Here is a 113,068-nt window from a genome sequence, read left to right on the forward strand (position 1 = left end):
CCTTCCCGACCAACGGCATCAACGAGCAGGTCAAGAGCATCTTCTACGTGCTCGACAGCAGTCCAATCAGGACCATCGAGGAAATCGCCGGCAAAACGATCGCCGTGAATACGCTCGGGGCGCACCTCGACTATGCGGTGCGCGAGGCTTTGCACAGCAAGGATTTGCCCGAAAACGCCGCGAACCTCGTCGTTGTACCCGGACCACAGCTCGAACAGACGCTCCGGTCGAACCAGGTCGACATCGCCGCCGTGGGATACTGGCAGGCGACGTTCAACGGGCAGATCCTCGAGCGCGGCGGCGTGCGTGCGATCTTCGACGACACGGATGTGCTTGGCGAGATCGCCGGGGGCTTTGCGGTTCTCCGCCGGGATTTCGTAGAGAAGAATCCGGAAGCGGCCAGGAATTTTGTCGAGCAATCCGCGCGCGCTGCTGACTGGGCACGCGAGCATCCCGAAGAAGCGCGCGCCGTGCTCGCCCGTATTCTGACCGAGCGTGGCGAGAACGGCGACCTCGCGCGGCATTGGACGGGGTTCGGCCTGCGGAAGGGCGCGCAAGCGACGGAGCGCGATCTGGATTTCTGGATCGGCGTTCTCGAGCGCGAGGGCAGTCTGCCGCAGGGCAAGTACAAGGCAGCCGATCTTCTGTTCCGGCCGGACGCGACGTCCGCCGCGGCGAATTGAGGTGTGGAGATGGCTGAAGTTCGAAGCCTGCGCAAGGGGGAGGTTTCGCTGCGCGATCTCTCGAAATCCTTCCAGATCAACGGACGGCCGCTCAGCGTCCTCAGGAGCCTCAATCTGGACATCCGGTCCGGGGAATGCCTTGCAATCGTGGGCGCAAGCGGATCGGGCAAGACGACATTGCTGCGGGTTCTTGCGGGTCTCGAGACGGCCGATGCGGGCCGGGTGTTGATCGACGGCCGGCCGGTTGCCGGTGTGGGCAAGGAGCGCGCGGTCATATTCCAGGAGCCGCGGCTGCTTCCATGGTTGACGGTCCTCGGCAACGTGGCCTTCGGCCTGGAGGTCAGAGGCGAAGACTCAAAACGCGCCGAACAGCGTGCGCGTCACTACATCTCGCTTGTGGGCCTTGCCGATTTCCAGGACGCCTATCCGAAACAGCTTTCCGGCGGCATGGCGCAACGGGTCGGGCTTGCGCGGGCGCTGACGGTAAAGCCTGAGATCCTGCTGCTCGACGAGCCGCTGGGCGCCCTCGATGCGATGACGAAGCTGACCATGCAGCAGGAGCTCGAACGCATCTGGCGGGAGGAAAACGTGACGATGGTGCTCGTCACGCACGATCTTGAGGAAGCCATCTATCTGGCGGATCGCGTCCTCATCCTGCCGAAGCAGGAGGACGGAGCGCCGAGAACGGTCGACATCCACTTGCCCCGGCCGCGGGAGCGAAGCGAAGCACGTTTCGTGCGCTACAGGCAGGAACTGCTTCGGGAATTCGGACTGCACTAATGCGCACGCGCTTCCTCCATGATCCCCGGACAGAACAATAACCGGAAGATTATGGATTTCCGCCCATATTTCATTTTTGCATCACCGTTTGACATGGCAGACTGCCCGCTGTCGATTGCGATTGATGTGAAAGGAAGCGATGCCGGCCGGGAGTAGCGGCGTCGCGGGGAGGAAATATGAGAAGGATCATTCTGGCCGCGCTCGCGGCTCTGGCCACGAGCGTCGCGGCGCAGGCGGACACGATCAAGGTCGGCGTCGTCGGACCTTTCTCGGGTCCCTTTGCGCTGCAGGGCAAGAACTTCAAGGCGGGCATCGACGCCTACATGGCGCTCAATGGCGCCAGGATCGGCGACGACGACATCGCGATCATCTACCGCGACGTGCCGCAGGCGGACCCGGCCCAATCCAAGGCGCTGGCGCAGGAGCTCGTGGTCAAGGAGGGCGTGCAATATCTCGCCGGCTTCTATTTCACGCCCGATGCGATGGCCGTCACGCCGCTGCTCGAGCAGGCGAACGTGCCGCTGGTGATCATGAATGCCGCCACCTCGGCGATCGTCACCAAGAGCCCGCTCGTCGTGCGCACCTCCTTCACGCTCTGGCAGACATCCACGCCGATCGCCCAGGTGGCGAAGGATGCCGGCGTCTCGAAGATCATCTCGGTGGTCAGCGATTACGGTCCGGGCGTCGATGCGGAGAATGCATTCAAGGTGGCCTTCGAGGCGGCCGGTGGCGAGATTGTCGAGGCGATCCGCATGCCGCTCTCGACCAATGATTTCTCGCCGATCATGCAGCGCATCCGGGATTCCGGTGCCGAAGGCGTTTTCGCCTTCCTGCCGTCGGGCCCGACGACGCTCGGCTTCGTCAAGTCCTTCAACGAAAACGGCCTCAAGGACGGCGGCATCAAGTTCTTTGCGCCGGGCGACCTCACTCAGGAATCCGACTTGCCGGCGCTGGGCGACGCAGCGCTCGGCCTGCAGACGACCTTCCACTACGCCGTCTCGCATGATTCGCCGGAAAACAAGGCTTTCGTCGAAGCTGCAGCCAAGGCGATCGGCAATCCGGCCGAGCTCTCCTTCCCCGCTGTCGGCGCTTATGATGGCATGCATGTCATCTACAAGATGATCGAGGCGACGGGGGGCGAGCAGGACGCTCGGAAGGCGGTCGACGCCGTGAAGGGGCTCTCCTGGACGAGCCCGCGCGGGCCGGTGTCGATTGATCCCGAATCGCGCCATATCAGCCAGAACATCTATCTGCGCGAGGTCGCCACGGCCGATGACGGCACCTATTACAACAAGGAGATCCAGACCTTCGAGAAACAGGGCGATCCCGGTCTTGCGGCGCTGAAGTGATCGGCGGTCAGTCCGGATCATTTCTCATGATGGCCTGGTGCATGCTTTTTCCGCTTCAACCCTGTGCACGTCACAGGCATCCAGCAGCGTGGCGCGGGAAAGTTTTCCGGCCCGAAGATCTGGGTTGGCCGGCTTTCCGTGACGGGCGCAGGAATGAGGATCGAGGGCGAAGCCTGCCAACCGACAGGATGCGGTCATGCAAACCATCTTCAGCATAGCGGTCGATGCGCTCGCCTACGGCATGGTGCTGTTCGTGATCTCGATCGGCCTTTCGGTCACCCTGGGCCTCATGCGCGTCGTCAACCTCGCGCATGGCGCCTTTGCCATGATCGGCGGCTATATCGCATCCTACGCGGCGCGTGATCTCGGACTCGGCTACTCGGTCGCGGTGCTGATCGCGGTCTTCGGCACCATCGTCATCGCCATCCCGATCGAGCGCCTGCTCTACCGCCGCATCTACGGTCAGCCCGAGCTGACGCAGGTGCTGATGACGATCGGCATCACCTTCTGCATCATAGGCATCGCCAACTACGTCTTCGGCCCGACTCTCAAGACGATCCCGCTGCCGCCGAGCCTTGAGGGCTCCGCCGATCTCGGCTTCCGTTCGATCGCCGTGCACCGGATCTTCGCGATCGCCTGCGGTCTCGCCGTCGCTGCGGTTCTCTGGTTTGCGATCGAGAAGACCGCCTTCGGGGTCAAGCTACGCGCCGCCGTCGACAATGCGGCGATGGCGGCGGCGCTCGGAGTGCGCACGGAGGTCGTCTATGCCGTGAGTTTCGCAGTGGCCGTGGGCCTTGCCGCGTTCGGCGGCGTCGTCGGCGCGGAACTGCTGCCGGTCGAGCCCTATTATGCGCTCCGATACATGGTCACATTCCTGGTGGTCGTTTCCGTCGGCGGTGCGGGGTCGATCCCGGGTGCACTTGCGGCCTGCCTCCTGCTTGGCGGCATCGATACGACCGGGCGCTATCTCCTGCCGGAATTCGGAGAGTTCTTCTTCTATCTCGCCGTCATCGCCATCGTCTGCGTTTTTCCGCGTGGCCTTGCCGGGAGGATGAAGTAGGTGACCATGGCAACGATGAGCGAAGCAGCCACGACGGTTCCTACGGGCAGGCAGGGGCTCGGCCGCGATCTTGCCGGCCTCGCCGTAATCCTGGTGCTGGCCGCGATCGGCTATCTCCTGTTTCCGAACAATCTGGCGCTGCTTACGAGGATCATCGCGATCGCGCTCCTGGTCCTCTCGCTCGACCTCGTCACCGGCTATTGCGGCGTCGCGACCCTCGGCCATGCCGCGCTGTTCGGCAGCGGAGCCTATGCCGCCGGCATCGCGGCCGTGCATTTCGGCATCACCGATCCGCTCCTCATGCTCGCCGCAGGCATTCTCGGGGGTGCGCTGGCGGGGCTCGTCTGCGGGGTCGTGATCCTTCGGGCGCATGGTCTCCCGCAACTGGTGCTCTCGATTGCCCTCATCCATCTGTTTCATGAATTCGCCAACAAGGCCTCGTCCTGGACGGGCGGCAGCGACGGGCTGGCGGGTATCGCGCCCGACCCGCTCATCGGCCTTTTCGCCTTCGACCTCTGGGGCCGCACGGCCTATGTTTTCGGCGTCGTGCTGCTCGCAATCGTCCTCATTCTGCTGCGCGTCGTCGTGCGTTCGCCTTTCGGAATGCTTTGCCGCGGCATCAAGGAGGATCCGATCCGCATCCGGGCGATGGGCGCATCGCCGGCGATTGCCCTTATCAGGATGTACGCGATATCCGGCGCGGTCGCCGGCGTCGGCGGGGCGCTCAACGCGATCTCGACGCAGGTCGTCGGTCTCGACAGCCTCTCCTTCACGCTTTCGGCCGAAAGCCTGGTCATGCTCGTGCTCGGCGGCACCGGCTCGCTCTTCGGGGCGCTTACCGGCACGATCGTCTTCATGTTCTTCGAAGACCTCGTCTCGGCGGCCAACCCGTTCCATTGGCTGACCATGGTCGGGGCCCTGTTGATCGCGGTCGTGCTCTTTGCGCCGAAAGGGCTTTACGGCACGGCAGCAGAGATCATCGCGCGGCGACGGGGGGCGGGCCGATGAGCGCCATATTCGAAGTCAGAAATCTCAAGCGCTCCTTTGGCGGCCTCGCCGTCACCAACGATGTCAGCCTTTCCATGGCGCCGGGCGACCGCGTCGCCCTGATCGGCCCGAACGGTGCCGGCAAGACGACCTTCGTCAATCTCGTCACCGGCAATCTGAAGCCGGATGCCGGAGAGGTACGGATCGGCGGCGAAACCGTCACCCATATCGATGCGATCGGCCGTGTCCGCCGCGGACTCGTCCGATCGTTCCAGGTGACGCGCCTTTTCCAGGACATGACGCCTGCAGAGCACGTGGGGCTCGCTATATTGCAGCGCGACGGTCGGGCAGGCCGCATGTTCGGCAATTTCCTGGCAATGCGCGGGGTGATGGCGGAAGTCGCCGTGCTGCTCGGCAAGCTGGGTCTGCGCGATCTCGCCCACCGGCCGGTGCGCGAGATCGCCTATGGCCAGCAGCGGCTGCTGGAGATTGCGATGGCGCTGGCGCTCAAACCCAGGGTGCTGCTGCTCGACGAGCCGGCCGCAGGCGTGCCGCAGAGCGACACCGGCCGCATCGAGCAGGCGCTCGCCGATCTTCCGGGCGATCTCGCCGTGTTGATGATCGAACACGACATGGATCTCGTCTTCCGTTTTGCCAAACGCGTGATCGTGCTTGCTGCCGGCACGGTCATCTTCGACGGTTCTCCAGCCGACGTCACCAAGGATCAGCGTGTGCGCGAAGCCTATCTCGGGAGCTATGCCGATGCCAGCAGCGCCGCTTGAGGTCCACAATCTCTCCGCCGGCTATGGACCGACACGGGTGCTGGAGGGGGTCTCCTTCTCGGTGCCTGCCGGCGCGCGGCTTGCGGTTCTCGGGCGCAACGGCATGGGCAAGACGACGCTGCTTGCTACGCTCGCCGGCCAGACGCGGCGTTACGACGGACGCATCCGCATCGGCGGAGCCGACGTCACGACGCTGCCGAGCGCTTCGCGCGCCCTGAAAGGCCTCGGCTTCGTGCCGCAGGCGCGCTGCGTTTTCCCGTCGCTGACCGTCGAGGAAAATCTCTTCGTAGGCCTCAAGGGCCGGCCGAGGACGGCGCTCAGCGAAGCCTTTGAAATGTTTCCGCGCCTCTACGAGCGGCGCAGGAATCTGGGCTCGCAGCTTTCCGGTGGCGAGCAGCAGATGCTCTCGACCGCCCGGTCGATCCTTGGCCGGCCCTCGGTCCTGCTTCTCGACGAGCCGCTCGAAGGACTGGCACCGGTCATCTGCGAGGAGCTGATGAAGGCTTTCACCGATCTTGCGAAGACCGGCGACATGACCATCCTGCTCGTGGAGCAGCGCATCCAGAGTGCTCTGGACTTTGCCGATCGCGTGATCATTCTCGAGCGTGGCAGGCTTGCCTGGAGCGGAGCGCCGGAGGCGCTGGCGAAGGAGCACGCCACGGTCGAACGGCTACTGGGGGTCGGCGGGCTGCAATGAGCTGTTGCCCGTTGTTCAACCCGCTTGAACACCGTGATTGCCCCTCTCCTCGGGTTTAACCCGAGGACTAGCCCTCTCCCCGCAGGCGGGGAGAGGGGACTTACGGAGCATGCCGCTTGTCCCTTCGGGTGCCGGCAGGCGGATGAGGGGCGATTCTCTTATTCATTCTGACAGCCGTTCCCGCTCGCGCTCGTAATAGCGCGCGAGAGAAGGCAGGTCCTTTTTCAGCACATCGAACAAACCGTCATCGGCAGCGACCTCGCCGCTGTATTTCCGGGCGAGATAGGCGCGGTGGCGTGCGAGCGCCGGTTCCGAAGCGCCGTCGACCACGGTGAAGACCGGAGAGACTGCGCTGCGCCCCTTGACGGTGATGCGGTCGAGCTCGGCGACCGGGAATTTCCGGGCGGCGAGTGCTGCCGTACGCTCTCCGAGAAGCAGCGGCACGCCGTAGTCCTTGGAGGCGCCTTCGAGGCGGGAGGCGAGATTCACCGCGTCGCCCAGCGCCGAATAATCGAAGCGGCGGGCCGAGCCCATATTGCCGACGACGCATTCTCCCGTGTTGATGCCGATGCCGATCCTCAGCGTCTTCGGCGGACGTCGCGCCCCTTTCGCTTCCGCTTCCAGCTCTGCGTTCAGACTATTGAGCGCCGTGAGCATGTCGCGCGCCGCCTGAACGGCATGGACGGCATGGTCGGGGTCGTCGAGGGGAGCGTTCCAGAAGGCCATCAGGCAGTCGCCGATATATTTGTCGATCGTGCCGCGTCGGTTGAGCACGGCTTCCGAAAGGGGCGTCAGGAGCCGGTTGATCAACGTCGTCAGCCCTTCCGGATCGTCCTTCATGTCCTCCGAGATGGTGGTAAAGCCGCGTACGTCGCAGAAGAGGACCGTGAGCGTCCGTCTTTCGCCGCCGAGCTTCAATTGCGAGGGATCGCTTGCAAGCCGCTCCACGAGGGCCGGCGAGAGATATTGCGAGAAGGCACGGGTGATCTCGCGGCGACGCCGTCTTTCTTCCGCATAATCGAGGCCGGCCTGCCCGACCGCCACGCCAAGAAAGGCAAGTGCCGGGGCGAGCGGCGAGACGAACACGTGGCCGATGCGCATCAGGCCATAGCTTGCAAGGAATATCAGAGCGAGGGCGAGGGCGCCGTAACCGAGGGTTTTCCAGCTCGTAGGCCTGAGGACTGCGAGGGCTGCGGCCAGGCTGGCGAGGATGATTGCCGCGATGGCGACGGCCGCACCCGCCCGCCTGACGAACAGGCGATGCACGAGATTGTCGTAGATGGTCGCGTGGATTTCGGCGCCGGCGACGCGGCCGCGTGAGAAGACCGTGTCGGAGGTGGGGAAGGCATCGACGCCGCCGCCCGCGAGGGACGGCGCGTTCTGCAGGCTCAGGCCCACGATGACGACTCGATCACGGAACATCCCCTCGGGCAGGAAATTCGCGGGGTCGAGCGCCTGATAATAGGAAACGGTCGGGTAGGTGCGCGCCGGGCCGAAGGTCTGCATCAGGGCCCGTCTCGGGGGAGGCGCAGGTTCTGCACCAGCGACTGTTGCGAGCGTCACGGCGAAGCCGTCCGGATAGGAGGGTATCTGCCTGAGCGTGCCGTCGCCGCTGAGGTTAACCGAGGCGATGCCCACCTTCGCGCCCCGTTCCAGCAGGACGGGAAGGGGCTCGGTCCGGACGAACTGCTCGGCCTGCGGCGTCCGGATCAGCGTCTCGTCGCCGGCAAGCACGACGTCGGGCCCGAGGACCTCGGCAAGCGCGAGATCGTTCTCCGGCGCGACGGCCGGTTCGGCGAAGACCACGTCGAGAGCGATCGCCCGGGCGCCGGCGGCCCTCAGAGCCTGGATCAGCCGGGCGTGCAGGGCTCGCGGCCAGGGCCATTGGCTGCCGATCTCGGCCATCGACGGTTCGTCGATCGCGACGATAACGGGGCCGTCTTCCGGGAGAGCCGGCCGGCCGAGGACCGAGAGATAGTCGTAGGCGCGCAGGTCGGCGAGCGACCAGGAGCCGGTCAGCGAGACGAGCGAGACGAGCGCGGCCACGAAGGTCATGAGGACGGCAAGCTTTGCCCGCCGCGGGGAAAGGCGAAACTGGCGAGGGGCGTTCATCAGAACCGCACTTTGACGGTGCCCTTGACCGTGGGACCCCAGCCGGGCAGCCCGTCCCGTATCTCGAATTCCTCATCAAGCAGATTGAAGCCGGCGAGCTCCACCTCGATCCGCTTGTCGAAGGGCTCCCACTGAAGAGCGGCGTCGAGCGTCCAGAAGTCGTCGTGCGTTATCGGACCCTCTGCGCGCTCGCCTACGTAATTTGCGGCAACGGTCGTTTTGACGTTGGCCGTGCTCACCCAGGTAAGTGCCAGCTGGCCCGAATATTCGGGAAGGAAGGGAAGGTCGCCGGCGCCGCCTGCCGAGAGGTCCTCGCTTTCGGTGCGCGCCACCGTCGCCGAAAGACCCAAGCCGTGGCCGAATGCCAGATTGGCGGTCACTGCGAAGCGGTCGAGTCGACCCTTGTCGAAAGGGAAATCCGTCCTTGCCGCCAGGAAGGGACTGATGATCGGGATGGGTATCGAACCGTCATGAATTTCCTGATGCTGATAGTCGATCGCCGTAAACAGCCAGTCCGTCCACTCGGCATCCCAACGCAGCGCCAGCGTGTCGGCATAGCCCTCCGTACCGATCAAAAACTGGTTGGGCTGCAGCCCGACTATGCCGACCGGCGCGAGCGTGGCGGAGCCGAAATTATAACCTTCCCGCTGAACGGCGGCACGGAGCCAGTGACCCTCTGCCGGCGCCCAGGCGACGCCGAGCTTCGGTTCGAGCCGGACGTCGTTGTTGTTGACATCTTCGATATAGCGGGCGAACAGTGCGCCTTCGATCTTGAGGTCGGGCGTGATTTCATAAAGGCCGTCGACATAGGCTTTGGCGACGGCTTGCGTAAAATCGAATCGGGTCGGCGCGGCAAAGCTGAAATGCGTCCGCAAGTCCGATTGCACCTTCCCGCCCTCGATGCCATAGCGCCACGTCAGGTCGCCCTGCCCATACATGTGGTTGAGCGCGGCGATGTAGGTTCGTTCCCTGCTATCCAGATCGAATTCGGTTTGGGTGCCTGCATCGGAGAGGGCCAGGCTGTCGCCCGTGCGCAATTCCTTGAAGAAGAGGGCGGCATTGCCGACGTTGCGGTAACCGAATGTGTGGCTCCAGGCGAGGCCGGAAATCAGGCCGGAAGACTCGTCACCCAGTTCGAGGTCCGGCGGAACCGGCAGAAGCTGCTGGAATTCATCGACGTCCGAATAGTTCGCGAAGGCGACGACGCGGTCGTCGGGAGTGGGGCTGGCCGTGACATAGCCGTTGCCACCGATTACCCGCAGTTCGCGTTCCAGTCGCGCGCCTTCGGATTCGACCGTATCGCGGGGCTCCTCCCACTGAAAGGTGCCGGAAACGCTGATCGGGAAGGGCGAGACCGTAAAGCCGCGAACCGCCGCTTCCCCGATCCACCCGGTATGATCCTCATTGGCGGTGAACCCGCCGCCCAACTCCGCTTCGAAGAAGGGAGAACGCAGCAGATTGGCCGTCCGCTCGCGGCTGGCGAGCATGTGCGGTTCGATCAGAAGCCCCTGGATGAGCGCGGAAAAGCTGGCCGGATTGACCGTGTTCGTGATCGCGTTCGCTGCGAAATCGTAAGCGTTGAAGAAGGGATTGACGCTGCCGCGGACCGCCTGGTCGACATAGCTTGCAGCGGTGAAGGGATCGAAGACGGCGTCGCCGTAGTATTGGCCCCAGGCATCCAACCCCTGCAGGCGGAAGGCGTCGTTAAGCGTCGAGCCCTGCTCCTGGTTGGCGCCGAGTGCCGCCGTGTCGCCGCCCTTGGCGCGGGTGCGGCGCAGGGCTTCCTGAGCGTTGCGAATGGCCGCATCGGCGTCATAGGCATCGATCGCGATCGCGGTTCTGACCGTCGCCACGACCGGATCGTTCGGATCGAGCCGGTCGGCGTTGTCGAGCGCCTGAGCTGCCGGAATGCGGTCGCCCTTCTCGTAATGCGCGGCCGCGAGCAGAAGCTGGGCGTTCGAATAGGCAGGGTTGGCCGTCGAGCCGGCGAGCAGGTCTTCGACCGCCTTGTCGGCCTCGCCGTTCTGCATGTGATAGCGGCCGCGCGCCACCAGCGCCACGTCGAAGGAGGGGTCGACCGAAAGCGCGGCGTCGATCTCCCGCTTCGCCTCGGCCATCCGCATCTCGTCCATGTATTGAATTGCCAGGTTTGCATGGGAGACGGGATCGAGCGGATCGAGCGCAATGGCCTGCTTGAATGCAGCCTCGGCTGCCCGGTTGTCGCCGCGCGCGCCCTGTACCAGACCGAGGGAATTCCAGATGGACGAGGAGCCCGGAGCGGTTTTCAGGGCCCTGTTGAGATCCTCAAGGGCGGCCTCGAGATCGTTGTCGATGTGATAGCGATAATGGGCGCGTGCCTCGAGCGCCGTCGGGTCTTCAGGGTCGATCGAAAGCGCCCGTTCGACGCCGTCGCGAAGCTCGTCGCGATCATCCAGCAGGAGGGCGAACTGCGCGCGTGCCGCGGGCAGGGTCGGGTCGTCGGGATATTGCTGCTCGGCCTTTTTCATCATCGCGATCGCCGCAGGGATGTCCTCCCGGAAACCGGCGGTCCAGGCCCGGGCCATGCCCGCATAGCGGCCGCTTGCGTTGCGCGGCGGCTCCTCCACACGGGCAGGATCGGCGAGCCCGCGCGCAAAATAGCCGCCATAGGCCGCGATCGTGCGGCGGCTCGGGTCGAGGTTGCGTTCGGCCCTCGCGAACAGGCCCGCCGCCTCCTTATACCGGTTCGAAGAACCGGCGATCAATGCCCTGACGAGGTCGGCACGTGCCGCCTGGGAGCGGGTCAGGCCGCGGCTCGTCGCTTCCGCGAGCGCGGCCTGAGCCTTGTGACGGCCATCGAGGGAAAGATAAATCTCCGCAAGCGTCAGCCATTCCTCGGCCGAGCGTGATGCTGCCGGCAAGGCCTCGATGCGCGCACGCTCGCGGCGCATTTCGGGAACGCTGAAGGGTGTGGCCGGCATCCAGACGAAGGCGTTGCGAAGCGACAGATGAAAGAGCATCTGCTCGCGATCCTTCGGCGTCACGATCACGATCTTCGTCGGCGCGCTGCCGATCGCGGCAACGGCGCCTTCGCCCTGCTGCACCGTCACGCTGCCATAGGCATTGCTGAGTTCGACGACCCCTTCGAGGACGACGAGCGAGGTCTTGCCATCGGCACCGACGGTAAGCGTCCAGTCGGTGCCGCGGATGGCGGCGGTTGCGGCAGGCGTGTCGATCAGCAGGCCCTCGCCACCGCGCTCGGCGCGCGCCCAGATGGTACCTGCCTGCAATTCGAGATTCGAGTCGCCTCCGCCAATCTCCTTGACCCGCAGCGCGGTGTTTCGCCCGAGCCTTATCTGCGTGTGATCCCGGAAGAGCACGGCGAGCGCACCCGTGGCGTTGGTCCGCAGCACGTCGCCGGGAAGCAGATCCTGGGCGAGGTCTACGACCCGCCAGTTGGAAACGTCGACAAAGCGGACCTCCTCGCCGGATTTGCGGGCAATGACGGAGCCGGCTGCGGGGGCCGGGCGCGGAACCGTCTCGGCAAGCGCCCCCAAGGGAGCAACAAGCGTCACCGCGGCAAGCAATGCCCCCGTTCTTCTTCCCCGCATTTCCGAAATACCCCTCGCAATAGTGAATCCAGTGGATTTATAGGGAGGAAAAGTCAAGTGCCCAGTTTTGGGCGTATGCTTTTACTGGCGGAGTGTAATAAAGAGGAGACGAATAGAGGGGAGTGGCGGATGGAAGCAGGGGGAAATCTGTATAGGCTCGATCCTCCAAGTGAAGGAGCGGCGCCGGAGGCGATGCTGGGGGCCTATTACGACCACATCAGGAAGGTAAATGATGTCTTTGCCGATCAGATAAAGACATCCGATCAGAAAGCCGCCTATATATTCACTTTCATGTTCGCTTTTCTGGTGACGTCGCAAGAAGGGCGCAGTGTCTTTGCCTGGCAGCGCTATGCGGAGGGCAGCACCATCCCGATGGTGTTCTCGGCTATGCTTGCGCTTGCCTCGATCTTCTCGATCGTGTCGGCGATCCTCGTGGTCCTGCCCAGGAAAAGCGCAACCTCGACGACGCTGTTCTGGGGCGCCTGGTCCCGTCATCGGGAGAGCTTCATGCGGGCAGCAGGGGCTGGCGATCGGGCTTATCTTTTCCGCCAATATGCCGAGAACGCGGACGCGCTTGCGGCGATCGCCTGCGGCAAATACCGTTGCGTCAGCTTCGCCTTCCGCGGGCTGCTCGTAACGGTGCTTTCCTATATCTGCCTTCTGGCGGTGAAGTGATCGGCGCGGAGCGATGCTCCGGCCTAGTCTGCAGGAATCCGCGGTAAAAGGCGGTTCGTGCCAGGTTCTACGGAGGGTCCCGCTCATCCCAAGGACTTGGGCTGACTGGATTCCTGTGACGAACACAGCAATAAGGGGAGAAGACGCATTTCCTGCGTCCTCTAAACCGCGTCGCGCACCCTCTCCCAGGCCTTCGTCAGATGGCGGCCCAGCACTTCCGATAGCCTGGCCTGGTTGCGCGCTTCCAGAGCGGTGATTATTTCCTCATGTTCTGCGACCGCCGCGGCCCATTTCTCCGGGCCCTCATGTCCGATGAAGCGGATGCGCTTCAGCCGCGTCTGCAGCACGGCATGCATGTCGGCGAGGGCTGCATTGCCCGAAAGGCGGGCGATAGCGGTGTGGATGTCCTGATTGAGCTTGTAGTATTGCATCCGGTCGCCCGCCTCGTAGCGGCGCACCATTTCGTCGTGGAGCGCCCGCACTTCAGCGATCTCCGCATCGGTCGCGGCCTCGCAGGCAAGTCTGCCTGCGAGCTCCTCCAGCGTCCGCAGCACGGTGAGCATGTCCCGGACGTCCTTGGCGCTGAAGCGCTTGACGACGGCGCCGCGGCTCGGGACGAGCTCCACCAGACCCTCGCTCGCCAGATACTTGATCGCCTCGCGCAGCGGCGTGCGCGATACGCCGAGCTGCTCGCCAAGCTGCCCCTCGTGCAGGCGGCTTCCGGGTGCAAGATCGCCCTCGATGATCATGTCGCGCAGATGGCTGACCAGCGTGTCGTGCAGTGCGGTGCGCCGGATGGGTCCCGGGCCGCCCGTGAGCCGCTGCTCCAGTGATTTGATTTCGTTCATTTGTTTCGTCTGAGCTTCGGACCGCCGCGCGGGCCTTCCCCTTGAGTGTGGGCGATTGAATCAGTGCCGCCTCATTCAAGCATGGAGACTGCCTCCGCTACCGTCAACAGAAAATGCTGCATACAGAATACAAAAGACTTGATGCAGAATGCTGAATGACGTATGAGGCATCGAAGTACGAAGCGGAGGACATCTCGAATGACGACACCAGGAGCGGATGGAACGAAGGAGCGGCGGCCTGTGATTGCGCTGGCCATGGGCGACCCCGCGGGGATCAGCCCGGAATTGACGGCGCGGCTGCTGGCCCTTTCCGACATCCGCGACGCGGCGCACATCATTGCCATCGGCGATCGCCGCATCCTCGACGAGGGTGCCCGGGTTGCCGGCGTCATGCTGGAACTGGAAGCCGCTTCGCTCGAAGCGCTCGATAATGCCGGCACAGCCCGCCACGTCTTCGTGGACCTCGCCCATCTCGATCCGGCCGATGTGGTACGCGGCGAGGCGACACTTGCCGGCGGTACCTTCGCCACGCGCAATTTCCGCACCGCGCTCGAACTCGCCCATGCGGGCAAGGCCGATGCCGTCTGCTTCACGCCCTTCAACAAGAAGGCGATGCGCTTCGCCTATCCCGGTTATGACGACGAGATCCGCTTCGTCGCCGATGTGCTTTCCTTCACCGGAAAAGTTCGCGAATTCAATGTTCTCGAGAAGGTGTGGAACGCGCGGGTGACGTCGCATATCCCGCTCAAGGACGTGGCATCCCATCTGTCGGTGGAGGCGATCCTCGCCGAACTCAAACTGACGCAGGCCTGCCTCAAGGATGCTGGCCACGAGGAGGCGAAGATCGCGGTTGCGGGGCTCAATCCGCATGCCGGCGACGGCGGCAGCTTCGGCATGGAAGAGATCGACATCATCGAGCCGGCGGTCGAAAAGGCCAAGGCGCTCGGCTTCAACGTCGAGGGGCCGTTTCCGGCCGATACGGTCTTCCTTCGGGCGCTCAAGGAAGGCTTCAACGCGGTGATGACCATGTATCACGACCAGGGTCAGATCGCCATGAAGATCATCGGCTTCGATAAGGGCGTGACGATGATGGGGGGGCTGCCGTTCCCGCTCTGCACGCCCGCACACGGCACCGCCTATGACATCGCCGGCAGGGGTATCGCCGATATCGGCGCAACGCGCGAGGCGATCCTGCTTGCGGCCCGCATGGCGAAGAAAAAGCGGGCGCTTTCGGCTGCTGCCTGAATTCGCACGCTTTCGATGAATACCGGCGTGAGGGGAGGTCTCGCGCCGAAATCCAGCTCAATGGGAGGACCACGCATGAAAAAATCCGTCTCCATCGCCGTAATCGCGGCCGCCGCTTTCGGCCTTGCCGCGCCGGCATCGGCCTTCGAGCCGAACCGCCCGGTCGAATTCGTCGTCACCGCCGGCCCCGGCGGCGGCACCGATATCTTCGCGCGCACCATCCAGGCGATCATCGGCAAATACGAGCTGATGAAGGCACCGGTCGTCGTCACCAACAAGGGCAGCGCCGGCGGCGCCGAAGGCTTCGTCTACACGGCTGGCTACAAGGGTGATCCCTACAAGCTCGCCTTCGGCACCAACAATGCCTACCTGCTGCCGGTGCGCGCCAAGGTGCCCTATACATCCGAGGACCTGACGCCGGTCGCCTCACTCGCGTCCGACGAGTTCGTGCTCTGGGTGAACGGCAAGGCGGACTACGCGACGGCTGCCGATTTCGTGGCCAAGGCGAAGGAAGGCGGCCTGAAGATCGGCGGCAGCCAGTCCAAGGACGCCGACCAGATTCTGACCTCGATGATCAATGAGGTGACCGGCGCCAAGATCAGCTACATCCCCTTCAAAAGCGGCGGCGAGGCGGCCGTTCAGCTCGCCGGCGAGCATCTCGACGCCAATGTCAACAATCCGAGCGAGAACCTCGGTCAATGGCAGGCCGGCATGGTCAAGCCGCTCTGCGTCTTCAAGAGCGCGAAGTTCACGAGCGACGCCAAGGTCGCCGGCGACAAGGCCTGGAGCGACATTCCGACCTGCAAGGAAGCCGGGATCCCGATTGAAAACTACTCAATGCCGCGCACCGTCTGGCTGCCGGCCGGCGTCGAGCAGGAGGTCGTCCAGTTCTATGCGGATGTGCTCCGCAAGGTCTCCGAGACGCCGGAATGGGCGAAATATCTCGCCGACAGCTCGCAGTCTCCCGGCTATGTGACCGGCGACGAACTCAACGCCGTCATCGAAAAGGATAGCACGACGGTCGGCGAAGTGCTGAAACGCGAAGGCTGGCTCGCCAACTAAGGTCAGGTCACCGGGCGCTTGGGAGCCAAGGTAAGGATGCGGGCCGACCGCATCCGGCCCCGGCCCTCCCATGCGTCCGTTTCTCCGCTCGGAAAGGTCACGGTCATGAGTGAGAACAGTGCGAATGGGGTCAGCCGCTTTGCGGTGGAACTCGGCGTCGCCGCGCTGACGGGCGCCTTCGGCATCGCTGTCTGCTACGGCTCCCTCGACATCGGCGCGGGCTGGACCGACATGGGCCCGGATGCGGGCTATTTCCCCTTCTATATCGGCCTGCTCATCATTCTCGGCAGTCTCGCCAATATCGCGCACGCATTCTTCAAGCATCGCGGTACGGGCGAGGTCTTCCTCGACGGCGCCCGTAGCAGAGTGGTCGCCTCTTTCCTGCTGCCGGTTGCGGCCTTCGCCGCCGCTTCCGCCTGGCTGGGGCTCTATGTCGGAACGGCGCTCTACATCGCCGCGACCATGCTCTTCCAGGGGCGCTACAAGTGGTGGATCTCGATCCCCGCCGGACTCGGCGTCTCGATCTTCTTTTTCATCGTTTTCGAAATCGGCTTCCAGGTTCCGCTGCTGAAGGGACCGGTCGAAGCCTGGTTCGGAATTTACTGACCCGCAAGGGTGCAGTGCTTGCGGGAGGAATGACATGGAAAATATCGGTCTTCTGATCGATGGCTTCGGCCACATCCTCAGCTGGAACCACCTCCTGCTGATGATGGTCGGCGTGACGCTCGGCATCCTCGTCGGCGTGCTGCCGGGTCTCGGTGCGCCGAACGGCGTGTCGCTGCTCCTGCCGCTCACCTTCTCTATGGACCCGATCTCGGCGATCATCCTCTTGTCCTGCATGTATTGGGGCGCGCTTTTCGGCGGCTCCACGACGTCGATCCTCTTCAATATTCCGGGCGAGCCCTCCTCGGTCGCCACCACATTCGACGGCTATCCCATGGCCAAAGCCGGTCATGCGAGCCGGGCGCTGACGCTCGCCTTCGTTTCGGCCGGGCTCGGCGCGCTTGCCGGCGTCGTCATGATCACCCTGCTTTCGGGCTGGGTGGCGAACTTTGCGCTCAAATTCTCCTCGCCCGAATATTTCGCCGTCTATTTCCTCGCCTTTGCGAGCTTCATCTCCATGGGCGCTCAGTCGCCCTTCAAGACGCTCGTCTCGATGATGCTCGGCTTCGCGCTCGCCTCCATCGGCATGGATACGATCTCGGGCAGTCTGAGGCTCACCTTCGACATTCCCGAACTGATCAAGGGCGTGAGCTTCCTCATCGCCGTCATGGGGCTTTTCGGCATCGGTGAACTCCTGCTGACGACGGAAGAGGGGCTCCGCTTCGAAGGCATCAAGGCGCGGGTGCGGCTTGCCGAGATCGGCAGGACACTGATCGAGATCCCGCGCTACTGGCTGACGATCGCCCGCTCGACGATCATCGGCATCTGGATGGGGATCACGCCGGCCGGCCCGACCGCCGCCTCCTTCATGAGCTATGGCGTCGCCCGGCGCTCGGCGCGCGACAAGTCGATGTTCGGCAGGGGCGAGCCGCGCGGCATCGTCGCGCCCGAGACGGCCGACCATTCCGCCGGCACATCGGCCCTGCTGCCGATGCTGGCGCTCGGCGTCCCGGGTTCCGCCACCGCCGCGGTGATGATGGGCGGGTTGATGATCTGGGGCCTGACGCCCGGCCCGATGCTCTTCACCGATCGCCCGGATTTCGTCTGGGGCCTGATCGCCTCCATGTATCTCGGCAATGTCGTCGCCGTCTTCCTCGTGATCGCGACGGTGCCGCTTTACGCCTCGATCCTGCGCGTGCCGTTCTCTATCATCGGACCGATCATCGTAGCGGTCATTTTTTCAGGGGCTTACCAGGTCGCGAACTCCGTCTCGGACATCTTCATGGTGATCGGCTTCGGTCTCCTCGGCTATGTCTTCAAGAAGCTCGACTATCCGCTGGCGCCGCTGGTTCTCGCCATGGTGCTCGGCGACAAGGCGGAAGACGCCTTCCGCCAGTCGATGCTGATGTCGGGCGGCAGCCTCAATATCTTCTGGTCGAACGGTCTTGTCTCCGCCCTGATGGCTGTTGCCCTTGCGCTTCTTCTTTCGCCGCTGTTCTTCTGGCTGATCGGCACGTTGCGCAAGCGCAAGAACAAGGTTGCCGCTTCGAGCGGCGGCGGCAACGCGGCGGCCTGACCCGCCGCTCGTCCCATATCCTAGCTCCAATTCAATCCCGAGGAGTCCGACATGGCGCCACGCAAATGGAACCGTGACAACTGGCCGATTGCGGCCGCGATGATCCAGTACCCCAACCTTTTGCCGGACGGCCGCTCGGTGCAGGACCAGCCGGTCGAGGAGTGGGCGGCAACGCTCGCCGACGTGGTCGATGCCGGCTTCACCGAACTGGATCCGACCGACAGCTGGATACGGCTCGCGGACCTTTCGGCGGAGAGGCTTGACGAATTCGTGGGTCTGACCCGGTCTCTCGGCCTCACCATACCGGCGATCTCCACCTCACGGCGCAGCCTCATCGATCCGGAACATGGCGAGGAATATCTCGCCTACGGGCACCGGGTCATCGAGGCGGCCGCCGCTGTCGGCGCAGGTTCCGTGTCCTTCGGCTTCTTCGGCCCGCTGACGGAGGCGCAGAAGAAGGTACTCTGGTTCTGGACCGTCGACGGCTTGAGAAATCCGGACGACGCGGAAACCTGGCAGATGGCGGTTTCCCGTGTTCGCGAACTCGGCCGCCATGCGGAGGAACTCGGCATCGAAGTTTCGCTGGAGATGTATGAGGACACCTATCTGGGCACGGCCGACAGTTCCGTGCGCTTCGTTAAGGAGGTCGGCCTCGCCAATGTCGGCATCAATGCCGATCTCGGCAATCTCATCCGCCTGCACCGGCCCGTGGAACATTGGCACGAAATGATGGCGAAGGTTGCGCCTTTTGCCAAATACTGGCACGTGAAGAACTACAACCGCACGGAAGATCCGGCATCGGGCATCATCGTCACCCATCCGGCCCCGCTCGAATTCGGCCTCATCAATTATCGGGCGGCAATTCGCATGGCGCTGGCGCATGGCTACGACAGTCCCTTCCTCTGCGAGCACTACGGCGGCGACGGCCTTTCCGTCAGCGCCGCCAACCGCGACTATCTGAGGCGTATCCTGCCTCGCCAAGAAGGACATTGAAGGGGACATTGAAGCGATGACCACGATCTTTGACGCTCCGGAAGATTTCGCCACGACCGCACTTGCCGGTTTCGCAGCGATCTATCAGCGCAACGTCCGCCTGGTGAAAGGCGGCGTCGTGCGCTCGACCAAGGTGCCGAAGGGCAAGGTCGCCGTCGTCGTCGGCGGCGGCTCGGGGCATTATCCAGCCTTTGCCGGCTATGTCGGCCCGGGGCTCGCCGACGCCGCGGTCGCCGGCGATGTCTTTGCCTCGCCCTCGACGGCCGCGGTAGCCCGCGTCTGCCGCCATGCCGATCAGGGCGGCGGCGTGCTTCTCGGCTTCGGCAATTATGCGGGCGATGTCCTGAATTTCGGGGTTGCGGCCGAACGGCTTCGATCCGAAGGCATCGACGTGCGCATCCTGCCGGTGACCGACGACGTGGCGAGTGCGCCTGCGGAGATGTCGGCCAAGCGCCGCGGGATTGCGGGCGACCTCGTCGTCTTCAAGATCGCCGGCGCGGCGGCGGAAGCCGGCGAATCGCTCGACGAGGTCGAGCGGCTCGCGCGTCACGCCAATGATCGCACCGTTTCCTTCGGTGTCGCCTTCGGCGGCTGCACACTTCCGGGCGCCGCCGGTCCGCTCTTCACTGTGCCGAAGGGCCAGATGGCACTCGGCCTCGGCATTCATGGGGAACCGGGCGTCAGCGAAGAGACGGTTGCGACGGCGACCGACCTCGCAAAGCTCCTGACCGGCAAGCTCCTTGCCGAGCGCCCCACCGGCGCCAGGAAGGTGGCGGCCGTGCTGAACGGCCTCGGCTCGACCAAGTACGAAGAACTTTTCGTGTTGTGGACGGCGGTCGCAAAGCAACTGGCCGAGGCGGGCCTTGAGGTCGTCGACCCCGAATGCGGCGAATTCGTCACCAGCCTCGACATGCAGGGCTGCTCGCTTACCCTTCTCTGGCTTGATGAAGAGCTGGAGGCGCTCTGGCGCGCGCCGTCGGATGCACCGGTTCTGCGCAAGGGCGTCATCATCGCCGCCGAACCGGCGACCGACGAGATCGCCGACGCCGACGGTCCGCAGTCTTTCGGTCCCGCATCGGAAGCTTCGCAGGAAAGCGGTAAATGCATCGCGCGGCTGATCGGCGGGATTGCCGAGGCCCTCAAGGAGGCGGAAGAGGAACTCGGCCGCATCGACGCCTTTGCCGGCGACGGCGATCACGGCCAGGGCATGAGCCGCGGCTCGGCCGCCGCATTCGACGCAGCACAGACTGCGGTCGCGGCAGGGGCAGGGGCTGCAAGCGTGCTTGCCGCCGCCGGCGACGCCTGGGCGGACCGCGCCGGCGGCACGTCGGGCGCTATCTGGGGCCTGGCTCTGCGCTCCTGGAGCAATGCCTTCAGCGACGACGAGAAGGTGAGCGATGCGGCGATCGTAAACGGTGCCCGCCTTGCACTCGACGGCGTCACGCGCCTCGGCCGCGCGCGCGTTGGCGACAAGACGCTGGTCGATGCGCTGGTGCCCTTCGTGGAGACGCTGGAAAGGCAATCTGCCGCCGGCAGGCCGCTTGCGGAAGCCTGGAACGCGGCGGCCAAGGCCGCACAGGAGGCCGCCGATGCGACCTCCGCGCTGACCCCGAAACTCGGCCGCGCGCGGCCACTGGCCGAAAAGAGCATCGGCCACCCGGATGCGGGTGCGGTTTCGCTCGCGCTGGTGGCCCGGGTGGCGGGTACGTTTTTGAGGGAAGCTGCGGCGGCTTGATACGCTTGCGGCGGCGGATTTGCCCCTCTCCCCGTCTGCGGGGAGAGTGGACTTAAGGATCTGCGGCTTGTCCCTTCTCCGCGCCGAAACGGGGAGAAGGTCGCGGCAGCGGGATGAGGGGCGTCATACGCGCGGCGCCTAACTATACCGCACCAGAAACTCTTCCGCCGTCAACTCCCGGAAATCATCGAGCGTGCGGCGCAGCTTGGCGTGGTCCCAATCCCACCAGGCGAGCCGGTCCATGGCTTCGCCGACCCGGGCCGTGAAGCGCTCGCGGATGAGCTTTGCAGGCACGCCGCCGACGATCGTGTAGGATGCGACATCCTTGGAGACGACGGCACCGGCACCGATCACGGCTCCGTTGCCGACACTCACGCCGGGCAGAATCGTCGCGCCATGGCCGATCCAGACGTCGTGGCCGATTGTAACGCGGTTCTGCCGGCGCCAGGCGAAGAGATCGTGGTCGGGCTCCGCATCGTCCCAATACATCGGCGCGCGATAGGTGAAGTGATGCAGCGTCGCCCGCCAGGTCGGATGGTTGGTGGCATTGATGCGCACGGCTGCGGCGATGTTGACGAATTTGCCGATCGACGCGCACCAGATCGACCCGTCCTGCATGATGTAGGAATAGTCGCCGAACTCCACCTCGTCGAGGCGCGAGCGTTCCTGGACTTCGGTGTAGCGGCCGAGGGTCGAGTTCACGACGCTCGCAGTCGGATGGATGGTGGGTTCGAGGCCGAGTTTCTGGCTCATGCGGCGTACTTCCTCGGCGAGAATTCCGAGACGTCGATGATGCGATCGGCGACCGCCTCGCGTACCTCCTCGTCATGAAAAATGCCGATCAGTGCCGTGCCGGCCGCCTTCTTCCCGGCGATCATTTCCACCACCACGGCGCGGTTCTTCGCATCGAGCGAGGCCGTCGGTTCGTCGAGGAGAAGGATCTTGTGGTCGGTGATGAAGCCGCGGGCGATATTGACCCGCTGTTGCTCGCCGCCAGAGAAGGTGGCCGGCGGCAGAGCCCAGAGTTCCCTCGGTAGGTTGAGCGTCGAAAGCAGTTCGGCCGCACGCTCCCGCGCGTCCGCCGCTGCCACGCCGCGCGCCTGCAAGGGCTCGGCGACGATGTCGAGGGCGGAGACGCGCGGTACGACACGCAGGAACTGGCTGACATAGCCGAGCGTCGTGCGGCGCACCTCGAGCACGGTGCGTGGCTCGGCGGTCGCGAGGTTCACCAGGCGGCCGTCATGTTCCACCAGGATCTGGCCTTCGTCGACGCCGTAATTTCCGTAAAGCATCTTGAGGATCGAGCTCTTGCCGACGCCGGAGGGGCCGCCGAGCACGACGCATTCGCCGGCCTTCACCGAGAAGGAGACGTCAGCGACCACCGGCAGGCGCACGCCGTCGCGAAGGTGCATGGTGAAGCTTTTCGCGACTTCCGAAACAACGAGGGGAGTTGGCATGGCTTTTACTTTCCGTTGCGCATTGTCAATGCGTCACACCTGAAGAATCGAGGAAACGAGGAGCTGCGTGTAGGGCTCGCGCGGATCGTCGAGCACCCGGTCGGTCAGACCCTGCTCGATGACGGCGCCGTCCTTCATCACCATCATCCGGTGCGAAAGGAGGCGTGCCACGGCGAGGTCGTGGGTGACGATGACCGCCGCAAGGCCGAGGTCGTGGACGAGGCCGCGAACCAGATCGAGCAGGCGTGCCTGCACCGAGACGTCGAGGCCGCCGGTCGGCTCGTCCATGAAGACGAGGCGGGGTGAGGTGACCAGATTGCGGGCGATCTGCAGGCGCTGGCGCATGCCGCCGGAGAAGGCGCGCGGCTGATCGTCGATCCGGCCCTCTTCGATTTCCACACGCCTCAGCCAGTCGCCTGCCGCCGCGCGGATATTGCCGTAGTGCCGGTCGCCGACGGCCATCAAGCGCTCGCCGACATTGGCGCCGGCCGAAACCGTCATCCTCAGCCCGTCAGCCGGGTTCTGATGCACGAAGCCCCAGTCGGTGCGCATCAGGAAGCGCCGCTCGGCCTCGCTCATGCGCGCGAGGTCCCGATACTGGCCGTCGCGCATATGGTACTCCACGATGCCGGATGTCGGCATCAGCCGGGTCGAAAGGCAGGAAAGCAGTGTGGTCTTGCCCGATCCGGATTCCCCGACGATGGCGAGCACCTCGCCCGGATAAAGGTCGAAGGAGACGTTACGGCAGCCGATGCGGCTTCCATAGAATTTCGAAACGTCACTGACTTTCAGAAGCGGCACGGCGCTCATTCTGCAGCCTCCTGGCTTTCTTTCGCGGCGGGGGCCAGCATGGCACCGGCATGGCCGTGCGCCCGGCGATCTTCGCAATGGTCGGTGTCGGAGCAGACGAACATGCGCCCGCCCTTGTCGTCGAGCACCACCTCGTCGAGATAGACGTTCTCGGCGCCGCAAAGGGCGCAGGGCTTGTCGAATTTCTGGACCTCGAAGGGGTGATCCTCGAAATCGAGGCTGACGACCTCCGTATAGGGTGGCACCGCATAGATGCGCTTCTCCCGGCCGGCGCCGAAGAGCTGGAGGGCTCCCGACATATGCATTTTCGGATTGTCGAATTTGGGCGTCGGCGAAGGGTCCATGACGTAGCGGCCTTCGACCTTCACGGGGTAGGCGTAAGTGGTGGCGATATGGCCGTTCCGGGCGATGTCCTCGTAGAGCTTCACATGCATGAGCCCGTATTCTTCCAGCGCATGCATCTTGCGCGTCTCGGTTTCGCGCGGTTCGAGGAAGCGAAGAGGTTCCGGGATCGGTACCTGATAGACGAGCGTCTGCCCCTCTCTTAATTGCTCCTCTGGAATGCGATGGCGCGTCTGAATGATCGTCGCCTCCGTCGTCCTTGTGGTGACGGCGACGTCGGCGACCTTCTGGAAGAAGGCGCGGATCGAAACGGCGTTCGTCGTGTCGTCGGCGCCCTGGTCGATGACCTTGAGCACGTCGTGGGGTCCGAGGATGGAGGCGGTCACCTGTACGCCGCCCGTGCCCCAGCCATAGGGCATGGGCATCTCGCGGGAGGCGAAGGGCACCTGATAGCCTGGGATGGCGATCGCCTTCAGGATCGCCCGGCGGATCATCCGCTTCGTCTGCTCGTCCAGATAGGCGAAGTTGTAAGTTGCGAGGTCGTTCATTCGGCGGCCTCCTTCATGCCGTCCTTGCCGCCGGCCTGGGCGGCTTCGTATTCGCGGCGCATGCGCCTGACCAGGTCGAGCTCTGCCTGGAAGTCGACGTAATGCGGCAGCTTCAGGTGCTCGACGAAGCCGGTAGCCTGGACATTGTCCGCATGCGAGATGACGAACTCCTGATCCTGGGCGGGAGCAACGATATCCTCGTCGAATTCGTCGGTCCGGAGCGCCCGGTCTACCAGCGACATCGACATGGCCTTGCGCTCGCTTTGGCCGAAGACGAGCCCGTAGCCGCGGGTGAACTGCGGCGGTTGCTGGGCCGAGCCCTTAAACTGGTTGACCATCTGGCATTCGGTCACGCGGATTCTGCCGAGCGAGACGGCAAAGCCCAGTTCCGGCAGGTCCAGTTCGACCTCGACCTCGCCGATCCTGACCTCGCCGACGAAGGGATGGGTGCGGCCATAGCCGCGCTGTGTGGAATAGGCGAGCGCCAGGAGAAACCCTTCGTCGCCGCGCGCGAGCGCCTGCAGGCGGAGGTCGCGCGCCATCGGAAATTCCATCGGCTCGCGCGTGAGATCGCCCGCCACATGGCCTTCCGGCATCCGGCCGTCGCCCTCGATCAGGCCCTCGCCGTCGAGAATGTCGGAGACGCGCATGACGTGTTCGCCCGGCTCCTTGAGCGCCGGCTCATCGACAGGCTCCTCGCCGATCAGCGATGGGTCGAGAAGTCGGTGCGTATAGTCGAAGGTCGGGCCAAGAAGCTGGCCCCCTGGCAGATCCTTGTAGGTCGCCGAGACGCGCCGTTCGACCTTCATCCTTGCGGTGTCGACCGGTTCGCAATAGCCGAAGCGCGGCAGAGTGGTGCGGTAGGCGCGCAGGATGAAGATCGCCTCGATCATGTCTCCGCGCGCCTGGCGCACGGCAAGCGCCGCAAGCGCACGGTCGTAAAGCGAGGCCTCGGCCATCACGCGGTCGACGGCGAGCCCGAGCTGCTCGACGACCTGTTCTATGGTGATCGCGGGCAGCGCCCGGTCGCCGCGCCGGCGGTCGGCCAGCAGCCGGTGAGCATTGGCAATGGCGGCTTCTCCGCCCTTGACGGCTACATACATGCGCTTACTCCCGCTCGAGTCTGGTGGTGCGCGGCAGGCAAAGCGCTGCCTGGCGCGCCGTAAGGACGAGATCGATGCCGCGCGGAAAGATCGCCCGGTTGGCCGCCCAGAGGTCGAGGAACACGTCGGGCAGGCCCTTCGGAGCGATGACGATCCCGTTCTTGATTCCCGGTCCCCTGCCGATGAGCGGCTGCCCGCCTTCGAGCGCTTCCACCTCGACCACGAGCGTGGTGGAACGGTCGGGATATTCCTGCGTGCCGAGAGCGAACTGGTCGAAGCCCGGCACGGCCGCGCCTTTCTCGAAGAAGGCAAAGCGGGCCTCGTCCTTCGTTTCGGTGACGCCGGCGCCGGTGTGAAAGGCGATCCACTTCGGCGCCGAGGATCTGGAGAGCGCCGGCGATAGCCAGACCGGCGTGTCATGGTCGCAGAGCGTGAGCGCGACAGCTCCGCTTGCCTCTCCGAGCGGCGCCGGCGGGGCTGCAGCAGTGGAAAGCCGGCCGATGGTGCCCGGGCGGGCGAAGCAGTCCATCAGGCTGCGGAACACGGACTGCGCCTCGAAGACGGGATCGGCGAATGCGCCGCTATAGATTTGCGATTGGGCGGTCATCAATCCTCTCCGCGGACCATGGTGAAGAAGTCGACGCGGGTCGCGGCCGTTTCCTCGGCCTTGCGACGGTCTTCCGCATCGAGGCGAGCGGCTACCTGCTCGTGCAGCGCCTCGACGCTTGCGCGATGCGCTGCGCTCTGAAAGAGCGCGTCGAAGATCGCTGCAAAGCGGGCGCGTGCCTTGTCGGTGCCGAGCAGCTGCCCATGGCCGATCTCGCCGGTCGAAAGCCGCACGGTGGCGCGTGAAACGGTGGCCTCGCCCAGATTGAAAGGATCACCGCCGCCGCCGATCTTGCCGCGCACCATGACGAGCCCGGTTTCAGGACCGCGCACCGGCGCGACCTCCGGCTTGTCGTCGATCGCGTCCCAGGCCGCGGAAAGTTCGCCGAGCGTCGCGCGCGCCAGAAGCCGCATGCCTTCCCGGCGCTGAGCGACGCCTTGATCGTCACTTGTCTTCGCTGCGTTCATCATCTCACTCCAAAATGTCTATTGATCTAGACAACTATACATCTTATAACTTTCCATAACCTTCGCAAATGACAGGCCTGTGACATTTGCTAGGAAACTGGCGGCGAAGAAGCGGGGCGAAGAAGATGGTGGCGAAGGTCGTCGAACGGCAGATGGGCGTGGCGCTATGGCGGCAGATTGCCGACAGGATACGGCTCGCGATCAGCAACGGCGACTATGACGCGACCGGCATGGTGCCGCCGGAGACGGCCCTTGCATCGGAATTCGGCGTCAATCGCCATACGGTCCGCAGCGCGCTGGCCGCACTCGCGGAGGAAGGACTGGTGCGCGCGGTGCAGGGGCGCGGCACGATGATCGAGCGCAAGGATCGTGTGAGCTATCCGATCTCGCGGCGCACTCGCTTCTCGCAAGGTCTCGGCCGCCAGGTGAGGGAAATCGGAACAGAGCTCCTGGGGCATCGCCAAGTGTCGGCAAGCGGCGAAATTGCCGCTGCGCTTGGCGTCCCCCCGGGCACCCCTCTCATTGAGCTCAGCACCGTCAGCAGCGGCGACGGGCGGCCGCTTTCAACGGCGGTCAGCTATTACCCCGCCGAGCGTTTTGCGAGGATGGCGAACGAATATGCGCGGCTCGGCTCGGTCACCAAGGCCTTTGCCGAGCATGGGCTCGACGACTACGTCCGTGTCTCGACGGAGATCGTCGCGCGGCACGCGGAGGCAGAGGAACTCTCGCTTCTGAAACTCTCGCCGGGGGCGATCGTCATGGAGACGCAATCGGTCAATGCCGATCTCGAAGGCCGCCCGGTCGAATATTCGCGAACGCGCTTTGCCGCCGACCGGATGAAGCTCCGGATCGAGACTTGAACTCGGCCGGACGCCGCGGACCTACACGTTTCGCCGCTTGCCTTCGATCAGATCCAGTACGGCGCGCGCGGCGTCGAGTACTTGGGTGCCGGGGCCGAAGACCGCGGTGACGCCATTTTCCATCAGATAATCATAGTCCTGCCGAGGGATGACACCGCCGCAGACGACGATGATGTCCTCGCCGCCGCGCTTCTTCAGCGCCTCTGCGAGTTGCGGCATCAGCGTCCTGTGGCCGGCGGCAAGCGATGAAACGCCGACAACGGTGACCTCTTCGGCGAGCGCCAGATCGGCGGCTTCCTCCGGCGTCTGGAACAAGGGGCCTGCGACGACATCGAAGCCGATATCGCCGAAGGCGGATGCGATCACCTTGGCGCCGCGGTCGTGCCCATCCTGGCCGAGCTTGGCCACCATGATCTTCGGCTTCTGGCCGAAGCGCTTCGTCACTTCGGCGAGCCGCCCGGCGAGTACGCCGAGTTCCGGATCGCCTTCGTAAGCCTTGCCGTAGATATCGGTGACGACTTCCGGAATGGCGGTGTAATCGCCGAAAGCCTCGCGCATGGCGTCGGTGATTTCACCGACGGTGGCGCGCGCCCGGGCAGCCTCGACCGCGGCTGCGAGCAGATTTCCCTTGCCGCTGCGCGCCACATCGGCCAGCGCTTCCAGCGCTTGCTTCATCTTCTGCGAGTCCCGGCGCCGCCTGGTCTCCTCGATGCGCTTGACCTGTGCCGTCCGAACCGCGGCGTTGTCGATCTGGAGAATGTCGATCGGTTGCTCGTTATCGAGCCGGTACCTGTTGACGCCGACGATAACCTCCTCGGCGCGGTCGACGGCCGCCTGACGCCGGGTCGCGGCCTCCTCGATCAGCCGCTTCGGCAGGCCGGCATTGACTGCCTTCGTCATGCCCCCCAGCGCCTCCACTTCCTCGATCAGGGCCCAGGCCTTTTCGGCGAGCTCGTTCGTCAGGCTTTCGACGTAGTAGGAGCCGGCAAGCGGATCGGCGACCTTCGTCACGCCGGTCTCGTGCTGCAAGATCAACTGCGTATTGCGAGCGATACGGGCGGAGAAATCCGTCGGAAGCGCCATCGCCTCGTCGAAGGAATTGGTGTGAAGCGATTGCGTGCCGCCGAGCACGGCGGACATCGCCTCGAAGGCGGTGCGGATGATGTTGTTGTAGGGGTCCTGTTCCTGGAGCGAGACGCCGGACGTCTGGCAATGGGTCCGCAGCATCAGGGAGGACGCCTTCTCGGGTTTGAACTCCTTCATGATCCGCGTCCAGAGGAGCCGCGCGGCGCGCAGCTTCGCCGCCTCCATGAAGAAGTTCATGCCGACCGCGAAGAAGAAGGAGAGCCGGCCGGCGAAATCGTCGACGTTGAGCCCCTTGGCGAGTGCTGCGCGCACATATTCGCGCCCGTCGGCAAGGGTGAAGGCCAGTTCCTGCACGAGCGTCGCGCCTGCCTCCTGCATGTGATAGCCGGAGATCGAGATCGAATTGAACCTCGGCATCTCCTTCGCCGTGTATTCGATGATGTCGGCGACGATCCGCATCGAGGGTTCCGGCGGATAGATATAGGTGTTGCGGACCATGAACTCCTTGAGGATGTCGTTCTGGATGGTTCCCGACAGCTTGTCGCGCGACACGCCCTGTTCCTCGCCGGCGACGATGAAGGAGGCGAGGATCGGGATCACCGCGCCGTTCATGGTCATCGAAACGGAGATCCTGTCGAGCGGAATCCCGTCGAAAAGGATCTTCATGTCCTCCACCGAGTCGATCGCCACCCCTGCCTTGCCGACATCGCCCTCGACACGCGGGTGGTCGCTGTCATAGCCGCGGTGTGTGGCGAGGTCGAAGGCGACCGAGACGCCCTGCTGACCGGCAGCGAGGTTCCTGCGGTAGAAGGCGTTGGAGGCCTCAGCCGTCGAGAAACCGGCATATTGCCGGATCGTCCAGGGCCGGCCGGCATACATGGTGGCGCGGGGGCCGCGCACGAAGGGTTCGAATCCGGGGAGCGAGGTCAGATGGCCGATGCCGGAGATGTCGTCGCTCGTATAGAGCGGCTTGATGTCGATGCCCTCGGGCGTGTGCCAGACGAGGCTCTCGGGGGAGGCCTTCAGCTCCTTCTCGGCGAGGGCTTCCCAGTCCTTGATGGTTTTTTCGCTCATTGGTTCCACTCCGAATAGCTTTGGCCGGGGCTTGGCCCTCATCGGTACCGATGAAACCGCAAGCCCCTCATCCGCCTGCCGGCACCTTCTCCCCGCAAGCGGGGCGAAGGAGACTCGCGGCGCAGTCTTAAGTCCCCTCTCCCCGCGTGCGGGGAGAGGGCTAGGGTGAGGGGCAAAGCTGCCGCTCCTCACGGCGGCATCTCAGCGCCTCCTCAACGCTGAACCATCACTCGAACTCCATGATCAACTCGTCCACCGCGAGGCTCGCGCCGGCTTCGATGGCCACACGCTTCACGACCGCACGCTTTTCCGCTCTCAGAATGTTTTCCATCTTCATCGCCTCGACGACGGCGATCGCCTGTCCGGCCTCGACCGTTTCGCCGGCCGTGACCGTGATCGACGTCACCACCCCCGGCATCGGGCAGAGCAGCATCTTCGACGTGTCCGGCGGCAGCTTCTTCGGCATCAGCCGGGCGAGCTCGGCGATGCGCGGGCTTCTGACCCGTGCAACGACGTCGATTCCGCGCCAGCGCAGCCGGATCCCGGTGCCGGCAAGCTCGACCTTCACGCTCATGGGCTGATTGTCGATGTTGAAAGCGCTGCGGGTGCGGCCGGGCGCCCAGTCGGTTGCGACGGACACGGATGTCCCGTCGGCGAAGCGGACATAGGTACCGTCGGCGGAAGCTTCGCATGTGACCTGAATTTCGTGCCCGTCGAGGCTCGCCACCCATGCATGGCCGACGACGCGGCGGTGGTTGCCGATGGTGCCCGAAATCCGGCTGGCACGCTCCTGCAGCGTCTGGTTGACCGTCACCGCGACGGCGGCGAGCCTCCGAGCGGATGCCTCATCCGGCGCCACGCCGTGAAAGCCGCCGGCAAACTCCTCGGCAATGTAGGCCGTGGTCAGCCGTCCCTCACGGAAACGCTCCTGCTGCATGACGGCTGCGAGGAAGGGCAGGTTGTGGCCGATGCCCTCTACCTCGAATGCATCGAGCGCATCGGCCATCGCCCGGACCGCCGTCGGCCGGTCCGGTCCCCAGGTACAAAGCTTGGCGATCATCGGGTCGTAATACATCGAGATCTCGCCGCCTTCGAAGACGCCGGTATCGTTGCGGATGACGGTACCGTCCGCCTGCGCGCCTTCCTCCGGCGGGCGATAGCGCGTAAGCCGGCCGATCGAGGGCAGGAAATTGCGGTAGGGGTCTTCCGCATAAAGTCTGCTTTCGATGGCCCAGCCGTCGAGCTTCACGTCTTTCTGGGCGAAAGCGAGCTTCTCTCCGGCCGCGGCGCGGATCATCTGTTCGACGAGATCGAGTCCGGTGACGAGTTCGGTTACCGGATGCTCGACCTGCAGCCGCGTGTTCATTTCGAGGAAGTAGAAGTTGCGGCCGGCGTCCACGATGAACTCGACCGTGCCGGCCGAATAATAACCGACGGCTTTTGCCAGCGCGACCGCCTGCTCGCCCATGGCGCGGCGCGTTTTCTCGTCGAGGAAGGGCGAGGGCGCCTCTTCGATGACCTTCTGGTTCCGCCGCTGGATTGAGCATTCGCGCTCGCCGAGATAGACGACATTGCCATGCATGTCGCCGAGCACCTGGATTTCGATGTGGCGGGGCTCGGTGACGAATTTTTCGATGAAGATGCGATCGTCGCCGAAGGAGCTTTTCGCCTCGTTCTTCGACGACTGGAAGCCCTCGCGTGCCTCGCGTTCGTTCCAGGCGATCCGCATTCCCTTGCCGCCGCCGCCGGCGGAAGCCTTGATCATCACCGGAAAGCCGATCTCAGCGGCGATGCGCGCGGCCTCGTCCGCATCTTCGATCAGACCCATGTGGCCGGGAACGGTGGAGACGCCCGCTTCGGCGGCGAGCTTCTTCGAAGTGATCTTGTCGCCCATCGCCTCGATCGCCCGGACCGGCGGGCCGATGAAGGTCACGCCTTCCTTCTCCAAAGCCTCGGCGAAGGCGGCGTTTTCGGAGAGGAAGCCGTAGCCCGGATGCACGGCATCCGCCCCGGTCCTGCGGATCGCCTCGAGGATATTCTCGATGACGATGTAGGACTGGCTGGAGGGGGAGGGGCCGATATGGACGGCCCCGTCCGCCATGCGCACATGCATGGCGTCGCGGTCGGCATCCGAATAGACCGCGACGGTCGGGATGCCGAGAGTCTTCGCGGTGCGGATGATGCGGCAGGCGATTTCACCACGATTGGCGATGAGGATCTTTTTGAACATGTGTCCCATCGGGTTCTCCCGTCAAAGCGGGATGGTGTCGTGTTTGCGCCAGCGGGTCTCGACCTGCTTGTTGCGCAAGGAGGCGAAGGCGCGGGCGATGCGGCGTCGGGAGGAGTGCGGCATGATCACCTCGTCGATGAAGCCTCTCTCGGCGGCGACGAAGGGATTGGCGAAGCGCTCTTCATATTCTTTCGTCCGGGCTGCGATCTTCTCGGGATCGCCGAGTTCGGAACGGTAGAGTATCTCGGTCGCGCCCTTGGCGCCCATCACGGCGATCTCGGCCGTCGGCCAGGCATAGTTCACGTCGGCTCCTATGTGTTTGGATGCCATGACGTCATAGGCGCCACCATAGGCCTTGCGCGTGATCAGCGTCACCATGGGAACCGTCGCCTGGCTATAGGCGAAGAGCAGCTTGGCACCGTGCTTGATGACGCCGCCATATTCCTGGCTCGTGCCCGGCAGGAAGCCCGGCACGTCGACCAGCGTCAGGATCGGGATCGAGAAGGCGTCGCAGAAGCGGACGAAGCGGGCCGCCTTGCGCGAGGAATCGATGTCGAGGCAGCCGGCGAGAACCATCGGCTGGTTGGCGACGACGCCGACGGTCTGGCCCTCGATGCGGATGAAGCCGGTGATGATGTTGCGGGCGAAGCTCGCCTGCAGTTCGAAGAAATCGGCTTCGTCGGCAATGGCGAGGATCAGTTCCTTCATGTCGTATGGCTTGACGGCACTGTCCGGGATCAGGCTGTCGAGGCGCATCTCTATGCGTCCCGGATCGTCATGGAAGGGCCGGACCGGCGGCTTCTCGCGGTTGTTGAGCGGCAGGAAATCGAAGAGCAGGCGCACATGTTCGAGCGCCTCTATGTCGTTTTCGTAGGCGCCGTCGGCGACGGAGGATTTCGTCGTATGCGTGCGGGCGCCGCCGAGCTCTTCCGCGGTCACGATCTCATTGGTGACCGTCTTGACGACATCCGGGCCGGTCACGAACATGTAGGAACTGTCGCGCACCATGAAGATAAAGTCGGTCATCGCCGGCGAGTAGACGGCGCCGCCGGCGCAGGGGCCCATGATCACCGAAATCTGGGGAATGACGCCCGAAACCTCTGCGTTGCGGCGGAAGACCTCGGCATAGCCGGCGAGCGAGGCGACACCCTCCTGGATGCGGGCGCCGCCGGAATCGTTGAGGCCGATCACCGGCGCACCGTTGCGCGCGGCCATGTCCATGATCTTGCAGATCTTCTGGGCATGCGTCTCGGAGAGCGAGCCGCCGAGGACCGTGAAGTCCTGGCTGAAGACATAGACCTGGCGGCCGTTGATCGTGCCCCAGCCGGTGACGACGCCGTCGCCTGGGATCTTCTGGCCAGCCATGCCGAAATCGACGCTGCGATGCGTCACGTACATGTCGTATTCTTCGAAGGAGCCCTCGTCCAGAAGCACGTCGATGCGCTCGCGGGCCGTCAGCTTGCCCTTGCCGTGCTGCGCAGCGATGCGGCGTTCGCCGCCGCCCGCCCGCGCCTCGGCCCGTCGGGCTTCCACCTGCTCAAGTATCGCACGCATCGCTCTCCTCCCGTTTTTTGCTGATTGTGCAGAGGCTTGCCGACCTTCGCAATAGCGCCGAAGGCCGGATGGAAAAACCGTCGATCATGTGCAAAGGTGAAACATACAAAATTGCGAAGCGCAAATTGCAAAATTGCGAAACGGGCTGCAAACATGGCGATCGGCAAGCTTTATATCGGCCGCAAGGTCAGGGATCTGAGGGATGGCAAGCGGCTGACCCAGGGGCAGTTCGCCGAGCGCATAGGCATTTCGACGAGCTACCTCAACCAGATCGAGAACAACCAGCGGCCCGTCTCTGCGGCGGTGCTTCTGGCGCTCGCGGAGAAGTTCCAGATCGACATCGCCGAGCTTTCCTCCGGCGAAAGCGACCGGCTTCTGTCGGCGTTGTCGGAGGCCTTGAGCGATCCCCTGTTCGAGACATACTCGCCGAGCCTGCAGGAGCTGAAGCTCGTCGCGCAGAACGCGCCGGGGCTCGCACATGCGCTGATCTCCTGTCACCAAGCCTATCGGCGCAACAGCGAACAGCTCGCCAGCATAGACGATACGATCGGCCGCGGCGCTTCCTTCGTGGAGACGACGCCTTACGAAGAGGTGCGCGACTTCTTCCACTTCGTCGACAACTACATTCACGAGATCGACATGCTTGCCGAGACGCTTGCGGACGGTCTCGGCCTCGGCGACGGCGACAACCACGCGGCCCTCGCCGCCTATCTGGAAGCGCGCCACGGGGTGCGCGTCGTCCGCGGCGCGGCCGGCGACGAGGCGATCCGCCGTTTCGATCCGCGCGCCCGTGTACTGACGCTCAATCCTTATGCGCCGGCGGCCACGCGCGACTTCCAGCTTGCATTGCAGATCGCCCAGCTGCACGCCCGCGAGGAGATCGACCGGGTGGCGGGAAGCGCCGGATTCCGGACCGAGGAAGCCTATGAGATCTGTCGAATCGGCCTGCAGAATTATTTCGCCGGCGCGCTGATCCTGCCCTACCAGCCGTTCCTGAAAGCCGCGCGCGAGTTGCGCCATGACATGGAGCTCCTCGCAGCCCGTTTCGGCGCCTCTCTGGAACAGGTCTGCCATCGGCTTTCGACGCTCCAGCGGCCAGGCCAGAAGGGCATCCCGATCTTCTTCGCGCGGATCGACCGGGCCGGCAACATCACCAAGCGCCACAGCGCCGCCAAGCTGCAATTCGCCCGTTTCGGCGCGGCCTGTCCGCTCTGGAACGTGCACCAGGCCTTCGAGACCCCTGGCCGGATCATTCGCCAGCTTGCCGAGACTCCGGATGGCGTGCGCTATCTCTGTCTTGCGACCCAGATCACCAAGGGCGGCGGCGGTTACCGGGCCGCCCATCCGCGCTATGCGCTGGCGCTCGGCTGTGAGATCTCCTACGCCGACGCCTTCGTCTATGCGGACGACATGGATCTCGGCAATCGCGCCGCTTACGATCCGATCGGCATTTCCTGCCGCATTTGCGAGCGCACCAGATGCGCAAGTCGCGCCGTGCCGCCGCTCAAGCGCAAGCTGATTGTCGACCATGACATGCGCGGCGCACTGCCGTATCGTTTGAGTGAGAGCTGATCTCCCTTTCTGTTCGTTTTTGAACAGATACTGTGAGAATTTACGCCTGTGCCTGTACGGCATTTGTTGTAACTAGGCGCTACACCATCACTATGCGGTCAGGAGGACATGCATATGGATTTTCGCCTGTCGGAGGAACAGGAGGCCATCCGCACGATGGCGCTCGATTTTGCGCGGGATGAGATCGCGCCCCACGCCGTCGACTGGGATCAGCAGAAGCATTTTCCGGTGGAGACGTTGCGCGCGGCGGCTGCGCTCGGAATGGCCGGCATCTATGTCCGCGACGATGTCGGCGGAACGGGACTTACCCGCCTCGACGCGGCAATGATCATCGAGGCGCTCGCGACCGGCTGCCCGGCGATCGCCTCTTTCGTTTCGATCCACAATATGTGCGCCGGTATGATCGACCGCTACGGCACGGACGAGCAGCGCCGCCGCCTGCTTCCGCCGCTTCTCACGATGGGGGTTCTGGCGAGCTACTGCCTGACGGAGCCCGGCTCCGGCTCGGACGCGGCCGCACTCAAGACAAAGGCGGTGCGCGAGGGCGACGCCTACCTGCTTACCGGCCAGAAACAGTTCATTTCCGGCGCCGGCGAGTCCGGCCTCTATATCGTCATGGCTCGCACTGGCGAGGAGGGGCCGAAGGGTATCTCCGCCTTTATCGTCGAGAAGGAAGCTTCGGGGCTCACCTTCGGTGCCAACGAGAAGAAGATGGGCTGGCATGCCCAGCCGACGCGGGCAGTGATGCTCGACAATGTTCGCGTTCCCCTGGCGAACCGCCTTGGGGCGGAGGGCGAGGGCTTCAGGATCGCCATGGCCGGCCTCGACGGCGGCCGGCTCAACATCGCCGCCGCTTCGCTTGGCGGCGCGCAATCCGCTTTCGACAAGGCGCTCGCCTATGCTCAGGAAAGGCGGGCTTTCGGAAAGGCGATCGGCGAATTCCAGGCGCTGCAGTTCCGCCTTGCCGATATGGCGACGGACCTCGAAATCGCCCGGACCTTCCTCTGGCGGGCGGCCTCCGCGCTCGATGCGGCGGATGCGGAGGCGACGAAGCTCTGCGCCATGGCCAAACGTTTTGTCACGGATCGCTGCTTTGCTGTCGCCAATGACGCACTGCAATTGCATGGCGGCTACGGCTATCTCGCCGAGTACGGAGTCGAGAAGATTGTCCGCGACCTGAGGGTGCACCAGATACTCGAAGGTACCAACGAGATCATGCGGCTGATCGTGTCGCGTGCGATCATGGGACGGAAATAGGAAGGATTTTCGATGGAAATGCAGACCACGCTTCCGGAGGTCATTGTCGAACGCCAAGGCGCGATCGGCAGGCTGCGGCTCAACCGTCCACGCGCACTGAACAGCCTCAACCGCACGATGATCCGCGCCATCGCTGCGGCTCTTACCGAATTCGAGCGCGATCCGGCGGTCGCCGCAGTGCTTGTCACGGGGGAGGGCGAACGGGGCCTCTGCGCCGGCGGCGACATCCGCATGATCTACGAAAGCGGCCGCGAACGACCAGAGGAAGGTGCGCAGTTCTGGCGCGAGGAGTTCATCGTCAACAGCCGGATCTCGGCCTATCCCAAGCCGTATATCGCGATCATGGACGGCATCGTCATGGGCGGCGGCGTCGGCGTTTCTTCCCACGGCAGCCACCGTGTCGTGACCGAGAGGACGCGGTTCGCCATGCCGGAAACGGGAATCGGCTATTTCACCGATGTCGGCGCAACCTGGCTCCTGCCGCGTGCGCCCGGCGAATTCGGAACCTATCTCGGACTGACGGGCCGCGATATCGGTGCTGCGGCGGCAATCCATGCGCGGCTTGCCGACAGCTTCGTGCCGTCGGGGAAGATCGGCGAACTCCTTGCGAGGCTCTTCGAGCTTTCCGCGTCGGCCACGGCCGACGACATCTCGGCACTGATCCGCGCCGTTTCGAACGAGCCTCCGGCATCGGCTCTGCTCGACCACCTGCCCGTCATCGACCGCTGCTTCGCCTTCGATAGCGTCGAAGAGATTCTCGCGGCGCTGGAGACGGAGGGGTCGGATTTCGCGCGCGAGACGCTCGAACTCCTGAAGACCCGGTCGGCGATTAGCCTCAAACTGACGCTGTCGCTTCTAAGGGCAGGGCGCTCCAGCGCAACCCTCAACCAATGCCTTGAACGGGAATATGCCGCGACCCTTGGCATGCTTTCCAATCCGGATTTCTACGAAGGGGTCAGGGCGGCGGTGATCGACAAGGACCGGCGCCCGAAATGGTCCGTAGGGCTTTCCGAAGTTACGCCCGATGTGCTCGCCCGGTTCGGAAGGAACGACGGCAAGCCGCTTTTTGCCGGGTAGGCGTAACGCCGCCGGCGCATCGGTTGTTTGCGACAGTATCAGTTGAGGAGGAGAGGCAAGATGACGAAGATCGCCTTTATCGGGCTTGGCAATATGGGCGGGCCGATGGCCGCCAATCTGGTGAAGGCGGGCCACGCGGTAACCGGCTTCGACCTTTCGGAAGCCTCGCGCAATGCCGCCGCCAGGACGGGCGTCTCCGTCGCCGGCTCGATCGCCCAGGCCGTGCGCGAGATGGAGTGCGTCATCACCATGCTGCCGGCGAGTACGCATGTTCTTTACGTATGGGACGAATTGCTCGGCTTCGTCGATCCCGGCACGCTTCTGATCGACAGCTCGACGATTGATGTCGAGAGTGCGCGCAAGGTGCACGGCCTTGCGGAAAAGGCCGGCTGCCCTTCGCTCGACGCGCCGGTGTCCGGCGGCACCGCCGGGGCGGCGGCCGCTACGTTGACCTTCATGGTCGGAGGGAGCGAGGGCGCCTTTTCGCGCGGCAAGCACCTGCTCGAAGCCATGGGCAAGAAGATCGTCCATTGCGGCGACGCCGGCGCCGGCCAGGCGGCGAAGATCTGCAACAATATGATCCTCGGGGTCTCCATGGCGGCGGTCTGCGAGGCCTTCGTGCTCGCCGAGCGGCTCGGCCTCTCGCACCAGGCGCTCTTCGACGTGGCCTCGACTTCGTCGGGGCAGTGCTGGTCGCTGACGTCCTATTGCCCGGTGCCCGGTCCGGTTCCGACCTCGCCTGCCAATGGTGGCTACAAACCGGGTTTCGCCGCGAGTCTCATGCTCAAGGACCTGAAACTCTCGCAGCAGGCTGCCAGCGCCAGCGGTGCGGCAACTCCGATGGGCGCGCAGGCGACGCAGCTCTACAGCCTCTTCGAGAAGCTCGGCCACGGGGGCGACGATTTCTCTGCGCTGATCCATCTTCTCAGGGGGAACGAGGAGACGAAGGCGGGTTAGGGGCTGCGGGTTATCCCCCTCTGGCCTGCCGGCATCTGCCAATCCTCACATCTGAACGGTCATCCCGCCGTCAACAGTGAGGGTGATTCCGTTGACGAAGCTCGCGGCCGGGGAAGCGAGGAAAACGGCGGCTGGGGCGATCTCTTCCGGCCGCCCCCATCGCTTCAGCGGAATGCGCATGTCGACGAAGGCCTTGAGCGCCGGATCGGCTGCGAGATGCGCATTCGTCTCGGTTGCGAACCAGCCGGGCGCGATTGCGTTGACTGTGAGATTGTCGGTGCCGAGCTCGACCGCCAGGGAACGCGTCAGCGCCGAGAGCCCGCCCTTCGCCGCCGTATAGGCGGGATCGCCCGCCCGCGCCGCGAAGGCGGCAATCGAGGTCACGAAGATCAGTCGCCCGGCGGACGAACGCCTGAGATAGGGCAGCGCAGACTTTGCCACGGCGTAAGCCGCCGTAAGGTCGGTGTTCAACAGGGCAGCGAATTCGTGCGGCTCCATGGCTTCCGTTCCGCGGCGGTCGCGTTCGCCGACCGCGTGTATCAGAATATCGAGCCCGCCTGTCTTCTCGACGGTGGCAGCAATGATTGCCCCGGCATCGCGGGTTATGTCGCCGGCCGCAATCCCGATCTCGATCCCATCGCCCTGAAGCCGTTCGCGCACCTCCTGAAGGTTCTGGCCGTTGCGGCCGTTGATCACCGCCCAGGCGCCGGCCCTCGCGAGCGCCTTGGCCATTTCCAGCCCGAGGCCGCGTCCGCCGCCGGTAACGAGTGCCGTCTTGCCGCTGAGGTCGAACATGGCCCTCCTCCGCCTGCCTTTAACTCTGAAAGCTTCGCAGCGTTGCCGCCGACCCGTTCCGGAGGAGCCCATCCAGCGCCTTGATCAGCGCCGCACGGAACGAAGTGCTCGCCGGAAGGTCCGTGCCGAAGACGTCCGTCATCGTCAGAAAGGCATCGACGATGCGATCCGGCTCGTCAATTCCCTGCGCCAGCCCGGCAATCCGGGCGGCATGCGGATCGCGCACGTCGATGGGACGGCCCCCCTCGTCCAGGCCGCGCGCATAGCGCATCCAGGCGGCAACCCCAAGCGCCAGCCGGTCATAGCCGGCCCCGGCCTGCAGCCGGTCGCGGATTGAGCCGAGAAGGCGCTGCGGCAGCTTCTGCGAGCCGTCCATGGCGATCTGCCAGGTGCGGTGGCGAAGCGCCGGATTGCGAAAGCGCTGAAGCAGTTCGGCCCGATAGGCCGGAAGGTCGAAGCCGGGCAGTTCCGGAAGGGTCGGGCTCACCTCGTCGCGCATCAGCCCTTCGATCAACGCTTCCATGCCCGCAAGCGCCATGGCGTCCGCCACCGTCTCGGCACCGGCAAGATAGCCGAGATAGGCAAGCGTGGAATGGCTTCCGTTCAGAAGCCGGAGTTTCATGAACTCGAAGGCGGAAACGTCCTGGACGAAGAGCGCTCCCGCCTTCTCCCAGGCCGGGCGGCCAAGCGGGAATTCCTCCTCGATCACCCATTGCCGGAAGGGTTCGGTCATGATCGGCCAGGCATCTTCGAGCCCCAGTGCTGCGGCGACCGCGCTCCGGTCGGCGTCGGTGGTGGCCGGAACGATGCGGTCCACCATCGTCGAAGGCGACGCGATGTTGCCAATAGCGGCGGCGAGGGCGGGATCGCGCAACGCCGCGAACTGCGTGACGATACGCTTCAGGACGTGACCGTTCCCCGGGAGATTATCGCAGGAGAGCAGCGCGAAGGGCGCGATACCGGCGCTGACGCGGCGCGACATCGCCTCCACGATGAAGCCGATCGCGGAACGCGGGCGAGCCGTGTCCGCGAGATCGTGGACGATATCCGGGTGGCTTTCGTCGAGCGTGCCGGTTGCCGGATTGTGGCAATAGCCCTTTTCCGTAATCGTCAGCGACACGATGCGCGTGGCCGGATCTGCCATGCGGCGGAGCACGGCTTCGGGATCCTCCGGTGCGCAAAGTAGTTCGACGACGCTGCCGACGACGCTGAGCTCCGTTCCGCCGCCGTCCTGGACCGCAAGAGTGTAGAGCCCGTCTTGCGGTTGAAGCGCGTCGCGGGTCTCCGGGCTGCGCAGCGAGACGCCGCAAATGCCCCAGGACGGGTCCTCGGAGAGCAGCGCATCGGTGTACACGGCCTGGTGGGCGCGATGAAAGGCGCCGATGCCGAGGTGGACGATGCCGACAGTAACTGCCCCGAGGTCGTAATCGGGCCTTTTTACGGTGCCCGGCAGGCGGTCGATCGTCTTACTCGAAAGCCGCATCAGAAGGCCCATCCTTTTCCGGGACCTGCTTGTCCGGTGCCTGCGACCGGCATCGCGTTCGCAGGCCGCAAGGTTGCGCCTTGCGCCGTGAATCGCGTGGCAATTACCGTCACGTACCTGGGGTGTCTGGCATCCACGCGGCTTCCTCCCTGCGTCGTTTGGCTGCAAAACTGGTATATCAGCCGCCGGAGGCGCGTCAACCGAGGTCGCTTTGCTGCCTATTCGGGCATAGGTCCGATCATCGGCACGGTAAGGCTGCAGACCGGCGTGCCGCTGCAGCGGTCACTCAAATGCCACAAAACTGGAGAGGCTCACGCAGGATCGAGCACGATCTTCGCCGCCCGCCCGCCGCGCAACTGCGCCGATCGTCTTCACCGCAGCTCAAGAGGCTGTGCATTCGGGACGGGCATCACCCTTCACGGACCTGCATGAGAAGGTTCGCCGCGACCAAAGCCGAAAAGCGAGGTTCACTGCGATGCATTCCATCCGAGACCGTCTTCCCGTCTCAATTATCATAGCGAATTACAACTATGCGCGGTTCCTGAGCCGTGCGATCGACAGCGCCCTCGGCCAGGACTACGCGCATGTCGAGGTTGTCGTCGTCGACGATGCGTCGACCGACGGGTCGTCCGAGGTGATCGAGTCCTACGGCGGGCGGATCAGGGCCTGCCTCCGGGAGGAAAATGGCGGCCACGCAGCAGCGTTCAACACCGGTTTCGCTGCAAGTCGTGGGGCGATCGTTCTCTTCCTCGACGCCGACGACTATCTTTACCCGGCTGCCGTTTCCGAATTGCTTGCCCAATGGGGTGACGACACGGCCCAGATGCAGTTCCGGCTGCATCTGGTGGACGAGGACCTGCGCGTCAAGGATATCTTCCCGCCCCCGGAGGTCCCGTTCGACTCCGGCGACGTAACGCCGCAACTGGCGCGCCGCGCACGATACCAGACGACGGTCACCAGCGGACTGGCTTTTGCACGCTCGGCTCTCGATGTCATCATGCCGGTTCCGGAAACCGAGTTCCGGCAGGGCGCCGACGGCTATCTGGTCACGCTCGCCCCGCTCTACGGAAAGGTAACGTCGCTCGAAGCCTGCCTCGGCGCCTACCGGATGCACGGCAGCAATCATTCCGTCTTCGCCGAAAAACTCGGGCAGAGGGCGCGCTGGAGGGTGGAGCATGATTTTCACCGGCTGCATGCTCTTAACGAACAGGCGGCCGATGTCGGACTGTCGGTTTCGCCGAATGCGAACCTGCGTGACCCGGTGCATCTGGAGGAGCGCCTCGCATCGCTCTGCACTGACAGCGGACGCCATCCGGTGGCCGCGGATTCGAGACTCGGCCTCGCCGCTCACGGTGCCGTCGCCAGCATGCAGATGAACGTCTCGCTGCGCCGTCGTGCCATGCTGGCAGCCTGGTTCGTCTCCGTCGGGTTGCTGCCGCAACGAATGGCGCAGGCGGTTCTTTCGTGGAAACTCGTCGCCTCCTCCCGGCCGGCATTGCTCACGCGATTGTCGAAAACAATTCGTCACGCGATGGGTTAGCTGAGTTTGCAGCCAGACGCGACCAAGGTTCACAAGGAGAAAGTTGAAAGGCCGCCTGTACCCGCCGCCAAACCCGACACATATTGCGCAGGTGAGGCCATCGCGCGTCTTGCCGGGCGAGCGGAGACTACCCTACGGCGCCGCGCCTCTTGTCAGACGCGCAAAGGTCGCAGCACTTTGATCTGCTGCATGTTTTTGCCCTTCAATCGAATAGGATTAAAGGAAACATGCAGTAGCAACCGGGAGAAAGAACATGCGCATGGAACCCGTCTTCCTGTTCGATCTGGACGGCACACTCGTCGACAGCGTCTATCAGCACGTGCTTGCCTGGAAGGAAGCCCTCGACGCAGAGGGGATCGACCTTTCGGTCTGGCGCATCCATCGCAAGATCGGCATGAGCGGCGGGCTCTTCACCGACCAGCTGCTGCGCGAAACGAGTATGGAAATCAGCGGTGACAGGGTTGCGCGATTGCGGCAACGCCACGCCGAGGCCTACAGGCGGCAGGCGGACAGCATAAGGCCATTGCCCGGCGCGCGCGAGCTTCTAACGTGGCTCACCGATGCGAGGATCTCCTATGCGATCGCAACGAGCGGGCGGATGGAGACTGCCGCCGTCAATCTCGCCGCGCTCGGCGTCGATCCGGCGGTCGTGCCGGTCGTGACGCGAGACCTCGTCAAATATGCCAAGCCCGATCCGGATCTCTTTCTCGCCGCCGCCGAACAGCTCGGAGCCCCGATAGAGACGGCGGTGGTGGTCGGCGACAGTATCTGGGACATGCTGGCGGCGGTGCGCTGCCGTGCTCTGGCCATCGGCCTGCTGAGCGGAGGCTACGGACACGAGGAGTTGCGACATGCGGGCGCCTACCGCATTTTCGAGGATCCAGCCGATATGCTGAACCATATCGATGAGGTCGGCGGGCGGCGGTGAGCGGGGATAACCGCCCGCTTCAGTGCTTCGTTTCGTCGCTCAGGGCCTCTTCGTGATACCAGCAGCCATCGACGGCGGCGCACGCATCCGACGGAGTGAGGTCCGGTTTGCGCTGGATTTCGGAACGCCGCTCCTCGGCCTTCCGCGACACTGCTGCCGGAAACTTCAGGATCGTCGCAGACTTGCCGTCAAGACTCGTGGCCATGCTCTGGTCTCCCGTGAGTTCTAAGGAGAAACATAGTGCAACCAAGTGGGATTTGCACATGATTTACGCGAATTGCCGAAAATTCGTTCAATTCCCTGCCGGAATCGCAAGCATTCTCCAGCGCTCGCGCTGACGCCTTGGTGGCGGGTGCGCTTTTTTAGGCAGCGGCACCTGTCCGACATTCTTTAGGCAGAGGTTTTCCTGCCGCGGAGCGCCGAAACGGACTTGCGGCCAAAACGGCTCTGGGCGCCGGTCCGGAGGCGGGGGGTCGCCGTATCGTTTTGAATTCGCCGCATGTTTTTCCACTCAGGCTGCCTCCGATCCGAGGAGGGTGCCGAGCCTTGGGCGGCAATGCCGACGAGTCTCTGAGGCTGCGTCCGCCGTACGCGCCGCACCGATTCGCTCCGAGGCGGTGACGCCGCCCGAAAAAGAATCCCCCAAGCCGCCCAACTGGCACGTTTGATGCTTCACGGGAATCGTTCCCTGGCGGTTGAGCGCATGTGGCGCTGAGGCCGCGTCAGGATTTGCTCAGACTGCAAGCACCACGTTAGAGAGATTCGATAATGACCAAATTTAAGCTCGAGTACATCTGGCTCGATGGTTACACGCCCGTAGCAAATCTTCGCGGGAAGACGCAGATCAAGGAATTCGATGCGTTTCCGACGCTCGAGCAGCTTCCGCTCTGGGGCTTCGACGGCAGCTCGACCATGCAGGCCGAGGGCCGCAGCTCCGATTGCGTGCTGAAGCCGGTTGCCGTTTATCCCGATCCGGTCCGCACGAATGGCGCATTGGTCATGTGCGAGGTCATGATGCCGGACGGTAAGACGCCGCACCCGTCCAATACCCGCGCGACGATCCTCGACGACGAAAGCGCCTGGTTCGGCTTCGAGCAGGAATATTTCTTTTACAAGAACGGTCGCCCGCTGGGCTTCCCGGAGCAGGGTTATCCGGCGCCGCAGGGTCCTTACTATACCGGCGTCGGCTATAAGAATGTCGGCGACATCGCACGCCAGATCGTCGAAGAGCACCTCGACATCTGCCTCGCCGCGGGCATCAATCACGAAGGCATCAACGCCGAAGTGGCCAAGGGTCAGTGGGAATTCCAGGTCTTCGGAAAGGGCTCCAAAAAGGCTGCCGACGAAGTCTGGCTGGCGCGCTACCTCCTTCTGCGCCTGACGGAGAAATACGGCATCGACGTCGAGTTCCACTGCAAGCCGCTCGGCGATACGGACTGGAACGGCTCCGGCATGCACGCCAACTTTTCGACCGCCTATATGCGCGAAGTCGGCGGCAAGGATTATTTCGAAGCGCTGATGGCAGCCTTCGAGAAGAACCTGCACGACCACATCAGCGTCTACGGCCCGGACAACCACATGCGCCTGACCGGCAAGCACGAGACTGCGCCTTGGGACAAGTTCAGCTACGGCGTGGCCGATCGCGGCGCCTCGATCCGCGTCCCGCACAGCTTCGTCAACAACGGCTACCGCGGCTATCTCGAAGACCGCCGCCCGAACTCCCAGGGCGACCCCTACCAGATCGCTTCGGTCATCCTGAAGACAGTTTCGAGCGTACCGACGCAGGTCGCCAAGGTCGCCTGATCTCTCCCGAGGCATTTCATGGCGCCGACGCCCCGTCGGCGCCATTTTTTTATAAGATCGGCCGCCTGAAGAGGCCGCCGTTATACCCTGCGGGGTGCACGATCGCGGGTACATCGCAGCTTGCCGGTACGACTTCGCCGAGCCACGCGACAGCATGCGTAAACTATCGGAAAATCCGGAGCTCGAGGGCGAATACAAGGGCTGGTCGGAGAGCCGGAACAGCTTCAACGGGGGCTGAACGATCCGAAATCCGAGGCGGTGCAGGAGAAGTGGCAGAAGTCGTACTTCCGCGGGGTGTGCCCGTCCGGCGCAGCGGGCCGGAGGACCACCGCAGCCTATTGCGGCTGAAGCCGTCGGCGGGTGTGATGGGTGCGCGGTTCCGACACGGCGCGCCGCCATCTTGTGTCGGCGCGGTCCCGTTCCATGTTGAGGCGCTGGCCCGCTTGAGGTCAGCTGCGGCGGTTGTCAGGGAAATTTGCCGGGTCGATCCCGAGGATACGGAGATCCTGCGCCTTGGGGCGACGGTGCCCTTCGACGGCGGCGGCCGCAGCGGTTGCGGCGCCGAGTACGGCGAAGGCGCGGCCGATGAAGCCCATGCGGTTCTTGCTGGTCATCTCTTTGCTCGCTTTCGTTTTCTGTTCGATGAGCAAAAGATGGGCCCGGCAGGGTCGTTTTGCAATGCACAAAACATCAGCCCAGCCATGCAACGAAAGCAGGCCCGACGGCGCTGCCGGCGGGCCTGAAGGAGTACGGGCGCAGGCTCAGTCTTCGCTGGCGGCGAGCTGCGCAAGAACTTCGCCGCGGCCGCGGGCCCTAAGGATCAGCGGCACGACAAGCGCGAGTGCGGCGATCACCAGGAGCACGGCCGCGATCGGCGAAGTGAAGAGCACGGTGATATCGCCCTGGCTGATCGAGAGCGCCCTGCGGAGCTGCTGCTCGGCGAGCGGCCCGAGGATCAGGCCGACGACGACCGGCGCGATCGGATAGCCGAAGACGCGCATGACGTAGCCGAGCAGGCCGAAGGCCAGCAGCATGCCGAGCTCGAACACCGACGGATTTGCGCCAATGGTGCCGAGCGTCGCGAAGAGCAGGATACCCGCATAGAGCCACGGTTTCGGGATCGTCAAAAGCCTGACCCAGAGCCCGATCAGCGGCAGGTTGAGCACGAGCAGCATGAAATTGGCGATAAGGAGGCTTGCGATCAGGCCCCAGACGAGCTGAGGGTTGGTTGCGAAGAGCAGCGGCCCCGGCTGAAGCCCGTATTGCTGGAAGCCGGCGAGCATGATCGCAGCCGTCGCAGTCGTCGGCAGACCGAGCGTCAGGAGCGGCACCAGAGTGCCCGCCGCAGAAGCGTTGTTGGCGGCTTCCGGGCCAGCCACGCCCTCGATGGCGCCGTTGCCGAATTCCTCCGGGTGCTTGGTCAGGCGCTTCTCCGCCGCATAGGAGAGGAAGGTGCCGATCTCGGCGCCGCCGGCCGGCATGGCGCCGATGGGAAAACCGATGAAGGTGCCGCGCAGCCACGGCTTCCAGGAGCGTGCCCAATCCGTGGCGCTCATCCAGACCGAGCCCTTCACTGCTTCCACCTTATCCGGACCGCGATCGCCCTGCGCGGCGATGAACAGCGTCTCGCCGATGGCGAACATGGCGACGGCGAGCGTCGTTACCTCGATGCCGTCGAGAAGGTCGGGGACGCCGAAGGAGAGGCGCGTCTGGCCGGTCAGTTGGTCGATGCCGATGCAGGCAAGCGCCAGGCCGATGAAGAGCGAGGTAAGCCCACGCAGCGTCGAATCGCCGAAGGCTGAGGAGACGGTGACGAAAGCGAGCACCATCAATGCGAAATATTCGCGCGGCCCGAAGACGAGCGCCAGCTTGACGATGTAGGGCGCTATGAACGCGAGGCCGAGCGTGGCGATGAGCCCGGCGACGAAGGAGCCGATGGCCGCCGTTGCAAGCGCTGGGCCGCCGCGCCCGGCGCGGGCCATTTTGTTGCCCTCGAGCGCCGTGACGATCGAGGCGCTTTCACCCGGCGTGTTGAGCAGGATCGACGTCGTCGAACCGCCATACATGCCCCCATAGTAGATGCCGGCGAACATGATGAGCGACCCGGCCGGATCGAGCCGATAAGTGACCGGCAAAAGCAGTGCGACGGTCAAGGCCGGGCCGATGCCGGGGAGCACGCCGACGGCGGTGCCGAGCGTTACGCCGATGAGCGCGTAGAGAAGGTTCATCGGCTGGGCAGCGACCAGCAGCCCCTGCAGCAGGAAATCGAAAGTACCCATGGTTGTCGGCCTCTTTAGAAGAACAGGCGTTCAAGCGGCCCTGCGGGCAGCGACAATTGCAGGAGCTTGGCGAAGATCGCCCAGACGACGAAGCTGAACGCGACGCCGACCGGTACCGTCAGCCATAGTTTGCGTTTGCCGAAGCCGCGTGCCGTGAGGGCGAAGAGAACGCCGGTTGCGATCGAAAAGCCGAGCGTGTTCAAGAGCAGCATCTGCGCCGCAAGCCCGGCGACGATCCAGACGACCGGCCCGAATTGCTGGTGGTCGCGTTCGGGAAAGTCACCGCGCCAGGCTTCGATCGCCGTCCAGACCGCAAGGGCGATGAGACCGCAGGCGATCGCATAGGGAACAGTCACGGGCCCGACTTGCGAGTAACCCGCAAGGCCGCTCAGACGCGATACGTCCCAAAAGATCACGCCCGCGATCACCGCGAGAACGGCAGCGATGATCAGCGCCGCCCAATCGGGGCGGCGCGTTTCGACGGTAGGGTTGTTCCCCTTGTTCATTTGACCAGTCCGATGTCCTTGAGGACGGTTTCGGTTGCGGAAATGTCCTTGCCGAGCTGCTCCTCGAAGGCCTCACCGGCGAGATAAGTGTCCTGCCAGCCCTTGCTCTTCAGAACTTCCTGCCAGCTTGCGGATTTGGCAAGTTTCTCGACATCGGCCGAGACCGCGGCCTTCTGTTCTTCCGTGAGGCCCGGGGCGGCGGCGACCATGCGCCAGTTTTCGACGACGACATCGAGGCCAGATTCCTTCAGGGTCGGCGCGTCGATGCCTTCGATGCGCTCAGCGCTCGATACGGCGAGCAGGCGGAGCGTCCCGGCCTTAACCTGCGACTCGAATTCGCCATAGCCGGAAATCCCGGCGGTCACCTGGCTGCCGAGGATCGCGGCGAGCGCTTCGCCGCCGCCGGAATAGGCGATGTAATTGATCTTGGTCGGATCGACGCCGGCGGCCTTGGCGATGAGACCGACCGCGATGTGGTCGGTGCCGCCGGCCGAGCCGCCTGCCCAGGAAACGGCGCCCGGGTCCTTCTTCAGCGCCTCGACGAGATCTTTCATCGTCTGGATCTCGGAGGCGGCGGGAACGACGATTGCCTCATATTCGCCCGTGAGTCGCGCGATCGGCGTCACGTCTTTGAGCGTCACCGGCGAATTGTTGGTGAGGATCGCGCCGACCATGACGTAGCCGCCGACGAGAAGCGCATTCGGGTTGCCCTTCTGCTGGCTCGCGAACTGCGCGAGGCCGATCGTGCCGCCGGCGCCCGGAACGTTCTGAACCTGCACGTTGCCGGAAATGCCTTCCTGCTGCATGACGGTCTGCATGGACCGGGCGGTCTGATCCCAACCGCCGCCGGGATTGGCCGGCGCAATGATCGTGTAGTCGGCGGCATAGGCCGGCAGAGCGAGTGCGCCGGCGAGAATGGATGCGAGAAAGAAGTGTTTCAAGGTCGGTCCTCCGTGAGGCGCGCTTTCGTCACGCGCACGCTGATTATCGTTCGCGAACGGGAGAAGCGGTTGGTCGACGTCAGCGGCGACCATAGACCGGACTGGTGATTCCTCCCGATACGCGCCGGCGCCCGCCTCCACGGTTCGCCGGTGACCCTAAGCAACATAGAAAGCTGACATTAACCTGACATCAAGTCCGCTTCGCGTAAATGACATGTTTGCCTGGCGATTTATTCACTGCAGGCGCAGCATCTCGTTCCAGCGGGCAATCAGCCGCGCCCGCTTGACCTGGTCGAGATAGACCATAAGTCCGGGACTGACCGGCACGGGTTTCAACTGACCTCCGAGCATTTCCCGCATGGTGTTCGCGGTATTCTCGCCGGCGACATCGGGACTGACGGCCGGGATCTGCAGCTCGCGCGCCATGATCGTCTGGCCTTCCTTCGACATGAAGAATTCGAGATAGCGCCGGCCGAGTTCAGGGTCGGCCGCGGCCTGCGGCACCAGCCCGATGCGCGACATCACGACCGTGTAGTCTTTCGGAAGAACGATGCCGACATCCGGATGGCGCGATGCCCAGTCGGCCGCATAGGAGCCGAGGATGTTGTAGCCGAGGACGAAGCGCCCGTCGGAGATCCTCTCGAGGATCGCCTGACTGGTCGAATAGAGTTTCACTCCGGCCGCCCCCATCGTCCGGATCACGGTCCAGATGTCGCCGAACTGTTCCTGATCTCGCGACATGAAAAGGAAGCCGACGCCGGAACGTTCGATGTCGTAGGTGCCGATGCGGCCGAAGACGGCGTTTCCCTTCCGCTTGAGGTAATCGACGAATTCGGCGCGCGTCGCCGGCGGCCGCTCGTCCCTGAAGCTCGGCTTGTGATAGACGAAGACGGCCGGTTCGAAGGTCAGCGCGTAGGCCGTATTGCGCCAGTTCGCCCAGGCCGGCCAGCGCCCGCTCATCGGCAGGTCGCTGCGTTGCGCATAACCGTCGTTGCTGAGCTTGACCTGCAAATCCATGGCCGAGGAAAAGGCGAAATCTGCGGTCTTCTCGCCGGCATCGGTCTCTTTGACGATTCTGTCGTAGATTTCGCCGGTCAGCATGTCTTCGTAGCGGACCGCGACGTCCGGATTGGCCTTCTGGAAGCCGCCGATCATCGGTCTCGCCAAGGGTTCGTCCAGCGAGGAATAGACGGTCAGGACCGGTGCGGCCGCCTCACCCGAGAGAGCCGGGAAGAGCGTCGCCGCGGCCTCCGCCAGCGCGGTCGACAGGATCAAAAAACCGAGAGAAATCAAGAACCGCATGAATCCACAATGCCTCAGAGCGTTGCCGTTCACAAGCAAGCTCGCGACCGGTAAGGTGGTTTCGGGGAGAGGCGATATTGCGTATCTTGCTGGTTGAGGACAATCGGGCCCTGGCGGAGGGTCTTTCGACGCTTCTGCGGGGAAGCGGCTATGCCGTCGACGTCGTGAGCGACGGTGCGTCCGCCGATGCGGTCGCGGCCGCCGAAAGCTTCGATCTCGTGATCCTCGATTTGAACCTGCCGGAAATGGATGGGCTCGACGTGCTGCGCGCCATGCGGGCAAGGCAGAACCGAGCGGCGGTTCTGATCCTGACGGCGCGCGGCACGCCGGAGGAGCGCGTCAGGGGCCTCGATCTCGGCGCCGACGATTACCTGATCAAGCCCTTCGACATCGGTGAGTTCGAGGCTCGCGTGCGGGTTCTGCTTCGCCGGCAGGCGGGCTTGCGCGCCTCCGTCGTCAGCTACGGCAATGTCTCGCTCGATCTCACGTCGCGGAGTTTCACCTCGGGCGGCATGCCGATCGAAATTCCGGCGCGCGAGCTCGGTCTTCTCGAGCTCCTGTTCATGCGCGCCGGAAAGGTCGTCGCCAAGGACGCGATCGTGCAGTCGCTGACGGGCCTGGACGACGATTTGAGCCCCAATGCGATCGAGCAATATGTGAGCCGGCTGCGCAAGCGCCTCGCGCCTTACGGCCTCACCGTTCGCACCGCCCGGGGCATCGGCTATTATCTCGACAAGACGGCCGGTCCCGAATGAAAGCCCCCGGAGTGACGAAGGCGGTCTATTCGTTGCGGCGCAGGCTGCTCGGCTGGCTCCTGATCTCGACCGCGGTGATCGGCGTCGTCGCGCTGATGGATACCTACCGCGAAGCGGTCAAGACGGCGGACGCTGTTTCCGACCGGGTGCTCGCCGGCTCGGCACTGGCGATCGCCGAGAGGGTGGTCGTCGCCGAAGACGGCTCGCTGCAGGTCGATATTCCCTATGTTGCGCTGGAGATGCTGACATCCGCGGCGCAGGACCGGGTCTTCTACCGGGTGGACGGGCCCCCCGGTCGGTTCATCACCGGTTACCAGGCCCTGCCGTCGCTTCCCGAAGGCACCGGCCAATCGGCGACCTTTGCCGACTCCGTCTTTCGCGGCGAGCCGATCCGTGTCGCGGCGCTCAGACGCTCCGCCTCCACCGGCGTCAATTCCGTTCCCTTCGTCGTCACCGTGGCCGAGACGACGATCGCCCGACGCCAGCTCGCACGGACCATCCTCATCCGCTCGGCCCTGCGTCTGGGGCTGATGATCGCCGGGGCGGCGGTGATCGTATGGGTCGCCGTCACTTTCTCGCTGAGGCCCCTCTACCGTCTTGGCGATGCGATCGCCGCGCGCAGTCCCGACGATCTGCACCCGATCGGCGAGCGGGTGCCGAACGAAGTCCAGGGGCTCGTCGAAACCGTCAACTCCTTCATGGTCCGCCTGCAATCGGCGCTCGATGCGCTTCGGCACTTCACCGGCAATGCCAGCCATCAGCTCAGGACACCGCTTGCGATCATCCGCACGCAGCTTGCTCTGGCGCAGCGGGCGACGACGATCGAGGAAACGCGGACGGCCGCGATGAAGGCGGATGAAGCCGTCGCCAATGCTGAGCGCATTCTCGCGCAGCTGCTGCTGATGGCGAAGATCGATGCCGCCGGGCGGGACGAGGCGCGGGGCTTGGTGCGCGTCGAGCTCGTCGGACTTGCTCGCGCCGTCACTGCGGACCATGTCCCGGCGGCAGGCGAGGCCGGTATCGACCTCGGTTTTGCCGGCGAAGGCGAACACTGGATACGCGCCGAACCTCTGCTGGTTGGCGAGCTCCTGAAGAACCTGATCGGCAATGCCCTGCTCTATGCGGGCCGCGGCGCGGAGGTCACCGTACGCGTAGAGAGCCGGGACCACTCGGTCCTCCTGGAAGTGGAGGATAATGGCCCGGGCATTCCGGCGCAGATGCGTGAGGCGGTGCTCAAGCGCTTCCGGCGCGGCGGCGAGGAAACGCCCGGCACGGGACTCGGCCTGCCGATCGTCGAGGAGATCGCAACGCTCTACGGCGGGACGATGCGGCTGGAGGAGGGCGAGGGCGGTCGGGGGTTAAAGGTGGTGGCGGTGTTTCCGGCGGGGTGAGCGGTGGCGCGGCATATGGGTCGGGCGGCGGGGAAGCCCCCCGCTGCCCGGCAGAGCAGCGGGGGGGGGGAGCCCCTTGCGCTGCACTCCAAATCAAACGGCCCGCCGCGAAAGGTCCGCGGCAGGCCTTGTCTTCGCTATCTCTGAGGCCCGATCAGAACGGCGAATCGGGGAAATAGAAGTCCTTGGCGTTTTCCTGGGTCACCAGCGTCGCGTCGATCGTGTAGGTGCCGCGAACCGGAACCTGCCCGTAGAAGTTGGCAGCGGTCATTTCGAGCGCCGTGCCGACCATTGCCGGCGGGTAGAGCACGTCGACCGGGATCATCTTGTCGCCGTCCATGACCTTCTTGATCATGTCCTTCGAACCGGCTCCGGCGACCACGTACTGGATGTCGGTGCGCTTGGCCTGGTCGATCGCCTGCAGCACGCCGACGGCCATGTCGTCGTCCTGGCACCATACGACGTCGATCTGCGGATACTTGGTCAGGTAGTCCTGCATGACCTTGAAGGCGTCGTCGCGGTTCCAGTTGCCGTATTGGCGATCGAGGATTTCGACCTTGGAGCCGGCGATGCCCTGGTCGAAGCCGTCCTGGCGCTGCTGGTCGATCGGGATCGGCAGGCCGCGAATGACGACCACCTTGGCTTCCGGGGTCGTGGCCTTGATGTATTCGCCGGCGACCTGCCCGAGCGCCGGGTTGTTGCCGGCGACATAGAGGTCACGCACGCTGTTGTCGTTGGTCGAGGGCGCGCGGTCCACCAGCGCCACGAAGGTGCCTTTGCCCTTGACTTCCTTGATCGCATTGACCAGCGGATCCGGGTCGGTCGGCAGGATCACGAGAGCGTCGATTCCCTGCGTCTCGAGGTCCTGCACCGCGTTGGCCTGGCTCGCCGGATCGGGCGAGGTTTTGACGATGACGTTGAGGCCCGGATGCCGCTCCATGAGCAGCTTTGCAACGCGCTCGGCGTGGAACACGACACCGGCGGTCCAGCCATGGTCGGCCGCGGGGATCGACACGCCGATCGTTACCTTCTTGTCTTGCGCATGGGCTGCACCCGTTAGTGCCATCAGCGCGACGGCGGCAATGCCCATTAATCCCTTTCGCATGCTTCTTCCTCCCAATGATTCAAGGTCTTGGCTGATGTGGCCGGATCGTTTTCGATCCGGCTTGGTCACGATTTGCGTACCAGCGAGCGCTGGACGAGCATCGCGATGATGATGATCGCACCCTGCATCGCGCCGATCAGGTATTCGCTGATGAAGTTCGACAGGAGCATGATGTTACCGACCAATTCGAGAATGAATGCACCACAGATCGTACCCCAGACACGGCCCGCGCCGCCCTTGAGCGCCGTTCCGCCGACGACCACCGCGGTAATGGCCTGCAGTTCCCACAGCATGCCCGTCGTCGCCGAGGTGGAGCCGAGGCGCGGCACGTAGAGCAGCACGGCGATGGCGACGCAGAGGCCCTGGATGACGAAGGCAATGGTGCGCACGCGGTTGACGGCGATGCCGGAATAACGGGCGACGTCGCTGTTGGAGCCGACGGCGACGACGTGCCTGCCGTAACGCGTGCGATAGAGGATGAAAGCGGCGACGGCGGTGACGGCGAGAATGACCGCGATCGGCACCGGCACGCCAAGAATGCTGCCGAAATAGGCCGGGCGATAGAGCTCCTGTATTCCCGGCTCCTGCAGAGTGATCGCGCCGCCTTGCGAAAGCCAGGTGGTAAGGCCGCGATAGATGCCCATCGTGCCGAGCGTGGCGATGAAGGGTTCGATCCTGCCGACCGTGGTGATCAGCCCGTTGGCGAGGCCGCAGGCGCTGCCTGCCGCGACTGCGAACACGACCGCGGCCGTAAGCATCAGTGCCGGATCGGCGATCACGCCGGAATTCATGAACAGGATCATCAGGCTCGCCACGAAGGCGACCATAGAACCGACGGAAAGATCGAGATCGCCCGCGGAAATGACGAAGGTGGCGCCCACCGCAATGATGGCAATGAACGCGCTGCGGGTCGCCACATTGGCGAGATTGTTGAGGCTGATGAAGTTGGGGTTGACCATGGCCCCGACGACCAGCAGCAATGCAAGCGCCGCAAACGGCGCAACGGCCCTCAGATCGACGTCCCGCCAGCTCCGGCGGTGCGTTGTGACTTCTATGCTTTCCTCGTTCACGCTCATGTCCAGATCAACCTCCCGCCCCGGAACCCCGGGGGAACCCTTTTTCTGTGCCTGCCCCTGCCGCGGTCGACACGGTCAGGCGGCAGCCATTTTCTTGAGCCCGGCTGCATAACGCATGATTTCCTGTTCGGAGATCTCATCTCCCTCGAGCATGCCGACGATCCGTCCCTCGCGCATGACCGCGACCCGGGTGCAAAGCCCGATGACCTCCGGCATCTCGGAAGAGACGACGATGATGGAGCGACCATCGCGCGCCAGCGCCGAGATGAAGTGATAGATTTGCTGCTTGGTGCCGACATCGATGCCGCGCGTCGGCTCGTCGATGATGATGATATCCGGTTCCGTTTCCATCACTTTGGCAAGCAGCAGCTTCTGCTGATTGCCGCCGGACATGCGCCTGGCGATCACGTTGCCGTCGCGCACGCGGATGTCGAAACGGCGGCGCGCCTTTTCGAGTGCGGCCGCCTCGCTCGCGGGGCTGAGATAACCGATGCGGTCATGCCGGTCGAGCGATTGCAGCGTCAGGTTCGACGTCATGCCGGAATTGAGCAGCAGGCCCTTCGACTTGCGGTCCTTGGTCATGTAGGCAAGACCGCGCCTGTTGGCCGCATGCACGTCCCCCGAAGGCAGGATTTCTCCTCGTATCGCCACCTCGCCCGAAAGGCGGGACCTGAGGCCGGCGACCGCCTCCATGAGTTCTGTCCGGCCCGAGCCGATCATGCCCGAAAAACCGAGGATTTCGCCTTTGCGCACCTCGAAACTGGCGTCCTTGACATAGCCGGTCGACACGGCGTCCACACGGAGCACCACTTCTTCGTCGACGTCGGGCTCCTTCTTGGTCGGATAGAGGCTCGACATTTCGCGCCCGACCATGAGTTGCGCGATCGACTCGCCGTCGAGCATCGATGTCGGGGCGGTCTTCACCCATTGGCCGTCACGCAGCACCGTCACGCGATCGGTCAGCTCTATGACCTCGTCGAGCTTGTGCGAAACGAAAACGAAGCTCGTGCCCTGGTCGCGCAGCTTGCGCACCTGACGGAAGAGGAAATTGGTTTCCTCGCGGGAGAGGACGGCTGTCGGTTCGTCCATGAACACGATCCGCGCCTCGCGGCTGATCGCCTTGGCGATCTCGACCATCTGCTTTTCGGCAATCGACAGGCTGCCGATCAGCGCGTTTGCGTCCACGTGACAGCCAAGAAGATCGAGAACCCGGCGCGTCTCCGCGCGCATATACCTGCGGTCGAGCACGCCGAAACGCGTCACCTCGCGGCCGAGAAACAGGCTTTCTGCGACCGTCAAATGTTCGGCCAGGTTGAATTCCTGGTGGATAATGACGATGCCCAGTGCTTCGGCCGCGCCGTTCGGAGGGAGTGTCACCGGCTTGCCGTCGAGCAGCACCTGGCCCGAAGAGGGCTGCTCGAAGCCCGAGAGGATCTTGACGAGCGTGGACTTGCCGGCGCCGTTCTCGCCCATCAGCGCATGGATTTCGCCGGCGCGTAGCTCGAAATTGACGCTGAACAGCACCTGCACGCCGCTGAACGACTTGCTGATGCGACGCGCCTCCAGCACAACGCGCCGGGCGTCGATCGTCTCCGGATTCATGAATTCCCCCTTGCGGCTCCCGTCCGCGTATGAGGGATGTAAACCGTTACACTCGCCATGTAAAGGTTTACATTTTGCTCAATACACAGAATTTTGCCCGACGGCCTTTGACGTTCCCCGCGGTGTGTGTAGTGTCCGGCCGTGGGCAGTGGCGTGCCTCCGTCAGGCGCGCGAGGGTCGCTGTAGCAGTTCGAATGGCTGCATGTTTATCCTTGAATCGGGATTTGAGGAGCAGGGAGACGCAGAGCGCAGTGTCGGAGTCCACGCCCGCAACCATCGAAGACGTCGCCAGGATCGCCGAAGTTTCGATCGCGACGGTGTCGCGGGCAATCCATACCCCGGAAAAGGTTGCGAAATCCACGCGACTGAAGGTCAACCAGGCGATCGCCATCACCGGTTATACGACCAATGCTATGGCCCGCAGCCTGCGCCTTGGGCGTTCGAACATGATCCTGGTCGTCGCGCCGGACATCGGCGATCCGAACTTTTCCAGCATCCTGGTAGGTCTCGAAAACGAGGCGCGCTCGCACGGCTACGGCGTGCTGATCGGCCACACGCAGAACGACGCTCAGCGTGCGGTCGAATATCTGAAATTTCTCAATTCCAACCAGGCGGCGGGGCTGATCCTCTTTACCGGCATTCTGCCCTTCGGCCATGAAACGATGACGGCGCGGTTGCCGCCGAGCGTCGGCATCTTCGAGCCCGTCTTCAACGGCGGGATACCCTATGTGGGCGTCGACGATGTCGAGGGTGCCCGCAAGGTGGTCGATCTGCTCATCGCCGAAGGCCATCGCAAGATCGCTTTCATCGGCGATTCGCGGACCCGGCTTGCCTATAAGCGGCGCCGGGCCGGCTATGATGCGGGTCTTGATGCGGCGGGTGTGCCGGCAGAACTTCGATTGGTCCAGGAGGGCGACGGCACGCTCGAGAGCGGCAGGGCTGCCGTCGAGCGGCTCTTCGTGCGCGACACCCTGCCGACGGCATTCATGTGCGTCAACGATCAGACGGCGCTCGGGGTGATGATCGGGCTCAAGGCGCGCGGCTATGACATACCGCGCGATTTTTCGGTCACCGGCTTCGACGACGTGCCGCAGGCGACGTTCATGTCGCCGGCTTTGACCACGATCCGTCAGCCGCGCACGCTGATAGGCAAACACGCCATGACGCTTCTGCTGGAGCTTCTCTCCGACAGACGCCCCGCCGAAACGGAGATTTTCCTCCGGCCCGATCTTGTGGTGCGCAATTCCGTATCGTCACCGTCTGCGCGGTGGATGGAACGATAGGTCCAACCTCTGGCGCCGCCGGGTGCCTGGAAATTCCTACCGCTCGCGGGAGCCGAAGAAAGCGGCCGTTTCGCGGGTCTGGACCCGGAGCATAGCGCTCCAGAGCTGAAACATGAAACGGGGTTGGGCGTGCTTCGCAAGCTGGCGCTGCGACGACATGGTAATTTTCCGTTCGTTTTGCATGTCGGTCATTTAGTCTATCGGCAACATACGAGCCAGGGCGCAGTCGAAGGGGCTGCGTTGCAAGACGAGCATATGTCATGCGCGAGAATATCGCTGTTGCTGGCTGTGACCGGGAAAGAAAAAGGCCGGAATGCATTTCTTCATCCCGGCCAGTCATTTTCTGGGAGGAGCAGTCTTTTACGTCTTTTTACGGCCTTTCTGGCGGTAGACGTCGACCACGACAGCGGCGACGATGATGATGCCCTTTACGATCTCCTGGTAGTAGGCGTCGACTCTCAGAAAGGTGAAGCCGGACGTCATGACGCCGAGGATCACCGTGCCGATTACCGTGCCGGTCACGCGGCCGACGCCGCCGGTCAGCGAGGTGCCGCCGATGACGGTCGCGGCGATCGCGTCGAGTTCGTACATGACGCCCATTCCGGCCTGTGCGGTCTGGGCGCGGGCCGCTGTTACCACGCCTGCGAGGCCCGCAAGCATGCCGGCGATCGCATAGACTTTCACCAGATGCGCCTCGACATTGATGCCGGAGACGCGCGCCGCCTGGACATTGGCGCCGATCGCATAGGTGAATTTGCCATAGCGGGTGTAGCGCAGCGCAATGTGGAATATCAGGGCCACGACGAGGAAGACGATCACCGGCCAGATGCCCGTGCCGATGAAGTTGAACTGCTCGGTGAGGCCCGAGACCGGCTGGCCTTTCGTGTACCACTTGGAGACGCCGCGGGCCGACACCATCATGCCGAGCGTCGCGATGAAGGGCGGAATCTTGGTCCGGGCGATCAGCTGCCCGTTGATAAAGCCGGCGAGGAGACCGATCCCGACGCCGAGGCCGATCGGTACGATGGCCGGAAGATCAGTCAGTGAGGGATAGAGCGCCCGCGGCCAGGTGGAGGCCTGCGCGACGCTCGCCGAGATCATCGCGGTCATGCCGACGACCGAGCCCGATGACAGATCGATGCCGCCCGTTATGATGACCTGCGTCACGCCGACGGCAATGATGCCGATCACCGATACCTGCAGGATCATGATCGTCAGGCGCTGCGAATTCATCAGGAAGCTCTGGCCGACGAAGAGCCAGCCGAGAACCTCGTAGACGAACGCGATACCGATCAGCACCAGAAAGATGTTGAGCTCGGCTGGCATGCGCCGTCTCGAGCGAGGCAGTGTCGAACTCGTGCCCTGTGCTGCGACATTGGTGTTCATTTTCTTTCCTCCCTGCGGTCGGCAGTGCGCCGAGATCGATTCCAATGGGGTCAGAGCGGGATTCGGGCGGAAAACCACACGGCTTTCCTCATCCCGCCCTATCGCGCCGCAAGCTCCATGACCTTGATTTGCGTAGCTTCCGCCCTGTCCAGGATGCCGGTGACACGGCCCTCGTGCATCACCATGATCCGGTCGCTCATGCCGAGCACTTCCGGCATTTCCGACGAGATCATGACGACCGCCACGCCGTTGCGGGCGAGCTCGGTCACTAGGCGGTGAATCTCCGCCTTGGCGCCGACATCGATGCCGCGTGTCGGCTCGTCCAGGATCAGGATACGCGGATTGGTGAGGAGCCAGCGGCCGATCAGCACCTTCTGCTGGTTGCCGCCGGACAGGTTCTCGATCCGCTCGTGCAGATTGGGCGTTTTGACCCGGAGCTTGCGGCTCATCTCCTCGCAGGCGGCAGCGACGTCCTTTTCGCTGACGAATCCGCCCTTGACGAACTTGTCCTGCAGCACCGCGATCTGCATGTTTTCGAGAATGTCGAGGATGAGCAGACAGCCGGTGTCCTTGCGATCTTCGGTGAGAAATGCCATCCGGTGGCGGATCGCCGTATTGGGGCTGTCGATAGCCACTTCCTTGCCGTTGATCGCGATCGTGCCCGAACTTGCCGGCGTGACGCCGAAGAGCGTTTCCGCGACGTTCGAGCGACCGGAGCCGACAAGGCCGGCAACGCCGAGGATCTCTCCCGCGCGCACGTCGAAGGAGACGTCGCTGAAGACGCCGTCGAGCGTCAGCTTCTTCACCGACAGCACCACATCGCCGATCGGCACTTCCTCCTTCGGGAACATCTGGGTGATTTCGCGTCCCACCATCATGCGGATGATGTCGTCGCGGGTGACCTCGTTCGAGGCGTGGGTGCCGATATATTTGCCGTCGCGGAACACCGAGAACTCGTCGGCGATCTCGAACAGCTCGTTCATCTTATGCGTGATGTAAACGATGCCGATACCCTGGGAGCGCAGGTCTCGGATGATCTCGAAAAGATGCGCGACCTCGCGCTCGGTGAGCGCCGAGGTCGGCTCGTCCATGATCAGCACGTCGGACTCGTAGGAGACCGCCTTGGCGATCTCGACCATCTGGCGGTTGGCGACCGAGAGGTGCCGGACCTCGATCTCCGGATCGAGATCGATCTTGAGCCGTTCGAAGAGCTTTGCCGTCATGCGGCGCATCTCGCCATGATCGACAAAGCCGAAGCGGTTCCTGGGCTCCCGCCGGATCCAGATGTTCTCGGCAACGGTCATGAAAGGCATCAGGTTCAATTCCTGATGGATCATGGCGATGCCGTTCTCGAGCGCGTCGAGCGGCGATTTCAGGCGAATGCCGGCGCCCCTGAGCTTCACCTCGCCCTTGTCGGGATGATAGATCCCGGCGAGAATCTTCATCAAGGTCGACTTGCCGGCGCCGTTCTCGCCCATCAGCGCATGCACTGTGCCGCGCTTCAACTTGAACTCCACGTCGTCGAGCGCGACGACACCCGGAAACTCCTTGCGAACGCCCTCTGCGGTCAGAAGGTATTCGGACTTGGGAACGGCGCCGCTGGCGCGCACGGCTGCCATTGTCGTGGGACTGAGTGTCATTCTCGTTGCCTCCCATGTTCCGGTTTCAGCCGGAATGTCCACGCGGTGGGCGGAACATGCCTTCCTTTCGGCCTGCCGGGCTCGGACGGATGGGACCGCGCGGCGCCCAAGGCGCGGCATGACGACCCCCTCGGCCCTAAACGGGGGTGCGGCGTTGCCGCGCCCCCGGCGGCGAAGATCAGTTCTTCGCCTGATATTGCTCCAGGTTCTCCTTCGTGACGAGCTCGAAAGGAATGTAGACCTTTTTCTCGACGGGCTCGCCCTTGGCGAGCTTCAGCGCCGCGTCGACCGAGCCCTTGCCCTGACCGGCAGCGTTCTGGAACACGGTCACGTCGAGGTCCCCGGCGGCCATGGCTGCGAGCGCGTCCTGCGTTGCGTCGATGCCGCCGATCACGACGGAGTCCATCGAACGGCCCGCCGCCTTGAGCGCCTGGATCGCGCCGATAGCCATTTCATCGTTGTTGGAGATGACGGCGTCGAATTCGAGGCCGGCGGAAAGCCAGTTCGTCATGAGATCCGATCCCTGGGTGCGTGACCAGTTCGCGGTCTGCTCCTCGACGATCTCGATGCCCTTGCATTCGTCGGTTGCGATCACGTCATGGATGTCCTTGGTGCGCATGCGGGCGGCCTGGTTCGAGAGCTCGCCCATCATGACGACGGCCTTGCCCTTGCCGCCCAGCATCTTGCAGATTTCCTTGGTCTGCAGCGTGCCGGATTCCTGCTCGTTCGATGCCACGAATGCCTGCTTCTCCGGAAGCGTGTCGACGTTCACCGGCTCGCGGTTCACATAGACCAGCGGAATGCCGGCGTCGGCAGCGATCTTCGACATGGCGGCGGTGGCGTCGGTGTCGACCGGGTTGACGATGATGGCGTCGACCCCGGCGGCGATGAAGTTCTGGATCTGGCTCTGCTGTTTGGCGACGTCGTTCTGCGCGTCTTCGACCTGCAGCTCGACACCCTCGAGCGTCTTGGCGTAATCCTGCATGCCGTTGCGCAGCACCGTCAGGAAGTTGTCGTCGAAGAGGGCCATCGACACGCCGATGGTCTCCGCATGCGCGGCCGTCGACATCAGGACGGCCATCGCAGTGCCCAGGAAAAATTTCTTCATTGTTCTTCTCCTCCACTTGGTGCCGGCCACACCTTCTTCAGCCGGAAACGCGATCTTCTTCCCGAGATCGCGTTCGGTCTTCGACCGGAAGCGGCACTCCCGCTGCACCTCCAGTCAAAACGGAATAAACAAACCAGAGTTTTGACATTACGGAATATGTATTCCATTTTATGCGGACGCCGTCAAGTGCGTCCTGGCGCGCCGGTCTGGATTCCTGCTCTTTCCACTGCCGGTGGCGATCAGCTCCGCGACCGGAGGTAGTCCATGCTCTCGCGCAGGGCGTCTGCCGGGTCGGCAAGTTCGTGCACGGAAGGGGCAAAGGGCTCGAATGAGAAGGGGCCAGCATAGCCTTGATCCCGCAGCCGGCGAATCTGGCCCTGATTGTCCAGCCTGTCGGCGGCCCCGACGAGAACGCGATGCGGATCGCGCATGTCTGAGACGGCCAGGTTTTCGTCGATGACGCCGGAAATATGCACGAGACCGGTGAGATCCGGAAAAAACTGGTCTTCGCCGGCAAGGTGATGGTGGAACGTGTCGTGCACCAGGCGGAAAGTCCGTTCGCCGGAGACTGCCCGGATCGCTTCGGCGGCTTCCGCCTTCGAGCGCAGCGAGCAGACCTCGAAGCCGAGCGGCTCCACAAGGCCGACTACGCCCGCCGCGTCGAGCATCGGCTTCAGCTCGCCGAGCGCCTGTCGAAGATTGGCTGGTCGCACGCCGTCCTCCTTGCCGCTGCCGTCATTGACGGGCACCAGCACGAGGGCCTTCGCGCCGCAATCGCGCGCATAAGAGATGAGTTCGCGCGCTTCGGCTGCCCGTTGCTCGTTCCATTCGTTGAAGCGCTGCAAGGCGTTGATCGAGATGATCGTCAGCCCGTGCTTCTCCGCAAGGGCTTTCACCTGCTGGGGGCTCGTCCCGTCGAGAATGGCGTTGCCGGCGAGGTCGTTGCGGATTTCGACCAGGGAGATGCCGAGCGATCTCGCAAGCGAGAAAAACGCATCGACCGGAAGGCGAGGCGCGGCCATATGGTTGAGGGCGAAGGGGAGGGCGGTCATGACGGATGTCTCCTCGGGAACAGTGCTGAGGTGCGGCGATGTCGGAACGTTTGTTCCATTTTCGGTCGCAGTTACATTCACCATTCCGCGAGACGCAGTCAAAGCCGCAGACCAGCGGCAATGTTGCATTCCTGCAAGATTGCATTTCACCGCTGATGGAATTCTGTCATGCCACCCGCCAGAAGGCGCTCGCCGTCGCCTTCACTCGAGACCGTTCGCTTCGGCGATGAAATCCGACAGCATCGGCACGTAGTCCTCGCCGCGACCCGCGCCGACCGCCTGTGCAAATGAGTTCCGGACGGCCGCCCCGACCGGATTGGCGACGCCGGCGGCAATGGCGTAGCCGGCAAGATAGCTCATATCCTTGAAGCCGTTGCGGATCGCGAATTTGTGGGCGTTCGGGTCGCGTTCCAGCACCCAGCGGAAAAAGGTCTGATAGAAAGGGCAATCCATCCGGCCGCCGCGAATGACGCTGTCGAATACCTCGGGCGTGAGCCCGGCCTTGCGCCCGAGCATCAGCGCTTCTGAATAGAGCGCCGCGTAACCCATGGACAGAAAGTTGTTGAGCAGCTTCATCGTGTGACCGGAGCCGGTCGGCCCCGTATGAACGATGCGACCGGCGAAGCATTCGAGTACCGGCCAGACTCGCTGCACGTCTGCCTCCGAGCCGCCGACCATGACGTCGAGCGTGCCCGCGGCGGCATCGGCCGGCGTACGGCTGAGCGGCGCATCGACAAGAGTAAGGCCGCTTTCCGCGAGATCGGCCGCAAGCTTCGTCGTGACGGAGGGATCGGATGTGGAACAATCGACGATGGTGACCGGCCTGCCCGCGCTCGCGATTCCCTCCGGGCCGCCGATGACCGAGAGGACTTCCGGCGAGCCGGTAACGCAAAGGACGATGACGTCGCATTGCTGCGCCATCTCGCGCGGCGTCTTCGCTTCGCGGGCGCCCGCGGCGACGAGCGTCTCGACAGGGGCCCGGTTGCGATGCGCCATCACGTGGAGCGGCCAGCCCTTTTTCAGAATATTCGCCGCCATGCCCTGGCCCATCAGCCCGAGCCCGATGAAGCCTATGTTCGATTTCGTCATCTAATCGCCTCCTCTACCTTCATGTTCCGGATGTTGAACGACTGGCATCGACGATCCTAGAGAATTCGAGCGGGATGCGGGTGGAAAACTGCGAGCGTCTTTTCCAGAATTCGTCTAGCGGGACTTCGCCATGCGCCCATAGCTTGTTCGTTTTCTGGGACACCGGTAGATCTCAGCTTTTCCCGACCTTGTCCGCCTCCCGCCTCAGCCTCTGCAGGTCGCTCGCTATGCCGAGTGCCGCTTCCGCTCGCTCCAGGGCTTCCTTCGAATGCCGCATGGCTGCATCGCGAAACCGGGCCTGGTTGAACTTCGCGAGTGTGCCGAACGCCTTCTGGAGCCGGACTCCGACTTCGACGATGCCAGCGCCATCCCGAGCGATCGGCGTGAAAAGATCGTCGAAAACTTCGTCGAGCTCGATTGCCGGCACATAGATGTTTGGATACAGCACCTCGTCCTGCAACGTCGTCTCCTCGGTCCAGACGGCAAGCACGCGCAGCGCTCGGCTGATGACGTCGATCGCGGTCCCGGGATCGTTGATGGCCGGCGACAGGGCGCGCGACGCTATTTCGGCCAGCACCGCCGCCCCGAACCTCGGATCCTGATCGAACGAACGCGTATCTCTCACCGAGAAGCATCTGGCAATCTCGGCAAGGGCATGCTCGTCCTGTGTGCCATCGACGGAAGCGACGGGCCGGTTTGGATCGACAAGCTGGCCAGGTATCAATCGGACGAAGATGCGGACCTTCGTATCGTTCGCGATCGCGGAAAGCCTGCTTACGTCGAGATGCTGGATGTAGCCAATCCTGTCGATAAAGACCGGATTGGCGGATACGGGGATGTGTGCGGCGTCGGCCAACGGGTTTCCGCCGAGGTAAGGTCGCAAGCGCCGCGATCGCATGGCCTCGATCGTGACCGCCTCGACCTGTTCCGTCGTCTCGGTAACGCGTCCGAGCCGCGAGAGATGATCGATCCAGCGCAGCAGCGTCACAATGATCAGGACGATGACGCCGATCGTCACCACGAACAGGACAAGGCGGCCCTGGTCGCCGTAGGCGCCGGTGCTGAGAGCGATGATGCCGACGAGGCTGAACAGAAACGACCCAATGAAGGTCGCGAGCACGTTCTGCGTCGTGCTGTCTTCCATGAGAAGCTTCGTTGCCCGTGGCGTGACGCTGCTTGTCGCCGCCGAGTAGGCCGATACCATCGTGCTTAGCGAAAACGTCGAGACCGTCAGCATGCTGGAAGCGATGATCCCCAGCACGTTGTCGACTGCGTCCGCTCCTATTCGGTTCGGAAGACCTCGCGGAATGAAAGGGCCGAGGAAAATCGCAACAAGCGCAGTTATAATCGCCAGTATGGAGAATAGCGTGGACCGGAACCAGATTCGGCGTGTAAGCTGCGAAAATAACCAAGTCCAACGTGATGTCATCGACTATCCCATTTACGGTCATGCATGGTCGAACCAATACTGCATTTGCCCTCTGATCTGATCTGGTGAAACGACACAGTTATGCAGTAGGTCAGAAAGCTCAAGCGATCTTTTGCGCGTCCGATAAGGTGCGCGGATCCGTGGTTTAAGGACAGAAGCGGGTCTCCGTGTCAACTTGAACGGAACCGAAGAACGGCTTCACCGGACCGGCGAAGCTGCGTCAGAACTTGCGGCTCACGAAGGGCGAGCCGGCCAGCCCGAACCGCCAGGGCTGTTCTACGGCCTTGGTAATGCCGACGCGGATTCCGGTGGCGACCGGCGGTCTCGTAGAGGTCAGGGTGAGGCGGAATGGATCCTTTCCGAGCGGCAATCCGTCCAGTTCCCGGTTGATCGCCAGCGCCTGGCCGACGCGCCCCGGTCCGGAACACAACAGCCTTTCTTCGCGGACGCCCCTTCTCGCCCGCATCGTCCCGACGCCCCATTTCGGTTCGATTGCGCGGATCAGCACGGCGCTGCCGGGCAGGCAGACGAAATTAAGGCACCAGTGCAGGCCGTAGGAAAGATAGATATAGGCATGCGCCGGTGGACCAAACATCGCCCGATTGCGCACCGTGGTGCCGGAGAAACTATGCGACGCCGCATCGTCGGGGAGATAAGCCTCCGTTTCGACGATAGTGCCGCCGACGCCGGAGACCGTGAAATCCGCACCAATCAGTTCCGCCGCCACCTCAACGGCGCTGCGCGCGAAAAAATCGACATCTGAGGTCAAACGATACACCGGTTCGATGGAGCCATTCCCGTATCCTATGCGAGAGGTCCGGCGAGCGCCACGGCATGAGCGCGGAAAGGAATCGTCTTTTTTAAACTGCCCCTAGGGAAAACGGGTTGAATTGGAAGGCCGGGCGCACGATTCTCCATAAAGGAATCGAACGCGCTACCGCGACACGGCGTGCCTCACTCGGCATTCGGCGCTGGAGGAGAGCGAACCCATGAACCATTACCATGTTTTCGAAACCGCGAGCGGCTACTGCGGCATCGCATGGAGCGATGCCGGCATCACCCGATTCCAATTGCCGACGCGAAGCGCAGACTCCACCGAACGGCTGCTCCTGCGGCGGCTGCCGAACGGCGCTCCGTCCCTTCCGCCGCCGCGGATTGCAGAAGCGATCGCCGCGGTGAAATCCTATTTCGAGGGCAGGGAAACGGATTTCTCCCGTTTCGATCTCGATCTGCGAGGACAGGACGCCTTCTTCGAGAGGGTCTACCGGGCCGCGCGAAAGATCCCGTGGGGCGGGACGACCACCTACGGCGCGCTTGCGAAGGAGCTCGGCGCGGGCCCGGAGGCGGCCCGGGATGTCGGCCAGGCGATGGCCAAGAATCCCGTAGCGCTGATCATCCCCTGTCATCGGGTGCTCGCAGCCGGCGGCAAGATCGGCGGCTTCTCGGCGCCGGGCGGCTCGTCCGCGAAGCTGAGAATGCTCGAAATAGAAGGCGTCAAAATCGCTCCGCCGGAGCCTGCGCAGCAATCACTGGGGTTTTGAAATGGCCATCACGAAGCCGAGCGAGGCGGACCTCGCAATTCAGTCTCCAACAGAGCCGCGCTCGCTTCTGCCCAGCGAAAGCGAGGGGTCCTGGCCGGCGCGGCGGCGCCGGATCATCGACTGGCTCGTCATCGAGACGCGCGGTGAGCGCTTCATCGACAACATCTTCGTGGAGATGTGCCGAAAACTGGCGGAGGCGGGCGTGCCCGTCGCCCGTGCGACCCTGCATTTCAGGATTCACCACCCGCAATGGGTGGGTGCACGGATTCTGTGGCGAAAGGGCCTGGCGGAGGCAGAGCTCGATACCTATGCCTATGGCGTCGAAGACACCAGCCAATACCTGAACAGCCCCTTGCGCGAATTCAATGACGGGGCGGAGGAGGTGCGCGGGCGCCTTGACGACCCGACGGCCGGCGGTCCGGATTACCCGCTCTATGCCGAGCTGCGCGGGGAGGGACTGACCGATTATATCATCTGGCCGCTATACCATACGCTCGGCAAGCGCCACGCGATCACCTTTGCGAGCGACCGGCCGGGCGGGTTCAGCTCCGAAGATCTCGCTTTCCTGAAGGATATTCTGCCGGCCCTGGCGCTTGTCAGCGAAATCCGGCTGAAGAACCGCTTAGCCCGCACTCTGCTCGAGACCTATGTCGGCCCGCATGCGAGCGAGCAGATTCTTGCCGGAGCGACCACGCGCGGCAGCGGCGTGACCGTGGGCGCCGCGATCCTGATCTGCGACCTGCGCGACTTCACGAAACTGTCTGACCTCTGGCCCAGGGACGACGTCATCGAACTCCTGAACGGCTACTTCGACGCCATGTCCGAGCCGATCGAGCGGCATGGCGGGGAGATCCTGAAATTCATGGGTGATGGATTGCTGGCGATCTTCCCGCTCAGCAACCCCTGTGCCTGCAGTCAGCTTCTCGGAGCCATCGACGAGGCACAGGCCGCTCTTGCCGCCCTCAACGAGGAGAACCTGCGAAAGGGCCATGATCCGCTGGGATACGGCATCGGCGTGCATGTCGGCGATGTGATGTATGGCAATATCGGTTCGCGCAGGCGTCTCGATTTCACGGTGATCGGACCAGCCGTCAATATCGCTTCGCGCCTCGAAACGCTTACAAAGGAGTTGAAGCGTCCGGTTCTGCTCTCAAGAGCCTTCGTCGAAAAGGCAGGCTGTGCAGGGCAGCTGGAAAATCTGGGTTCCTATGCATTGCGGGGCCTTGACGAGCCGGTCGACGTCTTTGCCTTCTCGGGCAAGCGGTAGCCCCTCATCCGGCCTGCCGGTCACCTTCTCCCCGCAGGCGGGGCGAAGGAAACTCGCGGCAACCGCCCCCGCGTCCCCAGAGGGTTAGGGTTGAACCCCGACGGGAGGGGCATGCGCCATTACTTCATCGTATAGACGTCGATGGTGAAGTACTTGTCGTTGATCTTCTTGTAAGTCCCGTCAGAGCGAATCTCATCGAGTGCCTTGTTCAGCCTCTCGCGCATTTCGTTGTCTTCCTGGCGGACGGCAATGCCGACGCCGTCGCCCACGAACTTCCTGTCGGTGATCGGCTCGCCGATCAACTCGCAGCAATCCTTGCCGTCGTCATTCTTGGTGACCCAATCGAGCATCGGCAGCATGTCGCCCACCTGCAGGTCGAGCCGACCGTTGACCATGTCGAGATTGGCTTCGTCCTGTGTAGGATAGAGCTTGATCTCGGCATCCGGGTAGACGGCGGCGATATAGTCGGCCTGGGTCGTGCCGGATTGGGCGCCGATCACCTTGCCCTTGAGTGCCTCATTGCTGAAATCGGTGATCCCGGCTTCTTTCGGTGCCACATGCGTCATCGCGGCGAGATAGTAGGGATTGCTGAAGGCCACCTGCTTCTTGCGCTCCTCGGTGATGAACATCGAGGCGATGATCATATCGTACTTTTTGGCAAGCAGGCCGGGGATGATGCCGTCCCAGTCCTGGGCGACGACTTCGCATTCGACCCCCATGCGCTCGCAGAGCGCGAGACCGATTTCCACGTCGAAGCCACCGATCTTGCCGGTGGAATCGACGAAGTTGAAGGGCGGATAGGCTCCCTCGGTGCCGATCTTCAGCTTCTCGGCAGCAGCCACGGGAGTCGACAGTGCAGTGCCGGCGAGTGCCAGCGCCAGGATGATGTTTCTCATATTGGTTCCCCTTGCGTTTGCGCCGTTCTCCGGCGCTTCAAGGGAACTCTATGGGCAGATTTCGCATAAACGAAATCGATAGGCGCGATAACCGTTATTTCCTGCGTTGATCCTCAGCCTTTCAGGCGACCCTGCCTCTTCAACTGCTGTTCACGGAAGAAGATGAAGAGGCCGGACGCGACGATCAGCCCGGCGCCGATCACCATCGACAGCCGCGGCGTGTCGCCGAAGATCAGCCAGCCGAAGAAGATTGCCCAGAAGAGCAGCGTGTATTGCAGCGGAGCCACGGTCGCGGCGTCGGCAAGCTTCAGCGCCCGGTTGACGAGTACGTGGGCGACCATCGCGACCACGCCGAGCAGGCAGATGAGCGCCGTGTCGAGGGGTTTAAGGGGCGTCCAGTCGAAGGGCGCCCAGACGAGCCCTGCGACCGCGGCCCCGGCGACCTGCCAGAAGGCGAGCGTCGTATCGGGAGTGCCGCGCAGAGACCGCCCGGAAATCATCATGAAGGCGAAGGTCATGCTGCCGAGAACCGAGATGACGGCGGGGAGCGTGAAAGCCTGTGACGACGGTTCGAGCGCGACGATGACGCCGACGAAACCGACGGCGATTGCCGTCCAGCGACGCCAGCCGACAGGTTCCTTCAGCACCAGCGGCGAAACGGCCGCGACATAGATCGGTGCGGCCAGCCAATAGGTCATGACATCCGCAAGCGGCAGATAGATCACGGCGAAATAGAACGCGACCACTTCGGCGGTCGAGGCGACGACGCGGGCAAGCTGAAGACCGGGTCGCTCGAGTGCGAAGAGTTTCTTCGGGCCGCTCATCCACAGAAAGGGCGCGAGCAGAAGGGCAGCGGCGACGCTGCGGATCAGCACCACCTGGCCGACCGAATAGGTCGCGACCAGCCACTTTCCCATGACGTCATTCACGGAAAACATGAGCATGCCCAGGAGCATGACGACCACGCCGGCGCGGGCAGTTGCGTTTTCATGCGAAAGATTGCCGGGGACGCTGTCGACGGCCATGGATGCGAATTCCTTCAGAGCGGGACCGCGTTTCCGCGGAACATGTCCGGCCACGAGGCTCGGGCTTCAGCGAATCCGGCCGGTGACCTGCTCAGCCATTCGCATATTCGAGCGGCGCAATCCATGCCGCACTGCTTATCAATTCATCACCTTTGCGAATGATAGGGTTCAGCGAAACCGCGCTGCGTCAGGCGCTGCCGACGAGGCGCATGTCGGGGTTGAGGAGTTCGCTGTAAAGCTCTGCATAGCGGGCCGCACTGCGGTGCCAGGAGCAGTCGGTTTTCATGCCCTGCCGGCGAAGGCTCTCCCAGACGCGTCGCAGCCGGTAGAGCCTGAAGGCCCGGCGCAGTGCGAGGCGCAATCCATGCTGGTCGATAGGCGAAAACTGTATGCCGGTCGCGACATGGGCGTGGAGCGCGGCGTCGTTGGCATCGATGATGGTTTCCGATAGGCCGCCGGTGCGGGCGACGACCGGTACGCAGCCATAGCGCAGGGCATAAAGCTGAGTGAGCCCGCAGGGCTCGAATCGGGACGGAACGAGCATGGCATCCGCGCCGGCATGAATCTTGTGGGCGAGGTGCTCGTCATAGCCGATGCTCACGCCGACGTTCTGGGGGAACCGTCGCGCAAGATTCATGAATGCGGCCTCGAGCTCCTCGTCGCCTTGTCCATGAATGATCAGGGTGCCGCCATTGTTGACGATCTCGTCGGCGGTCGCCGCGAGGAGGTCCATGCCCTTCTGCCATGTCAGCCGGTTGATGCTGGCGAAGATCGGGCCGCATGTGTTCGGCAGACCAAAGTGCTGGAGCAGCACCTGCCGGTTGGGCATGCGGCGCAGCGGCACACGCGCCGAATAGTGATGTTCGATGCAGGGATCCGAGGATGGGTCCCATACTTCCAGGTCTATGCCGTTTACGATGCCCACGACGTCTGCGTGCCGCTCGTTCATCACGCCCTCGAGCCCCATGCCGAACGCCGGAGACATGATTTCCCGGGCATAGGTGGGGCTAACGACAGTGATGGCATCGGCCGCCTGCAGGCCGCCCTTGAGGAATCCGATGTCGCCGTAATATTCGACGCCGTCGATCGAATAGGCTTCCGGCGGAAGGCCGAGTTCGGGAAAGTAGTGGGCCGGAAATTGCCCCTGGAACGCCAGGTTGTGCACGGTCAGAACGCGAGGGATGGTGTCGTCGCCGGCACATTTCAGATAAAGGAGACTCATCGCGGCGTGCCAGTCATGCGCATGGATTATGTCCGGCCGCCAGTTCGGTACGAGCCCGCTGGCGATTTGTGACGCCACCCGCGAGAAGGCGGCGAAGCGCTTCCAGTTGTCGGCATATTCCCGGCCGTGCCTGTCCGTGTAGAGGGCTCCTTGCCTGTTGTAGAATCCCGGCGCATCGAGCACGAAGAGATCCAGCCCATGAGCCCGCCCCGCGACGAGGGTGGCGCGCTCGCCGAACAGATCATCAAATTCAGCGATCGCTGACGCTTCGTTGAGCGCACGCACGACGCCGGGATAGCCCGGAACGAAGCTGCGCGTATGGATCCCGTGGGCTCTGAGCGCCTTGGGTAGGGATCCGGCTACGTCTGCAAGACCGCCGGTCTTGACGAGCGGAAAAATTTCGGCCGTGACGGACAGTAGTTGCATCGATCATGTTCCGGGAAATGCGTTGACTGCGACCGGCCTATTCGCCGCCGATGTGCTTTCATCAACACAATCATGAGCCTCAAAGTTCCGGCCGTCTCGCGAAATTTTGTCTGCGCATGACGCGCGGTTTTGCGCGGCCGGGATTCGCCGCAATTGCCGCCGTTTCGCCGCCGAAGACCCTGTGCCGCTTGAACGGCATCCACCCCATGCCGCCGGCCGGAACATTCCCGATCCCCCGGAGTTTTTCCGCGCCGAGCCGGTCTCGATCTCGCTGCTCCGCGGTTGTTCCCGTGCTGGTTTCTCTTATCTGCCTCGCTTCGGCGAGGCTTTTTTCGCCGGCATCCGCGGGTGACCGACCTGCGGAACACAAGCGGCGGCCCTTGGTTCTGCTATTTGCGCGAGGAGGCGCCGATGGACAATACCCCGCGCTCTCGTTCGTAGCAGCCGCGCCGCGCACCTCGCCGGACGTCAATCGCTGCGGCACTTGCCTTTAAATGGAAGGAGGCACCTGATGACCTTCAGTCTGATCAGTCCCGTATTCGCCGACGGTCAGCCGATACCGGAGAAATACACCCGCTTCGGCGAGAACCTGTTCCCGCCACTGAAATGGACGGGGACGCCCGAGGGAACGCAAAGCTTCGCGCTGATCGTCGAGGATCCCGATGCGGTGAGCGGTCTGTTCCGCCATTGCGCGATCATCAACATTCCCGGAAACTGGACCGAGCTTCCGCAGGCCGTCGACACCGGCCCCGAACGTGGGATCAAATTCATCAAGAACGATTTCGGCAATGCTCGTTATGACGGGCCGCAGCCACCCTCCGGAACGGGCGTGCACCGCTACCGGTTCAGGCTTGCCGCCCTCAATGTCGGCAACCTTTCGATCCCGGACGATGTGGGTGCGGCGGAAGCCTGGGAGAGGGCGTGCAAGCATCTCATCCGCGAGGCGGAGATCGTCGGCACATACGAAGGCTAGAGCACGGCGAGGAAAAGGCGCGGCGGTTTTGCGTCCGTAACCCGGTCACTCGGGCAGCCCGGCGAGCCGCAGTCCGTGCGCGAAGCGCGCGAGATCCTCCGGGCGCTGGATCGGCAGCCAGTTCCTGAGATTGGAAACGCGCAGCGACGGGTCGAGCGCCCGCAGGCGCTGCATGGCCTTGTGCGCTTCCTCCCCCCGTCCGGAAAGTGCATGGCTCGCCGCGACCAGGGCGACCGCGACCAGCAGGCTAGGCAGATTTCCCAGCGCCCTTTCCGCCCAGACCAGAGCGGAATCGAAGCGGCCGGCGAAGAAATGCGCGAGCGCCGTTCCAGCTTGCATCCTGAACATTTCCTGATCCAGCGGGCTCAGCCGGGCGGCATGCTCGATATGTTCGATCGCACTCTCCGGTTCACCGCGGAAAACGCGCAGGAAGCCGCCGAGGAACCAGGCGGGGGCGAAGTTGGGGTTGAGCAGCCGTGCCCTGTCGATAAGCGCGATGCCGCCGTCCAGGTCGCCGACGAGATGTCCGAGTGCGTGCCCGCTTCTTGTCAGCGCCACCGCATCGTCCCGGCCGAGCTCCACCGCCAGCCGCGCCAGGCGCGCACCCTCGGCTATCTCCCCGGTCCGATCGATCATCCAGCCGTTCAACTTGCGCCAGAAATAGCACCAGGCGGCCCCGGCATAGGCAGATGCAAATTCCGGATCGAGCTCGATCGCCCTGTAGAACAAGGGCAGCGCCGCCTCGATCGCCTCGTGGGTTCCGCTGTGGAGTTTCGCCATTCCCCGCAGATAGTAATCGTGGGCGTCGAGGCTTTCCGTCGGTTTGCGCTTGGCGCGTTCCATTTCCGCCCGCTCGACCTGCGGTGCGATAGCGCCGACGACGCTTTCGGCCATGCGGTCCTGCAGCTCGAAAATGTCGTCCAGCGTGCCCTCGAAACGCTCCGCCCAGAGATGCGTCCCGGTGGTTGCGTCGATGAGCTGCCCGGTGATGCGCACCCGGTTTCCGGATTTGCGCACGCTGCCTTCCAAAACATAGCGAACGCCAAGTTCCCGGCCGACGTCCTTTACCTCCACCTTACGACCCTTGTAGGAGAAGCTCGAATTGCGCGCGATGACGAACAGCCAGCGGATGCGCGAGAGGGCCGTGATGATGTCCTCCACGATACCGTCGGCAAAATATTCCTGTGCCGGATCGCCGCTGAGATTTTGAAAAGGCAGGACGGTGATCGAGGGTTTGTCCGGCAGGATGAGCGCGAAGGGCGTTTCTCCCGATCCGCCGGCGGCGTGTGACGCGACGCCTGGCCCGAGGGGCTGTCGGACTTCTGCGATCCCGCTGACCCTGATGTCGCCGACGAAGCGGAACCCCTTGCGGGCGACCGTCCGGATAAGGCGCTGCTCCCCGCCGGTGTCGCCGATGGCCTTGCGGACCGCATTGATGTGGCTGGTGATCGTCGATTCCGAGACGATCCGGCCGCCCCAGACCGCTCGGAGGAGCTCGTCCTTGCTGACGACGCGGTCGCGGGTGCCGACCAGATGCAGCAACAGGTCGAAGACCTGCGGTCCGACGGAAACGACCTGCCCGCGCAGAGTGAGTTCCCGGCGCTCCTGGTCGAGTACATAGTCTCCAAACATGAACTGCACTTCGGCTTCCCCCGGCCGAAAGCCCTCGTCCCTGTCCGGGGCAACCGGCGAAAATATCTGACATTCATACCACAGCCCCTCGTAGTTGGCTGTACCGGCCGCGGCAATCGAACAACTTTCCTTTGGACGAAAAAGCAAGCTTCCGTGAAGGTCAATTCAAGCCCGCCACAGGGACTTTTCCGGCGCGGAGAGGCACTCTTCCTCCATATCGACGGCAATGGTTGCGGTCGACAGACGAGGAGAGAAAGCATGAAGATCGTCGTCATCGGAGGCACTGGCCTCATCGGATCGAAGCTTGTGGCAAATCTTCGCGAGCGCGGCCATGACGTGCTCGCTGCCGCTCCCAATACGGGCGTGAACACCATCACCCGCGAGGGCCTCGCGGGGGCGCTGGACGGTGCGGATGTCGTCGTCGACGTGGCGAACGCGCCTGTCTGGGAAGACAGGGCAGTCCTCGAATTCTTCGAGACGTCGGGCCGCAACCTGCTGGCTGCAGAAGCCGCCGCCGGGGTGCGCCACCACGTCGCTCTGTCGATCGTCGGCAGCGAGCGGCTTCCCGACAATGGCTATTTCCGTGCGAAGGTCGCACAGGAAGACCTCATCAAGGCATCCCGCATTCCCTACACCATCCTGCGTGCCACGCAGTTCTTCGAGTTCGTCGGCGGCATCGCCCAGGCCGGGCTGGTGGGCGAGGAGATCCGCCTCTCGCCGGCGTTGTTCCAGCCGATCGCTTCCGACGACGTTGCGGCGGCGCTTGCAGAAGTCGCGGTTGCGCCGCCGGTCAACGGCACGCTCGAGGTCGCAGGCCCCGAGGCCATGCCTCTCGATGAAGTGGTCAGGCGGTTCCTGATGGCAACTGCGGACACGCGCAAGGTCGTGCCCGACGTCCATGCGCGCTACTTCGGCGCGGTTCTCGACGACCGATCGCTGACCCCCGGCGAGAACCCGCGCCTGGGTAAGATCCGCTTCGACGACTGGCTCGGCCGGCAGGCCGCGGGCTGAGCATCCCCCGAACAATCGAAAAAGCCGACCCGGCACCGGGGCGCCCACACCCCGGCACTCTCAAAGGAGAACTGAAATGCTCACGAGATTCCTCTCGGCCGTTGCCCTTGCAGCGCTCTCGTTCACCGCAGCCTCGGCCGGCGACCGGCCCGCCGGCAAGGTGACCGTTGTCTTCGATCACGCCCTTCCCAACGTGCCCGGCAAGAGCATGAGGGGCGTGCTTGTCGAATACGGACCGGGCGGCGGATCGCCCGCCCACACCCACCCCAAATCGGCCTTCATCTATGCGACGGTGCTCGAGGGCGCGATCCGCAGCAGCGTCAACGGCTCGCCGGAGAAGGTCTATCAAGTCGGCGAAAACTTCTACGAAGATCCGGGCTCCCGACATGAAGTAAGCGCGAATGCCAGCGACACGGAACCTGCACGGCTGCTGGCGGTCTTCGTCCTCGACACCGAAGAAACGGAACTGACGACACCCATCAGGGAGTGAACGGGTAGATGCTCAACAACGCGGCAGCCCTGGCGCAGACCCGTGCGGCAGGGCTGCGGCCAACCGACACCCAACAGGAATTGCGAAGATGGAAACGCTTGAGGACAAGGTCGCCATCGCCACCGGGGCAGGTTCGAGGAACGGTGTCGCCATGGCGCCACCCAACAGGAAAAAGATGATCGGCCTGGCGCTTTGTCTCGGGGCGGTGGTCGTCGTCGCTGCCGGATGGTCCTGGGCTCGCGAGAGCGGAGCGGCGTCGACCGACAATGCCTATGTGCGCGGGGATGTCACCGCGCTCGCCCCAAAGGTTGCGGGCTACGTCACGGCGGTCGAGGTCGAGGACAATCAACCGGTCCGGGCGGGTGACGTGCTCTTCAGGATCGACGATCGGGATTACCGCGCGAAGCTCGCGCAAGCGGTGGCGAATGTCGAAGCGGCACAGGCGCGGCTGACCAATGTCGACGCGGAGATGGAGCTTCAGCATGCCCTTGTCCGCCAGGCCGAAGCGCAGCGACGTTCGGTCAATGCCGAGTTGACCCTGGCGGCCAAGGCCCATGATCGCCGCCGCGAGCTTATCCGCAGCAATACCATCAGCCAGGCCCATGTCGACGAAAGCGACGCGGCGAGATCGAGAGCCGAGGCGAACGTGTTGGCGGCTTCCGCAACGCTGGAGGCTCAGCAGCAGCGCACCGCCGTGCTTGCCGCGCAGCGCGAAGCGGCCGTCGCTGCGGTCGCGCAGGCACGGGCCGCACGCGACCTCGCCGAGATCGATCTGGAGAGCACTGTCGTGCGCGCGCCGGTCGGCGGCGTCATCGGCAACCGGCAGGTTCGCGTCGGCCGGCTCGTTGCGCCGGGCGCTTCCCTGCTCGATATCGTTCCGCTCGAGAATGTATGGATCGTCGCGAACTTCAAGGAAACGCAGCTGGAACATATCCGGCCGGGTCAGCGTGCCAGCATCACCATCGACGGTTACCCGAGCGGCATGCTCGAAGGCGTGGTGGACAGTTTTGCGCCGGGCAGCGGCTCTGCCTTCAGCCTGCTGCCGGCAGACAATGCAACGGGTAATTTCGTTCGCGTCGTCCAGCGCGTTCCGGTGAAGATCCGGCTTTCCGCCAATCCGCTGTCCGGCCGCCTCGTGCCCGGCCTTTCGGCGCGCGTCCAGATCGATCTGGAGAGCGGCTCATGACCATCGTCACCGCAGCGCCGAGCCGCGACATATCCATGGCAGGAGGTCTTCTCGTCGCGGGCATAGTGCTTGCGACGCTGACCGAGGCGATCGCCAGCACCGTACTCTCGCTCGGGCGCGGCGATATCATCGGCGATACATACGCGACGCCCGATGAGTTCGCCTGGTTGGACGTCGGCTATACCGCTTTCAAGCTTATCGGGTTCATGGTCGCCTCCTGGCTGATGAACCGCTTCGACCCGCGCAGCCTGATCGTCGGCTCGACTCTGGCCATGGGCATGGCCTGCGGCATGGCCGCCATGACGGCTCGCTTGGACCTCCTCGTCGCCCTTCGAATGGTCCAGGGCTTTTCCGGCGGCATCCTGCTTGTCGGCGGCCAGGCGATCATCTTTCTCGCTTTTCCGCGGTCCCGTCAGCCAATTCTCCAGGCCCTGTTCGCGATGGGGTCCGTCGTCGCTCCCGCAACGATCGCCCCGGCCCTCCAGGGCTGGTTGCTCGATAGCCAATCCTGGACATGGATCTTCTTCAGCATCGTGCCGCTGGCGCTGACGGCTGCGGGGCTTCTGCTGATCGCCGACGGCCCGACGCCGGCACGAGGCGCGCACCGGCCGTTTGACTGGGTAGGGCTCCCCCTGATTTCCGTTGCGCTTTTCTGCTTCACCTACATCTTCAGCCAGGGCAGCCGTTGGGACTGGTTCGAGGAGCCCCGAATCCTGTGGCCGGCAGTGATCGGTACAGCGGCGCTTCTCGCATTTCTCGGCCAGCAGCTGTTGTCCAAAGGGCCGGGCCTGTTCGACTTCACACTTTTCGAAACGGAGGATTTCTGTTTCGCCTTCATCGTCAGTTTCGTTGCCGGCGCCGCATTGTTCGGGAGCGCGTTTCTGATCCCGTCCTTTGCCGTATCCGTCCTCGCCTTCACGCCGACGGATGCCGGGCAGCTCCTGCTGCCGAGTGCCGCGCTCTTCATCGGCGCGCTCTTCATGGCCGCCTTTCTCATGCAGTTCCGCCATGTTCCTCCGGTCGCCACCGTACCCTTCGGCATCCTGATGATCATGACATCGATGTGGATGCTGTCCGGGTCGACCAGCGAAAGCGGCGCTGGCGACATGATGGCAGCAATCCTCTTGCGCGGTGCCGGCCTTGGCTTCCTGTTCCTGTCGATCACCCTGATCGCCTTTGGCAACCTCAACAGCCGAAATCTCGCCTCCGGCATCGGCCTCTTCAATACGGGTCGCCAGCTCGGCGGGCTTATAGGGGTCGCCGCGCTCCAGACCCTGATCGAGCACAATGTCACCCACAATCTTGCGGTCCTCGGCGCCAACGTCACCGCAGGAGCCCCCGCGGTTACCGGGCGGCTGACGACGAGTGCGGCCCTGCTGACGGCAAAAGGTATGGACGCGGCCGCCGCAAGCCGCGGGGCGGCGAGCCTTCTCGGCCGGGCCGTGGCAGGTCAGTCCACGGTGATTGCCTTCGACACCGCATTCAACGCGATCGCCCTGCTCTTCATCGTTGCCGCCCCCGTGTTGGTTGGTATTAAGATAGGCCTCTCCCGATACGCGAAAGCGCGTGCTGCGGATCGCGGCATTAGTGTGGCGATCGAGCCGCCGCGTCACCGTACCTCTCCGCTCAAGCGGGTCCCGGCATTATAAACGGCTCGCTTTTCGAGACACCGTCAGTTACCCGTACCGTCGAGATCAGCTCGTTCAGTTTCAACATCGTCGAGACCCCCATCTCGGCAAGCATGTCCCGCACACCGTTGGTGAAGACCGCACGCGCAAGTTCCTTCGAAAGCACCTGTCGAACTGAGACGGAGAGGCACGATGACGAATGCACAAGCAAAGACGACCTCTCGCGCTGGAGGCGGGATCGACCGCGACCGCGTGCGGCAACTTGCTCTGCGCATGACGTCCTGGCCGAGTGAAACCGGCACGCCGGGTGAAGCATCCTTCGCGGATCGCCTCCATGGCCTTCTCGGCGAACTCCCCTATTTTCGGGAGCATCCGGAAGATTTACGCCTCGTTGCAAGTCACGGCGAACCGCTGACCCGCAATGTCGTTGCGCTCGTTCGCGGCACGGGTAAGCGAACGCTGGTCCTGGCCGGCCACTTCGACACGGTATCGACCGACAACTATCACGAGCTCAAGGCACTCGCCTGCGACAGCCTGGCACTCAAGGATGCGCTCATCGAAAGCCTGTCGGCGCGCACCGACCGATCCGAACAGGAAGAGCGGGCCTTGCAGGATCTGGTCAGTGGCGACTTCCTCCCCGGCCGGGGTCTGCTCGACATGAAGAGCGGCCTTGCCGTGGCCATCGCCTGTCTTGAAGAATTCGCGGCCGACACGGATCGACAGGGCAATCTCATGCTGGTCGCCACCCCCGACGAGGAACGTGAAAGCCGGGGAATGCGCTCGCTCCGGGACGCGTTGCCCGGTTTGGTCAGGGATTTCGATATCGAGATCGCCGGGGGTATCAACCTCGACGTGACCTCGGATCAGGGCGACGGCAGCGAAGGACGGGCCGTTTATGCCGGCACGATCGGCAAGCTTCTGCCCTTTGTCCTGGTAATCGGCTGCAGTTCTCATGCGAGCTATCCCTTCGAAGGGGTGAGCGCACAGGCCATGGCGGCCGGAATCCTTTCACGCCTGGAAGGGAACGCTTCCCTGGCGGATCGAGACGACAACGACATTTCGCCGCCGCCCATCTGCCTCGAGGCGAAGGACCTGCGCGACGGTTACGAGGTGACGACGCCGGAGCGTTTCTGGATAGCTTTCAACTGGCTCTACCATGCGATGACGGCGGACGCACTCTTTGGGCGTTTCCGAGAGGAAGTGCTGGCCGGTGCGAACGAAGCCGTCGAGAAGTTTGCGGCACAGTCGGCGGAATACGGCAAGCTCGTCGGAAGAAGTGCCGGCACCATGCCAGCCAAGCCGCGCCTCCTGTCGTTCCAGGAGTTGCGGGCGGCGGCAGGACGCGTTTTCGGTGACGGCTTCGACGCATTCTATGCCGAGAAGGAAAAAGAATTCTCCCAGAGAGACAATCCGCTCGTCGCTACGCGGCATCTGACGGAGTGGCTCGTCGGTATCGCGCGCCTTTCCGGTCCCGCCATCGTCATCGGCTTCTCCGGCCTGCATTATCCGCCGAGCCACCTGCGTCTGAACGAAGAAGAAGGCCGCTCCCTTCATCGGGCGATCGAGAAGGCGCGTGCCGGTCTTGGCAACCATCCCGGACGCAGCCTCGTCTGGAAGCCGCATTTCTACGGTATCTCGGACATGAGTTTCCTCGGGCTTGCCGCAACCGGCAGCCAGCTCGTTTCGGACAATACTCCGATCTCGCGGCTGGTCGACCGGCCACCGGAAAACGCGCTGCGTTTTCCGACCGTCAATCTCGGACCGTGGGGACGGGAGTTCCACCAGAAGTTCGAGCGCGTCCATGAAGTCTACGCCTTCGCGGTTCTTCCGGATATCGTTTCCGAAATCGCCAGGACCTTCCTCGGCGACGACAGTCATCGAGACTGACGCTGTACGCAGATCGGCAGAAAAAAGTCACCTGTCCTTCGCAAGGCTTGAAATCGGCTGCGACAGGTGACATATCTAAAGCGACAGATGACGTAGGAGAATAATCATGGCTCTCGCGGCAAAAGCACCGACACCAGCGGCAGGCGGTGATGAGCTGCAAAAAATCGAAGCCTTGCTTGGCGGTTCGCGTGTTCTGGCGCGTCACCTGACCAATGCGCTCGACGCGCACGAGCTTCTCTTGCGTGGTCTGCCTGCATCGGCACTGGATCACCTTGTCGGGAATCTCGTCTTCATCGGCAAGACCGAGTCGCTCGAAAAGGCGGTAGGTATGAGTTTGCGCACGTGGCAGCGGCGTAAGGAGACACCGAACAAGCCGCTTAGCCAGGAGCAGAGCGGTCGCGCGTGGAAGTTTGCGGAAATACTCGCAAAGGCGACCGATATTTTTGGATCGCAGGCGGAAGCCGAACAATGGCTGGAGCGTCCGGCGGTCGGACTAGACCAACGCCGCCCGATTGATCTTCTCGGAACGCCGGCCGGCGTCGAGCTGGTCGAGGATCATCTCGACCGCCTCGAATACGGCGTCTATGCATGACCCTTCTTCCGGTTGCGCTCGGTGGGACCGAGTTGGTGGCCTGGCGACTCGATCAAACCGTCCACGCATCGACATGGGATAGTGGAGAAGGCGCCTACCGAGTGGGGGGTCGCTGGAACAGTAAGGGGGTTCGTGCGGTCTACTGCTCACTCGACCCTGCGACGGCGATCCTTGAGGTCGCGGTTCACAAGGGTTTTCGGGCGCTGGACACTGTGGCGCATACAATGACGGCCGCAGCCATCGCCGACGCTGGCGATGTCTATGTCGTCGATCCGAAAAACGTGCCCAATCCCAACTGGGCACGCCCGGGCATTCCCGGCGCGGGACAGCAAGCCTATGGGGATGATCTGCTTCGACGCCATCGATTCGTCGCGATCCCGAGCGCGGTCTCGCCGCATAGCTGGAACCTCGTCTTTCTCGCGGGCGCCGCGCCGGCCGCCTATGCCCTCAAATTCCAAGAGCCACTTGCGCTCGACACGCGATTGCATCCACCGGGAACATGAACGCCCTCATTGGCCGGCCCTGGCGCAATGCTTAAGACGCTCCTGAAAACTGCTCAGACGCGCGACGAGGCGCTACAGGTTACGCCGCTCCAGAATGAAACCGGCGCAGCGGTCGCCAACGAATGGGCGGCTCGGAACATTCAGGTCAATGCCATTGCCCCGGGCTACATCGCCACCGACAATACCGAGGCCCTGCGCAACGATCCGAGTCACGCCGAATCCATTCTCGCGCGTATCCCCGCCGGCCGCTGGGGACGTCCCGAGGACTTTGCCGGCCCGGCTGTTTTCCTGGCCTCGGCGGCATCGGATTACGTCTCGGGCACGATCCTGACCGTGGATGGCGGCTGGATGGGACGCTGATCCCGCCTCGCCCGCCGGTCAGGAACTGTACCACAGCCCTGTTTTCTCTTATGTTCCGGGGGTGGCGGAGCCAAAGCTCCGCCACCCCCGCCGTGCCGGGTGGCACGCTTGCCAAGGAGCCCGAGACATGATGGATGGCGCCTCAAACGCCGCGCCGCGGACAAGCGGTCTTCCCGCGCTTTTCGATCTGAGCGGCCGGGTCGCCCTGATCACCGGATCGAGCGGCGGGCTCGGCCTTACCATGGCGCGCGCTCTTTGCGAGGCGGGGGCGTCAGTCATCCTCAACGGTCGCGACGAAGCGCGCCTTGCCGGTGCACGCGCGGAACTCGAAGAGCACGGCTTCACCGTGGGAACCTCGGCCTTCGACGTCACCAGGTCGGCCGAGATCGGCCAGGCGGTGGCCGATATTCTCGCCGAGCGAGGCCGCATCGACATTCTGGTCAACAATGCCGGAATACAACACCGCACGCCGCTTCACGAATTCCCGGAAGACGCCTTCAGGCGCGTCATCGAGACCAATCTGACGAGTGCTTTCCTCGTCGGCCAGTCGGTCGTTCAGGGGATGATCGAACGCCGCGAGGGGACGATAATCAATATCTGTTCGGTGCAGAGCGAACTCGCGCGTCCCTCGATCGCGCCCTACGCCGCGTCTAAAGGCGGGCTCAAAATGCTGACCAAAGGCATGGCGCTCGACTGGGGCCGATACGGCATCCGCGTCAACGGGCTTGCGCCGGGCTACTTCAAGACGGAGCTGAACAGTGCGCTGGTTTCCGACGAGAAATTCTCGACATGGCTCGAGCAGAGAACGCCGCTTGGCCGCTGGGGCGATATGAACGAGCTGGCGGGGGCGGCGGTCTTCCTTGCATCGGCCGCATCGAGCTTCGTCACCGGCCACATTCTCTATGTCGACGGCGGTATCACCAGCTGCCTTTGAAACAGGCATCTTCCTGCGGCTGGAACCGAAAAAGGCTGTCCTGCGGAAAGCCTCAGCTAATCCAATCCGGGTTTGGAGCATTCCGATGCGTAGCGGTTTTGCTGGAAGTGTAGCGTCACAGGGCACGGCGCGTCGGTGCGGGACGCTCTAGTCCCGCAGCGACACCCATACCGGCGCGTGGTCGCTCGCTCCCTCAAGCGCACGGAACTCCCGGTCGATTCCGGCGCCGGTCAGGCGGCGCCGGAGCTTGCGGCTCAGGAGAATATGATCGAGGCGAAGGCCGGCGTCGCGCTGCCAGCGGTTGCGGCGGTAGTCCCAGAAAGTGAAGAGCTGTTCTTTGGGGTGGATCTTGCGCAGCGCGTCGAGCCAGCCCTGATCGACAAGGCTCCCGAAGGCCGCGCGGCTTTCCGGCTGGACGAGGGCGTTGTCGTCGTAGGAGCGGGTCGGGTAGATGTCGCGCGGTTCCGGAACGACGTTGTAGTCGCCGGCGAGCACCACCGGCACTCCAGTCTCCAGCAGCGCGGCGGCATGCTGGTTGAAGCGCAAGTGCCAGGCGAGCTTGTAGTCGAATTTCGGCCCGGGCTGCGGGTTGCCGTTTGGAGCATAGAGCGAGGCGATCAGAATGCCGTTTACCGCGGCCTCGATGTAGCGGCTCTGCGTGTCGGAAGGATCGCCGGGCAATCCGGTTCGCGTGAGCACCGGTTCGCGGCCGCGGGCAAGAACGGCAACGCCGTTCCAGGCTGCCTGGCCCCGCCAGACGGCACCGTAGCCGGCTGCCTCGATTGCGGCCTTGGGGAACTGTCCGTCCGTCGCCTTGAGCTCCTGCAGGCAGACCACGTCCGGCTCGGCCGCAGCGAGCCAGGTCAGAAGGACGTCGAGCCGCTTGTTCACGCCGTTGATGTTGAAGGTCGCGATCTTCATCGGGAGCTCAAGACATGAGGCGATCCGACCATCGCGCAACCGTCTCGGCCATCGTCTTCAGGTGATCTGCGGCCGAAAAGCCCGAGACTGTCTTGCGCGGCTTGAGGTCGTGGTCGCCATCCTCCAGCCATAGAAGTTCGATCCTGTCGGACAGCGCGTATTGCGAGACCTCGGCGCGAGTACCGAATTCGTCGCGGGTCCCCTGGCAGATCAAGGCCGGCGTCTTGAGACCGGCAAGATGCCGGGTGCGTAACTGTTCCGGCTTGCCCGGCGGATGAAAAGGATAGCCGAGGCAAAGGAGACCCGCGATCCTGCCCTCGGCATGAAGGTCGTCGGCGATCATGCTGGCGACGCGCCCGCCCATGGACTTGCCGCCGATCACGAGAGCGCCCTTGGCGCCGAGCTCGGCAACGGCCGCCCGGTATTCCGGATTGAGCGTCTCCGCACGGGGCGGGGGCTTGCGCTCCCCGGCCGTGCGCCGCGCCGCCATATAGCCGAACTCGAAGCGGGCGACACGAAGACCCGCGCCCGCAAGCGCTTGAGCGGCCGCGGTCATCGAAGCCGAATCCATAGGGGCTCCGGCTCCATGCGCGAGCAGAATGGTGACGGGCGCATCGCCCGGCCCGTCGAACAGGAATTTTCCGCCCATGTCAGCCAGCCGTTCTGGAGAGGAGATGAAGGTTCACGAACTGCACGCCCCTTTCGGCGGCGCGCGCCCATTCGGAATAGGGATCGAGTTCGAGGTAGCGCAACCACCAGCGGCGCGCCTCGGCGAGATTGCCCGCATCGAACTCCAGCTTGGCCAGGTTGAAGACGGCATCGCCGTAATCGCCATCGAGTTCGATCGCCCTCCTGAGGTGCCGTCTGGCGGTATCCGTGCGGCCGCGTTCGCCCATCAGCCCGGCCAGGTTGAACCAGGCCTCGACGAAGGTAGGATCGAGCTTGATGGCGCGGGCATAGTCATGTGCCGCTTCGGCCTCCCGCCCGGCGGCCTTGAGGCAGTTGGCGCGGTTGAAGGCTGCAACTTCGTCGGTGCGGTCGATGGCGAGATAGCGCTGATAGAACGCGGCCGCCTCGTCGTAGTCCCCCGCTTCCTCGGCCGCTTCGGCCTGAGCGAAGAGTTCTTCGAGCGCCTCCTCGTCGGGAGAGCCGACATCGAGCAGCAATTGGCCGTCGAGTTCGCTCAAGCCTTCGGCGCCTCGGGCATAGATCGTATCCTTGCCCTCGTGGTGCAGCGAAAGCGCCGTGAGGGAGGCAACGTTTCCGAAGCGATGGACCGAGCGCGCGATCGCGCCCCAGCCTGCGCCGCTGGCCATCAGTCCCGCATATTTTCGGGCGAGGATCAGATCGCGGAAAGAATAGGGCTCACTGTCATGTTCGAAAGCGTCGAACAGCGACAGGAGATCGAGATGGCGAGGGGAGAGCCGGGACTGGTCGATGAGCGACTGCCGCGTCAGCGCCGATGTTTCCGGCGCGCTCGCCAGTCCGAGCAGGCGGAGAAAGCCGTTTTCGCTGAGAACGCGCCGACGCGCCCCGCTCTCGCTGTCGAAGCGGGCTTCGATCTCCGCTTCGGTCGCTTTTGCGAGCAGTCCACGCCCCATGACCACGAAATTCGTCTGCCGTGTGACGCCTCGCCTGAGGTGTCCGCCCTGGCGCTCGACCTCGCGCGCCGCCAGCCGCCGCGGAAAGGCGGCAAGCGCACCGACGATACCGAATGTCCGACCGGCAACCGCCATCAGGCTTTTTTCTTGGCCGCGGGCTTAGCCGTGACGCGCTTCGCCGCCGTAACCTTGGCGGCCGGCTCTTTTGCCGCGGGCTCCGCCTTGGGCTTGCTTCTGGCCGGCGGTTTGGCCTGGGAAAGGCTCGCCTTCAGGGCATCCATGAGATTGACGACGTTGCCGCGTTCGGGCGCCTGCGCAATGATCGGCTTGTGACCCTTGAGCTTCTCGCGGATCATCTGCATCAGCGCGACCTCGTAGCGGTCCTCGTACTGCTTCGGATCGAAGGTCGTCGTCTTCTGTTGGATGAGCGCTTCGGCAAGCTGCAGCATTTCCGGATCCGGATTGCCGACAGGAATGTTGCCGAAATAATCCGCCGTACCCCTCACCTCGTTGGGGTTGCGCAAGGTGCAGACGAACATTCCGGTTTCGCGCGGACCGATGGTCACGACCCGTTCGCGGCTGGACAGCACGAGACGGGCGATCGCGAGCTTGCCGCTTCGGCGCAGGGCTTCACGCAAAACGATGAAGGTTTCCTCGGCCATCGCCCCGTCGGGGGCCAGATAGTAAGGTGCGTCCTGGTAGATGACGTCGACGGAACCCGCGTCGACGAAAGCCTCGATGTTCATCGTGTGATTGGATTCGATCCTGACGCTTTCCAGATCCGAATCCTCGATGATGATGTATTTCTTGTCCTCGTATTCGTAGCCCTTCACGAGGTCCGAACGCTCGACGAGGCCGAGCTCCGGATCGACGGGCTTCATATTGATCCGGTTGTGCGTGTCCTTATGAAGCTGATTGAAGGAAATTCGCTCGCTTGCGCTGGTGGCCGGGTAAAGCCTCACCGGACAGCTCACGAGACTCAATCTGATATAGCCCTTCCAACTTGCCCTGGGTGCCATGGTTGTCTCCTACGCGGCACTACGATCACATCTGCCAGAGCGGGATGAGGAAAGTGCATGCGGGCCGCCCTGCATCCCGCGCCTCAACGACTACAATATAGGCAGATCCCTCGCGAAGTCGTCGATGTCGGTCCAGGGATCGCCGGACGTGGCCAGAAGGCCCGGCAGCGAAGAATAGTTCAAATCCGCCGGAGCGTCGATAGTCTCGAGATCCGCCCAACCGAGCGGGGTCGAGGCGGGCAGATTGGTGCGGGCGCGCAGCGAATAAGGGGCCGCCCAGGTGTGGCTGCGGGCGTTGCGATGGAAGTCGATGAAAATGCGTTTTATGCGGTTGTTCTTGCCCATGATGGTGGTGAAGGTGTCAGGAGCGGTTGCCGCGAGACGGGTCGCGAGCGCGCTCGTCGCCCGATGGAACTTCTTCCAGTCGAGCTTTGGCACGACCGGAACGACGACGTGCACTCCCCTGCCGCCTGAAGTCTTTACGAAAGGCACCAGGTCAAGTGCCTCGAGTTCGGCCTTGATGTGGATCGCGGCCTCGACCACCTCGCGCCAGGCGATGCCTTCGCCGGGATCGAGATCGAAGACAACGCGATCCGGCTTGTCGAGGAGCTTGCGCGTCGTTCCCCAATTGTGGAATTCGACAACGCCGAACTGCGCCAGCGCCAGGTATCCTTTCGCGTCCTCGACGGACAGGTAGGTTTTCGCTTCGCCTTCCGAGTTGGTGGCCTGGAATGTTGCGACCGAAGGCGGCATGCCGGTAAAGGGGTGTCGCTGGAAGAAGCAATCCTGCGTCCGGCCGGTGGGGCAGCGCACCAACGAAACGGGACGGCCGAGAATATGCGGCAGCATGAAATCGCCGATCATCGCGTAATAGACGGCGAGGTCGAGCTTGGTCGGGCCAGACTTGCCGAAAAGCCGCCGGGTCGGGTTGGTGATCGATATGCCCGCGAGGTCCGTGTCCGAGATCAGGCGCTGTCTCGACACGGAAACCGGCGTCGATAGCTCGACGTCGCGGAGCCCCTTGAAGACGGCGTGGCGCAGCACGTTGTCGGTCGTCCGGTTGCCATAGTGAACATGGGCCCGGAGCAGCGGCCGCACCCAGATGATCTCCTTGGGTGCTCCTTCGAGCTTTGCGGCGCCGGCGCGCAAGGGTTCGAGCCTTGCGAGCAACTCCTTGAGCATCGGCGCGTCGAAGCCGGTTCCGACCTTGCCGCGATATTCCAGCTCGCCGTCGGTCCACTCTCCAAGCGCAAGCGATGCGATGCCCTCGGCCGCCTCCGAAACGGTGTAGCCGACGATCACGAAATCCTCCGCCTTCAATGCCTTCGTCTTGGTCCAGGTCTTCGACCGGCCGCTTCGGTAGGCCCCTGAGAGGCGTTTGGAGATGATCCCTTCCAGGCCCATCTCGCAGGCCCGGTCGTAAAGGGCGCGCCCTTCGCCCACCACATGATCGCTGAACTGGATCGCCGCGCGGCTGGAGTCCTGCCCCGCAAGCAGTTGCTTCAACAGGGCCTTGCGTTTTTCGAGCGGGACGTCGAAAAGATTCCAGCCGTTGAGATGCAGGAGGTCGAAGGCGTAGAAGACGAGGCGGTTGCCGGCGCCGGTGGAAAGTGCATCCTGCAGCAGCGCGAAGCGGCTGATCCCCGCCTCGTCCAGCACGACGATCTCGCCGTCGATGATGGCATCGCGGCACGGCAGCCGCCGGAAAGCCTCCGGCAGGTCTCCGTAACGCTTCGTCCAGTCGAGTCCGCCGCGGGTGATGAGGCGCACATTTCCGTCCGCCAGGTGAGCCATGGTGCGATAGCCGTCGAACTTGATCTCGTGCAGCCAGGGCTCGGGCTTTTTCGAGCCCTTCTCGGCTTCCGGAGGAAGGATCGTCTGTGTTGCGAGTTGGGGTTCGACGCGTTCGGGCGGCGCGCCCTTGACTGCACCCGCTAGCGCGCCGGGATTGAGCTTGACCGGCTTTGGAGGTGCTTTCGGCTTCTCGACCAGTTCCTCGATCCGCCGGCCGGATTTGACGCTTTCCGGTCGGGCGGCAAGAATGTCGATCGATGTGTCGGCGGCCGGATCGCGCTCCTTGAACAGAAGCCAGTTGCGCCGGTCCTCCTCTCCTGGGCGGGTCTTCAGACGGGCCAGCATCCAGCCGCCGTTGAGTTTCTCCCCAGCCAGGCGGAATTTGAAGGCGCCCTTGCGCAGGTCGTCTTCGGCATCGCCCATCGACGCCCAGACGCCCTTGTCCCAGACGATCATCGGACCGCCCCCGTATTCGCCTTCGGGGATCACGCCCTCGAAATCGATATAGTCGAGGGGATGGTCCTCGGTCTCCACCGCCAGCCGCTTGTCGGCCGGATTGAGCGACGGACCCCTCGGCACCGCCCAGCTTTTCAGCACGCCGTCGACCTCGAGTCGCAAATCGTAGTGATCGGCGGTCGCATGGTGCTTGTGCACGACAAAGCGGTTGCCGCCGCCGGTCAGATTTCCGACCGGCTCCGGCGTCTTCGAGAAATTCCGCTTCTTGCGGTAGGCCTCCAGCTTCGGTGTCGCCATGCATCCAAGCTATGGCGGATCACGGCACGCTGCAATATCAGGCGAGCCTGCCCGGGTTGCCGAGCGTCATATGGCGGTTCACGTCCTTGTAAAGCAGGTAGCGGAACTTGCCCGGTCCGCCGGCATAGCAGGCCTGCGGGCAGAAGGCTCTGAGCCACATATAGTCGCCGGCTTCGACTTCCACCCAGTCGTTGTTGAGGCGGTACACGGCCTTGCCTTCGAGCACATAGAGCCCGTGTTCCATCACATGGGTTTCCATGAACGGGATGACGCCGCCGGGCTCGAAGGTCACGATCGTGACATGCATGTCATGGCGCATGTCGGAAGGATCGACGAAGCGAGTGGTGGCCCAGCGCCCGTCCGTTTCCGGCATCGGCGACGGAGGGATGTCGCGTTCGTTGGTAACGATCGGTTCGGGAAGGGGAACCCCATCGACCTTCTCATAGGCCTTGCGGATCCAGTGGAACCGGGCCGGCGCATCGGATTCGTTCCTGAGGCTCCATTCGGTGCCCGGCGGGATGAAGGCATAGCCGCCGGACTGCATCAGATGCGTCTCATCGCCGAGCCTCAGATGGAACTCGCCGTCCACCACGAACAGCACCGCTTCGGCGCGGGGGTCCGTCTCCGGCCGGTTGCTGCCGCCCGAAGGGCCGACTTCCATGATATATTGCGAGAAAGTCTCGGCGAAGCCGGAAAGCGGGCGCGACAGGACCCAGAGCCGTGTGTTCGTCCAGAAGGGCAGATAGCTTGTCACGATGTCGCGCATGACGCCCTTTGGAATGATCGCATAGGCCTCGGTGAAGATAGCGCGGTCCGAAAGCAGGTTGGTCTGAGGAGGATGGCCGCCTTCCGGAAAATAGTAGTTCTTCTGCATGTGTGTCCCATCGAGATGCGTGGCGGAGACGGTGCCTCCGCCTCTCTGCGACGACTTTACCGGCTTGCACCGCGATACGTCCAATATATTGTTCAACTCGATCCAGAGGAACAACGTATCGATGGGGTTATGCTATGGAACTACGTCACCTGCGCTATTTCGTTGCGGTGGCCGAAGCCGCAAGTTTCACGGCAGCGGCCAGGGGCCTCAGCATTTCGCAGCCGCCGCTGAGCCAGCAGATCAGGGATCTGGAGGCGGAAGTAGGCACGCGGCTGTTCGAGCGTTCCAGCCGCAATGTCGAGCTCACGGAGGCGGGCGCCAACTTTCTCGAACATGCCCGGATGGTTCTCGGTCAGATAGAGCACGCAACCCTCCAGGCGCGCGCCATCGGTTCTGGGCAGGTGGGAACGTTGAACATTGCGACAACCGGCTCAGTGCTGCTGGGACCGTTGTCCAATTTGATCGCGCGGTTCCGGGATGCATGGCCCGGCGTGTTCGTCCGCATCCATGAGATGGACCCCGAGGCGCAGGAGGCGGCCTTGCTCTCCCATCGCACCGACCTCAGTTTCGTGCGTCGGCCTCGAAACAATCCGGGCCTCGTCGCGCATGTCGCCTGGCACGAGAAGGTGGGCGTGGCCCTGCCCGAGCACCATCGCATGGCGGGTTCAGAGACGATCGAGCTCGGTGACCTGCGACAGGAAAACTTCGTTTTTCTGCGGCTCGCCGATTCACGGTTCGCGCGCTATTTGCATGATAGCTGCGTGGCGGCCGGGTTCGTGCCAAACATCACGAACGAGGTGGTGGAATCCTATTCCCTCACCAGCCTCGTTGCCGCGGGGCTCGGTGTGGCACTCGTTCCGGAATGCATCAGGACTCTTTCGCGGCCGGGCGTCGTCTACCGGCCGCTCGCCGACCCGGCGCCGGAGGCCGACGTCCATGTCATCAGCCGGCCGAACCCCAGCCCCGTCATCGCAGCCTTTCTGGAGGCAGCGCAAGGTTTACCGGACAAGAGGATCGATGCCGAAGTTATATTTTCCTAAATTCGGGAGCGCTAATACGATTTTAGAATTAAATCCGTAGTATATTGTCCCGATCATCGGAGTTGCTGTTAAATACTACTCGTTATACATTGATCGCCAACTTCGATGTTGTGGTGCCAGGGGGTGCCGCGACCCTTAATCGGTCAGGGAGAATGGCGTCATGGCGACGATCGTCGGTTCGAGCGGCTACGATATACTTCAAGGTACGGATGAGACCGATCGTATCTGGGGCCTGGACGGTGGCGATACGATCGACGCGGGCGGCGGCGACGACTTCGTCGACGGTGGTGATTCAAACGACGTGTTGACGAGTTCGAGCGGCTATGACCGGCTCGACGGCGGCGCCGGCGACGACCAGATCGTCCTGACCGGTACCGGCGGCGCCGTCACCGGCGGCAGCGGCTACGATGGGCTGACAGTGGATATCTCGACGCTTTCCGATCAGCTGGTATTCAACGGCGCCAGCGGTCACGGCATCATCGGATACGGGAGCGCAGAGGAACGGCACGTCTTTTTCAACGACGTCGAATGGTTCAGCATCGTTTCAGGAAGTGGAAACGATCGAATCGTGGGAACGGTGGGCCACGACAGGATCTCGACCGGGGCCGGAATAGACGTCGTCGCCGCGGGGGCCGGAAACGACATCATCACGAATACGGGCGGCTACGACCGGCTCGAGGGCGGCGAAGGGAACGACCGCTTCGTGCTCGTCGGTACCGGCAGCACCGTCGTCGGCGGCTCTGGTGACGATACAATGACGGTCGATCTGGCCGCGACTTCTGACGATATCGTGTTCAACGCCAACACCGGCCACGCGATCATCGCAAGTCGAACTCCCGACGAGCGCCACGTCTTCGTCCAGTATAGTGAGATCGAGCGGATCCAGGTGATCACCGGCAGTGGCAACGACCGTGTCCAGGGGAGCGTGCTCGCAGACGTCATCAGGACGGAAGCCGGAAACGACGTAGTAGATGGCGGGGCCGGCGACGATTCGATCACCGATGGGCGCGGCGCCAATCACCTCTCGGGCGGCGATGGCAGCGACCTCATTACGACCACGCTTTATTCCGTTTCGGTCGACGGCGGCGAGGGCCGGGATTCGGTCCGGATCGAGGAACGATCACGTACGAGCGATGTCACCATCGACTTCGTTTCGGGGACCGCGTCGACCGGCACGGTTTTCCGCAACATCGAAGCGGCCAGTCTCGCGCTCGGAGCTGGCAATGACACGGTGATCACGACCGATTTCCTTGTTTCGTTCGTATTTGCCGGCGCCGGGGACGACCGCCTCGAAGGCGGAGCCGAGCGCGATGAGTTCCACGGCGAGGACGGCAACGACAGCATCGACGGCCGTGCGGGGAACGACACGATCACGACCGGCCTCGGCGATGACGTTGCCTTCGGCGGCGACGGCAATGACTCGCTCGTCAATAGCGGCGGTAAGGATATCTTGGATGGCGGGGCGGGCGACGACTGGATCGCCGACGCCATTCCCGGCAGCGGCAGCCTGGGCGACGGATCGGTCATGCTCGGGGGCGACGGAAATGATACGATCAGGGCGGCTTTCAGGGGAGAGGTGGATGGTGGCGATGGGCACGACCTGCTTCAGCTGCGCCTCGGATCGCTCTCGGCTGCAATCGACTTCGATGCGAAGCTGGGAGCAATCAACACTGGATTGACCTTCGCCAATATCGAGGATTTCACCGTAACGACGGGAATTCGGAACGATATGCTCCGGGGTGGAGACGGTGACGACGTGTTCGATTCTCTGGGCGGCAACGATCTTCTCGAAGGGCGGGGCGGAAACGATATCCTGCGGGGATATACGGAGTGGGATCGGCTGTTCGGCGGCGATGGCGAAGACCGGCTCGATGGCGGCCCGCATGACGACCTTTTGAGCGGCGGCAACGGCACCGATACGCTGATCGGCGGCAGCGGCGCGGACACGTTTCTCTGGTCGGACGAAATCGCCGGGCAGAGCGGCATAGACCACATCATCGACTTCAGCATAAGCAGCGGCGACGTCATAGCCTTTTCCGCTGTCGCTTCAGACAGAACCGGCATTCACGATTACGCCGATTTCGTTGCCGCCGCGACCGATACGAACGCCGGCATTTATGTCGCCCTTAACGGCTCCGGTACGGACGGGATCCTGATTGCGAATGCTTCGATTGCAGCTCTCACGGCGAACGATCTGGTCTTCGGTTTCGTTTAATTCTCCGGGGAGAGCTCGATGCTGGATGCGCGGCGCTTCAGCCTTCCTCCGGCCTGTGCCCCCCGATTGCGCGCGTCAATTCGTCCGCGGTGCGGCGCACGGCGGGCCCGAGCACGCGGAGCCTGTCGTCGTCGATGCGGACGGTGGGACCGGAAATCGAGATGCCGCCGATAGCCTCGCCGTACTCGTTGAAGAGCGGGGCTGCGATGCAGCGCATGCCGAGCGTGTGCTCTTCGTCATCGACCGACCAGCCGCGAAAGCGGATCTCCTGAACGTTCCGGATCAGGTCCTGCAGCGTGGCGAGCGTCCGCCCGGTAAAGCAGGATAGCGTTCTGCCGCTCAAAGCCTTGGCGATCTCCGTATCGGACCAGGTCGAAAGAATGGCCTTGCCGATGCCGGAAGCGTGGATCGGCCCCCGCCGCCCGGGCCGGAAGAAGGCGCGCATCGGCGCGTGGCTTTCGACCTGAGAGATGAAGACCACGTCTCCGTCTTCCTCTATGCCGATATTCGCCGTCTCGCCGCTCTCGTCCATAAGCCGCTTCAGGAACGGACGGCTGATCGTGCCGAGCTTGCGGAAACGCAGGAAGGCGTTGCCGATCTCGAACGCCTTGACGCCGACAGTCCACGTCCCGGCCTCGGCATCGTTCGCCACCATTCCGTGGTGGGCGAGCGACGTCAGCAGCCGGTGCACGGTCGAAGGCGCCATGCCGGTCCGCTCCGAAAGCGCCGTCAAGGTCGATCCGTCGCCTTCGGCGATGACCGCCAGCAAGGAAAGACTCCTGTCCAATACCTGAACGGAAGCCGGCGCGGCATTCTCTCCCGCCTTGCGCCCCCTCTTTCCCTTGCCGTTCGCCTCCATGCCAGCCTCCAATCAGTGGTCGAGATCATGCTCTACATCCATTGCATCCGATTTTCTCCTGTTTGTTGAAATTCTTTATTTCCACATGATGGTAATGATTTCCATAAAATGCTTGAAACGAAGCGAGTATGGGGTAGGCTTCCATTCAAACAGGAGGAGTTCCCATGGCCAAGATGCGCGCAGTCGATGCAGCGGTTTATGTTCTGGAAAAGGAAGGGATCGATTGCGCCTTCGGCGTGCCCGGCGCGGCGATCAATCCGTTCTACTCGGCCCTGAGGGCGCGTGGATCGATCCGTCACATCCTCGCTCGCCACGTCGAGGGCGCTTCGCACATGGCCGAGGGCTACACCCGGGCCAAGCATGGCAATATCGGCGTCTGCATCGGCACTTCGGGCCCGGCCGGCACGGACATGATCACCGGCCTCTATTCGGCGTCCGCGGATTCGATCCCGATCCTCTGCATCACCGGACAGGCGCCGCGGGCACGTCTCGACAAGGAGGATTTCCAGGCGGTCGACATAGCCTCGATCGCGGCGCCCGTCACCAAATGGGCGGTCACCGTCATGGAGCCGGCGCTGGTCCCCTTCGTCTTCCAGAAGGCCTTCCACCTGATGCGCTCGGGCCGGCCGGGACCGGTCCTCATCGACCTGCCGGTCGACGTCCAGCTTGCCGAGATCGAGTTCGATCCGGACACCTATGAGCCGCTTTCGGCCTACAAGCCCGCCGCCACCCGTGCGCAGGCCGAAAAGGCGCTCGCGATGCTCAATGAGGCTGAGCGGCCGTTGATCGTGGCGGGCGGCGGCATCATCAATGCGGACGCCTCCGATCTCCTTACCGAATTCGCCGAGATTACCGGCGTTCCGGTCGTTCCGACGCTGATGGGCTGGGGCGTCATCCCGGACGACCATCCGCTGATGGCCGGCATGTGCGGCCTGCAGACCTCGCATCGTTACGGCAACGCGACGCTGCTCGCCTCCGATTTCGTCTTCGGCATCGGCAATCGCTGGGCAAACCGGCACACCGGCAACATCCCGACCTATACGGAAGGCCGCAAGTTCATCCATGTCGATATCGAGCCGACGCAGATCGGCCGCGTCTTCGCGCCCGATTTCGGCATCGTCTCCGACGCGGGCGCCGCCCTCAAGCTCTTCCTCGACGTCGCGACTGAATGGAAGACGGCCGGCAAGCTGCGCGACTGGTCGGCCTGGGCAGAGGAGTGCCGAGAGCGCAAGCGGACGATGTTGCGCAAGACCCATTTCGATCAGACCCCGCTGAAACCCCAGCGCGTCTACGAGGAGATGAACAAGACTTTTGGCCGCGACACCTGCTACGTCTCGACCATCGGCCTGAGCCAGATTGCCGGCGCGCAATTCCTGCACGTCTACAAGCCGCGCAACTGGATCAATTGCGGCCAGGCCGGTCCGCTCGGCTGGACGCTGCCGGCAGCACTCGGCGTGCGGGCCGCCGATCCGAACCGGCCGATCGTTGCGCTTTCCGGCGACTACGATTTCCAGTTCCTGATCGAGGAGCTCGCGGTCGGCGCCCAGCACAAGCTGCCTTACCTGCATGTCGTCGTGAACAATTCCTATCTCGGGCTGATCCGCCAGGCGCAGCGCGGCTTCGACATGGATTTCGAGGTCAGTCTCGCCTTCGAAAACATCAATGCCGACGGCGACGCGGAGAAGGGTTACGGAGTCGACCATGTGGCGGTTGCCGAAGGGCTCGGCTGCAAGGCGATCCGCGTCAGGAGCCCGAACGAATTCGCCGACGCCTTCGAGCGGGCGCAGGCACTGATGGAAGAGCACCAGGTGCCCGTCGTCATCGAATTCATCCTGGAGCGCGTCACCAATATCGCCATGGGCGCGGACATCAATTCGATCGTCGAGTTCGAGGAGCTCGCCGAGCGCGGCGAGGACGCTCCGACCGCGATTGCCGCTCTTCTCGACTGAAGACTTCCACGCGGTTCCGCCCGTATCCCGCCCACCACTGAGGAGTGATCGCATGCCGAGATTTGCTGCGAACCTGACCATGCTGTTCAACGAGGCGCCGTTCCTCGACCGTTTCGCGCTGGCCGCCAAGGCAGGATTCGAAGGTGTGGAATATCTCTTTCCCTACGAGTTCGACAAGATGGCACTGCGCGGTGCACTCGACCGTCACGGCCTGACGCAAGTGCTGCACAACCTGCCGGCCGGCGACTGGGCGGGCGGTGACCGGGGCATCGCGATCCTGCCGGATCGGATCGACGAATTCCGCAAGGGGGTCGCGAGCGCAATCGATTATGCAACAGCGCTTGGCTGCCGCCAGGTCAATTGCCTCGTCGGCATCGCGCCGGACGGCGTACCTGACAGCGTGCTGCGCACGACCCTCGTCGCCAATTTGAAGCTTGCGGCGGCCGAACTCGGCAAGTGCGGCATCCGCCTCCTGATCGAACCGATCAACCGCTTCGATATTCCCGGCTTTTATCTCAACACGGTCGAGCAGGCGGCGTCGATCATCGAGGAGGTCGGGAGCGACAACCTCTTCATCCAATACGATCTCTACCACCAGCAGCGCACCGAGGGCGAACTCATCGGCACCTACAGGCGCTACCGCGAAAAGATCGCGCATATACAGCTTGCGGACAATCCCGGGCGCAACGAGCCGGGTACCGGCGAGATCAACTACCCCTTCGTCTTCGACGCGCTGGAAGCCGCCGCTTACGACGGCTGGATCGGTTGCGAATACAAGCCGCTGACGACGACGACGGAAGGACTTGGCTGGCTCGGCACCGAGCGGCAGCGCAAGCAATCCGCAGACATTATCCAAATCAGGAGCTAAGCACGATGGCATCTATCGGTTTCATTGGACTGGGTATCATGGGCACGCCGATGGCGCGTCACCTTCAGGATGCCGGCCACAAGATCATCACGTCCAAATTCGTCATTCCGCCGCGTCAGGAGCTCGTCGACAACGGGCTGGAAATCGTCGAAACACCGAAGGCGCTCGCGGAGACGGTCGACACGATCATCCTGATGCTGCCGGATACGCCGGAAGTGAAGGATGTCCTGTTCGGTGACAATGGCGTCTGGTACGGCCTCGCCGAGGGCAAGCTCGTCATCGACATGAGCTCCATCTCGCCGATCGAGACGAAGGAGTTCGCGAAGAGAGTCCGTGAGACCGGTGCAGAATATATCGACGCACCGGTTTCCGGGGGCGAGGTCGGCGCCAAGAACGCATCTCTCAGCATCATGGCCGGCGGGAAGCCGAGTTCCTTCGAACGCGCATTGCCGCTCTTCAAGCTGATGGGCAAGAACATCACGCTTGTCGGCGATTGCGGAGACGGCCAGGTCACCAAGGTCGCAAACCAGATCATCGTCGCGCTGACGATCGAAGCGGTGTCGGAAGCGCTCGTCTTCGCGTCCAAAGCAGGGGCCGACCCGGCCCGCGTCCGTGAGGCGCTGATGGGCGGTTTTGCCTCCTCGCGCATCCTCGAGGTTCACGGCGATCGGATGATCAAGCGCACCTTCGAGCCGGGCTTCCGCATCTCGCTGCACCAGAAGGATCTGAACCTCGCTCTGCAGGGAGCCAAGAGCCTTGGCATCTCGCTGCCGAACACGGCCGCCACCCAGGAACTCTTCAACAACTGCGCCGCCAACGGCGACAGCGGTCTCGACCATTCCGGGCTTGTCCGCGCGCTCGAACGGATGGCGAACCACGAAGTCGCGTAAGGCGCGATCGAGGACGCGCATGATCGGCCGGCGGCCTCATCCGCCGTGGAGATCATGCACCCGGGCGGCGGAAGGAGGAGCCGCCGCCCGCGCATTTCTCAACGGGAGGAATTATGGCCGTCGTCGCGAACCCGCGTCAGTTTCTGGAAACCCTGTTCGCTGCGGCGGTCTCCGCCGCCGATCCGAAACGGGTCATCGCCGCGAACCTGCCGGAGCGGCCGAAGGGGCGAACGGTGATCATCGGGGCCGGCAAGGGCGCTGCTCAGATGGCCCGGGCGTTCGAATCCGCCTGGGAGGGTCCGCTCAGCGGCGTGGTCGTCACGCGCTACGGCTTCGGCGCGCACTGCAAGCAGATCGAGGTGCTCGAGGCCTCCCATCCCTTGCCGGACGAGGGCGGGCTGAAGGCGTCGAAGCGGCTCCTCGCGGAAGTCAGCGGCTTGACCGGCGACGACCTGGTCGTGGCATTGATCTGCGGTGGTGGTTCGGCACTCCTGCCTGCACCGCCGCCGGGGCTTTCGCTCGAGGACGAAATCGCCGTCAACCGTGCGCTTCTTGCGTCGGGCGCACCGATCAGCGCGATGAACGCGGTCCGCAAGCATGTCTCCTTGATCAAGGGCGGCCGTCTGGCGGCCGCGGCCTATCCGGCCAAGGTCGTTTCCCTCGTCGTCTCGGATATTCCCGGCGATGACGCCGCACTGGTCGCGTCCGGTCCGACGATCGCTGACGCAGCGAGCCGTGAGGATGCCTTGAAGATCATCGAGCGTCACCGCCTCGCCCTGCCGGAAAAGGTCATGCACTGGCTGGCAGGCGCTGCTGCGGATGCCCCAAGACCCTCCGATCCGCGCTTTGCCCGTAACGAGGTGCGTCTGATCGCCTCCGCCGGCGTGTCGCTGGAGGCCGCGGCGGCCAAGGCACGGGCGGCTGGCATCGAGGCTGTCATTCTTTCCGATGCGATCGAAGGGGAGGCGCGCGACGTCGGGCTCGTTCATGCGGCGCTCGCGCGCGAGACGGCCCTGCGCGGCCGGCCCTTTCCGAAGCCGGTTGTCCTGCTTTCGGGCGGCGAAACGACGGTGACGGTCAGGGGCGAAGGCCGCGGCGGGCGCAACAGCGAGTTCCTGCTGTCGCTGGCGCTGGGCATTGACGGCATAGGCGGCATCTCGGCGCTCGCCGCGGATACCGACGGGATCGACGGTTCCGAAGACAATGCCGGCGCCTTCGCCGATCATACTACGATTGCCCGCCTGCTGGCGCGGCGGCTGGATGCTGCCGCGCTGCTTGAGCGAAACGACAGCTGGGCGGCCTTCGATCCGCTCGGCGACCTCTTCAAACCGGGGCCGACCGGAACGAATGTCAATGATTTCAGGGCGGTGCTGATCCAGTGATCGATGCCGCCGGCTGTAGAGAACAATTGGCCCACCAGGGAGGAAAGACCATGATACCTCTACCGATCCGCCCGCTTTCGCACAGCGAGTTCGCTCCCTTCGGCGACGTCATCGAGCCTGATGATGCGAAGAGCTTCCCGATCAACGCCGGCAAATGCATCCGCTATCACGATCTTGCGAAGGTGGAGACGAGCGGCCCGGAGGCCCGAACGCTGGTCAGCCTCCTGAAAGGCGAGCCCTACGACATCCCGTTGACGCTGAAGATGGTGGAACGGCATCCGCTCGGAAGCCAGGCCTTCGTTCCGCTTACGGGAAATCCCTTTCTCGTCGTCGTCGCGCCCGATGAGGGCGGGGAGCCCGGCGAGCCGATCGCTTTCGAGACAGCGCCGGGCCAGGGCGTCAACATCGCGCGAAATGTCTGGCACGGAATCCTTACGCCGCTCCGTTCGACCTCCGAATTCGTCGTCATCGATCGCGGCGGCAGCGGATGCAATCTCGAGGAGCATTTCTTCGACAAGCCCTATCGGGTCGAATACGCGTAATCGATGCACGCCCTGCACTTGTTGCGGGGCGTTTGAGCTCTTAGGTTCGGTGCTTCCGAGTCCGTGACCGTTGAGCAATGCAGCATTTCGCCAGAAAAATGTGGGGAGAAACCGGTTGGGGTATGCCGACCTCGCTCGCCCTGCACCTGGCGCTCGCTCTTCTGCTGCTGGTTCGGCTGCCGGAATTATCCGCGCCGGCAAAGGAGCAAAGCGTCAGCGTCGAGCTTGTTCCGCAGCCGAAGAATGCGGAACGGCGCGAGGAAAAACCGAACGCGGCCAAGAGCGAGCAGGCGCGCCCTCAGCCCGAGGTATTCGAGTCGGCGGCAGCGCCGGTCGAAAAGGAACAGCCGCCTCAGCCTGAGTTGCCTCCCGCTGCGCCGAAAAAGGCCGAAACGCCGAGCGAGACGCCGGATGCCTCGCGGTCCGCCCCGGCAAAAACAGAGAACACCGCCAGCGAAAAGCAGGCCGAAACCAGGACGGCGCTAGCGGAGTTGCGCGTCGACTCCAAAGCCACGGCGAACGAGGCGGCCGATACTGCAAGCGCGCCGCCGGCTGCGCCAGTTCCCCAGGAAAAGCCCGTCCTGGAGGAAGCAAAGGCGGAGCCGACGCAGAACCCAGCCGAGGCGAACGTCGAGCACGAGTCGAGCCAACTCGTGCAGGCGAGGGAGCTTTATTCCAAAAACGCCCTGTCTGATCCGCACGTAAAGCAGGCGATCGGCACGCTGCCGCCGAAGAAGCGGGTCGTGCAGCTCTGTACGATCGAGGCACTGGAGCAGATACGGCGCCAAAGACCCGGGTCTGTCCCGGACATGTTCGGCCGCCCTGACGGCGGTTTTGCTTCGGAAACCGCGCTCGACGCCAAAGGCGCGGTGTTCCGCAGCCAGGGGAAGTGGTACTCCTTCGATTTCAGGTGCGAGGTCAACCCCGAAGCGACATCGGTCACTTCCTTCAGCTTCGCGATAGGCAAAGCGATCCCGAAGAGCGAGTGGAGTGCGCGACAGCTGCCGAACAATTGATCACGGCATGGAGGCAGGAATGGCAAGCGCGTATCGCTGGTTGAACGAGCCGGCAAGCTGGGAGGGCGACGACCGCGATCTGTTGCTCAAGACCGACGGCGATACGGATTTCTGGCGCGAAACCTTCTACGGCTTCGTGCGCGACAGCGGACATGCCTATCTTCGTCCGGTTTCAGGCGATTTCACCGCCTCGGCGACGATCGTCGGTCAGTATGAGCAGCTTTACGATCAGGCCGGTCTGATGCTGCGGGTCGACGAGCAGAACTGGATCAAATGCGGTATCGAATATACCGACGGGCTGATCCATTTCAGCGTGGTCGTGACGCGCGGCGTGTCGGACTGGTCGGTCATCCCGTTGCACGCCAAGGCGCCTTCGGACCCGCTGGAGGTGCGGCTGACGCGGCATGGGCATGCGGTGCGGGTGCAATTCCGCTTTGCTGAGGAACGCTGGCAGATGGCGCGACTCTGCCCGTTCTCCTCTGCCGAGGCCGAGGTAGGTGTCACGGCCTGTTCGCCGGAGCGCGCGGGCTTCGAGGCAAGATTCCGCGGGCTGACCGTCGGCCCGCCGATTGCGCGCAGCTTGCACGACGACTGACGGCTCGGTGGTGTGGAGCCGCCGCTTTGGGTCAGGCAATCGCGCGCGGCGCCAGGTTGACCGGCCGGCAGGAGTCGCGGATCACCAGTCTCCCCTGGAGCACGAGACGGCGCGGCGTTTTCGGGCTGGGCCGGAAAGGCGGTCGAGGATGAGCTGCGCAGCTTGTCCGCCGATCGCCTGGACCGGCTGGGCGATGGTCGTCAGATGTGGCTGGAAGACGTCGGCCCAGGGCAATGTCGTCCAGATCTGGGGCGGCACGGGGACGCAACCGGCCCATGATCGCCATGACGGCTTCCACGAATTCGCGGACAAGGAGCCGGGCATCAAGAACCTGCTCGACACGCAGTGAAGAACGGGATGAGGGAAAACGTGAACGGATCCCCCACCGCCCTTCTCTCACCGCATCGCCGACAGCGCCGTGGCGAAGAAATCCTCTCCGCCGAAATTACCTGACTTCAGCGCCAGCAGCATATCCTCTCCGGCAGTGCCGATCGTCCTCAAGAGGGGAACGCCCGGTGCGATCTCCGGACCGATCAGGAAGGCGGGAATGCCGAGCCTGTCGACCGTCGCGCCGGATGTCTCTCCGCCGGCCACGACGAGGCGTCTGACGCCGCGCCGGACGAGTTCGCTTGAGATCGTCGCCGTTGCCGTTTCGATCGCATGGCCGGAGGCCTCGCGCCCGAAGCGTGCCTGAAGACGCGAAACGGTTTCGGGCGTAGCGCTCGCGGCGATGACGACAGGCCCCTCGGCGATCCGCTCTCCCGCCCAGGCGACGGCCGCGGAAATCTCGTCCGATCCGCCGAGGAGCTTTTCCGTGTCGATCCTCAGGACGGGCATCCGGCTTTCGGCTGCCGCAATCTGCTTCAGCGTCGCCGCCGAGCAACTGCCCGCGACGACGGCGGCAAGGCCGCCGACGGGGCGCGTCACGGGCTCCGCGCCGGCGCCCGCCGATGCCCGGCCGGAGCGCACGAGTGCGCGGGCGAGCCCGAGCCCCAGGCCCGATGCGCCGGTGGAGACGGGCATTGCCAGCGCGATCCGGCCGAGCGTTTCCAGATCGCCTTCGAAGACGGCATCCGCGATCGCCGCGGCGACGCCTTCGCCGCTGAGCCCGTCGAGCCGCGCTTTTACCGCGTCCGGTCCGGCTGCCACAGTCGCCAGGTCGACGAGCCCGACAGTGCCGCGCGACTGCCGGGCGAGCACCCTTGCCAGATTGGCGTCGCGCATCGGGTTGAGCGGGTGGTCTTTCAGCGGGCTTTCGTCGAGCGGCTGGCCGTTGACGAAGAGATGGCCGAGATAGACCGTACGCCCCGTTTCCGGGAAGGCCGGCGTAACGAGGGCAATGCTGCCGCCGGAGACGCTCAGAAGCGCCTCGGTTACCGGTCCGATATTGCCGCGGTCCGTCGAATCGAAGGTCGAGCAGATCTTGTACATTACATGGGCCGCACCGCGGCCGCGCAGCCAGCTTTCCGCGTCGAGCGCCGCGGCCACGGCCTCGCCGGCCGGAGCCGAGCGGATTTTCAGGGAGACGACCACCGCATCGGCGTCGGGCAGTGCGAGCGCCGGATCGGGAATGCCGACCGTCTGCACGGTGCGCAGCCCGTTCTTCGTCAGTGTGTTGGCCAGGTCCGAGGCGCCGGTATAGTCGTCGGCGATTGATCCGAGCAGAATGGTCATGGGTCAGCTCCGTTGAAAGGGTTCGAACCAGCCGAGGCCGGCGAGCGTGGAGCCGCGCGGATTATATTCGCAGCCGACGAAACCTCTATAGCCGAGGCGGTCGATTTCCTGGAACAGATAGGGATAATTCAGCTCTTCTCCGTCCGGCTCACCCCGTGAGGGAACGCTGGCGATCTGGATGTGGCCGGTCACCGGCATGAGGCGGCGGAGTGCCGTCGCGACGTCCCCATGCATGATCTGCCGGTGGTAGATGTCGAACTGGAGCTTCAGGTTGGAGTGTCCGAGTTCCGCGATGAGCCGTTCGGCGGCCCCGAAATCATTGAGGAAGTAGCCGGGCATGTTGCGGCCGTTGATCGGCTCGATAAGAAGAAGCAAGTCCTTTTCGGCCAGGCGCTCGGCCGTGTAGGCGACCGAGCGGCGGTAGCACGCGACCGCCTCCGGATCGGACGGGTCGGCCAGTCCCGCCATCAGGTGCAGCCGGCCGACGCCGGTCGCAGCCGCGTAGTCCAGCGCCTTGCCGATATCCGATTTCAGGTCGTCGAAACGGCCGGGCAGGGCGGCGATGCCGCGCTCGCCCGCCGCCCAGTCGCCCGGAGGCAGATTGAACAGCGCCTGCTCGAGCCCGTTGCGGGCAAGCCGCTCGGCAATCGCCTCGGGCGAGGCCTCGTAGGGAAAGAGATATTCGACGGCGGTGAATCCGGCGTCGGCCGCCGCATCGAAGCGGTCGAGAAACGCCCATTCGGTGAACATCATCGTCAGATTGGCGGCGAAAACGGGCATTCGTGTCGTCCTATGATCTGTTCTTTTCGGGCAACTCGGCACCGGAGAGCTGTGCGTAAAGCCGCGCAAGGGAAGCGTCGTCGTCGCGCCCCATGCCTGCACCCGAAGCTGCGAGATACATCTGCAGTGCCGCGGCGGCGAGCGGCACGGGATAGCGCTCGGCGCGCGCCATATCCTGGACGATCCCGAGATCCTTCACGAAAATCTCGATGGCGCTCAGCGGCGTATAATCTCCCGCAAGCACATGCGGGACGCGGTTCTCGAACATCCAGGAGTTGCCGGCCGATGCGGTGATCACCTCGTAGACCCTGTCCAGATCGAGCCCTTGCTTGGCGGCAAAGGCGATCGCCTCGCAGGCGGCGGCGATATGAACGCCGGCGAGAAGCTGGTTGATCATCTTGAATGCGGCCCCGGTCCCGGCAGCGGCGCCCAGTTCGTAGACCTTGGCGGCCATGGCATCGAGCGCCGGTCGCGCCGCCGCGAAGGCCTGCGGCGATCCCGAAGCCATGATCGTCAGTTCGCCCTGTTCGGCCTTTGCCGCACCGCCCGATATCGGCGCGTCGAGATAGTGAACTCCCAGCGCTTCCAGTCGCTGCGCAAGGTCGCGGGCGATCGCCGGGTCCATGGTCGCGGACGACACGAATACGGCGCCGGGCTTCATCGCGCCGGCGAGGCCATGGGGGCCGAACAGAACGGCTTGTGTCTGAGCGCCGTTCACCACGACCGACACGACGATGTCGGCGCCAGCCGCCAGCTCGCCGAGCGTGCCCGCTGCGCGCCCGCCCTGGGCGACGAAACGCTCCACCGCCGCGGGCGCGACGTCATATCCGACGACATCGAACCCCGCGCGCATGATCGAGCACGCCATGCCGAAACCCATCGAGCCGAGGCCGGCCACCGCGATCTTCACTGCCACTCCCGTTCCTCCGTGAGGTCATGAACGCGATCGATCCTAGTGGTGTTTGGCAGCGCTGCCAACCGAAATTGGTAGCGCTGCCAAAAAAAATCGCTATGAGTGGAGGCAACGAACGGACCTCGGGGAGCAAAGCGGGAAAGTGGGTACGGAGGTCAAGCAGCAGGCGAGCGTCACGCTTGCGCAGGTGGCGCAAGCCGCGGGCGTCGGCGAGAGCACGGTTTCCCGCGTTCTTCGCAATCAGGGTTCGTTCTCCCCGAAGGCGCGTCAGCGCGTGCTGGAGGCGGTCGAGCGGCTCGGCTACGTGCCGAACCGGATCGCCGGAACCCTGGCATCTGCGGGGTCACGCCTCGTCGCCTTCGTCGTTCCTTCGCTTACCAATATCGTGTTTCCGGACGTGCTCAGGGGCGCGAGCGGCGTGCTGGAGAAAAGCCAGTATCAGGCGGTCTTTTCGGTGACCGACTACGATCCGCAGCGCGAAGAGGCGCTTGTCGCCGCGATGCTCGCCTGGCGGCCGGCGGCGGTCATGCTTGCCGGCTTCGAGCATACCGAAGGCACGCTCAGGATGTTGCGGGCAAGCGGCTGCCGCGTCGTGGAACTGCTCGATCTGGACGGGACGGCCGTGGACCTTGCGGTCGGGTTCTCCAACCGGCGGGCGGGCGGCGCAAGCGCCGATTTCCTGTTGAAGCGGGGTTATCGCCGGATCGGCTATGTCGGCCACGCGCTCGACCGGGACACGCGCGCCGGCAAGCGCTTCGACGGCTTCCGCGAAGCTCTCGATCTGGCCGGGGTCCCTCTCGCCGATCGGGAAATCCACGCGGGCGAGTCTTCGGTGGAGAGCGGGCGGGCGGGCCTGGAAAGGCTTCTCCGGAGAAATGCCGGGCTCGATGCCGTCTATTTCTCGAACGACGACATGGCGCTGGGCGGCTATTTCCACTGCCTTGCACGCGCTATTCCCGTGCCCTCCGGGGTTGCTCTCTTCGGCCATAACGGGCTCGACATCGGCCAGGCGACGCCACAGCCCCTTGCGACCATCCGCACGCCCCGGGTCGCCACGGGAAAGCTCGCCGCCGAGCTGGTCGTCGGCGGCGCGCCGCCCCAGGTCGCAGACCTCGGATTCGAACTGCTTGCAGGCGCAACGGCCTGAACGGAAGGAGCGTAACATGTCCGAAACACGTCTTCGCGAAGAGATCTGCCGCTACGGCCGTTCCCTGTTCGAGCGGGGCCTGACGCCCGGCTCGTCCGGCAACATCTCGCTGAGGCTCGATGACGGCGGTTGGCTCGTGACGCCCACCAATGCCTCCCTCGGCTTCCTCGATCCCGCGCGGATCTCGCGCCTCGACGCCGGCGGCCGGCTCGTCTCGGGCGACAAGCCGACAAAGGAGATTCCGCTCCATGCCGCTCTATACGAAACGCGCGGCAGCGCCCGCGCGATCGTTCATCTCCATTCCACCCATGCGGTCGCGCTTACCATGCTGCCGGAAATCGATCCGCGTGCCGCCCTTCCGCCGATGACGCCCTATTACCTCATGCGGGCCGGGGAGACGGCGCTCGTGCCCTACTACCGCCCGGGCGACCCGGCGGTCGCCGATGCGATCCGCGGGCTCGCAGGCAGATATTCCTCCGTGCTGCTTGCCAATCACGGTCCGGTCGTCGCCGGCGACAGTCTGGAGGCCGCGGTCTTTGCGACGGAGGAACTGGAGGAGACGGCCAAGCTCTACCTGCTCCTGCGCAACCTCAATCCACGCTACCTCAGCCCGCAACAAGTGGCCGATCTGGCCAAAACCTTCAATCTCGACCTGCCCTCGCTCGCCGATCACGAAGGACATGAGCATGGTTAGAGTGCCGGTCTGAATCCCGGCTTGCCATCCCACGGCACCGCACAACGGGCCGTGCATTTTTGGTGCGCTGCCGCAACGAACCTGTCTTGACCGGGCCTCCCGATACGCACTCTATTGGTCATACTGATCTGCTGGACCAACCAGTGGATCAGTTGGAGGCGCGGCGATGAACGGAAGTCCAATCCTCACGCATATGCCGAAGGTCGGGCAGAGCCTCGAGCGCCGTACCGCGCGCGACCTCATCGCCGACAAGCTCATGGTACTGGTTGCGACCAACATGCTGAGGCCGGGCGACGTGCTGCCGGGCGAACGCGAGCTTGCGAGCGTGCTCCATGTGAGCCGCGAAACCGTCCGGGGCGCCATCCAGACGCTCGCGGCGCGCGGCGTGGTCGAGGTGTCGCAAGGAAGCAGACGCGCGTAGGAACTGTCGATCTCAGCCATCTTACGGTGACGATCGCCTCGCCGAACGCGATCGACAGTTACGATCTGGAGGACGTTCATGCCGCACGGCTCCACATCGAGCTGAAGGTCGTCGGCGATGCGGCCGAAAACATCGACGAGGAATCGCTTCGCAAACTTGACAGCCTTCTCGATGCGCAGAAGATCTGTGGCGACGACGCCATGCGCTTTCTGATCTGCGACCGTGAGTTTCATGTGGCGATCTACCGGGCCTGCGGCAATCCGCTGCTCTGCGATTTCGTCACCGACCTCTATACCTATATGATGGATTACCGGCGCAACGCCATGTCGCGGCCGGGAGCCATCGAAGCGAGCTACAAGGATCACAGCGACATCGTTGCCGCGCTCAGGCGGCGCGACCGGGCGGCGGTCGTCGACGCGTTTCACCGCCATCTGATCCGCATCTACGAGACGACCAAGGATCTGCTGGCGGGCGAGGAGGTAAACGGAAAGAACAGAAAGCTAAGCTGAGCCAGGGCTGATCGGGTGGCTGAACAGGAGGAGGTTGGCCGCAAATGCATGTAATGGTCATAGGTGCTGCCGGCATGATCGGCCGGAAACTGGTCGAAAGGCTGGCGGCGGCGCCCGAGTCGCTCGGACGCGAGATCACCAGCCTGACACTGGCGGACGTGATGGAACCGCCCGTGCCGCCGGCCTTTGCGTCCCTTTCGACGAGGCTAGCCATCGACCTGTCCACGCAAGGCGGCGCGGAGCGTCTGATCTCGTCGCGGCCCGACGTGATCTTCCACCTCGCGGCGATCGTATCGGGAGAGGCGGAGGCGGACTTCGACAAAGGCTACCTGGTCAATCTCGACGGCACGCGCGCGCTCTTCGAGGCGATCCGCCGGGAGGGACAGCGCGACCGCTATTTCCCGCGCGTCCTCTTCGCCTCCTCTATCGCCGTCTTCGGTCAGCCGTTCCCGGAAAAAATCGGCGACGAGTTCTTCACGACGCCGCTGACCAGTTACGGGACGCAAAAGGCGATCTGCGAGCTGCTGCTTGCCGATTATACCCGCCGAGGGTTCTTCGACGGGATCGGCATCCGGCTGCCGACTGTCTGCATTCGGCCCGGAAAGCCGAACAAGGCCGCATCCGGCTTCTTTTCCAACATCCTGCGCGAGCCGCTCGTCGGCCAGGAGGCGGTGCTGCCGGTGGACGAAAACGTCCGGCACTGGTTTGCGAGCCCGCGCTCGGCCGTGGGTTTCTTCATCCATGCCGCGCGGATGGATACGGGCATCATCGGGCCGCGGCGCAACCTTACCATGCCGGGCTTGTCGGCGCTGGTCGGCGAAGAGATCGAGGCGCTCGGCCGTATTGCCGGACAGAAGGCCGTCGGCCTCATTCGCCGCGAGCCGGATCCGTTGATACGGACGATCGTCTCCGGCTGGGCGACCGACTTCGATGCCCGCCGTGCGCGCGAGCTCGGCTTCACGGCCGAGAGCAGTTTCGACGAGATCATCCGCATCCATATCGAGGACGAACTCGGAGGGAGGATCTGACATGGCGAAGGGATCGGGTGAGGGCCGGATCGCGCTGGTCACCGGCGGCGGCACCGGCGTCGGCCGCGGCATAGCCCGGGCCTTGAGTGCGGAAGGCTACAGCGTCGTCATCACCGGCCGCCGTCCGGATGTGCTCGATGCAGCGTCCGCCGAGATCGGCGCCCAAACCGGCCGGCCCGTCCGCGCCGTGGTCTGCGATGTCGGCAATCCGGATCAGGTCGCGGCTCTCTTCGCAGCCGTCCGGGCGGATTTCGGCCGACTGGATCTCCTTGTCAACAATGCCGGCTCGAACGTGCCGCCCGTGCCCCTCGAAGAGGTGACCTTCGAACAGTGGAACGGTATCGTCGCGGCAAACCTGACGGGCGCCTTTCTTTGTACGCAGCATGCCTTCCGGCTGATGAAGGCGCAAACGCCGAGAGGGGGGCGGATCATCAACAACGGCTCGATTTCCGCGCAGACGCCCCGGCCCAATTCGGCGCCCTATACCGCGACCAAGCACGCCATCACCGGCCTCACCAAATCGACGGCGCTAGACGGCCGGACGCATGACATCGCCTGCGGCCAGATCGATATCGGCAATGCCGCTACAGACATGACGGTGCGGATGAGCACCGGCGTGCTGCAGGCCAATGGCGAGGTCGCAGCCGAGCCGACGATACCGATCGAGCACATCGCCGAAGCGGTCGTCTATATGGCAAGCCTGCCGCTCTCGGCCAATGTTCTCACGATGACCGTGATGGCGACCAAAATGCCGCTGGTCGGCCGCGGATGAAAGAGGTTTTCAGCTTGGCGCGATCGCGCAAGCGATAAAACGCTGCCGAAGGGCAAAGATCAGTTCTGGGAGGAACGCAAATGGCAGGCGTGGAATTTGTCAATGTTCGGAAGTCCTTCGGTGCTTTCCCCGTCATCAAGGGCGTGAACATCGAGATCGAGGATGGCGAGTTCGTTATTCTTGTGGGGCCTTCCGGCTGCGGCAAATCCACCTTGCTCCGGATGCTGGCGGGCCTTGAAAACATCACCGCGGGCGAAATCCGAATCGGCGACAAAGTGGTCAACCGCTTGCCGCCGAAGGACCGCGACATTGCCATGGTGTTCCAAAATTATGCGCTTTATCCGCATATGACGGTAGCCGACAACATGGCCTTCTCGTTGATGCTGGCAGCCAGACCGAAGTCCGAAATCGACAAGCGTGTCGGCGCGGCGGCCGAAATCCTCGGCCTCTCGAAGCTGCTCGACCGTTACCCGCGCCAGCTCTCCGGCGGCCAGCGACAACGCGTTGCGATGGGGCGGGCGATCGTGCGCGACCCGCAGGTATTCCTGTTTGATGAACCGCTTTCCAATCTCGATGCGAAGCTGCGCGTCGCCATGCGCGCCGAGATCAAGGAATTGCACCAGCGGCTGAAAACCACGACCGTCTACGTGACCCATGACCAGATCGAAGCGATGACCATGGCCGACAAGATCGTCGTCATGCATGACGGCATCGTCGAGCAGATCGGGGCGCCTCTCGAGCTCTACGACAACCCCGCCAATCTCTTCGTCGCCGGTTTCATCGGATCGCCTGCCATGAACATGCTCAAGGGCCGTCTCGATCCGGACGATCCGAGCGCCTTCCTCACGGCCGACGGAACGGCGCTGCCCGTGATGCGGCCGGCGGCCGCCGCCCATGGGCGCGACCTCGTCTACGGGCTGAGACCCGAATATATGGCTCTCGATCCGAACGGTCTGCCGGCCGAAATCGCGGTTATCGAGCCCACCGGCTACGAGACGCAGTTGATCGCAAGGCTCGGCGGACACGATGTGACCTGTGTTTTCCGCGAAAGGGTGAATGCCAAACCCGGGGAAACGATCCATCTCGCGATCGATGCCGCACATGTGCATTTGTTCGACGCCGGAACCGGGCGGCGGCTGGTCGACTGATACGGTGGATGCTGCACGTGCGCAGCAGATCGAAGTGCTGCGGCGGCCTTGCGCGTCTCAGGACGCGCGGGCGCCGCGGGGAGGGAGGAGCCTTCGTGGGCCCGGAAGGTGCCGGGATGGCTGGCATCGCTCAAGTCGCATTCGCCAAGCGGGACGGTGAATGCCGGAGAAAGACGCTCCCGCATTTTTGAGGAGGAGTAGCATGCCGATAAAGAGACGTGATTTTCTCGCAACCTCTGCCGCACTCGCCGGCGTTGCGGGTCTGGGCATCCGCCCGTCCTTCGCACAGGCAGAGCCGAGCTACAAGCCGGAGGAGGGGGCGAGCCTCAGGCTTCTCAGATGGACGCCTTTCGTCAAGGGCGACGAAGACGCCTGGATTGCCAACACCAAGAAGTTCACCGAAGCTACGGGCGTCGAGGTGCGTATCGACAAGGAAAGCTGGGAGGACATCCGCCCGAAGGCGGCGGTTGCCGCCAATGTCGGCTCCGGACCGGATATGGTGATGTGCTGGTTCGACGACGCACATCAATACCCTGACAAGCTCGTCGACCTGACGGAGCTTGCCGATTATCTCGGCAACAAATATGGGGGATGGTACGACGGCCTGAAAGGATATGCGAGCCGCGAAGGGCAGTTCATCGCCATGCCGCTGGCGGCGATCGGCAACGCCGTCTGCTACCGCGACAGCCACATGAAGGCGGCCGGCTTCAGCGAATTTCCGAAGGATACGGCCGGCTTCCTCGAACTCTGCAAGGCGCTCAAAGCCAAGGGAACCCCGGCCGGCTTTCCCCATGGCAAAGCGGTCGGCGACGGCAACAACTACGCCCATTGGCTGCTGTGGAGCCATGGCGGCAAGATGGTCGACGAGAGCGGCAAGGTCACGATCAACAGCCCGGAGACGCTCGCTGCAGTCAATTACGCGAAGTCGCTATACGAGACCTTCATCCCGGGCACGGAGAGCTGGCTGGACATCAACAACAACCGCGCCTTCCTTGCCGGGCAGGTATCGCTGACGGCAAACGGCGTGTCGCTCTACTATGCGGCCAAGAAGGATCCGGCCCTTGCGGAGCTCGCGGCGGACATTCGCACGACCAATTTCCCGATCGGTCCGGTCGGCCAGAGCGTCGAACTTCACCAGACGAGCTCGATTCTGCTCTTCAAGCACAGCAAGTATCCCGAAGCCGCCAAGGCCTACCTCAAGTTCATGATGGAAGCCGACCAGATGAATGCCTGGATCGAGGGATCGAGCGCCTATTGCTGCCAGCCGCTGAAAGCCTTCGCCGACAATCCGGTCTGGACCTCGGATCCGATCCACGCACCCTATGCACGCGCCTCGGAGACGCTGCGGCCGAACGGCTATGCGGGCCCGCTCGGCTATGCCTCGGCAGGCGTGATGGCGGATTACGTTCTGGTGGACATGTTCGCCAGTGCGGTCACCGGCCAGGCAACGCCGGAAGACGCCATCGTCGAGGCCGAACGGCGGGCGAACCGCTACTATAGGGTTTGACCCTCGCGGCCCATGGGCCGCCTCAAAGCCGGCAGCAAACGCTGCCGGCGAATGCCCCGAGTTTCGTCCCTCCAGCCGGAGAAGCCCGATGTCCACCATAACGCCGTCCGGAAAGCCATCCACTACGGCTTCGCCGATGCAGAACAACAATGTGCTCGGCTTCCTGTTCATGCTGCCGGCAGCCGTCTTTCTGATCTGCTTCCTGACCTATCCGCTTGGCCTCGGGGTCTGGCTCGGATTCACCGATACGCGCATCGGCCGCGACGGTATCTTCATCGGCTTCGAGAACTACACGTTTCTCGCCCGGGATTCGGTCTTCTGGCTCTCGGTCTTCAACACGCTGCTCTACACCTTCGTGGCGTCGATCCTGAAATTCGTACTCGGGCTCTGGCTGGCCCTGCTGCTGAATGAGAACCTGCCTTTCAAATCCTTCTTCCGCGCGATCGTGCTCCTGCCCTGGGTCGTGCCGACGGTGCTCTCGGCGCTTGCATTCTGGTGGATCTACGATTCGCAGTTTTCGATCATCTCCTGGTCGTTGATGCAGCTCGGCTTCATCGACGGGCCGATCAATTTCCTGGGGGACCCGAATAATGCGCGGGCTTCCGTTATTGCCGCCAATGTCTGGCGCGGCATTCCCTTCGTGGCGATCTCGCTCCTGGCCGGACTGCAGACGATCCCGGCTTCGCTGCAGGAGGCAGCCTCGCTCGACGGTGCCACAAGCTGGCAACGTTTCCGCTATGTAACCTTGCCGATGCTCACTCCGATCATCGCTGTCGTCATGACCTTTTCCGTGCTCTTCACCTTTACAGATTTTCAGCTGATTTACGTGCTGACCAAGGGCGGGCCGGTCAACGCAACCCATTTGATGGCGACGCTTTCATTCCAGCGCGGCATTCCGGGCGGGCAACTCGGGGAGGGCGCGGCGATCGCCGTGGCCATGATCCCCTTCCTGCTCGCCGCCATCATGTTCAGCTTCTTCGGCCTGCAACGCCGCAAATGGCAGCAGGGCGGCCAGGATTGAGCGGGAGGACAAAATGAACGCGACCACACGAGCCGACGACGAGGTCCTCACCGATCGCGCCGAGGGCATGAGCTATCTGAACCGCCTGCCGCGACGGATCGTCGTGCTTTACCTGCCGATGGCGGTCTTCGTCTTCGTACTGCTCTTCCCGTTCTACTGGATGGCGATCACGGCGGTGAAGCCCAACGCGCAGTTGACCGACTACAACAATTACAGCCCTTTCTGGGTTGTCCGCCCGACGCTGGACCACATTAAATATCTGCTCTTCGAGACCTCCTACCCGGGCTGGCTCTGGAACACGATGCTGGTGGCCGTAGGCTCGACCATCCTGTCGCTGGCGGCATCGGTTTTCGCGGCCTATGCAATCGAACGGGTGCGCTTCACCGGAGCGCGGCCGGTCGGCCTCCTGATCTTTCTCGCCTATCTGGTGCCGCCGTCGATCCTCTTCATTCCGCTCGCCTTCATCGTCTTCAAATTCGGCATCTACGATTCCAAGCTGGCGCTGATCTTCACCTATCCGACATTCCTCATACCGTTCTGCACCTGGCTCTTGATGGGCTATTTCCGCTCGATCCCCTTCGAGCTGGAGGAAAGCGCGCTGGTGGACGGCGCGACGCGCTGGCAGATTCTGGTGAAGATCATCCTGCCGCTCGCCGTGCCGGGCCTGATCTCGGCCGGCATCTTCGCCTTCACGCTCTCCTGGAACGAGTTCATCTACGCGCTGACATTCATCCAGTCGTCGGAAAACAAGACCGTACCGGTCGGCGTGCTGACGGAATTGGTGCGCGGCGACGTATTCGAGTGGGGCGCGCTGATGGCGGGCGCACTGTTCGGCTCGTTGCCCGTGGTCATCCTCTATTCCTTCTTCGTCGACTATTACGTCTCGTCGATGACGGGAGCGGTGAAAGAATGATCGGCGCCTTCGATCATCGTCCGGCAAGCAGGAGGGCGAACGCAGCAAGGATCACCGCGAATGGTGCCCAGGCGGCAGAATCCTCCATGGCCAGAAGTGTGAGGCCGCTGAAGGCGCACCAGAGGACCGGGATGGGCAGAAGCAGCCAGAGCTTTTGCGATACGACCGCCAGCAGGGCGCCGAGCGTCACCGCAGCGGTCGGATCCGGCATCGCGCCGAAAGTTTCGGCCGAGGCGGGCGCGCGCCCCGCGAGCAGCGGCAGGAAGGGATAGGCGAGCGAGCCGGACACCATCAGGCCGATGCCGCCACGACGGCGCAGGCTGGTCGCGGGCAATGCGCCATTTTGCGTCCACCGGATCGCAAAAAGCAGCAAACCGGC

99 protein-coding genes and 4 pseudogenes (2 of these 103 running past the window's edge) are annotated in these 113,068 nt (G+C 63.8%); 56 read left to right on the forward strand and 47 right to left on the reverse strand.

The window, feature by feature from the left end:
- The 7 genes from SINAR_RS0106715 to SINAR_RS0106750 all read left to right on the forward strand — a co-directional run.
- Positions 1–683, forward strand: the 3' portion of a protein-coding gene (locus SINAR_RS0106715) for an ABC transporter substrate-binding protein (RefSeq protein ID WP_027998377.1). The gene continues 310 nt to the left of window position 1, outside the view; 683 of the gene's 993 nt are visible here — the last part of the coding sequence; its start codon lies beyond the left edge, outside the window; the stop codon is at positions 681–683.
- 9 nt (positions 684–692) lie between these two features.
- Complete coding sequence (locus SINAR_RS0106720) at positions 693–1,463, forward strand: ABC transporter ATP-binding protein (protein WP_027998378.1); 771 nt, start codon at positions 693–695, stop codon at positions 1,461–1,463.
- Positions 1,464–1,639: 176 nt separating this feature from the next.
- A complete protein-coding gene (locus SINAR_RS0106730) occupies positions 1,640–2,812 on the forward strand; it encodes an ABC transporter substrate-binding protein (protein WP_027998379.1) in 1,173 nt (390 codons plus the stop codon).
- A 196-nt stretch (positions 2,813–3,008) separates the two neighbouring features.
- Positions 3,009–3,872, forward strand: a complete 864-nt coding sequence (locus tag SINAR_RS0106735) for a branched-chain amino acid ABC transporter permease (protein ID WP_027998380.1) — start codon at positions 3,009–3,011, stop codon at positions 3,870–3,872.
- A 6-nt stretch (positions 3,873–3,878) separates the two neighbouring features.
- Positions 3,879–4,880: a branched-chain amino acid ABC transporter permease gene (locus tag SINAR_RS0106740; protein ID WP_027998381.1), complete on the forward strand. Its 1,002-nt coding sequence runs from the start codon at positions 3,879–3,881 to the stop codon at positions 4,878–4,880.
- On the forward strand, positions 4,877–5,641 hold the full coding sequence (locus SINAR_RS0106745; protein WP_027998382.1) for an ABC transporter ATP-binding protein: 765 nt from the start codon (positions 4,877–4,879) through the stop codon (positions 5,639–5,641). The genes SINAR_RS0106740 and SINAR_RS0106745 overlap by 4 nt, the downstream gene beginning before the upstream one ends.
- Positions 5,622–6,338 carry an ABC transporter ATP-binding protein gene (locus tag SINAR_RS0106750; RefSeq protein WP_027998383.1) on the forward strand — a complete coding sequence of 239 codons (717 nt, stop codon included), beginning with the start codon at positions 5,622–5,624 and terminating at the stop codon, positions 6,336–6,338. Before SINAR_RS0106745 ends, SINAR_RS0106750 begins: the two co-directional genes overlap by 20 nt.
- Positions 6,339–6,500: 162 nt before the next feature.
- Here the strand turns inward: SINAR_RS0106750 and SINAR_RS0106755 are convergent, their stop codons facing one another.
- Complete coding sequence (locus tag SINAR_RS0106755) at positions 6,501–8,450, reverse strand: CHASE2 domain-containing protein (RefSeq protein ID WP_027998384.1); 1,950 nt, start codon at positions 8,448–8,450, stop codon at positions 6,501–6,503.
- A complete protein-coding gene (locus tag SINAR_RS1000000138635) occupies positions 8,450–12,040 on the reverse strand; it encodes a FecR domain-containing protein (RefSeq protein ID WP_027998385.1) in 3,591 nt (1,196 codons plus the stop codon). Before SINAR_RS1000000138635 ends, SINAR_RS0106755 begins: the two co-directional genes overlap by 1 nt.
- Positions 12,041–12,169: 129 nt before the next feature.
- Here SINAR_RS1000000138635 and SINAR_RS0106765 point away from each other — a divergent pair, with 129 nt between their 5' ends.
- Positions 12,170–12,715 carry a Pycsar system effector family protein gene (locus SINAR_RS0106765; protein WP_027998386.1) on the forward strand — a complete coding sequence of 182 codons (546 nt, stop codon included), beginning with the start codon at positions 12,170–12,172 and terminating at the stop codon, positions 12,713–12,715.
- Between the two features lie 161 nt (positions 12,716–12,876).
- Here the strand turns inward: SINAR_RS0106765 and SINAR_RS0106770 are convergent, their stop codons facing one another.
- Positions 12,877–13,563, reverse strand: a complete 687-nt coding sequence (locus SINAR_RS0106770; protein ID WP_027998387.1) for a GntR family transcriptional regulator — start codon at positions 13,561–13,563, stop codon at positions 12,877–12,879.
- Between the two features lie 198 nt (positions 13,564–13,761).
- Here SINAR_RS0106770 and SINAR_RS0106775 point away from each other — a divergent pair, with 198 nt between their 5' ends.
- From SINAR_RS0106775 to SINAR_RS0106800, 6 genes are all read left to right on the forward strand, one after another.
- On the forward strand, positions 13,762–14,808 hold the full coding sequence (locus tag SINAR_RS0106775) for a 4-hydroxythreonine-4-phosphate dehydrogenase PdxA (RefSeq protein ID WP_027998388.1): 1,047 nt from the start codon (positions 13,762–13,764) through the stop codon (positions 14,806–14,808).
- A gap of 75 nt (positions 14,809–14,883) precedes the next feature.
- Positions 14,884–15,870 carry a tripartite tricarboxylate transporter substrate binding protein gene (locus tag SINAR_RS0106780; protein ID WP_027998389.1) on the forward strand — a complete coding sequence of 329 codons (987 nt, stop codon included), beginning with the start codon at positions 14,884–14,886 and terminating at the stop codon, positions 15,868–15,870.
- A gap of 105 nt (positions 15,871–15,975) precedes the next feature.
- Positions 15,976–16,476, forward strand: coding sequence for a tripartite tricarboxylate transporter TctB family protein (locus tag SINAR_RS0106785; protein WP_027998390.1), 501 nt, complete (start codon positions 15,976–15,978; stop codon positions 16,474–16,476).
- 34 nt (positions 16,477–16,510) lie between these two features.
- On the forward strand, positions 16,511–18,049 hold the full coding sequence (locus SINAR_RS0106790; protein ID WP_027998391.1) for a tripartite tricarboxylate transporter permease: 1,539 nt from the start codon (positions 16,511–16,513) through the stop codon (positions 18,047–18,049).
- A 51-nt stretch (positions 18,050–18,100) separates the two neighbouring features.
- The gene (locus SINAR_RS0106795) at positions 18,101–19,042 is read left to right on the forward strand and encodes a sugar phosphate isomerase/epimerase family protein (RefSeq protein ID WP_027998392.1); all 942 of its coding nucleotides are present in this window, start codon (positions 18,101–18,103) and stop codon (positions 19,040–19,042) included.
- A gap of 16 nt (positions 19,043–19,058) precedes the next feature.
- On the forward strand, positions 19,059–20,777 hold the full coding sequence (locus SINAR_RS0106800) for a dihydroxyacetone kinase family protein (protein ID WP_027998393.1): 1,719 nt from the start codon (positions 19,059–19,061) through the stop codon (positions 20,775–20,777).
- Positions 20,778–20,915: 138 nt separating this feature from the next.
- Here the strand turns inward: SINAR_RS0106800 and SINAR_RS0106805 are convergent, their stop codons facing one another.
- Genes SINAR_RS0106805 through phnG form a run of 7 tightly spaced genes read right to left on the reverse strand, consistent with a single transcriptional unit; the run spans position 20,916 to position 26,111 of the window.
- Entirely contained in the window at positions 20,916–21,530 is a 615-nt protein-coding gene (locus tag SINAR_RS0106805; protein WP_027998394.1) for a DapH/DapD/GlmU-related protein, read from the reverse strand.
- On the reverse strand, positions 21,527–22,234 hold the full coding sequence (phnL, locus tag SINAR_RS0106810; protein WP_027998395.1) for a phosphonate C-P lyase system protein PhnL: 708 nt from the start codon (positions 22,232–22,234) through the stop codon (positions 21,527–21,529). Before phnL ends, SINAR_RS0106805 begins: the two co-directional genes overlap by 4 nt.
- A gap of 33 nt (positions 22,235–22,267) precedes the next feature.
- Positions 22,268–23,044: a phosphonate C-P lyase system protein PhnK gene (phnK, locus tag SINAR_RS0106815; protein ID WP_027998396.1), complete on the reverse strand. Its 777-nt coding sequence runs from the start codon at positions 23,042–23,044 to the stop codon at positions 22,268–22,270.
- Positions 23,041–23,934: an alpha-D-ribose 1-methylphosphonate 5-phosphate C-P-lyase PhnJ gene (locus SINAR_RS0106820; RefSeq protein ID WP_027998397.1), complete on the reverse strand. Its 894-nt coding sequence runs from the start codon at positions 23,932–23,934 to the stop codon at positions 23,041–23,043. Before SINAR_RS0106820 ends, phnK begins: the two co-directional genes overlap by 4 nt.
- Positions 23,931–25,037 carry a carbon-phosphorus lyase complex subunit gene (locus SINAR_RS0106825; protein ID WP_027998398.1) on the reverse strand — a complete coding sequence of 369 codons (1,107 nt, stop codon included), beginning with the start codon at positions 25,035–25,037 and terminating at the stop codon, positions 23,931–23,933. Before SINAR_RS0106825 ends, SINAR_RS0106820 begins: the two co-directional genes overlap by 4 nt.
- 4 nt (positions 25,038–25,041) lie before the next feature.
- Positions 25,042–25,644: a phosphonate C-P lyase system protein PhnH gene (gene phnH, locus SINAR_RS0106830; protein ID WP_027998399.1), complete on the reverse strand. Its 603-nt coding sequence runs from the start codon at positions 25,642–25,644 to the stop codon at positions 25,042–25,044.
- Positions 25,644–26,111 carry a phosphonate C-P lyase system protein PhnG gene (gene phnG / locus SINAR_RS0106835; RefSeq protein WP_027998400.1) on the reverse strand — a complete coding sequence of 156 codons (468 nt, stop codon included), beginning with the start codon at positions 26,109–26,111 and terminating at the stop codon, positions 25,644–25,646. The genes phnH and phnG overlap by 1 nt, the downstream gene beginning before the upstream one ends.
- A 125-nt stretch (positions 26,112–26,236) precedes the next feature.
- Here phnG and phnF point away from each other — a divergent pair, with 125 nt between their 5' ends.
- Positions 26,237–26,971: a phosphonate metabolism transcriptional regulator PhnF gene (gene phnF, locus SINAR_RS0106840; protein WP_027998401.1), complete on the forward strand. Its 735-nt coding sequence runs from the start codon at positions 26,237–26,239 to the stop codon at positions 26,969–26,971.
- A 21-nt stretch (positions 26,972–26,992) separates the two neighbouring features.
- On the opposite strand, the gene scpA is transcribed toward phnF, so the two are convergent.
- The 3 genes from scpA to SINAR_RS0106855 form a co-directional block, all read right to left on the reverse strand.
- The gene (gene scpA / locus SINAR_RS0106845; RefSeq protein ID WP_027998402.1) at positions 26,993–29,131 is read right to left on the reverse strand and encodes a methylmalonyl-CoA mutase; all 2,139 of its coding nucleotides are present in this window, start codon (positions 29,129–29,131) and stop codon (positions 26,993–26,995) included.
- A 226-nt stretch (positions 29,132–29,357) separates the two neighbouring features.
- Complete coding sequence (locus SINAR_RS0106850; protein ID WP_027998403.1) at positions 29,358–31,370, reverse strand: acetyl-CoA carboxylase biotin carboxylase subunit; 2,013 nt, start codon at positions 31,368–31,370, stop codon at positions 29,358–29,360.
- Between the two features lie 12 nt (positions 31,371–31,382).
- Positions 31,383–32,915 (reverse strand): acyl-CoA carboxylase subunit beta, encoded by a 1,533-nt coding sequence (locus SINAR_RS0106855; protein ID WP_027998404.1) that lies wholly within the window; start codon positions 32,913–32,915, stop codon positions 31,383–31,385.
- A 153-nt stretch (positions 32,916–33,068) separates the two neighbouring features.
- On the opposite strand from SINAR_RS0106855, the gene SINAR_RS0106860 reads away from it, so the two are divergent.
- The 4 genes from SINAR_RS0106860 to mmsB all read left to right on the forward strand — a co-directional run bounded on the left by SINAR_RS0106860 (position 33,069) and on the right by mmsB (position 37,778).
- Complete coding sequence (locus tag SINAR_RS0106860; protein WP_027998405.1) at positions 33,069–34,487, forward strand: helix-turn-helix domain-containing protein; 1,419 nt, start codon at positions 33,069–33,071, stop codon at positions 34,485–34,487.
- Between the two features lie 114 nt (positions 34,488–34,601).
- Positions 34,602–35,744 carry an isobutyryl-CoA dehydrogenase gene (locus SINAR_RS0106865; protein WP_027998406.1) on the forward strand — a complete coding sequence of 381 codons (1,143 nt, stop codon included), beginning with the start codon at positions 34,602–34,604 and terminating at the stop codon, positions 35,742–35,744.
- A 12-nt stretch (positions 35,745–35,756) separates the two neighbouring features.
- A complete protein-coding gene (locus SINAR_RS0106870; RefSeq protein ID WP_027998407.1) occupies positions 35,757–36,821 on the forward strand; it encodes an enoyl-CoA hydratase/isomerase family protein in 1,065 nt (354 codons plus the stop codon).
- A gap of 60 nt (positions 36,822–36,881) precedes the next feature.
- Positions 36,882–37,778: a 3-hydroxyisobutyrate dehydrogenase gene (gene mmsB / locus SINAR_RS0106875; protein WP_027998408.1), complete on the forward strand. Its 897-nt coding sequence runs from the start codon at positions 36,882–36,884 to the stop codon at positions 37,776–37,778.
- A 45-nt stretch (positions 37,779–37,823) separates the two neighbouring features.
- Here the strand turns inward: mmsB and SINAR_RS0106880 are convergent, their stop codons facing one another.
- Positions 37,824–38,573 (reverse strand): SDR family oxidoreductase, encoded by a 750-nt coding sequence (locus SINAR_RS0106880; RefSeq protein WP_027998409.1) that lies wholly within the window; start codon positions 38,571–38,573, stop codon positions 37,824–37,826.
- Positions 38,574–38,592: 19 nt separating this feature from the next.
- Positions 38,593–40,068 carry a mannitol dehydrogenase family protein gene (locus SINAR_RS0106885; RefSeq protein ID WP_027998410.1) on the reverse strand — a complete coding sequence of 492 codons (1,476 nt, stop codon included), beginning with the start codon at positions 40,066–40,068 and terminating at the stop codon, positions 38,593–38,595.
- A gap of 463 nt (positions 40,069–40,531) precedes the next feature.
- Between SINAR_RS0106885 and SINAR_RS0106890 the strand changes: the two genes are divergently transcribed.
- Both SINAR_RS0106890 and SINAR_RS0106895 read left to right on the forward strand, forming a co-directional pair.
- On the forward strand, positions 40,532–41,596 hold the full coding sequence (locus SINAR_RS0106890; protein WP_027998411.1) for a glycosyltransferase family 2 protein: 1,065 nt from the start codon (positions 40,532–40,534) through the stop codon (positions 41,594–41,596).
- A 253-nt stretch (positions 41,597–41,849) separates the two neighbouring features.
- Entirely contained in the window at positions 41,850–42,524 is a 675-nt protein-coding gene (locus SINAR_RS0106895) for an HAD family hydrolase (protein WP_027998412.1), read from the forward strand.
- Between the two features lie 19 nt (positions 42,525–42,543).
- Here the strand turns inward: SINAR_RS0106895 and SINAR_RS0106900 are convergent, their stop codons facing one another.
- Complete coding sequence (locus tag SINAR_RS0106900) at positions 42,544–42,729, reverse strand: DUF2735 domain-containing protein (RefSeq protein WP_027998413.1); 186 nt, start codon at positions 42,727–42,729, stop codon at positions 42,544–42,546.
- A gap of 563 nt (positions 42,730–43,292) precedes the next feature.
- Here SINAR_RS0106900 and SINAR_RS0106905 point away from each other — a divergent pair.
- Positions 43,293–44,327: a glutamine synthetase beta-grasp domain-containing protein gene (locus tag SINAR_RS0106905; RefSeq protein WP_027998414.1), complete on the forward strand. Its 1,035-nt coding sequence runs from the start codon at positions 43,293–43,295 to the stop codon at positions 44,325–44,327.
- Between the two features lie 449 nt (positions 44,328–44,776).
- Here SINAR_RS0106905 and SINAR_RS01000000133105 read toward each other — a convergent pair whose 3' ends face one another.
- The 5 genes from SINAR_RS01000000133105 to SINAR_RS0106930 form a co-directional block, all read right to left on the reverse strand.
- Complete coding sequence (locus tag SINAR_RS01000000133105; protein ID WP_150852000.1) at positions 44,777–44,941, reverse strand: hypothetical protein; 165 nt, start codon at positions 44,939–44,941, stop codon at positions 44,777–44,779.
- A gap of 147 nt (positions 44,942–45,088) precedes the next feature.
- Positions 45,089–46,606, reverse strand: coding sequence for a tripartite tricarboxylate transporter permease (locus SINAR_RS0106915; protein ID WP_027998415.1), 1,518 nt, complete (start codon positions 46,604–46,606; stop codon positions 45,089–45,091).
- 14 nt (positions 46,607–46,620) lie between these two features.
- Positions 46,621–47,112, reverse strand: a complete 492-nt coding sequence (locus SINAR_RS0106920; protein WP_027998416.1) for a tripartite tricarboxylate transporter TctB family protein — start codon at positions 47,110–47,112, stop codon at positions 46,621–46,623.
- Entirely contained in the window at positions 47,109–48,053 is a 945-nt protein-coding gene (locus SINAR_RS0106925) for a Bug family tripartite tricarboxylate transporter substrate binding protein (RefSeq protein ID WP_027998417.1), read from the reverse strand. Before SINAR_RS0106925 ends, SINAR_RS0106920 begins: the two co-directional genes overlap by 4 nt.
- 234 nt (positions 48,054–48,287) lie before the next feature.
- The gene (locus tag SINAR_RS0106930; RefSeq protein WP_027998418.1) at positions 48,288–49,355 is read right to left on the reverse strand and encodes an ABC transporter substrate-binding protein; all 1,068 of its coding nucleotides are present in this window, start codon (positions 49,353–49,355) and stop codon (positions 48,288–48,290) included.
- A 77-nt stretch (positions 49,356–49,432) separates the two neighbouring features.
- On the opposite strand from SINAR_RS0106930, the gene SINAR_RS0106935 reads away from it, so the two are divergent.
- Together SINAR_RS0106935 and SINAR_RS0106940 are read left to right on the forward strand one after the other, a co-directional pair.
- The gene (locus tag SINAR_RS0106935) at positions 49,433–50,110 is read left to right on the forward strand and encodes a response regulator (protein WP_027998419.1); all 678 of its coding nucleotides are present in this window, start codon (positions 49,433–49,435) and stop codon (positions 50,108–50,110) included.
- Positions 50,107–51,501 carry a sensor histidine kinase gene (locus tag SINAR_RS0106940; protein WP_027998420.1) on the forward strand — a complete coding sequence of 465 codons (1,395 nt, stop codon included), beginning with the start codon at positions 50,107–50,109 and terminating at the stop codon, positions 51,499–51,501. Before SINAR_RS0106935 ends, SINAR_RS0106940 begins: the two co-directional genes overlap by 4 nt.
- Positions 51,502–51,655: 154 nt before the next feature.
- Here the strand turns inward: SINAR_RS0106940 and SINAR_RS0106945 are convergent, their stop codons facing one another.
- The 3 genes from SINAR_RS0106945 to SINAR_RS0106955 form a co-directional block, all read right to left on the reverse strand.
- Positions 51,656–52,606, reverse strand: a complete 951-nt coding sequence (locus SINAR_RS0106945) for a substrate-binding domain-containing protein (protein WP_027998421.1) — start codon at positions 52,604–52,606, stop codon at positions 51,656–51,658.
- A gap of 65 nt (positions 52,607–52,671) precedes the next feature.
- Positions 52,672–53,682, reverse strand: coding sequence for an ABC transporter permease (locus SINAR_RS0106950; RefSeq protein ID WP_027998422.1), 1,011 nt, complete (start codon positions 53,680–53,682; stop codon positions 52,672–52,674).
- Positions 53,683–53,757: 75 nt separating this feature from the next.
- Positions 53,758–55,284, reverse strand: coding sequence for a sugar ABC transporter ATP-binding protein (locus SINAR_RS0106955; RefSeq protein ID WP_027998423.1), 1,527 nt, complete (start codon positions 55,282–55,284; stop codon positions 53,758–53,760).
- 251 nt (positions 55,285–55,535) lie between these two features.
- On the opposite strand from SINAR_RS0106955, the gene SINAR_RS0106960 reads away from it, so the two are divergent.
- Positions 55,536–56,567, forward strand: coding sequence for a LacI family DNA-binding transcriptional regulator (locus SINAR_RS0106960; protein WP_027998424.1), 1,032 nt, complete (start codon positions 55,536–55,538; stop codon positions 56,565–56,567).
- A 360-nt stretch (positions 56,568–56,927) separates the two neighbouring features.
- On the opposite strand, the gene SINAR_RS0106970 is transcribed toward SINAR_RS0106960, so the two are convergent.
- The 7 genes from SINAR_RS0106970 to SINAR_RS0107000 all read right to left on the reverse strand — a co-directional run bounded on the left by SINAR_RS0106970 (position 56,928) and on the right by SINAR_RS0107000 (position 65,049).
- Complete coding sequence (locus SINAR_RS0106970; protein WP_027998425.1) at positions 56,928–57,953, reverse strand: ABC transporter permease; 1,026 nt, start codon at positions 57,951–57,953, stop codon at positions 56,928–56,930.
- A 98-nt stretch (positions 57,954–58,051) separates the two neighbouring features.
- Positions 58,052–59,593 carry a sugar ABC transporter ATP-binding protein gene (locus tag SINAR_RS0106975; protein WP_027998426.1) on the reverse strand — a complete coding sequence of 514 codons (1,542 nt, stop codon included), beginning with the start codon at positions 59,591–59,593 and terminating at the stop codon, positions 58,052–58,054.
- A 178-nt stretch (positions 59,594–59,771) separates the two neighbouring features.
- Positions 59,772–60,701, reverse strand: coding sequence for a sugar ABC transporter substrate-binding protein (locus tag SINAR_RS0106980; protein ID WP_027998427.1), 930 nt, complete (start codon positions 60,699–60,701; stop codon positions 59,772–59,774).
- Between the two features lie 239 nt (positions 60,702–60,940).
- On the reverse strand, positions 60,941–61,753 hold the full coding sequence (locus tag SINAR_RS0106985; RefSeq protein WP_027998428.1) for a TIM barrel protein: 813 nt from the start codon (positions 61,751–61,753) through the stop codon (positions 60,941–60,943).
- 201 nt (positions 61,754–61,954) lie between these two features.
- Positions 61,955–62,842, reverse strand: coding sequence for an NAD(P)-dependent oxidoreductase (locus tag SINAR_RS0106990; RefSeq protein WP_027998429.1), 888 nt, complete (start codon positions 62,840–62,842; stop codon positions 61,955–61,957).
- Between the two features lie 172 nt (positions 62,843–63,014).
- On the reverse strand, positions 63,015–64,271 hold the full coding sequence (locus tag SINAR_RS0106995; protein ID WP_027998430.1) for a DUF2254 domain-containing protein: 1,257 nt from the start codon (positions 64,269–64,271) through the stop codon (positions 63,015–63,017).
- 220 nt (positions 64,272–64,491) lie between these two features.
- Complete coding sequence (locus SINAR_RS0107000; protein WP_027998431.1) at positions 64,492–65,049, reverse strand: DNA-3-methyladenine glycosylase; 558 nt, start codon at positions 65,047–65,049, stop codon at positions 64,492–64,494.
- Positions 65,050–65,260: 211 nt separating this feature from the next.
- Here SINAR_RS0107000 and SINAR_RS0107005 point away from each other — a divergent pair, with 211 nt between their 5' ends.
- Both SINAR_RS0107005 and SINAR_RS0107010 read left to right on the forward strand, forming a co-directional pair.
- Positions 65,261–65,812: a methylated-DNA--[protein]-cysteine S-methyltransferase gene (locus SINAR_RS0107005; RefSeq protein ID WP_027998432.1), complete on the forward strand. Its 552-nt coding sequence runs from the start codon at positions 65,261–65,263 to the stop codon at positions 65,810–65,812.
- 1 nt (position 65,813) lies between these two features.
- The gene (locus SINAR_RS0107010; RefSeq protein WP_027998433.1) at positions 65,814–67,079 is read left to right on the forward strand and encodes an adenylate/guanylate cyclase domain-containing protein; all 1,266 of its coding nucleotides are present in this window, start codon (positions 65,814–65,816) and stop codon (positions 67,077–67,079) included.
- Between the two features lie 119 nt (positions 67,080–67,198).
- On the opposite strand, the gene SINAR_RS0107015 is transcribed toward SINAR_RS0107010, so the two are convergent.
- From SINAR_RS0107015 to glgA, 3 genes are all read right to left on the reverse strand, one after another.
- Entirely contained in the window at positions 67,199–67,975 is a 777-nt protein-coding gene (locus SINAR_RS0107015) for an ABC transporter substrate-binding protein (RefSeq protein WP_027998434.1), read from the reverse strand.
- Between the two features lie 113 nt (positions 67,976–68,088).
- Positions 68,089–69,000, reverse strand: a complete 912-nt coding sequence (locus SINAR_RS0107020; RefSeq protein WP_027998435.1) for a DMT family transporter — start codon at positions 68,998–69,000, stop codon at positions 68,089–68,091.
- 187 nt (positions 69,001–69,187) lie between these two features.
- Positions 69,188–70,648 carry a glycogen synthase GlgA gene (glgA, locus tag SINAR_RS0107025; protein ID WP_027998436.1) on the reverse strand — a complete coding sequence of 487 codons (1,461 nt, stop codon included), beginning with the start codon at positions 70,646–70,648 and terminating at the stop codon, positions 69,188–69,190.
- Between the two features lie 511 nt (positions 70,649–71,159).
- Between glgA and SINAR_RS0107040 the strand changes: the two genes are divergently transcribed.
- Positions 71,160–71,621: a YbhB/YbcL family Raf kinase inhibitor-like protein gene (locus SINAR_RS0107040; protein WP_027998437.1), complete on the forward strand. Its 462-nt coding sequence runs from the start codon at positions 71,160–71,162 to the stop codon at positions 71,619–71,621.
- Positions 71,622–71,666: 45 nt separating this feature from the next.
- On the opposite strand, the gene SINAR_RS0107045 is transcribed toward SINAR_RS0107040, so the two are convergent.
- The gene (locus SINAR_RS0107045) at positions 71,667–73,262 is read right to left on the reverse strand and encodes a winged helix-turn-helix domain-containing tetratricopeptide repeat protein (RefSeq protein WP_027998438.1); all 1,596 of its coding nucleotides are present in this window, start codon (positions 73,260–73,262) and stop codon (positions 71,667–71,669) included.
- 249 nt (positions 73,263–73,511) lie between these two features.
- Here SINAR_RS0107045 and SINAR_RS0107050 point away from each other — a divergent pair, with 249 nt between their 5' ends.
- The 9 genes and pseudogenes from SINAR_RS0107050 (at position 73,512) to SINAR_RS0107090 (ending at position 81,844) form a co-directional block, all read left to right on the forward strand.
- Complete coding sequence (locus SINAR_RS0107050) at positions 73,512–74,264, forward strand: SDR family oxidoreductase (RefSeq protein ID WP_027998439.1); 753 nt, start codon at positions 73,512–73,514, stop codon at positions 74,262–74,264.
- 76 nt (positions 74,265–74,340) lie between these two features.
- On the forward strand, positions 74,341–74,754 hold the full coding sequence (locus SINAR_RS0107055; protein ID WP_027998440.1) for a cupin domain-containing protein: 414 nt from the start codon (positions 74,341–74,343) through the stop codon (positions 74,752–74,754).
- Positions 74,755–74,842: 88 nt separating this feature from the next.
- The gene (locus SINAR_RS0107060) at positions 74,843–75,940 is read left to right on the forward strand and encodes an HlyD family secretion protein (RefSeq protein WP_027998441.1); all 1,098 of its coding nucleotides are present in this window, start codon (positions 74,843–74,845) and stop codon (positions 75,938–75,940) included.
- Positions 75,937–77,589 carry a DHA2 family efflux MFS transporter permease subunit gene (locus SINAR_RS0107065; protein ID WP_027998442.1) on the forward strand — a complete coding sequence of 551 codons (1,653 nt, stop codon included), beginning with the start codon at positions 75,937–75,939 and terminating at the stop codon, positions 77,587–77,589. Before SINAR_RS0107060 ends, SINAR_RS0107065 begins: the two co-directional genes overlap by 4 nt.
- Before the next feature lie 171 nt (positions 77,590–77,760).
- Positions 77,761–79,455: a M20/M25/M40 family metallo-hydrolase gene (locus SINAR_RS0107070; protein ID WP_027998443.1), complete on the forward strand. Its 1,695-nt coding sequence runs from the start codon at positions 77,761–77,763 to the stop codon at positions 79,453–79,455.
- Positions 79,456–79,561: 106 nt separating this feature from the next.
- Positions 79,562–80,047 (forward strand): Xre family toxin-antitoxin system antitoxin, encoded by a 486-nt coding sequence (gene parS / locus SINAR_RS0107075; RefSeq protein ID WP_027998444.1) that lies wholly within the window; start codon positions 79,562–79,564, stop codon positions 80,045–80,047.
- Positions 80,044–80,550, forward strand: coding sequence for an RES family NAD+ phosphorylase (locus SINAR_RS0107080; protein ID WP_027998445.1), 507 nt, complete (start codon positions 80,044–80,046; stop codon positions 80,548–80,550). The genes parS and SINAR_RS0107080 overlap by 4 nt, the downstream gene beginning before the upstream one ends.
- A gap of 111 nt (positions 80,551–80,661) precedes the next feature.
- Positions 80,662–80,910: pseudogene (locus SINAR_RS1000000135115) on the forward strand (SDR family oxidoreductase); the annotation flags it as partial.
- A 127-nt stretch (positions 80,911–81,037) separates the two neighbouring features.
- Positions 81,038–81,844, forward strand: coding sequence for a glucose 1-dehydrogenase (locus SINAR_RS0107090; protein WP_027998447.1), 807 nt, complete (start codon positions 81,038–81,040; stop codon positions 81,842–81,844).
- 147 nt (positions 81,845–81,991) lie between these two features.
- On the opposite strand, the gene SINAR_RS0107095 is transcribed toward SINAR_RS0107090, so the two are convergent.
- The 6 genes from SINAR_RS0107095 to SINAR_RS0107120 all read right to left on the reverse strand — a co-directional run bounded on the left by SINAR_RS0107095 (position 81,992) and on the right by SINAR_RS0107120 (position 88,806).
- Positions 81,992–82,765 (reverse strand): exodeoxyribonuclease III, encoded by a 774-nt coding sequence (locus tag SINAR_RS0107095; RefSeq protein WP_027998448.1) that lies wholly within the window; start codon positions 82,763–82,765, stop codon positions 81,992–81,994.
- Positions 82,766–82,772: 7 nt separating this feature from the next.
- Positions 82,773–83,414: an alpha/beta hydrolase family protein gene (locus tag SINAR_RS0107100; protein WP_027998449.1), complete on the reverse strand. Its 642-nt coding sequence runs from the start codon at positions 83,412–83,414 to the stop codon at positions 82,773–82,775.
- A gap of 1 nt (position 83,415) precedes the next feature.
- Complete coding sequence (locus SINAR_RS0107105) at positions 83,416–84,501, reverse strand: tetratricopeptide repeat protein (protein WP_027998450.1); 1,086 nt, start codon at positions 84,499–84,501, stop codon at positions 83,416–83,418.
- Positions 84,501–85,385: a non-homologous end joining protein Ku gene (gene ku, locus SINAR_RS0107110; protein ID WP_027998451.1), complete on the reverse strand. Its 885-nt coding sequence runs from the start codon at positions 85,383–85,385 to the stop codon at positions 84,501–84,503. The genes SINAR_RS0107105 and ku overlap by 1 nt, the downstream gene beginning before the upstream one ends.
- 90 nt (positions 85,386–85,475) lie before the next feature.
- Positions 85,476–87,932 carry a DNA ligase D gene (gene ligD / locus SINAR_RS0107115; protein WP_027998452.1) on the reverse strand — a complete coding sequence of 819 codons (2,457 nt, stop codon included), beginning with the start codon at positions 87,930–87,932 and terminating at the stop codon, positions 85,476–85,478.
- 37 nt (positions 87,933–87,969) lie between these two features.
- Entirely contained in the window at positions 87,970–88,806 is an 837-nt protein-coding gene (locus tag SINAR_RS0107120; protein ID WP_027998453.1) for a bifunctional allantoicase/(S)-ureidoglycine aminohydrolase, read from the reverse strand.
- Positions 88,807–88,940: 134 nt separating this feature from the next.
- On the opposite strand from SINAR_RS0107120, the gene SINAR_RS0107125 reads away from it, so the two are divergent.
- Positions 88,941–89,846, forward strand: coding sequence for a LysR family transcriptional regulator (locus SINAR_RS0107125; RefSeq protein WP_027998454.1), 906 nt, complete (start codon positions 88,941–88,943; stop codon positions 89,844–89,846).
- A 160-nt stretch (positions 89,847–90,006) separates the two neighbouring features.
- Positions 90,007–92,061: an SMc04171 family calcium-binding repeat protein gene (locus SINAR_RS0107130; RefSeq protein WP_027998455.1), complete on the forward strand. Its 2,055-nt coding sequence runs from the start codon at positions 90,007–90,009 to the stop codon at positions 92,059–92,061.
- A gap of 37 nt (positions 92,062–92,098) precedes the next feature.
- Here SINAR_RS0107130 and SINAR_RS0107135 read toward each other — a convergent pair whose 3' ends face one another.
- Positions 92,099–92,920: an IclR family transcriptional regulator gene (locus SINAR_RS0107135; RefSeq protein WP_027998456.1), complete on the reverse strand. Its 822-nt coding sequence runs from the start codon at positions 92,918–92,920 to the stop codon at positions 92,099–92,101.
- Between the two features lie 164 nt (positions 92,921–93,084).
- Between SINAR_RS0107135 and gcl the strand changes: the two genes are divergently transcribed.
- The 7 genes from gcl to SINAR_RS0107170 all read left to right on the forward strand — a co-directional run bounded on the left by gcl (position 93,085) and on the right by SINAR_RS0107170 (position 100,162).
- Complete coding sequence (gene gcl / locus SINAR_RS0107140) at positions 93,085–94,869, forward strand: glyoxylate carboligase (protein ID WP_027998457.1); 1,785 nt, start codon at positions 93,085–93,087, stop codon at positions 94,867–94,869.
- 52 nt (positions 94,870–94,921) lie between these two features.
- Positions 94,922–95,737 carry a hydroxypyruvate isomerase gene (gene hyi, locus SINAR_RS0107145; protein ID WP_027998458.1) on the forward strand — a complete coding sequence of 272 codons (816 nt, stop codon included), beginning with the start codon at positions 94,922–94,924 and terminating at the stop codon, positions 95,735–95,737.
- A gap of 5 nt (positions 95,738–95,742) precedes the next feature.
- Positions 95,743–96,627, forward strand: a complete 885-nt coding sequence (locus tag SINAR_RS0107150; protein WP_027998459.1) for a 2-hydroxy-3-oxopropionate reductase — start codon at positions 95,743–95,745, stop codon at positions 96,625–96,627.
- A 113-nt stretch (positions 96,628–96,740) separates the two neighbouring features.
- Entirely contained in the window at positions 96,741–98,009 is a 1,269-nt protein-coding gene (locus tag SINAR_RS0107155; RefSeq protein WP_027998460.1) for a glycerate kinase type-2 family protein, read from the forward strand.
- A gap of 50 nt (positions 98,010–98,059) precedes the next feature.
- Positions 98,060–98,551 carry an ureidoglycolate lyase gene (locus SINAR_RS0107160; protein WP_027998461.1) on the forward strand — a complete coding sequence of 164 codons (492 nt, stop codon included), beginning with the start codon at positions 98,060–98,062 and terminating at the stop codon, positions 98,549–98,551.
- 98 nt (positions 98,552–98,649) lie between these two features.
- Positions 98,650–99,567 (forward strand): DUF930 domain-containing protein, encoded by a 918-nt coding sequence (locus SINAR_RS0107165; RefSeq protein WP_027998462.1) that lies wholly within the window; start codon positions 98,650–98,652, stop codon positions 99,565–99,567.
- A 19-nt stretch (positions 99,568–99,586) separates the two neighbouring features.
- On the forward strand, positions 99,587–100,162 hold the full coding sequence (locus SINAR_RS0107170) for a DUF1349 domain-containing protein (protein WP_027998463.1): 576 nt from the start codon (positions 99,587–99,589) through the stop codon (positions 100,160–100,162).
- Positions 100,163–100,193: 31 nt separating this feature from the next.
- On the opposite strand, the pseudogene SINAR_RS1000000135120 reads toward SINAR_RS0107170, so the two are convergent.
- Positions 100,194–100,393, reverse strand: a pseudogene (locus SINAR_RS1000000135120) (substrate-binding domain-containing protein); the annotation flags it as partial.
- Here SINAR_RS1000000135120 and SINAR_RS1000000136475 point away from each other — a divergent pair.
- Positions 100,371–100,508, forward strand: a pseudogene (locus tag SINAR_RS1000000136475) (substrate-binding domain-containing protein); the annotation flags it as partial. The pseudogenes SINAR_RS1000000135120 and SINAR_RS1000000136475 sit on opposite strands and share 23 nt — an antisense overlap.
- 50 nt (positions 100,509–100,558) lie before the next feature.
- Here SINAR_RS1000000136475 and otnK read toward each other — a convergent pair.
- Genes otnK through ltnD form a run of 3 tightly spaced genes read right to left on the reverse strand, consistent with a single transcriptional unit; the run spans position 100,559 to position 103,532 of the window.
- The gene (gene otnK, locus SINAR_RS0107180; protein WP_027998465.1) at positions 100,559–101,836 is read right to left on the reverse strand and encodes a 3-oxo-tetronate kinase; all 1,278 of its coding nucleotides are present in this window, start codon (positions 101,834–101,836) and stop codon (positions 100,559–100,561) included.
- 3 nt (positions 101,837–101,839) lie between these two features.
- Entirely contained in the window at positions 101,840–102,616 is a 777-nt protein-coding gene (gene otnI, locus SINAR_RS0107185) for a 2-oxo-tetronate isomerase (RefSeq protein WP_027998466.1), read from the reverse strand.
- A 10-nt stretch (positions 102,617–102,626) separates the two neighbouring features.
- Positions 102,627–103,532: an L-threonate dehydrogenase gene (ltnD, locus tag SINAR_RS0107190; protein ID WP_027998467.1), complete on the reverse strand. Its 906-nt coding sequence runs from the start codon at positions 103,530–103,532 to the stop codon at positions 102,627–102,629.
- Positions 103,533–103,671: 139 nt separating this feature from the next.
- On the opposite strand from ltnD, the gene SINAR_RS0107195 reads away from it, so the two are divergent.
- The 9 genes and pseudogenes from SINAR_RS0107195 (at position 103,672) to SINAR_RS0107235 (ending at position 112,689) form a co-directional block, all read left to right on the forward strand.
- The gene (locus SINAR_RS0107195; protein WP_027998468.1) at positions 103,672–104,676 is read left to right on the forward strand and encodes a LacI family DNA-binding transcriptional regulator; all 1,005 of its coding nucleotides are present in this window, start codon (positions 103,672–103,674) and stop codon (positions 104,674–104,676) included.
- 16 nt (positions 104,677–104,692) lie between these two features.
- Positions 104,693–105,370, forward strand: a complete 678-nt coding sequence (gene otnC / locus SINAR_RS0107200) for a 3-oxo-tetronate 4-phosphate decarboxylase (protein WP_027998469.1) — start codon at positions 104,693–104,695, stop codon at positions 105,368–105,370.
- 166 nt (positions 105,371–105,536) lie between these two features.
- Positions 105,537–106,300 (forward strand): annotated as a pseudogene (locus tag SINAR_RS01000000133110) (FadR/GntR family transcriptional regulator).
- 44 nt (positions 106,301–106,344) lie between these two features.
- Positions 106,345–107,328 carry a D-erythronate dehydrogenase gene (gene denD / locus SINAR_RS0107210; protein WP_027998470.1) on the forward strand — a complete coding sequence of 328 codons (984 nt, stop codon included), beginning with the start codon at positions 106,345–106,347 and terminating at the stop codon, positions 107,326–107,328.
- Between the two features lies 1 nt (position 107,329).
- Entirely contained in the window at positions 107,330–108,100 is a 771-nt protein-coding gene (locus SINAR_RS0107215; protein WP_027998471.1) for an SDR family oxidoreductase, read from the forward strand.
- 80 nt (positions 108,101–108,180) lie between these two features.
- Positions 108,181–109,248 carry an ABC transporter ATP-binding protein gene (locus tag SINAR_RS0107220; protein WP_027998472.1) on the forward strand — a complete coding sequence of 356 codons (1,068 nt, stop codon included), beginning with the start codon at positions 108,181–108,183 and terminating at the stop codon, positions 109,246–109,248.
- A gap of 202 nt (positions 109,249–109,450) precedes the next feature.
- On the forward strand, positions 109,451–110,755 hold the full coding sequence (locus tag SINAR_RS0107225) for an ABC transporter substrate-binding protein (protein WP_027998473.1): 1,305 nt from the start codon (positions 109,451–109,453) through the stop codon (positions 110,753–110,755).
- A gap of 88 nt (positions 110,756–110,843) precedes the next feature.
- Positions 110,844–111,776 carry a carbohydrate ABC transporter permease gene (locus SINAR_RS0107230; protein WP_027998474.1) on the forward strand — a complete coding sequence of 311 codons (933 nt, stop codon included), beginning with the start codon at positions 110,844–110,846 and terminating at the stop codon, positions 111,774–111,776.
- A 13-nt stretch (positions 111,777–111,789) separates the two neighbouring features.
- The gene (locus tag SINAR_RS0107235; protein WP_027998475.1) at positions 111,790–112,689 is read left to right on the forward strand and encodes a carbohydrate ABC transporter permease; all 900 of its coding nucleotides are present in this window, start codon (positions 111,790–111,792) and stop codon (positions 112,687–112,689) included.
- Between the two features lie 13 nt (positions 112,690–112,702).
- Here the strand turns inward: SINAR_RS0107235 and SINAR_RS0107240 are convergent, their stop codons facing one another.
- On the reverse strand, positions 112,703–113,068 hold the 3' portion of the coding sequence (locus SINAR_RS0107240) for a DUF6064 family protein (RefSeq protein WP_027998476.1). Its footprint extends 291 nt past the window's final position; the window shows 366 of its 657 coding nt (coding positions 292–657); the start codon falls outside the window, past its right edge; it ends in the stop codon at positions 112,703–112,705.

This window comes from Sinorhizobium arboris LMG 14919, assembly GCF_000427465.1.
In the GTDB taxonomy this organism is placed as follows: Bacteria; Pseudomonadota; Alphaproteobacteria; order Rhizobiales; family Rhizobiaceae; genus Sinorhizobium; species Sinorhizobium arboris.

Bases quoted from the DNA above. Each gene is read 5' to 3' on its own strand.
- SINAR_RS0106805 (WP_027998394.1), bottom strand. From the start codon at position 21,530: ATGAGCCAGAAACTCGGCCTCGAACCCACCATCCATCCGACTGCGAGC.
- SINAR_RS0106930 (WP_027998418.1), bottom strand. From the start codon at position 49,355: ATGCGGTTCTTGATTTCTCTCGGTTTTTTGATCCTGTCGACCGCGCTG.
- SINAR_RS0107160 (WP_027998461.1), top strand. From the start codon at position 98,060: ATGATACCTCTACCGATCCGCCCGCTTTCGCACAGCGAGTTCGCTCCC.
- phnF (WP_027998401.1), top strand. From the start codon at position 26,237: ATGGTGGCGAAGGTCGTCGAACGGCAGATGGGCGTGGCGCTATGGCGG.
- SINAR_RS0107105 (WP_027998450.1), bottom strand. From the start codon at position 84,501: ATGGCGGTTGCCGGTCGGACATTCGGTATCGTCGGTGCGCTTGCCGCC.
- SINAR_RS0106755 (WP_027998384.1), bottom strand. From the start codon at position 8,450: ATGAACGCCCCTCGCCAGTTTCGCCTTTCCCCGCGGCGGGCAAAGCTT.
- SINAR_RS0107130 (WP_027998455.1), top strand. From the start codon at position 90,007: ATGGCGACGATCGTCGGTTCGAGCGGCTACGATATACTTCAAGGTACG.
- SINAR_RS0107055 (WP_027998440.1), top strand. From the start codon at position 74,341: ATGCTCACGAGATTCCTCTCGGCCGTTGCCCTTGCAGCGCTCTCGTTC.
- SINAR_RS0107125 (WP_027998454.1), top strand. From the start codon at position 88,941: ATGGAACTACGTCACCTGCGCTATTTCGTTGCGGTGGCCGAAGCCGCA.
- SINAR_RS0107070 (WP_027998443.1), top strand. From the start codon at position 77,761: ATGACGAATGCACAAGCAAAGACGACCTCTCGCGCTGGAGGCGGGATC.
- SINAR_RS1000000138635 (WP_027998385.1), bottom strand. From the start codon at position 12,040: ATGCGGGGAAGAAGAACGGGGGCATTGCTTGCCGCGGTGACGCTTGTT.
- denD (WP_027998470.1), top strand. From the start codon at position 106,345: ATGCATGTAATGGTCATAGGTGCTGCCGGCATGATCGGCCGGAAACTG.
- otnK (WP_027998465.1), bottom strand. From the start codon at position 101,836: ATGACCATTCTGCTCGGATCAATCGCCGACGACTATACCGGCGCCTCG.
- SINAR_RS0106750 (WP_027998383.1), top strand. From the start codon at position 5,622: ATGCCAGCAGCGCCGCTTGAGGTCCACAATCTCTCCGCCGGCTATGGA.
- phnG (WP_027998400.1), bottom strand. From the start codon at position 26,111: ATGAACGCAGCGAAGACAAGTGACGATCAAGGCGTCGCTCAGCGCCGG.
- SINAR_RS0106940 (WP_027998420.1), top strand. From the start codon at position 50,107: ATGAAAGCCCCCGGAGTGACGAAGGCGGTCTATTCGTTGCGGCGCAGG.
- scpA (WP_027998402.1), bottom strand. From the start codon at position 29,131: ATGAGCGAAAAAACCATCAAGGACTGGGAAGCCCTCGCCGAGAAGGAG.
- SINAR_RS0107050 (WP_027998439.1), top strand. From the start codon at position 73,512: ATGAAGATCGTCGTCATCGGAGGCACTGGCCTCATCGGATCGAAGCTT.
- SINAR_RS0106825 (WP_027998398.1), bottom strand. From the start codon at position 25,037: ATGTATGTAGCCGTCAAGGGCGGAGAAGCCGCCATTGCCAATGCTCAC.
- ku (WP_027998451.1), bottom strand. From the start codon at position 85,385: ATGGCACCCAGGGCAAGTTGGAAGGGCTATATCAGATTGAGTCTCGTG.
- SINAR_RS0106860 (WP_027998405.1), top strand. From the start codon at position 33,069: ATGGCGATCGGCAAGCTTTATATCGGCCGCAAGGTCAGGGATCTGAGG.
- SINAR_RS0106740 (WP_027998381.1), top strand. From the start codon at position 3,879: ATGGCAACGATGAGCGAAGCAGCCACGACGGTTCCTACGGGCAGGCAG.
- SINAR_RS0106890 (WP_027998411.1), top strand. From the start codon at position 40,532: ATGCATTCCATCCGAGACCGTCTTCCCGTCTCAATTATCATAGCGAAT.
- SINAR_RS0107020 (WP_027998435.1), bottom strand. From the start codon at position 69,000: ATGGCCGTCGACAGCGTCCCCGGCAATCTTTCGCATGAAAACGCAACT.
- glgA (WP_027998436.1), bottom strand. From the start codon at position 70,648: ATGCAACTACTGTCCGTCACGGCCGAAATTTTTCCGCTCGTCAAGACC.
- SINAR_RS0106955 (WP_027998423.1), bottom strand. From the start codon at position 55,284: ATGAATCCGGAGACGATCGACGCCCGGCGCGTTGTGCTGGAGGCGCGT.
- SINAR_RS0106980 (WP_027998427.1), bottom strand. From the start codon at position 60,701: ATGAAGAAATTTTTCCTGGGCACTGCGATGGCCGTCCTGATGTCGACG.
- SINAR_RS0106735 (WP_027998380.1), top strand. From the start codon at position 3,009: ATGCAAACCATCTTCAGCATAGCGGTCGATGCGCTCGCCTACGGCATG.
- SINAR_RS0106915 (WP_027998415.1), bottom strand. From the start codon at position 46,606: ATGGGTACTTTCGATTTCCTGCTGCAGGGGCTGCTGGTCGCTGCCCAG.
- SINAR_RS0106995 (WP_027998430.1), bottom strand. From the start codon at position 64,271: ATGACATCACGTTGGACTTGGTTATTTTCGCAGCTTACACGCCGAATC.
- SINAR_RS0106730 (WP_027998379.1), top strand. From the start codon at position 1,640: ATGAGAAGGATCATTCTGGCCGCGCTCGCGGCTCTGGCCACGAGCGTC.
- SINAR_RS0106870 (WP_027998407.1), top strand. From the start codon at position 35,757: ATGGAAATGCAGACCACGCTTCCGGAGGTCATTGTCGAACGCCAAGGC.
- SINAR_RS0106745 (WP_027998382.1), top strand. From the start codon at position 4,877: ATGAGCGCCATATTCGAAGTCAGAAATCTCAAGCGCTCCTTTGGCGGC.
- SINAR_RS0106785 (WP_027998390.1), top strand. From the start codon at position 15,976: ATGAGTGAGAACAGTGCGAATGGGGTCAGCCGCTTTGCGGTGGAACTC.
- gcl (WP_027998457.1), top strand. From the start codon at position 93,085: ATGGCCAAGATGCGCGCAGTCGATGCAGCGGTTTATGTTCTGGAAAAG.
- hyi (WP_027998458.1), top strand. From the start codon at position 94,922: ATGCCGAGATTTGCTGCGAACCTGACCATGCTGTTCAACGAGGCGCCG.
- SINAR_RS0107080 (WP_027998445.1), top strand. From the start codon at position 80,044: ATGACCCTTCTTCCGGTTGCGCTCGGTGGGACCGAGTTGGTGGCCTGG.
- SINAR_RS0107150 (WP_027998459.1), top strand. From the start codon at position 95,743: ATGGCATCTATCGGTTTCATTGGACTGGGTATCATGGGCACGCCGATG.
- SINAR_RS0107010 (WP_027998433.1), top strand. From the start codon at position 65,814: ATGGCCATCACGAAGCCGAGCGAGGCGGACCTCGCAATTCAGTCTCCA.
- SINAR_RS0107170 (WP_027998463.1), top strand. From the start codon at position 99,587: ATGGCAAGCGCGTATCGCTGGTTGAACGAGCCGGCAAGCTGGGAGGGC.
- SINAR_RS0106770 (WP_027998387.1), bottom strand. From the start codon at position 13,563: ATGAACGAAATCAAATCACTGGAGCAGCGGCTCACGGGCGGCCCGGGA.
- SINAR_RS0106880 (WP_027998409.1), bottom strand. From the start codon at position 38,573: ATGTTCGACCTCAGCGGCAAGACGGCACTCGTTACCGGCGGCGGACGC.
- SINAR_RS0107060 (WP_027998441.1), top strand. From the start codon at position 74,843: ATGGAAACGCTTGAGGACAAGGTCGCCATCGCCACCGGGGCAGGTTCG.
- SINAR_RS0107015 (WP_027998434.1), bottom strand. From the start codon at position 67,975: ATGAGAAACATCATCCTGGCGCTGGCACTCGCCGGCACTGCACTGTCG.
- SINAR_RS0107235 (WP_027998475.1), top strand. From the start codon at position 111,790: ATGAACGCGACCACACGAGCCGACGACGAGGTCCTCACCGATCGCGCC.
- SINAR_RS0106945 (WP_027998421.1), bottom strand. From the start codon at position 52,606: ATGCGAAAGGGATTAATGGGCATTGCCGCCGTCGCGCTGATGGCACTA.
- SINAR_RS0106900 (WP_027998413.1), bottom strand. From the start codon at position 42,729: ATGGCCACGAGTCTTGACGGCAAGTCTGCGACGATCCTGAAGTTTCCG.
- otnC (WP_027998469.1), top strand. From the start codon at position 104,693: ATGTCCGAAACACGTCTTCGCGAAGAGATCTGCCGCTACGGCCGTTCC.
- SINAR_RS0106795 (WP_027998392.1), top strand. From the start codon at position 18,101: ATGGCGCCACGCAAATGGAACCGTGACAACTGGCCGATTGCGGCCGCG.
- SINAR_RS0107155 (WP_027998460.1), top strand. From the start codon at position 96,741: ATGGCCGTCGTCGCGAACCCGCGTCAGTTTCTGGAAACCCTGTTCGCT.
- SINAR_RS0106895 (WP_027998412.1), top strand. From the start codon at position 41,850: ATGCGCATGGAACCCGTCTTCCTGTTCGATCTGGACGGCACACTCGTC.
- phnH (WP_027998399.1), bottom strand. From the start codon at position 25,644: ATGACCGCCCAATCGCAAATCTATAGCGGCGCATTCGCCGATCCCGTC.
- SINAR_RS0107040 (WP_027998437.1), top strand. From the start codon at position 71,160: ATGACCTTCAGTCTGATCAGTCCCGTATTCGCCGACGGTCAGCCGATA.
- SINAR_RS0106865 (WP_027998406.1), top strand. From the start codon at position 34,602: ATGGATTTTCGCCTGTCGGAGGAACAGGAGGCCATCCGCACGATGGCG.
- SINAR_RS0106920 (WP_027998416.1), bottom strand. From the start codon at position 47,112: ATGAACAAGGGGAACAACCCTACCGTCGAAACGCGCCGCCCCGATTGG.
- SINAR_RS0106720 (WP_027998378.1), top strand. From the start codon at position 693: ATGGCTGAAGTTCGAAGCCTGCGCAAGGGGGAGGTTTCGCTGCGCGAT.
- SINAR_RS0106850 (WP_027998403.1), bottom strand. From the start codon at position 31,370: ATGGGACACATGTTCAAAAAGATCCTCATCGCCAATCGTGGTGAAATC.
- SINAR_RS0107100 (WP_027998449.1), bottom strand. From the start codon at position 83,414: ATGGGCGGAAAATTCCTGTTCGACGGGCCGGGCGATGCGCCCGTCACC.
- SINAR_RS0106765 (WP_027998386.1), top strand. From the start codon at position 12,170: ATGGAAGCAGGGGGAAATCTGTATAGGCTCGATCCTCCAAGTGAAGGA.
- SINAR_RS0106970 (WP_027998425.1), bottom strand. From the start codon at position 57,953: ATGAACACCAATGTCGCAGCACAGGGCACGAGTTCGACACTGCCTCGC.
- mmsB (WP_027998408.1), top strand. From the start codon at position 36,882: ATGACGAAGATCGCCTTTATCGGGCTTGGCAATATGGGCGGGCCGATG.
- SINAR_RS0107165 (WP_027998462.1), top strand. From the start codon at position 98,650: ATGTGGGGAGAAACCGGTTGGGGTATGCCGACCTCGCTCGCCCTGCAC.
- SINAR_RS0106990 (WP_027998429.1), bottom strand. From the start codon at position 62,842: ATGACGAAATCGAACATAGGCTTCATCGGGCTCGGGCTGATGGGCCAG.
- SINAR_RS0107220 (WP_027998472.1), top strand. From the start codon at position 108,181: ATGGCAGGCGTGGAATTTGTCAATGTTCGGAAGTCCTTCGGTGCTTTC.
- SINAR_RS0107005 (WP_027998432.1), top strand. From the start codon at position 65,261: ATGAACCATTACCATGTTTTCGAAACCGCGAGCGGCTACTGCGGCATC.
- SINAR_RS0106800 (WP_027998393.1), top strand. From the start codon at position 19,059: ATGACCACGATCTTTGACGCTCCGGAAGATTTCGCCACGACCGCACTT.
- SINAR_RS01000000133105 (WP_150852000.1), bottom strand. From the start codon at position 44,941: ATGACCAGCAAGAACCGCATGGGCTTCATCGGCCGCGCCTTCGCCGTA.
- SINAR_RS0106975 (WP_027998426.1), bottom strand. From the start codon at position 59,593: ATGACACTCAGTCCCACGACAATGGCAGCCGTGCGCGCCAGCGGCGCC.
- SINAR_RS0107230 (WP_027998474.1), top strand. From the start codon at position 110,844: ATGTCCACCATAACGCCGTCCGGAAAGCCATCCACTACGGCTTCGCCG.
- phnL (WP_027998395.1), bottom strand. From the start codon at position 22,234: ATGCCAACTCCCCTCGTTGTTTCGGAAGTCGCGAAAAGCTTCACCATG.
- SINAR_RS0106790 (WP_027998391.1), top strand. From the start codon at position 16,511: ATGGAAAATATCGGTCTTCTGATCGATGGCTTCGGCCACATCCTCAGC.
- SINAR_RS0106855 (WP_027998404.1), bottom strand. From the start codon at position 32,915: ATGCGTGCGATACTTGAGCAGGTGGAAGCCCGACGGGCCGAGGCGCGG.
- parS (WP_027998444.1), top strand. From the start codon at position 79,562: ATGGCTCTCGCGGCAAAAGCACCGACACCAGCGGCAGGCGGTGATGAG.
- SINAR_RS0107065 (WP_027998442.1), top strand. From the start codon at position 75,937: ATGACCATCGTCACCGCAGCGCCGAGCCGCGACATATCCATGGCAGGA.
- SINAR_RS0106885 (WP_027998410.1), bottom strand. From the start codon at position 40,068: ATGGGCCTTCTGATGCGGCTTTCGAGTAAGACGATCGACCGCCTGCCG.
- SINAR_RS0107225 (WP_027998473.1), top strand. From the start codon at position 109,451: ATGCCGATAAAGAGACGTGATTTTCTCGCAACCTCTGCCGCACTCGCC.
- SINAR_RS0107120 (WP_027998453.1), bottom strand. From the start codon at position 88,806: ATGCAGAAGAACTACTATTTTCCGGAAGGCGGCCATCCTCCTCAGACC.
- SINAR_RS0107135 (WP_027998456.1), bottom strand. From the start codon at position 92,920: ATGGAGGCGAACGGCAAGGGAAAGAGGGGGCGCAAGGCGGGAGAGAAT.
- SINAR_RS0107090 (WP_027998447.1), top strand. From the start codon at position 81,038: ATGATGGATGGCGCCTCAAACGCCGCGCCGCGGACAAGCGGTCTTCCC.
- SINAR_RS0107215 (WP_027998471.1), top strand. From the start codon at position 107,330: ATGGCGAAGGGATCGGGTGAGGGCCGGATCGCGCTGGTCACCGGCGGC.
- ligD (WP_027998452.1), bottom strand. From the start codon at position 87,932: ATGGCGACACCGAAGCTGGAGGCCTACCGCAAGAAGCGGAATTTCTCG.
- SINAR_RS0107095 (WP_027998448.1), bottom strand. From the start codon at position 82,765: ATGAAGATCGCGACCTTCAACATCAACGGCGTGAACAAGCGGCTCGAC.
- phnK (WP_027998396.1), bottom strand. From the start codon at position 23,044: ATGAGCGCCGTGCCGCTTCTGAAAGTCAGTGACGTTTCGAAATTCTAT.
- SINAR_RS0106775 (WP_027998388.1), top strand. From the start codon at position 13,762: ATGACGACACCAGGAGCGGATGGAACGAAGGAGCGGCGGCCTGTGATT.
- SINAR_RS0106780 (WP_027998389.1), top strand. From the start codon at position 14,884: ATGAAAAAATCCGTCTCCATCGCCGTAATCGCGGCCGCCGCTTTCGGC.
- SINAR_RS0106985 (WP_027998428.1), bottom strand. From the start codon at position 61,753: ATGACCGCCCTCCCCTTCGCCCTCAACCATATGGCCGCGCCTCGCCTT.
- otnI (WP_027998466.1), bottom strand. From the start codon at position 102,616: ATGCCCGTTTTCGCCGCCAATCTGACGATGATGTTCACCGAATGGGCG.
- SINAR_RS0106820 (WP_027998397.1), bottom strand. From the start codon at position 23,934: ATGAACGACCTCGCAACTTACAACTTCGCCTATCTGGACGAGCAGACG.
- SINAR_RS0106905 (WP_027998414.1), top strand. From the start codon at position 43,293: ATGACCAAATTTAAGCTCGAGTACATCTGGCTCGATGGTTACACGCCC.
- SINAR_RS0106950 (WP_027998422.1), bottom strand. From the start codon at position 53,682: ATGAGCGTGAACGAGGAAAGCATAGAAGTCACAACGCACCGCCGGAGC.